This window comes from Microlunatus aurantiacus (genome assembly GCF_039536605.1).
Taxonomy (GTDB): domain Bacteria; phylum Actinomycetota; class Actinomycetes; order Propionibacteriales; family Propionibacteriaceae; genus Microlunatus; species Microlunatus aurantiacus.
Genome location: NZ_BAAAYX010000014.1, coordinates 57,672 through 171,740 on the forward strand (window position 1 = coordinate 57,672; position 114,069 = coordinate 171,740).

A 114,069-nucleotide genomic window follows, 5' to 3' on the forward strand; every position below is an offset into this window, starting at 1 on the left:
AACCGGGTCGCCGCCGGGACCGAGGGGGCGATCGTGATCGCCCTGCCGCTGCCGCCGGGCACCCTCACCACCGTGTGGGGCGACGACCAGCGCTGCGTCGACAGCTACCTGTCGGCCTACCCGGGGTCCTATCTGACGGGCGACGGCGGCTACGTTGACGCCGACGGCTACCTGTTCGTGCTGGGCCGCACCGACGACGTCATCAACGTGGCCGGGCACCGGCTGTCGACGGGGTCGATGGAGGCGGTGATCGCCACTCACCCGGCGGTGGCGGAGTGCGCGGTGATCGGGGTCGCCGATCCGCTCAAGGGTCAGGTGCCGCGTGGGCTGGTGGTGCTCAAGGACGGGGTGGCGATCGAAGCCGGCGAGCTGTCGGCAGCGTTGGTGGCCCTGGTCCGGGCCGAGATCGGTCCCGTCGCCGGGCTCCGCCGGGTGGATGTGGTGCGGGCCCTGCCGAAGACGCGGTCCGGCAAGATCCTGCGCAAGGCGATGCGAGAGCTGGCCGACGGCCGCAACCCCGGGCTGCCGGCCACGATCGAGGATCCCGCGGTGCTGGAGGCCCTCAGGCCGCTGCTGACCGGAGGGGCCTGAGGAACGTCGGGGTCCGGGCCGGTCAGCGTCGGCCCTCAGGAGGGGATGCAGTTGTCTCCGTCATCGGGGAGAACTCCATCCGCTGTCCGCCTTCCGACCCGGCTGACGCGGACGGGAGAGACACCAAAAGGACCTGGCCCCGAGGGGACAGGTCCTGGTGACGCCGGGCGTCAGAGGGTCAGCGGGAGACCTTGCCGGCCTTGAGGCAGGAGGTGCACACGTTGAGGCGCTTCGGGGTGCCCGACACGATCGCGCGGACGCGCTGGATGTTCGGGTTCCAGCGGCGGTTGGTCTTCTTCTTGGACCAAGGCACGTTGTGGCCGAAGCCGGGGCGCTTGGCGCAGACGTCACATACGGCAGCCACTGGAATTCACTCCCACTTACTCGAGCTCTAGACAGGAAAAACATCGGGTGCGGCCCGTCAGGGCAACCTGGCAAGCGTACCTGACGCCGGCGAGGTAAGGCGAATTCGGCGGCGGAGCCTGGGTCCGCCCGTTGGCGGGACTGGGCCCACCGGGGGATCGGCGGCAGCAACCTGCAGGGCGAGCAGATCCCGCCAACGACGATACCGCGGGGCGGCCAGCCCCGTAGGCCGCAGCAGGGGACCGTCCGCGAGGGCCGAGAGGCCGGGAGCCTGGTGCACCGTGGAGAACATGATCACCCAATTCTGAAAGGAGTGCTTCGGATAATGTGAAGCGTACGCTTCATGGATAGGATGTCAAGCATCTCCTTCACACTTCCGCGGCAGTCGCTACCCTGAGCCGGTGAGCGATCTCGAGGGCGGATCGGCCCGGCGCCGGGTGGAGGAGCGGGCGGAGCAGCTGCTCGGGCCGCAGCACGAGGTCACGATCTCCGATGCGCGGGCGATCCGGGCGCTGGCCCACGAGGCCCGTCAGCAGGTCATCCAGGTCCTCTACGCGGACCGACGACCCCGGACGGCGACTGAGCTGGCCCAGCTGACCGGGCTCACGCCGAGTGCCATGAGCTACCACCTCCGAGCGCTGGAGAAGTGGGGTGTGGTGGAGCGCTCGTCGGGTGACGAGGACGGCCGCAACCGGCCCTGGAAGGCCACCGGCACCAGTCTGCGGATCGACACGTCCGGTCTCGGGCCGACCGGCGAGGACCTCGTGGCCGACCGGATGCTCGGTGATCTCCGTCAGCGCCTGCTCGCCCATCGCGTGCGCCCGGCGGACGAGCGCACCGGGTCGACAGGACTCGCCGCCGGTGAGCTGTGGCTGACGGCGGACCAGGCGGAGCGGCTGTCGGTGTGGCTCGACAACGCCCTCCTCGACGAGCACGAGTCCGGTTGGCGGAACGAGCCGGCCCCCGGCCGGGTGCGGATGGCGTTCCTGTGGTCGCTCCTCCCGGACCCGCTTCCCGGCCTCGGGCCCGTCGATCCGGCTGACCCGTGAACCGGATCGGTAGGGTGTCCGCGTGTCCTCGGCAGTCACCTCCGACGGCGGAGTAGGCAGTCTCGCTCCGCCGGAGATCTGGCGTCTCTGCCTGACCTGGTTGGAGCGCAGCGCCGAGGTGATCACGGCTTCGGCCGCCGGTCTGAACGCGATCAACGTCTTCCCGGTGGCCGACTCCGACACCGGCACCAACCTGCAGCAGACGCTGACCGGGATGATCGACCACCTGAGCGGGGCGACCACCGACGACTGGGCCGCCGAGCTGGTGCCGACCGGCGAGCCGTCCGAGCCCGACGTCGGCCCGGCGGACCGGGTGGTGCGGGCCGCGGTGCTGTCGGCCCACGGCAACTCGGGCGCGATCGTCGCCGAGATGATCATCAGCCTGAGCCGGGCCCTGGAGCGGTCGGGGCTGATCGTGGTCAGCCGCCCGGAGCGTGGACTGGCGCAGGTGCTGCGGACGGTGGCCACCGCCGGCCGACGCGCGGTGGCACGGCCGGTCGAGGGAACCATCCTGACGGTGGCGGACGCGGCCGCCGACGCTGCCGAGCAGGCGGTGGTGGACCGGGTGGCCGAGCGGTCCGCGGCCGATCCGGCCGTCGGCATCTCCCGGGTGCTGGCCGTGGCCGAGGTCGCCCGGGCCGCTGCCGCGGCGGCACTGCGGGCCACCCCCGAGGCGTTGGCCCCGCTGGCCGACGCCGGGGTCGTCGACGCGGGCGGGCAGGCGTACGTGCTGCTCCTCGACGTGCTCGTCGAGGTCCTCGGCGGGAGGGTGGCCGCGCCGCTGCCGGACCGGGCCGTGGCGGTCCGCCGGCCGCCGCCGGCCGACCAGACACCGTCGGAGTACGAGGTGATGTACGCGCTGCGAGGGACCGGGATCGATGCGCTCGACACGCTCCGGGAGCGGCTGTCGGTGCTGGGTGACAGTGTCGTCGTCGTGGGGGACCGGACCGTGGCCCAGGTGCACGTGCACCTCGCCGACGCCGGCGCGGCCGTCGAGGCCGGTCTGTCCTGCGGGCGGATCAACCAGATCAGGATCACTGCGCTGCCGCCGAGCGCGGTGGCCGTGTCCGGGCGCGCCGTGGTGGCGGTGGTGGCCGGTCCGGGTCTGGCCGAGGCGGTGACCGGCCTGGGCGGGACGCCCGTGCTGCCGACCGGCTCGCACGTCAGCGCCGAGGAGCTCACCGCGGCCCTGCAGCAGTCCTGCGGTGAGGTGATCGTCCTCCCCAACGACATGGAGTGCCTGGAGATCGCCGGGCACCTCGCCGCCGAGCTGCGAGCCCAGGGGCGTCGGGTGGCCGTCATCCCCACCGTGGCCCAGGTCCAGGGTCTGGCCGCGCTCGCCGTGCACGACGCCGGCGCCGACTTCGACTCGGCCGTGGTGGCCATGAGCAGCACCGCCGGACACGCGCGGCACGCCGCGGTCACGATCGCCGAGAGCCCGGCGATGACCATGGCCGGTCGCTGCGAGGTCGGGGACGTGCTCGGTCTGGTGGACGGCGACTTCGTCGAGATCGGCGCGGACCTGGCCGAGGTGGCCTGGCGGGTGGTGGAGCGCCTGCTGACCTCCGGTGGCGGCGAGCTGCTCACCCTGGTGCGCGGCGGGGGGGCCGACGACCGGCTGCTCGGTCGGCTGCGGGCCCGGATCCGGGCCTGGTCGCCCTCGGTCGACGTCGAGGTGATCGACGGGGGACAGGCGCGCTACCCGCTGCTGGTGGGGCTCGAGTGAGCCGGCACCTGCGGTTGGTGCCGGGGACGCCGTCGCCGGCCGCCAAGAAGAGGGCCGCGGCCACGACGACCGCCACCAAACCGGCGCCGGACCCGTCGGCGGACCGGTCGCCGGCCCAGTTCTGGCGCACCACCGGTTACACCCGCCTCTCCGTGCCGCTCAGCGGCGTGCTGGGCGGCAAGACCGCCAAGGCCTTCGAGTCGCTGAAGCTGCGCACCATCGGTGACCTGATGCTGCACCTGCCCCGTCGCTACGTCTCCGGCACCGAGCTGAGTGACCTGCGCAACCTGGTGGAGGGCGAGGACGTCACCGTCCTCGCGCAGGTCCGGCACACCTCGGTGCACGGCATGGGCCAGTCCTCCCGGGGAGCCGGCAAGTTCCGTCTGCAGGCGGTGATCACCGACGGCCGCGGGGAGCTCAACCTCACCTTCTTCGGAGTCAAGCACCTGGTCGACTACTGGCAGGCCCAGCTGCCGACCGGGGCACGTGGCATCTTCGCCGGCAAGGTCGGCGCGTTCCGCGGCGAGCCGCAGCTGACCCACCCCGACTTCGTCATCGTCGACGAGCACGGCAACGTCATCGGTGGGGCGCAACGCAATCTCGACCTGGGCAAGGTGGCCGGCGCCTCCGGGCGGATCGGTCTCTACCCGGCCACCGGCAAGCTGCGGACCTGGACCATCGCCAGCTGCGTCTCGCTGGCTCTGGACACCCTGGACGGGATGGAGGACCCGCTGCCGGACTGGGTGCGTCGGGAGGCCGACCTGATGAGCCAGCCGACCGCGTACCGCGCCGTCCACCGGCCCGAGACCGAGGAGGACGTCGCCTCCGGTCTGGCGCGCGTGCAGTTCGACGAGGCCTTCGGTCTGCAGCTGGCCATGGCCCGGCGACGGGCGCTCGCCGCGGCCGACGGGGCCGTGCCCAGGCCGAAGGTGGCCGGCGGGCTGCTGGACGCCTTCGACGCACGGTTGCCGTTCACCCTGACCGCTGGGCAGCAGCAGATCAGCGACCAGCTGTTCGCCGACCTCGCCCGCCCGCACCCGATGCAGCGGCTGCTGCAGGGCGAGGTCGGGTCGGGCAAGACCGTGGTGGCGCTGCGAGCCATGCTCGCGGTGGTGGACAACGGTGGGCAGGCGGCCCTGCTGGCTCCCACCGAGGTGCTGGCCGCGCAGCACCACCGGACCATCACCGCGATGCTCGGCGACCTGGTCGGCGGGGACCTGCTGTCGTCCGGCGGGGCCGGCACCGGGGTCACGCTGATCACCGGCTCGATGTCGGCCGGCCGGCGCCGGGAGGCCTCCCTGGCAGCCGCGTCGGGCGAGGCCGGGATCGTCATCGGCACCCACGCCCTGCTGACGGCCGGCACCCAGTTCGCCGATCTCGGCCTGGTCGTGGTCGACGAGCAGCACCGGTTCGGGGTCGAGCAGCGGGCCCTGTTGGCGGCCAAGGCGCAGCAGCGTCCGCACACCCTGGTGATGACGGCGACGCCGATCCCGCGCACCGTGGCGATGACGGTGTTCGGTGACCTGGAGACGTCGACGCTGACGGAGATTCCTGCCGGACGGGCCGATGTGTCCACGGTGGTGGTCAACTACCAGCAGCACCCCAGCTGGTTGAAGCGGACCTGGCAGCGGGTGATCGAGGAGGTCGCCGAGGGTCGGCAGGCGTTCGTGGTGTGCCCGCGGATCAGTGACGACGGCGCCGACGAGGACGCCGGCGCCGCTGTGGAGGACGTCTTCGCCCAGCTCACCGAGGGTCCGATGCGCGACCTCCGGGTGGCGGTGCTGCACGGCCGGCTCCCGGCCGAGGAGAAGGACGAGGTGATGGGCCGGTTCGTGGCCGGGGAGCTGGACGTGCTGGTGGCCACCACGGTGATCGAGGTCGGGGTGGACGTGCCCAACGCGTCGGTGATGGTGATCTGCGACGCCGACCGCTTCGGGATCTCCCAGCTGCACCAGCTCCGTGGCCGGATCGGTCGGGGAGCCCACCCCGGTGTCTGCCTGCTGCTCACCGCCACCCCGCCGGGACTGCCCGCGCTGGACCGGCTGACCGCCGTGGCCGACACCCGCGACGGCTTCCTGCTCGCCAAGGTCGATCTCGCCCAGCGGCGCGAGGGTGATGTGCTGGGCGCCGAGCAGTCCGGGGTGCGCTCGGGACTGCGTCACCTCCGCGTGCTCGACGACGAGGACCTGATCGTGTACGCCCGCGACCTCGCCACGATCTGCCTGGAGCGAGACCCTGAGCTGGCCGACCCCGGGCTGGCCGACATCGTCGACGCGGTCGAGCGGCGGGCGGCGGGGGACTGGATGGAGCGCACATGACGGCGGTGGGGGCGTGACGCGCATCATCTCGGGATCCCGCGGTGGTCGGCGACTCACCATGCCGCCCGGGGACCAGACCCGCCCCACCTCCAGCAAGGTGCGGGAGGCCCTGTTCTCGGCCCTGGCCTCCTGGACGGGCGGGTCGGCCGGGGCCGCCGACGTCGCACTCAAGGGCTGGGCGTTCTGCGACCTGTTCGCGGGGTCGGGAGCCGTCGGACTGGAGGCGGCGAGCCGGGGCGCGGCCCCGGTGCTGCTGGTCGAGTCCAGCCGCCGGGCGCTGCGGGTGATGGAACAGAACGTGACTGCCGTCGGGCTGGACGTGCAGCTGCGCCGGGACCCGGTCGAGGACGTCGTGCGCCGACAGCCGGCGTACCCGTACGACATTGTCTTCCTCGACCCGCCGTACGAGCTGTCCAACGCCTCGGTGGAGGCGATCCTGCGCGACCTGGTGACCAACGGCTGGCTCACCGCCGAGGGGCTGGTGGTGATCGAGCGGTCCGGCCGGGACCCCGCGCCACGCTGGCCCGATGCGCTCGGCGACACGTGGGAGAAGAAGTACGGCGAGACCGTGCTCTACTTCGGCGCCGGATAGGTTCGTCTCCCGTGAGCCGCGCCGTCTGCCCCGGATCGTTCGATCCCGTCACTCTCGGTCACCTCGACGTCATCGGCCGGGCCGTGGAGCTGGTCGACGCGGTGGTGGTCGCCGTGGGCTCCAACATCAGCAAGAACGCGCTCTTCACGCCCGACGAGCGGGTGGCGATGCTGCAGGAGTCGTGCGCGGAGTGGCCGTCGGTCACGGTGACGCTGTTCTCGGGTCTGCTGGTGGACTTCTGCGTGGCGCACGACGTCGACGTCATCGTCAAGGGTCTGCGCTCGGGAGCGGACTTCGACTACGAGCTGGCCATGGCGCAGATGAACAAGCGACTGACCGGCGTGGACACCGCGTTCCTGCCCACGGCACCCCACCTGTCGTTCGTGTCCTCCAGCCTGGTCCGCGAGGTCGCCTCGCTGGGCGGGGACGTGGCCCCGTTCGTGACCGACGCCGTCCTCCCGCGGATCGCGGACCGGCTGGCGGACCGCACGGCTCCCTGAGCCGTCCGCCGAGGCGGCTGGGCGGTCCGTCAGGCAGCCAGGGCCGGAGCCGACTCGTCGGCCGGGGGCTCGACAGCGGGCCGCTCGGGCAGCGTCGTCGGCCGCTGCCGGACCTGGGCGGCGACGGTGCTGTACGCGCCGGGGTCGACGGGTAGCAACCACTGCCTGGCGCGTGTGACAGCGTCGAGCCGCACCCCGAGGTCGGCCATCAGGTCGTCGATGTTGTGCAGGGAGAACGGGATGATGTTGGTGCCGCGGGCATGACGACCCTCGGTCCGCTCCTCCATCCACCGCAGCATCTCGGTGACCTCGCGTTCTCTCATCTCCGGGTCCGGCACCCGGTGGCGACCGGTCAGCAGGCTCGCGATCCAGACCGAGGCCAGCTCGGCGCTGAGCGGACTGAAGAACGACGAGTTGTAGCCGGCGAACGACAGATCGGGCACGGTCAGCGGCTGGATGTGGCGGTAGAGCTCGAAGTTGGCCCGGCTGTCCGTCAGCTGCGCCTGGAGACCGTCGTCGAAGAAGGGCAGCTGCTGGGTGAACCCGGTGCCGCAGATCACGACGTCCGCGGGCACGGTCTCACCGGTGGACAGCCGAGCGGTGCGACCGCCCGCGGCGTCGACCAGCAGCTCGGTCACCGTGGTGTCACGCAGGACCTTGATCCGTTCGGCGGCGACGTGGGAGTAGAACCCGTCGGTGGCGAGGCTGACAGTGCTCCGGGCGATGCGCTCGAACGAACCGGTCGGCACCAGACCGAGCGCCTCGAGCCGCAGCTGGCGGGTGGCGACAGCCTGGACCCCGCTCAGCATCGACCGCCGGACGGGGTCGCCGGGCCCGTGCAGGAAGCGCTCGACGCCGGCCGGCCGCAGGTAGCGGAAGAGCGCCTCACCCATCCTGGTGAGCATCAGGAACTTGTAGTTGAGCACGTTGCCGAGCTTCTTCGGCATCTTCCACAGCAGCTCGCGGGCGACGACGGTGGTCGACGCGGCCACCGAGCTGACGGGCATCGACACGTCGCAGGCCGACTTGCCGTAACCGATGACGAGGACGTGCCGGTTCCGTACGACCTCGAGGTCGGTGACCTCGGCGGCCGCACAGACCCGGCCCCCGGAGGCCACGAACGCGTCGGCTCCCTTCCAGGTGGGGATCTTCGGGGTGGAGAAGATCCCGTTGGCCACCACCAGGTGATCCGCTTCCGTCACCGTCGCCTCACCCCCGGCGGTCGGACGCGAGGTGATGGTCCAGCCACCTCCGGGGCGTGGCGTGGCGCGCAGCACCAACGACTCGAGCCGGAGCGCCGGTGCGAGTCCGAAGCGTTCCACATAGGCCTCGAGGTACTCCTGCACCTGGGCGCCGGAGGGCCACTCGGGGAAGCTGCGCGGCATGGGGAAGTCCGAGAACGCGTACGTGTCCTTGGTGTTCTGGGTGCTGAGTCCGGGGTAGCGGCGCGTCGCGCTCCAGACTCCGCCGACGTCCGGGGCGGCCTCGTGCACGACGACGTCGAAGCCGAACTCGCGGAGGGTCTTGGCGCAGGCGAGGCCGGCGAAGCCGGCGCCGATGATGACGATGTTCATGGCCTACCTTCGGGATGAGGGGATGCCACCAGCGTGGGCCGGGGGCCACGAACCGGCTAGCCGCTGCGCGCGGCCGCTGTCCGATTTCCGCGGTGGCCTCCGCCGCCCTGCCGTCCCGCGGCGTCCGACGGAGGGCCATGTCGGGCCCAGGACCCCGATCGGCTCAGCCGCGGGCCAGCGTCTGGGACGGCGACTCCGCGAACAGGCTCCGGTAGCTGGTGGAGAAGCGTCCCAGGTGCCCGAACCCCCACCGCACTGCCACCTCGGTCACACTCGTCACCCGCTGGTCAGACCCCACCAGCTCGTCGTGCGCGCGGTGCAGGCGGACCCGTCGCAGGACCTGCAGAGGGGACTGCCCGCTGTCGTGCTGGAAGTTCTCCTGCAGCGTACGGGCGCTGACGCCGACGGCGCGGGCCAGCTCCTCCACCCGCCACGGGTGCTCGGGTGACTCCTCGATCAACGCGGTGGCTTGTCGGACCGTACGGCTGGTGGCCGGTCCGTACCGGACGCACGGTTCGGTCGACGCGCTGTTGGGTTGCCCGGCGAGCAGGCCCGTGATGATCAGGTCCTCCAGCTGGCTGCTGATCAGCGGGGTGTCGAGCAGCTCGGAGCCGGCGTCGATCTCCCCCCTGACGTAGCCGATCAGCCGGAGCCAGCTCTGCAGCCGCGGCGCCCCGAGGTGCACCGTGGGCTCGAAGGCCAGGTCGAGGTCGGGCTCGTCCCTCCGGCTGCTGTGCCGCTGGACGGCTGCCCGGTCGAGGTAGACGATCAGCTGCTCGTTCGCCGGACCCCAGGACATGTCGGCGGGCACGTCGGGCGACGGCATCGACGCCACCCGGGGATCGGAGTGCACCACCTGACCGTCGGTGCCGATCACCGCTCGACCGGTCAGCGGGATCTGGACCAGCCAGAAGCTGTCGAACGGCACCGGCCGGATCCTGACCTCGGCGCCGTACCTCAGGTAGTTCAGACCGACCGAGCCCAGCCGGTAGCCGTTGTGCACCACGTCCAGGGCACCCGAGCGATCGACGCGGGTCAGATCGTGGGCGCAGAACTGCCGGGCCACCTCGGAGCGGGCCTCGTCCACGTCCCGGGTGCGCACGAGGTTGTGGCGGGCGAGCGGCACGCTCATGCCGAGCTCCTCGGGCCAGGACTTATTTCAGACGACAGCCTAAGCCGTTGTCGACCGGCTGTCGATGCTCGGTCCCGTCGAGGCGACCGCGCTCAGGCTGCCCCGTACTACGCTCGAGGTCGTTCAGGCACCAGAAGAAGGACACATGGCCGACCAGAAGACCGCCGAGGCGAAGCTCTCGAAGCTCCGCGACCTCGTGGCGAACGCCCGCTCGATGCCCATGTCGGCGTCGTGCGTGGTGAACCGCAACGAGATGCTCGCCGCCATCGACGACGTGATCGACAACCTCCCCGACGAGATCGCCGACGCCCAGGACGTGATCGAGAACTCCCGCGAGGCGCTGGCCGCCGGCGAGGCCGAGGCCGAGCGCATCACCGAGCAGGCGAACCGGCGCGCGGCCGAGCTCGCCACCGAGACCGAGGTGATCAAGGTCGCCGAGCGGAAGGCCGCCGCGATCGTAGCCTCCGCGGAGTCCGATGCCGCCGCCCTGCGCCGCGAGGCCGACGCGTTCGTCGACTCGCGGATGGCCAGCTTCGAGTCCGTGCTGGCCCGCACCAGCAGCCAGGTCCGCACCGCCCGGGCCCGGTTGGCGGAGCGCAGCAAGCTCGACCGGCATGCCGACGACCCGGTCACCGACGACGCGGCGAGCACCGCCGGCGCCGGCACGACCGCCGATCTCGGGATCTCGGCCCCATGACCTCGCCTCACCGCCGACTGGATCGTCGCTCCGGGCTCGTCCTGGACACCCACGACCTGAGACGTCGCGCCGGCGAGCTGCGCACGCTGCAGTCCACCGTGATGGCCCCCCACGAGCTGGGCATCGCGGTCATCCGCGTCCCGGAGGGTTCTCCGCTGGAGCTCGACCTGCGGCTGGAGGCGGTCGTCGAGGGTGTGCTCGTCACCGGCACCGCCCTGGTCCAGCTGGAGGGGGAGTGTGTCCGCTGCCTGACCCCGATCTCCGACGAGCTCGAGGTCGACGTCCAGGAGCTCTTCACCTACCCCGGGAGCGAGGCGTCCGACGAGGAGGCGTCGCACCTGGACGGCGAGCTGATCGACCTCGAGCCGGTGCTCCGCGACGCCATCGTGCTGGAGCTGCCGTTCCAGCCGCTCTGCCGTCCCGACTGCCGCGGACTGTGCCCGGAGTGCGGTCTGGACCTCAACACGGTCACCGAGCACGATCACGACGATGCGGTCGATCCCCGGTGGTCGAAGCTGACTCAGTTCGAATCCGGGGCCGAAACGCCCTAGACTGTGCAGGTTGCTCGATCGCTGCCGCGCGCCTTGAGGCGTGCAGCGCGACGTCGGGCACATCCCGCAAGGTCCTGCACGAACGCTCGACGCACCATACGAACGAACGAGGAGAACATCGTGGCCGTCCCGAAGAGGCGCTTGTCACGCAGCAACACGCGGCACCGCCGTTCGCAGTGGAAGGCTTCGGTGCCCTCGCTGGTCACCTGCACCAACCCTGCCTGCCGCCAGAAGCACCTGCAGCACACCGCCTGTCCGTCCTGTGGCCAGTACGGCCCTCGCTCGAGCCGCCGCCAGGTGCTCGAGTCCTGACGGGGTGGCACTGACCGACTCCGACACCTCCGACGCCTCGGGTCCGCCCCCGGCGTCGGAGGATGCCGTCGTGGTCGGCGGCACGGTCCCGCCCGAGCCCGTACGCGAGGTGCTGACCCGGTTGGGTCTCACCGTCGGTGTGAAGCTGTTCGACCGGGCCCTGACCCACCGCTCGTACGCGTACGAGCGGGGTGGGCTCCCCACCAACGAGCGGCTGGAGTTCCTGGGTGACTCGATCCTGGGGCTGGTCGTCACCGAGCACCTGTTCCTGACGTACCCGGATCTGTCCGAGGGGCAGCTCGCCAAGCTGCGGGCCGCGGTGGTCAACTCGCGCGCCCTCGCCGACGTCGCCCGGAGCCTGCAGCTGGGGGACCTCGTCCACCTGGGTCGCGGCGAGGAGAGCACCGGTGGCCGGGACAAGTCGTCCATCCTGGCCGACACCATGGAGGCGGTGATCGGCGCGGTCTTCCTCCAGCACGGCGTCGACGGTGCGCGTCTGTTCGTGCACGACCTGTTCGACCGGCTGATGGCCGACGCCGCCACCCGGGGTGCTGGTCTGGACTGGAAGACGAGCCTGCAGGAGATCGCCTCGCTCGGCGGTCACGGGGTGCCGGCCTACGAGGTGACCGAGTCCGGTCCCGACCACGCCAAGACCTTCGTCGCGACGGTGGTGCTCGGCGAGCACACGTACGGTCCCGGGACCGGGCGGAACAAGAAGGAAGCCGAGCAGAAGGCGGCCGCGCTCGCTTTCGCCGCCATCGGCCCCCAGACGTCCACGCTGCCCGTGTCCGACGTCGTCGACGCCTGACCGGATCCCGCACCCGCCCACCTGTGCCCGAGCTGCCCGAGGTCGAATCCGTCCGCCGTGGTCTCGCCGACGGCCTGACCGATCGCACCATCGCCCGGGTCGCCGTGCTCCACCCGCGCCCGGTCCGTCGGCACCTTCCGGGCCCGGACGACTTCGCCAGCCAGCTGGTGGGGCGGACTTTCGTCGAACCGCGCCGGCGCGGCAAGTACCTGTGGCTGCCGTTCGCGGACGGGGACGCGCTGCTCGCGCACCTGGGCATGAGCGGTCAGTTCCGGTTCGCCGCGGCCGCCGCGCCGCTCGTGCCGAACACCCGGGTGCTGATCGACTTCACCGATCCGGGCCTGCAGCTCCGCTTCGTCGACCAGCGGATGTTCGGCGGTCTCTCCCTGTCCGACGGCGGCGCCGAGCTGCCCGGTGAGATCGCCCACATCGCCCGGGACCCGTTCGATCCGGCGTACGACCTCGACGACGTGGTCCGGCGGCTGCGACGCAAGCGCACCGGGGTCAAGCGGGCCCTGCTCGACCAGCAGCTGGTCGGCGGGGTGGGCAACATCTACGCCGACGAGGCGCTGTGGCGGGCGCGGCTGCACTACGCCCGGGCCACCGACACCCTGCCGCGACCTGCCGCGGTGCAGCTGCTGACCGCCGCGGCCGGGGTGATGGCGGAGGCGCTGCAGGCCGGCGGGACCTCGTTCGACAGCCTGTACGTCAACGTCAACGGGACCAGCGGCTACTTCGACCGGTCGCTCGCGGTGTACGGGCGGGAGGGCGGCCCCTGTCCGAGGTGCGGCACACCCATCCGGCGCGAGGCCTTCATGAACCGCTCGTCCTTCCGGTGCCCGCGCTGCCAGCGGACCCCGAGCGCCGCCCATCTCCGCGGTTGACGCGCAGGTCACGCCTCTGCGGGTCCCGCGTTGACAGGTCCGAGGACTACGCTGATCTGATCGTGAAGCGCCTCCACCACTACGTGACCGTCCGGCACCGCCACAACTGGAAGCTGCTGCTCCAGTTCGGGCTGGTCGGCGGCTCCGGCGTGCTGGTGAACATGGCCGTGCTGATCCTGTGCAACAAGGTCGGTCCCGATGCCCACAGCGTGGCCTGGGACCTGCCGCTGACCTCGTTCAACGTGCGCTGGTACCACGTCTACCTCACCATCGCCTTCATGGTGGCCAACCTGTGGAACTTCCAGATCAACCGCTGGTGGACCTTCAAGAGCTCCCAGCACTCGGGCTGGTGGCGGGAGTACCTGCCGTTCCTCGCGGTGGGCACGGTCGCCCTGGCGGCCAACCTGGGCATCGCCACCCTGCTGCTGCACCCCGGGTCGCCGCTCGCCCTGTCGACGAGCGTCTTCGATGACTCGACGGGGTTCCGCACGCGGCTGTACTGGGCCCAGCTGATCGCGACCGCGGTGGTGACGCCGCTGTCGTTCCTGCTCAACAAGGTCTGGACGTTCTCCTCGGTGCGCGGGCTCAACAAGGAGTCGTCGGTGGCGGTCCAGGAGCCGGTCTCCACCGAGCAGTGACCACCCGCCTCTGACGCGTCGGAGCCAGCTGGGGAGTGAGGACCGGCCCGGCAGTCGCCTCGCGGCGAGTGGCGCTACGCGGCTCCAGCCGAACGGTAGTCCGCGAAGGCATTTTTCTGTGGGGCCCGGGGACATGATCCGGGCCGGTCGAGTGGTCCAACCGGCGTGAGGGCCGCGCTATTCCGGACACGCCGCATCCGGCGGGCGCAAGGTGCCGGGGATCGCCGGCGGCCACGGCTAGGGTGGGCAGCGCCTTCCCCGGCGACAGTGTTCCCGCCCGTACGAGCGGGAACGAACCGGACGAAAGGTCCGTGGTGTATCTCAAGAGCCTCACGTTGCGCGGGTTCAAGTCCTTCGCCTCGGCCACCACGCTCAACTTCGAGCCGGGCATCACCTGCGTCGTCGGCCCCAACGGGTCCGGCAAGTCCAACGTGGTCGACGCCCTCAGCTGGGTGATGGGGGAACAGGGCGCCAAGTCGCTGCGCGGCGGGAAGATGGAGGACGTCATCTTCGCCGGCACCTCCGGGCGGGCCCCGCTGGGCCGGGCCGAGGTGCTGCTGACGATCGACAACACCGACGGCGCCCTGCCGATCGACTACACCGAGGTCACGATCTCGCGGACCATGTTCCGCAACGGCGGCTCCGAGTACGCGATCAACGGCCACGCTGCCCGCCTGCTCGACGTCCAGGACCTGCTCAGCGACTCCGGCATCGGGCGCGAGATGCACGTCATCGTCGGTCAGGGTCAGCTGGACTCGATCCTGCAGGCCACGCCGGAGGGCCGTCGTGGCTTCATCGAGGAGGCCGCCGGCGTCCTCAAGCACCGCAAGCGCAAGGAGAAGGCGCTCCGCAAGCTGGAGGCGTGCGAGGGAAACCTGACCCGGCTGCAGGATCTGATCACCGAGATCCGGCGCCAGCTCAAGCCGCTGGGCCGCCAGGCCGAGGTGGCCCGCAAGGCCGCCGTCGTGCAGGCCGACGTGCGCGACGCCAAGGCCCGCCTGATCGCCGACGACCTGGTGCAGGTGCAGCTCTCGATGGCCTCCGACCTCGCCGACGAACGCGCCCTGAAGCAGCGGCGACTCGACCTGGAAGCTGCCCTGGAGTCGGCGCGAGCGGTCGAGGTGGAGGCCGAGCAGGCCGTCCGCGCCTGCGTACCGAGACTCAACACCGCGCAGGACACCTGGTACTCGTTGGCCGCGCTCAAGGAGCGGGTCGCCTCCACCGCCTCGATCGCCCGGGAGCGGATGCGCAACGCCGACAACGACCCGGGCGAGACCCGGGTCGGGCGCGATCCCGACGATCTGGAGCGGGAGGCCGACGCCGTGGCCGCCCAGGAGGCGGAGCAGGCACGTGAGGTGGCGCTGCGCGGGCAGACGCTGACCGACGCGACCACCCACCGTTCCGAGGTCGAGGTAGCCCACCAGCGCGAGGAAGCTCGGTTGGCCGCGCTGGTCCGGGCGGCGGCCGACCGGCGCGAGGGCCTGGCCCGGTTGACGGGGCAGGTCAACTCGTTGCGCAGCCGCGCCGAGGCGGCCGAGGCCGAGATCGGGCGGCTCGCGACCTCGCACACCGAGGCGGTCCAGCGGGCCGAGCAGGCCGGCCGGGCCTTCACCTCGCTGGAGACGCAGGTCGCCGGTCTGGACGACGGTGAGCTCGGGCTGGACTCCGCCCACGAGGAGGCGCTGGAGGCCAAGGAGCTCGTCGAGGCCGAGCTCGCCGTCCTGCAGGCCGACGAGCGGGACGCCAACCAGGACCGTGCGGCTCAGGCCGCCCGGCTGGAGGCGCTGCAGGTCGGCCTGCAGCGCAAGGACGCCACCGGCGCGCTGCTGGCGGCCACCGACCGCGTCGAGGGTCTGCTCGGCTCGGTGGCCGCGCTGGTCAGCGTGGGGGGCGGACACGAGACCGCTGTCGCCGCCGCCCTGGGGGCCGCGGCCGACGCCGTGGCCGTGGCCGACGTCGACGCAGCGCTGGGAGCCGTCGCCCTGTTGAAGACCGAGGACCTCGGCCGGGCGGGTCTGGTGCTGGCGGGTGCCGGGACCGACGCCCCCGACGACCGGGCGGACTGGCCGGAGCTCCCCGACGGGGCCGTCTACGCCGTCGACGTGGTCCGGACCCCGGCCGACATCGCCGGCGCCACCCGGCGGCTGCTGCGCAAGATCGTCCTGGTGGAGGATCTTCCGGCGGCGCGTCGCCTGGTCGACGGGCTGCCGGACCTGACGGCCGTGACCGGTGACGGCGACCTGGTGAGCGCCCACTACGTGGCCGGTGGATCGAGCGCCCAGCCGAGTTTGATCGAGGTGCAGGCCGCCGTCGACGACGCCGAGCAGCGGCTGGCGGAAGCGCAGCACCGCTGCGAGCGTCTCCGGTTCGCCCAGACCGAGCTGGAGGAGCGGCTGCGGCAGACGCGGGCCGCGGTCGAGTCCACCCTGGCCCGCCTGCACGAGTCGGACGCCGCGATGGCCGCGTTGGCCGAGGAACTCGGTCAGCTCAGCTCGGCCTCGCGCTCGGCTCACGCGGAGGCCGACCGCCTGCGACAGGGGATGGTGCGGGCGGAGGAGGCGCGCGACCGGGATCTCGGCGGACTCGCCGACCTCGAGCGTCGCCTCGAGCTCGCCCAGGAGGCGCCGGAGACCGAGGAGCCCGACCCGGCCGAGCGGGACCGGTTGGCCGAGGCGGCGCGCACCGCGCGGAGCGCCGAGATGGACGCCCGGCTCGCCCTGCGGACGATGGAGGAGCGGGTCCGGGCGCTGGCCGGCCGGTCGGACGCCCTGCGGCGGGCCGCCGCCCACGAGCGGGCCGCGCGGGCCAAGGCGCAGGCCCGTCGCGAGCGGATGCTGCGCGAAGCGAAGGTGGCGGCAGCGGTGCACGCGGGTGCCGGCTACCTGGCCCGACGGATCGAGCAGTCGATCGAGCTCGCCGGGATCGAGCGGGCGGCGGCGGATGCGGCCAGGACCGACGCCGAGGCGGCGCTGGCCGAGATCCGGGGACGGCTGCGGACACTCACCCACGACTTCGAGTCCCTGGTCGACACCGTGCACCGCGACGAGCTGGCGCGGGCCGAGCAGCGGATGCGGCTGGAGACGCTGACCGACAAGGCGATGACCGAGCTCGGACTCGAGCCCGAGGGTCTGGTCGCCGACTACGGCCCCGACCAGCCCGTGCCGGTGCTGTCCCGGCCGGACGGCAGCGCACTGGGGCCCGACGACGAGGTGCCGGACCCGATCCCGTACGTGCGCGAGCAGCAGCAGAAGCGGCTCCGGGCCGCCGAGCGGGCTCTCGGGGTCCTCGGTCGCGTGAACCCACTGGCCCTGGAGGAGTTCGACGCGATGGCGGAGAGGCACAAGTTCCTCTCCGAGCAGCTCGACGACCTGCGGAAGACGCGCGCCGACCTGATGGACATCATCACCGAGGTCGACAGCCGGGTCGAGCAGGTGTTCGCCGAGGCGTACGCAGATGTGGAGGCGGCCTTCGGCCGGGTGTTCTCGCGGCTCTTCCCCGGCGGCGAGGGCAGGTTGGTGCTGACCGAGCCGGGCAGCTGGCTCACCACCGGGGTGGACGTGGAGGCCCGGCCGCCGGGCAAGAAGGTGAAGCGGCTGTCGCTGCTGTCCGGTGGGGAACGCTCCCTGGTGGCGGTGGCCTTTCTGGTCGCGCTGTTCATCGCCCGGCCCAGCCCCTTCTACATCCTGGACGAGGTGGAGGCGGCCCTGGACGACACCAACCTGGGCCGGCTGCTGGAGATCTACGAGGAGCTCCGGGAGAACAGCCAGCTGCTGGTGATCACGCACCAGAAGCGCACGATGGAGATCGCCGACGCCCTCTACGGCGTCACCATGCGGGGCGACGGCGTCTCCACCGTCATCTCGCAGCGGCTGCGGGAGACCACGTCGGTGGCCTGACCCACCGACGGCCGACGACCGACGACCGGTTGGGGTGAGGGCGTGGGCGGCAGTCGGGGCGGGGAGCTGCGGCCCACGGCGGGGATCGTGACCTAACCGAGAGCCGACACGCGCGTCGATCCGGGCTCCGACACGGGCAGACCGGTTGAAGATGCGAGTACGGGTTCCTCCCGAACGCGTCGACAGTGACCTTCCCCAGGCCGCACTGTCATGTGGCCTCCTGTCCGAAAGGGTGCGTTATGACCGCCATCCTCGTTGCCATGATCATCGTGCTGACCATCGCCGCCGGCATCGCCGGGCTCGTCGTGTTCGGCATGCAGGGTCGCGGCAGCCAGCACGTCCCGAAGCTGACCGACCAGATGTCCCGGGTCGCCCGTCACCTGAACGGCGAGGGCCAGCCGCCGCGCTCCCTCACCCACTCGCGCTGATCTCCCGGTCCCGGGGTCGACCCGGGGCTTGAACATTCCGTCAGTCGACGGTGTGTGGTGCCGCGGTGCCGGCTGGCTGCCCGAGATGCCGTCGACTGACGGAATGTTCCGGGCGGCCCGAGGAGCCCTCAGGTCTGGGGTGACCGGGCTCGGGCCGGGTTCTGGAGCGTGTCACGTCACAGTCGCGGCAGCGTTCGCGGAGAGAACCACGTGTGCGGCCGCCCCTAGGATGAGCCGGTGGATCCCTTGACACTCTGGTACGTCGTCGGCGGCCTCTTCCTGGCCGCCCTCGTCATCGTCGGCTTCGTCGCCGTCAACCGCCGTTCGGCTGTGCGGCGGGCCGAGGAACGCCGTCAGCTCCAGGCGGGGGAGGCGGCGGGTGGCCGAGCCGGCGACGACCGTGGCGACGTCGACGTCCTCGACCGGCCGTCCGGTCCGGCCTCGACCGGCACCGTCGACGACACCGGGACAGCCCCCGACGTGGTCGTCCCCGAGCTCGACCGGCCGGAGGCCACCGACACCCGGCTGGCCCGGCTGCGTCGTCGCCTGGCCGGGTCGAACAACGCGCTCGGCCGCGGTCTGCTGCTGCTGCTCTCGCGTGACCAGATCGACGAGCAGACCTGGGAGGACTTCGAGGACACGCTGATCACCGCCGACCTGGGGGTCGGCCCCACCACGGAGCTGGTCGACACCCTGCGTACGCGCTTCCGGGTCGAGGGCGTCGCGGACGCGGGCCGGGCCCGGGAGATCCTGCGCTCGGAGCTGCTCGCCCTCCTGGATCCGAGCATGGACCGGACCATCCGGGCCGACCGGACCGACACCCCGGCGGTGATCATGGTGGTCGGGGTGAACGGCACCGGCAAGACCACCACGGTGGGCAAGCTCGCCCGGGTGCTGGTCGCCGAGGACAAGGACGTGCTGCTGGGTGCCGCCGACACGTTCCGGGCCGCCGCCGCCGAGCAGCTGCAGACCTGGGGTGACCGGGTCGGCGTGCCCACCGTCCGTGGCGCCGAAGGATCGGATCCGGCCAGCGTCGCCTTCGAGGCGGTGAAGGCCGGCATCGAGGGCGAGGTCGACGTGGTCCTGATCGACACCGCCGGTCGGCTGCACACCAAGACCGGTCTGATGGACGAGCTCGGCAAGGTGAAGCGGGTGATCGAGCGTCAGGCACCCGTCGGCGAGGTGCTCCTGGTGCTGGACGCGACCACGGGCCAGAACGGTCTGACCCAGGCTCGGATCTTCCGCGAGGTGGTGGACGTCACCGGCATCGTGCTCACCAAGCTGGACGGGTCGGCCAAGGGCGGCATCGTGGTCCAGGTCCAGCGGGAGCTGGGGGTGCCGGTGAAGCTGGTCGGACTCGGTGAGGGGGTCGACGACCTCGCGCCGTTCGACGCCACCGTCTTCGTGGACGCTCTGCTGGAAACCGCCTGATCGACCTGCGTGCCGGCGCCGCCCGCGCGGAGACAGACCTCGGGGCCGCGCCCAAGTCGCCCGATCGGCCCGCCGACATCGGCGGTAGACCAGCCGGACCATCGGCACCGTGCGGGCGCACCGGGTGCTGACGCCGCTGAGAGGGACATCACGGTCCATCCCCCTTCGGTCCGCCACCGAACCGAACTACATTCGGTTTAGTTCAGAGCAGGTCCGTGATCGCGGACGCCGACCGATGGGGGTCGAGGCCGCGATCGCTTCACCCGAAGGATTCACCGTGGTCACCCCACAGGTGCAGACGGTGTCACCGTCCCGCCCCGCCCCGTCCGATCAGTCCCGCACCACCGCGTACGAGTGGGTCCTCGCCGCCGGTCTCGGCGCTGCCGTGGCCGCCGTCGCAGCGCTGGCTCTGCTGGTGCCCACCGTCCCCGGCACGCCGGGGGATCCCACCGTCGCCACTCAGGCCGTGGCCCAGGGCAAGGCGACGCCCCGCACCGGGACCGCGCTCGCGGCGCCGGTGGCCGACACCACATCGGCCGAGTGAGCCACCGCCGGCTGCCCTGAGCGCCTCAGTTCCCGCAGGGCCGAGAGGTTCCGACGCGCTGTGCACCCCGGAAGCGGCCGCCCGGCAAGCGAGCGGCCGCCCGTCAGGCGTTGGGGACGGCCGTCAGGCGTCGACCGACGCCGCACTCGACACGCCGTGGTTGACGGCCTCGAGCAGGGCGCCGATGAAGGCCGGGAGGTCGTCGGGGTTGCGGCTGGTGATCAGGTTCTGGTCGGTCACCAGCTGCTCGTCGACCCACTCGGCTCCGGCGTTGCGCAGGTCGGTCTGCAGACTCGGCCAGGACGTCATCCGCTTGCCCCGCACCACGTCGGCCTCGATCAGGGTCCAGGGCGCGTGGCAGATCGCCGCCACCGGCTTACCCGACTCGACGAACGCCTTGACGTACGCCACCGCGCCGGCGTCCATCCGCAGGGCATCGGGGTTGGCCACGCCACCCGGCAGCACCAGCGCGTCGTAGTCATCCACCGAGGCGGAGCCGACCTCGGCGTCCACCTCCTGGGTGTCGGCCTTGTCAAGGTGCTCGAACAGCTGGACCGTCCCGCTCTCCGGGCTCAGCAGCACGGCCCGGTGACCGGCGTCGGTGACCGCCTTCCAGGGGTCGACCAGCTCGGCCTTCTCGATGCCCTCGCTCGCCACGAGGAACGCGACCTTCTTCGTCTCCGTCATGCTCTCAACCTAGCGCTTACGTTGTAAACGAGGCCTGGGTCCGCCTGACGGCCCTGGGTTCGCCGCTCGCACCGCTCACTCCCGCGAAGGCCAGCACGGCGGTCGTCCGGTCGGTCGCCGGGCCGGCCCTCAGACCAGCCGGGCCCGGGCGATCCCACCGGGGAGCGCGGACGTCTCGGTGAGCACGGACCCGCTCCGGCCGAAGATCGCCGAGCGGCCGGCCGTGGCACCGTAGCCACCCGACGTCGGCCCGGCGAAGCTGGCGAAGCCCACGTACGCGCCGCAGGTGGTGGCGATCGTCGCCGCCCGCTCGCGCTGGATGTCCAGGTCCTCGGGGGAGTCGACGAGTCCGGCCACGTAGAGGTCGATGCCGGTGCCGGCCAGCTCGCTCACGTGGTCCCCGACCCCGGTGTCGCGGCAGATGCCCAGACCCACCCGCCAGCCGTCGAGGTCCAGCACGACCGGTCGTGGGCCCGGTGCGAAGTGCTTCGCCTCCTGGACTCCGAGGTGCTGCTTGCGGTAGACCACCCGCGCGCCGCCGGCGTCGACCAGCACGACGGCGATGGACCGGTCGGGACCGCTCCCGGCCGTGGTCGGATCAGCACGCGTGGGTGCCCCCACCAACGCGACCGTGTTCACGGTGCTGCACGCCTCGACCAGGGGCGCCAGGGCCGGGTCGTCCAGGGCCACCGTCGGCGCCTCCAGGTCGTAGCCGGTCAGCGACAGCTCGGGGAACACCACCAGCCGGGCCCGGGCGGCCAAGACGGTCAGCGCGTGCGCCTCGGCGTTGGCGACCAGCGCGCCGGTCACGCACGGAGGCTGGGCGACGGCGATCTGCAGGGGTGCGAGCACCCGTCCATCATCACCGCGGACGGCCCGCGGCCGCACCGCGTCCGCCGGGTCGGATCAGATCGTGTGACCGCCGTTGACCGTGATCCGCTGGGCGGTGACGAAGCCGGCGTCGTCAGAGACCACGTACGCGACCGCTCCGGCGACGTCCTCGGGTCGCCCGATCCGGCCGAGCGGGACCTCGGTGACGTACGCCGACGTGTCCGCGCCGGCGTGCCGCTCGACCGGGACCCAGCCCGGTGCGACCAGGTTGACGGTGATGCCGTACGGGCCGAGCTCGCGCGCCCAGATCTTGACCAGCTCGGCCTCGGCCGCCTTGGCCGCCGAGTACGCCGACCAGCCCGGCTTCGCCCGGTCCACCATGTCGGAACCGATCAGCACCACCCGGCCGAAGCGGTGCTCCTTCATGGTGGGCAGGGTGGCCCGGGCGAGCAGGGTGGGGCTCTTGACGAAGAAGGTCAGCTGGTCCAGGTGGTCCTGCCAGCTCAGGCTCTCCAGCTCGGTGACCGGTTGGGGTCCGGTGGCGTTGGCGACCACCCCGAGGACCGGACCCAGGTCGGCCGTCGCCGCCGCCACGAGACCGGCCACCGCGTCCTCGTCGGTCACGTCGGCCGCGTACGCCGCCGCCGAGCCGCCCGCACGACGGATGTCGTCGACCACCCGTTCGGCGTCGTCGACGCCGGAGCGGTAGTTGACGGCGACGGACCAACCATCGGCCGCCAGCCGTCGGGCGATGACCGCACCGAGGCCGCGGGAGGAACCGGTGACCAGCACGACACGGGAAGACGACACGTCCGAACGCTACCGGAGTGCCGCCCGGCCCCTCGGCTCGCTACGATCAGCCCAGGCGTGGTGAGAGCGCTCCTACCCCCTCGGGGTGAGAGCGCTCTGACTGCCAGGGACGAGGGTGGGAGTGTCGTGGCGAAGAAGCCGTCGGAGCAGCAGCGGGAGCGGAGTCGACCACGCAAGGGCGTCGACGTCCTGGACGACCCGTCGGGGCCGACCCGGCCGCCCACCCTCGAGACCGTCGCGGCCCGCGCCGGCGTGTCCCGGGCGACGGCATCGCGGGTCGTCAACCACCTCGACCGGGTCGCCCCCCACGTCGTGGCGTCGGTCAACGCAGCGATCGAGGAGCTGGGCTACGTGCCCAACCAGGCTGCCCGTTCCCTCGCCCGACGGCGGACCGCCGTGATCGCCGTGGTCATCCCCGAGTCGACCGAGCGGCTCTTCGCCGACCCCTTCTTCGCCACCGTCGTGCAGGGCGCGGCCGCCCACCTGCGCGGCACCGACTACACCCTCAACCTGGTGCTGGGATCGGACCAGGAGGACAAGAGCCGCCGCTACCTGACCGGCGGCAACGTCGACGGGGTGCTGGTGGTCTCCCAGCACGAGGGCGACCTGCCGCTGACCCGGCTCGGTCTGTCGGTGCCGATCGTCTTCGCCGGCCGCCCCGCCGTCGACTTCGGCGAGCACGGCCACTTCGTCGACGTCGACAACCGGGCGGCGGCGGCCACGGGGGTCCGGCACCTGGTCGAGCGGGGCCGGTCCCGGATCGCCACCATCGCCGGCGCCCAGGACCTGGCGGCCGGCCGCGACCGGCTGGCCGGCTGGCAGGACGTCCTCACCGACGCCGGGTTCGACTCCGACCTGGTCGAGGTGGGGGACTTCACCCCCGAGTCGGGCACCGTGGCGATGGAGCGGCTGCTCGACGGACCCGAGTTCGACGCGGTCTTCGCCGCGAACGACCAGATGGCCTTCGGGGCGATCTCGGCCCTCGCCCGGGCGGGACGATCGGTCCCCGGCGACGTGGCGGTGGTGGGCTTCGACGACGACCAGTTCAGCCGCGCCGCGCGACCGACCATCACCACGGTGCACCAGCCGGCTCGGGAGATGGGCGCGGTGATGGCGGCGCACCTGCTGGCCCTGCTGGCCGGCGAGCGGGTGGACCAGGTCACCGTGCTGCCGACCCGCCTGGTCGTGCGCGAGTCGTCCTGAGGCTCGAGGCGTCGGGGGAGTCTGCAGGCCGTGGCCGGGCCGGCTCAGCGGTCCGGTCCCGGGCGTGGCGGCGCCCGCGCCGGAAGGGGCCGGCGCGGGCGCGATGGGATCCTCGTTGATCATGTTCCTGGTGGGATCAGTGCTTCAGCATCGGGTCGGCGTTGAACGTGCTACGCGTCCAACGGTCGATCCAGCGCAGGGCACGACGGAATCTGTTGTCCGTGGTCACCTGGGCCATCATCACGAGTTCACCTCCTCCGAGCTTGGGTGGGTCGAGCCGTACGTCTCCTAGTCTGACATCGTTGTCAGGTCTACCGAAGCCCGCGTGACCGAGGTCATGTGACCATCGGACCGGGTGGTGCTGTCGAGTGCGCGTTCGTGCGTGGGTGCCCGTTCACGCCGCCGGAGAGGGACGCCGGCTCTCGACCGGTGGTGGAGGTGCGACTCAGCGGTCGCAGCCCCCGTCCTTGTCCGGCCGCGAGTACGCCCTGCGCACGTCGACGGTGCCCTTGTAGGCGTACGGGTCCTCGCCGGCGACCAGGACGATGTCGCGGAAGTCGGCGATGCCCATGTGCTCGTCGGCCCCGGGCGGCGACCACGGCAGCAGCGACTCCGCGCTCATGTAGTGGTTGGCCAGTGCGCGGCGGTAGCCGTGCCGACCCGAGTTCTCCAGCGACCGGTGCAGCAGGTAGCCGTTGAAGATCAGCGCCGTGCCCGCGGGGATCTCCACCGGTACGGCGTCGGAGTCGGCGTACGGGAAGTCGTAGGACTCGGTGGTGCAGTCGAAGCGCGGGTCATCCTGCTCGCGGGCGGGATACAGGACCCCTCGCCGGTGGGACCCCGGGAGCACCCACAGGCAGCCGTTCTCGATGGTCGCGTCGTCCAGGGCGATCCAGACGGCGGTGAGCGAGCGGTCCCGGGTCGGGATGAAGAACTCGTCCTGGTGCCAGGCCTGCCCCGGCTTGCCCTCGCTCTTGATGAACAGCATCGACTGCATGGCCTTGACGTTCGGACCGATCACCGAGACCAGGGCGTCGACGATCCTCGGCGTGTGCAGCGCGCGCTCGGCAGCGGCCGACAGCTTGTGCGGGTAGTGGATGCACAGGTACTGCCGCAGCATCTCCTCATCGGAGAGCGCAGCGGCCGGGCCGGTCCCCGGGTCCTGGCCCTCGGAGTATCCATAGGTGATGTCGCCGTAGTCACCGCGGCAGATCCTCAGGGCCTCGTCGTTGATCTCGGCGACCTCGCCCGGGGACAGGGCGTCACGAAGCAGGGCGAAACCGTTCTCGGCGAAGTGGGCGGCGAGCTCGGGACCCGCCGCGTCGAAGAAGGTCAGCTCGGGGCTGGGGCGGGTGGAGACGGCAGTCATGGGGGACCTCTCTGGTGCGACCTGCGGATGCCACCAGCGTGTCAGGACCCCGGCGCCCGAGGGAATGTCGCGGACCACCCGGTTAATATCCGATCGTGACATCGTCGTCCCTCACCATCCTCAAGCGGCAGTCGGTTCGGGCCGCGGACTACCCGGCCGGATCGACCTTCGGTCCGCGTGAGCTGTTCGACGACGAGTTCATCTGGTTGCTCCGCGGTTCGGCCATCTGGACCGTGCAGGAGGGTCGCGGGCGGCCGGGGGAGCAGATCACGCTGCGGCCGGGCATGCTGGCGCTGTCCCGGCTCGGCACGGTGGACCACCTCCAGTGGGACTCGCACCTGGTCTCCACCCACGGGTACGCGCACTTCACCATCGCCGACACGGAGCGGCTCGGGCCACGCAGCAGCTGGCCCAAGGTCCGCGACATGGCCGCCGCCCCGCTGCTCGGCGGGCTGACCACCTACCTTCTGGAGCTGGCCAAGCTCCCCGGCGAGCCGGCGGCCCGGCGCACCGACGAGCTGCTGACGCTGCTGCTGGACCTGTTCGTCACCGGACCCTTCGGCAGCTCGCCGTGGGAAGGGTTGCCGGGTCCCCTGGTGGCCGCGATCGACGCCGCGCGCACGATCTGGATCGCGGAGGGGATGAGGATCATCTCGGTGGAGGAGCTGTCCGACCGGGCGAGCATCTCGCCCGGACACCTGTTCCGGCTCTTCCGGGACGGCTACGGCGTGGGTCCGGCGCGCGCCCTCGAGCTGGTCCGGCTGGTCCGGGCGGCGACCTGGCTGCAGCGCAGCAACAGCACGTTGGCCGACATCGCCGCACGAGCCGGGTTCGCCAACGCCTACCACTTCTCGCGGCGCTTCTCCGGCGCCTACGGATCCGCCCCGGGAGCCTTCCGGCGACGAGGGACGACGTCCGACCCGTACGAGATCCTGCGCTCGCCCGCTCTCGTGTCGCTGGCCCAGGGCCTGCTGCAGGCACCGGCGCAGCCGGCCCGGATGCGCCGTGACGGTCAGCTGGTCGGCTGAGGCGACGGCAGCGTCTTGCCCAGGCAGACGACCTGGTCGGTGCCGGCGTAGTACCCGAACGCGGGGATGTCGGCGTAGCCGTGGCGTCGGTAGAAGGCGAGTGCGGCCCGCTGGGGGCGGCCGGTGGCGAGGATCATCGACGTGACGCCGGCGCGGGCCGCCTCGGACTCCAGCCTCGCCAGCACGGCGGCGGCCAGACCCTTCCGACGCGCGGCGGGAGCGACGAACATCCGGCGGATCTTGGCCACCCGCGCCCCGGAGCCGTCAGCGGTGACCGTCCAGCCGCCCATGGCCAGGGGTGCCCCGTCGACGTAGCCGACCACGAACCCGCCCTGCGGGGCGGCGAACTCGGACGGGGCCATCGGGTCCTCGTCGCGGCCGCCGTAGAGCTCGACGTAGTAGGCCTGGGCCCGCTCGGTCAGCTCTTGGGCGTCGGGGTGGTCGTAGGGCACCGGACGCAGCTCGAGCACGCGGGGGAGCCTAGTGGTGGCGACGTGACCCCGACCGCTCAGGCCAGGTCCACGACCAGGGCCAGGTGGTCGGAGACGGCCAGTCGGACGGCCCGCGAGGCCACCACCTCCGGGCCGTCCCCGCGGAGCAGGACGTGGTCGAGCTGCCGGGTCGGCCTGGCGGCCGGGTAGGTGAGGTGCTCGGCCAGCGACCGGTAGCCGGTGATCCGCCGAGGCAGGGACCCCCACATGTTGAAGTCGCCGGTGAGCAGCACCGGATCGGGCTCCTCGGCCAGCACCGAGGTGATCTCCTGCAGCTGTCGTACGCCGGAGCCGGGGATCCAGGTCAGGTGGGTGTTGACCACGGCCAGCGGCCCCGCCGGCGTGTCCAGGTGGGCCACCACCGCGGCCCGGGGCTCCTCGCCGACCGTCAGCTGCTGACGGAGCACGGGGAGCAGCACCGAGAAGCTGGGCCGCAGTCCCGGCAGCGAGATGTCCTGCCAGCGGCGCACCGGGAGGCGGGACAGCAGGGCGATGCCGTACTCGCCGGAGGCCCGGTGGGCGGGCGAGGACACCGCCCACATCGCCCCGGGGGTGCCGGCCAGAGTGGGGACGAAGCGGTGGTCGGTGGCCCCCATCGCCTCGGCGGCGACCTCGGCCAGGTCGGCGTGGTGGGAGCGGGACTGCTCGCGGTCGACCTCCTGCAGCGCCAGCACGTCGGGATCCAGCTCGATGACCGCCTGCCGCAGCAGGTCCAGGTCGACCGGTCGGCGGCGCCGGGGGGCGAGGGTCCGGGCCCGAGGCGTCAGCGACCTCCCGCCCCACAGGTTGAAGGTCACCAGCCGCACCCGACGACCGTAGCGTGGCCACGCGGGGAGCGGGCCGCCGTTCGGGCTCTCGCCGTGCGGGCTCTCGCCGTTCGGGGCTCAGCGGGGCAGCGGCGTCTTGTTGCGGTTGAGGAAGACCCCGATGAACACGGCGGCCAGCAGCGCGAAGGCCACGTACATGCTGATGTTCGCGTACGCCTCCACCACGACCCGGGCCGGCTCACCGAGCCAGAAGCCCAGCGCCACCCAGGTGCACTGGATGATCACGGCGCCGATGATGTTGACGATCCAGAACTTCTTCCAGCTCATCCCCGCCATCGCCACGGTGGCGTAGATGACCGCCGCCGGGATGGGGATCGGGAGGTAGGTGATCAGCACCGCCGGCACGCCCCAGCGGCGAGCCAGCCGCTCCGCCCGGTCGGCGTTGCGGGCGGCGCGCTTCGAGCGGCCACCCATCAGCTCGATCAGTCCCCGCCCCCACAGGCGACCCGCCAGGAAGTAGATCCAGTCGAACTTGACGATGCTGACGATGCCGAGCGCCAGCCCCAGGCCCCACAGCGGGTTGTCGGTCACCCCGAGGACCACCAGCGCTGACCGCGACCCCGTCAGGCCCGCCTGCAGCACCGGGTTGGCCACCACCAGGTACGCCCGCAGCGGCAGCATGATCAGCCCGTAGACCCCGACCACGGCGATGCCGATCCAGCAGACGAGGTCGGCCCGGCCCGGCTTGCCCTTCCAGGGCATCCGCGGGTCGTCCCACCACTCCTTCTCGGTCTCGTCATCGACGGCCCGGCTCTCAGCCGACTCGCTGTCGGCGCTCACGGCCAACGGTTCCGGGGTGTCCTGGGAGGGTGTGGGGGCGTCCTGGGGGACCCCCGTCCCGGGTGGGCCCGGTCGGCCCGGCCCGTCGGTGGTCCCCGCGTCGGGGGTGCGTACGTCGGGGCGGGAGGTCACCGCCGGATCGGCGAGCTCTCGATCCCGCTCGTCACTCACGCGTCCACCCGTGCCATCGAACACCCACTCCTGAGTCGCTGCGGCGCCGTCCGGCCCACCGATCAGCCTCACACGGTAGCCGTCGACGAGCCGAAACCTCTGGCTCGCCGACCCCGGAGCGACCAGACTCGGCCCCACACGACTCCGCGGGGGGTGGCCGCCCCCGGTGGAGGCACCGAGGGCCGGATGAAGGTGAAGGGTGTGGACCGACGGGACGGGGATCAACAGGACGGGGATCGGCCGGACGGGTATCCGGCAGCCGACCGGCAGCGGGCCGTGCTGGAGCGGGTGCTGGCGGAGTCGCGGGTCTTCCTGGACGGTCTCGCGACCCGCCCGGTGAGTGCTCGGGCGGACGTGGACGAGGTGGCCGCCGCTCTCGGTGGCCCGCTGCCCGCCGACGGCACCGACCCGCTCGCCGTCATCGACGCGCTGGTCCGTGGCGCCGAGCCCGGTGTGGTGGCGATGCCGTCACCCCGCTTCTTCGGCTGGGTGATCGGCGGGGTGCTGCCGGCCGCGCTCGGTGCGGACTGGCTCACGTCGCTGTGGGACCAGAACGCCGGTCTGCTGGTCTCCTCTCCGGCAGCCGCCGGTGCCGAGCGGGTGGCCGGTGGCTGGCTGCTGGATCTGCTCGGACTCCCCGCTTCTTCGGCGGTCGGTTACGTCACCGGCGGCATGATGGCCAACTTCACCTGCCTGGCCGCGGCCCGGGACGCGGTGCTGCGTCGGGTCGGCTGGGACGTGGCGGTCGACGGGCTGCTGGGCTGCCCGCCCGTCCGGGTGCTGGTCGGCCGCGAGCGGCACGACACCATCGACCTCTCGCTGCGTCTGCTGGGACTCGGAGCCGGGCGCGCCGTCCAGGTCGACGTGGACGAGCAGGGCCGGATGCTCCCGGCCGCCCTCGCGGCCGCCCTGGACGACGGACCAGCCGGCGCGGCCACCATCGTCTGCCTTCAGGCCGGCAACGTGCACAGCGGCGCGTACGACCCCTTCGGCGACTGCATCGACCTGGCCCACCGCTCCGGTGCCTGGGTCCACGTGGACGGGGCGTTCGGGCTGTGGGCCGCTGCGTCCCCGGCGCTGCGCCCGCTGCTGGCCGGTGCCGAACGCGCCGACTCCTGGGCCACCGACGCGCACAAGACGCTGAACGTCCCGTACGACAACGGGATCGCGATCGTCGCCGACGCGGCGGCCCTGCACGCCGCCATGGGGATCGAGGCGGCGTACCTGATCAAGGACGCCCGGCCCGACCCGATGGACGCGGTGCCCGAGTTCTCCCGTCGGGCCCGGGGGTTCACCGTGTGGGCGGCGCTGAGGTCCCTGGGCCGCGACGGGGTCGCCGCCATGGTGGAGGGGCTGGCGGCCCGGGCGCGGCGGTTCGCCGAGCAGCTGAGCGACGTCGACGGCGTCGAGGTCGTCAACGACGTGGTCTTCACCCAGGTCTGCGTCCGCCTCGGCTCGGCGGAGGTGACCCGGGAGGTGGCCCGGCGGTTGCTGGCCGACGGGACGGCGTGGATGACGCCGTCGACCTGGCACGGTCAGACGGTGCTGCGGATCTCGGTGTCGAACCACCGCACGAACGACGCCGACGTCGACGCCTCGGTCGCCGCCCTGGTCCGGATCCTCGACGACGTGCGTTCCGGCACGGCCCGGACCCCGTCGAGCCGCCCGACCGGGTTGCCCGACCGGAGCGGCCCGGACTCTCGTCCGGGTGCTGCGGACGCCGGGGACCCGCAGTCGCCCGGGTCGTACGCCGGTGTTGAGTAGGCTGACCCGAGCAGCTCCCCCGTGACGACGATCGAGGAACCACCGTGTTCGACACCCTGCAGGACCGCCTGGCGGCGACGTTCAAGAGCCTCCGTGGCAAGGGCCGCATCACCGAGGCCGACATCGACGAGACCGCCCGGGAGATTCGGCGCGCGCTGCTCGAGGCCGACGTCAACCTGGCCGTGGTCAAGGACTTCGTGGCGGCGGTCAAGGAACGCGCCCGCGGGGCGGAGCTGCACGGGGCCCTGAACCCGGCCCAGCAGATCGTCAAGATCGTCAACGACGAGCTGGTCACCATCCTCGGCGGTGAGACCCGGACCATCCGCTACGCCAAGCGCCCGCCGACGGTGATCATGCTGGCCGGTCTGCAGGGCGCCGGCAAGACGACGCTCGCCGGCAAGCTGGCGGTCTGGTTCAAGGGCCAGGGACACTCCCCGCTGCTGGTGGCGGCCGACCTCCAGCGACCGAACGCGGTCAACCAGCTGCAGGTCGTGGGGCAGCGGGCCGGTGTGCACGTCTTCGCCCCGGAGCCCGGCAACGCCTCGTCGAACGACGACCTCGACAGGCCGAGGGGCAACCCGGTCGAGGTGGCGAAGAACTCGATCACCGAGGCCGAGCGTCGGCTCTACGACGTGGTCATCGTCGACACCGCGGGCCGACTGGGCATCGACGCCGAGCTGATGCAGCAGGCTGCCGACATCCGCGACGCCGTGCGGCCCGACGAGGTGCTGTTCGTGGTCGACGCGATGATCGGCCAGGACGCGGTCAACACCGCGAACGCGTTCGCCGAGGGCGTCGGCTTCGACGGGGTCGTGCTGACCAAGCTCGACGGTGACGCCCGTGGTGGTGCCGCGCTGTCGATCGCCCGGGTGACGGGCAAGCCGATCATGTTCGCCTCCAACGGCGAGGGTCAGCGGGACTTCGACGTCTTCCACCCCGACCGGATGGCGAGCCGGATCCTCGGCATGGGCGACATGCTCACCCTGATCGAGCAGGCCGAGAAGACCTTCGACGCCGAGCAGTCGGCCAAGGCCGCGGCCAAGCTGACCGGCCAGGGCGGCGAGTTCGGTCTGTCGGACTTCCTGCAGCAGATGCAGATGGTCCGCAAGATGGGTCCGCTCTCCAAGATCTTCGGGATGCTCCCGGGGATGGGGGACATGAAGGACCAGCTGAACAACATCGACGAGAAGGAGGTCGACCGGCTCGAGGCGATCATCCACTCGATGACCCCGGCCGAGCGCGACAGTCCCAAGATCATCGACGGTTCGCGACGGGCCCGGATCGCCAAGGGCTCCGGCACCCAGGTCAGCGAGGTCAACAACCTGGTCGACCGGTTCTTCGAGGCCCGCAAGATGATGACGGCGATGGCCAGCGGGAAGATGCCCGGCATGCCGGGGCTGCCCGGGATGGGCGGTGGACCGAAGCGCCAGCAGGCCAAGGCCAAGAAGAAGAACGCCCGCGGCGTCTCCGGCAACCCGGCCAAGCGCAACCAGCTCCCGGCACCCGCCGCGGTGGACCAGGGATCTGCCTTCGGTGTGCCCCAGAACATGGACCCGGCCGAGCTGCAGAAGGCGCTGGGCGACTTCCAGCTGCCGCCGGAGCTGACCAAGCGGCTCGGCAAGTAGGACTCGACCGCACCGATGGGCGCCGGGGTGCTGGGGGCCGACCGGTTCCACCTCAGCGGCGTGGTGCTGCCGGACGGTGAGCACCGCGATCTCTGGGTCGTCGACGGCGTCGTCCGTGAGGACCCGGTCCGGGACGCGATCACGTTGGTCGGTCGCGGCTACCTGCTGCCGGGGCTGGTCGACGCTCACTGCCACGTCGGTCTGGAGTCGTCCGGGGCGGTGCCGGACGACGTGGCCGAGCAGCACGCGTTGGCCGAGCGCGCCGGCGGGGCGCTGCTGCTGCGTGACGCCGGCAGCCCGGCCGACACCCGCTGGATCGATGATCGGGAGGACCTGCCTCGGCTGATCCGGGCCGGCCGGCACATCGCCCGACCGAAGCGGTACCTGCGTCACTACGGCGCCGAGGTCGAGCCGGACGCCCTGGTGGCCGAGGTGGAGCGCCAGGCGGCCCGCGGGGACGGCTGGGTCAAGCTGGTCGGCGACTGGATCGACCGGGAGAGCGGTGACCTCGCCCCGCTGTGGCCGGTCGAGACGGCGCGGTCGGCCATCGACCGGGCGCACCAGCTGGGGGCCCGGGTGACCGCGCACGCGTTCGGCGAGCAGGCCGCCGCCGAGCTGGTCGCGGCCGGGATCGACGGCATCGAGCACGGCACCGGGATCGGGCCCGAGGTGATCGCCCAGATGGCCGAGCGGCAGGTCGCGCTGGTGCCGACCCTGCTGCAGCTGGACAACTTCGAGACCTACGCGGCCCAGGGCGAAGCGAGGTTCCCCCGCTACGCCACCCACATGCGCGCCCTCTACGCCCGGCGCCTCGACACCTTCGCCGCCGCGCACGACGCCGGCGTGCCGATCTACGCCGGCACCGACGCGGGCGGCTACCTGCCGCACGGTCTGGTCGGTCAGGAGATCGCGGCACTGGCCGACATCCTGGGGCCGGAGGGCGCGCTCGCCGCCGGCTCGTGGGCGGCGCGGCGCTGGCTAGGCCGGCCGGACACCCTGACCGACGGGGCACCCGCGGACCTGGTCGTACTCGACGAGGACCCGCGCCGCGACCTCGAGGTCCTGCGGCGGCCGCGCTACGTGATCCTCCGCGGACGGGTGGTCGAGGCCGGCGCGTGAAAGTCAGCTCGACCTGGGCCGAAACGGCGCGACACGCCGTGCCGGCGCCAGGTCGCGCTGCGTTCGACGCGGACCTATCCAGACCTGATGCTGCGGGTCGGCGGGCCGGGCTGCTCCGCCCGGCGGGACGCCTTGGGGCTGCATGGTGGGATGGGGGCGTCATGGTGTCCGCGTCCTTCCCCGTCGTTGCCCGCCGCCTGCTGCTGACCGCCCTCGCCGGGATCGGCGCGCTGCTGATCGGCGTCGGCCCGGCCCTGCTGCCCGCGTACGCCGACGACGCCCCGGTCACCGAGATCACCCTGCAGACACCCGGCACGCCCGAGCCGGACGGTGCCCCGGTCACGCTGGACACGTCGCTGTGGACCACGGACCCCGGCGTACCCCAGCCGGCCATCGTGCTGGCCCACGGCTTCGGCGGCACCAAGGCCGATGCCGCGCAGATCGCCCAGACCCTGGCCCGCACCGGCTACACGGTGATCACCTACACGGCCCGGGGCTTCGGCGCGTCCGGCGGCCTCATCCACCTCGGCAACCCCGCCTTCGAGGGCCGCGACGCGGTGCGGGTGGTCGACGAGGCCGCGTCCCGCCCCGAGGTCGCCGAGGTCGGCGGGGATCCGCTGATCGGCTTCGCCGGGGCCTCGTACGGGGGTGCGGCGGCGCTGATGGCCGCGGGGCTGGACCCGCGGGTCGACGCGGTGGTGTCCGCGTTCACCTGGAACAGCCTCACCCAGGCGCTGGTGCCGCAGCACGCCGTCCGCGGGACCGGCTCCTCGCTCGCCGACGTCACCCCGGCCGACGACGCCGGCGTGTTCAAGCAACGGTGGGCCGGCCTGTTCTTCCTGAGCGGTCTGCAGGGCGGCGCCGGGGCGGGCTCATCGGGTCAGGGCGGGTCGTCCGGCCAGGGCGGTGGCCAGGGGGCTCAGCTGTGCGGCCGGTTCGCCACCGACATCTGCCAGGAGTATCTGCAGACCGCCCTCACCGGCGACCCGTCGCCCGGTCTGCTCCAGCTGCTCGACCGCTCCTCGATGGACCGGGTGCTGCCCCAGATCACCGCGCCGACCCTGATCGTGCAGGGCGAGGACGACACGCTCTTCACCCTCGACCAGGCCGACGCCAACTTCCGCGGGCTGCCTGCCAGCACCCCCGCCGCCATGGCCTGGGTCGAGGGTGGTCACGACGGCGGCATCGACCTCGATGCGCTGCTGCCGCAGTGGCGGTCCTGGTTCGACCGCTATCTCCGCGACGACCGGAACGCTCCTACCCCGCCGACGTTCAGCGCCTCCATCCCCACCACCGCCCTCGTCGGTCGGGACCAGGGTGAGGACGAGCCGACGACCGTCACCACCGGCGACTACCCGGGACGCACCGGTGGCGCGCTGGAGCAGACCACCCGGGCGCTGGACGGAACGCGGCAACAGGTCGTGTCCCCACCCGGGGGCGTGCCGACGGCGATGACGAGCCTGCCGGGCGGCTCCGAGGCCATCGGGGGAGCGGCTGCCGTGGCGGCCTACCCGCTGGCCGTGCTGCCCGGCCAGTCCGCCGTCTTCACCTCCGAGGTGCTGCAGGAGCCGCAGACCCTGCTGGGCAGTGGTCGGATCCGGCTGGAGCTGACGTCGTCGGCGACCAGCGCGACCCTGTTCGTGTCCCTGTGGGACCTCGGTCCCGACACCACGCCGGCCAGCCCGACCCCGGGCGCCGGTGGCGCCGGCTCGTCGGCACCGGGTGGCCTCCCGCAGACCGCGGTGCTGCCGCAGTCGGTGGTCGCGCCGGTGCACCTCGTCGGCCTGACGCCGGATCGGGCCAGCACCGTCGAGGTGGCCCTGCCCGCGGTCGCCCACCAGGTGCCGGTCGGACACCGGCTCCGGGTCGTCGTCTCCAGCACCGACCAGGCGTACGCCAACCGCAAGGACGGTGCCGTCTACGACCTCGCCGTCTCCGGTCGGGCCGCGCTCACGCTGCCCCGGTTGCCGAGCGCCGAGGTCGTGCCGCCGACCCTGGACGTCTCGCTGCCGCTGCTGCTGGTGGTGTCGTCGCTGGTCGTGCTCGCCGCCGTCGGGGCGCTGGTGCTCGGCCGCCGGGAGCGCGCCGGGGTCGTGCGTGCGGAGCTGCGTGGCGTGCCGCTGGTGGTGGAGGACCTGCAGAAGACGTACCGGGACGGTCTGCGGGCGGTGGACGGTGTCTCCTTCCGTGCCGAACCCGGGCAGGTGGTCGGGCTGCTGGGTCCCAACGGGGCCGGCAAGACGACGGTGATGCGGATGCTGGTGGGGCTGATCCGACCCGACGCGGGGACGGTGTTCGTCCACGGCGAGTCGGTCAGCGAGGGCGCCGAGGTGCTGCGGGACGTCGGGGCGTTCATCGAGGGTCCGGGGTTCCTGCCCCACCTGACCGGGCGGCAGAACCTGGACGCCTACTGGGAGGTCACCGGCCGCCCGGCTGCGGAGGCGCACCTGGACGAGGCCCTGGCCGTGGCCGGTCTGGGGCCGGCGCTCGACCGTCGCGTGCGGGCTTACAGCCAGGGCATGCGGCAGCGGCTGGGCATCGCCCAGGCCATGCTCGGCCAGCCGCCGCTGCTGCTGCTCGACGAGCCGACGAACGGTCTCGACCCGCCCCAGATCAACGCCATGCGCGCCGTGCTGCGCGATTACGCCGCGAGCGGCCGGACGGTCGTCGTCTCCAGCCACCTGCTCGGCGAGGTCGAGCAGACCTGCACGCACGTGGTGATGATGGCCGGCGGCCGGGTGGTGCTGTCCGGCTCGGTGGACGATCTGACCCGCGGGCACACGGTGTCGCTGGAGCAGGTCTTCCTGGACTCGATGACCGAGGTCGCCCGATGACGGGGCGCACCCGATGACGTCTCCCGTCGTGCTGGCCGTCACCAAGCCGCTGCCGCTCCGCGCCGAGATCGTCCGCCAGCTGCGGCGTCGTCGCACCCTCGGGGTGCTGATCGTGCTGGTGGCGCTGCCGTTGATCCTGATCGCCGCCTTCTCGCTGGCCGGGGACGGCGGCGGGCCCGGGCCGCGGTCCTTCGTCGACCTCGGTCAGGAGAGCGGAGCCAACCTGACCGTCTTCGCGCTGTTCGCCTCGACCGGGTTCCTGATCGTCGTCGTGGTCGCCCTGTTCGCCGGCGACTCGGTGCCGACCGAGGCGTCGTGGTCGAGCCTGCGCTACCTGCTGGCGGCGCCCGTGTCCCGGACGAGGCTGATCCGCCAGAAGCTGATCACGGCGGCGATCTTCTCGACCGCCTCGCTCGTCTTCCTCCCGGCGTGGTCGCTGCTCGTCGGCGGGATCGCGTACGGCTTCGGTCCCTACATCGGCCCGACCGGCGAGCAGATCGGCTGGCCCGCCTTCGCCGGCCGGCTCGCGGTCATCGTCGTCTACCTCCTGCTCAGCCAGCTGGTGGTGGCCGCCCTGGCGTTCGCGTTCGGGGTCTGGACCGACGCCCCCCTGGGGGCGGTCGGCGGCGCCGTGGTGATCATGATCGTGATGGCCATCCTGGACACCATCTCCGCCCTCGGCGACCTGCGGCAGGCGCTGCCCGGTCACTACGCCTTCGCCTGGGCCGACGCGCTCTCGGCGCAGATCGACCCTTCCGACATGATCAGCGGGGTGCTGTGGTCGGTCGGCTACGCGGTGGTGGTGACCTCCGCCGCCGTCTGGCACTTCCTGCGCAAGGACGTCACCAGCTGAGCCGTCCCGGTCAACGGAGGGTCAGGGTCCACGGGCCCGCGCAGGTGATCAACAGCACCCACGGGTCGGTGCCGTGCGGTGGGTCGATCGTGACCGTGTCCTCGGTGTTCTCTCGGATCACCCGACCCACGTCGTACTCGGTGGCGCCCGGAGGCCGGGCGAACGTCTTGACGAACGACGTCGGGGGGCAGCGCAGGGTGACCGGCCCGCTGGTGCTGACCCGGACGAACGTGGTGTCCCGCCGGTCGACCGTCGCCGTCTGCACGGGCAGCGCGTCGAACGGCGTCAGCACCAGGGTCCAGGCGGCGCCGGTCCTCACCTTCACCAGCAGGCGGTTCCGCGGTCCCGGGTCGATGTAGTCCACCACGTCGTCGTAGCGCTTCGGGGTGGTCAGCGGTCCGCCGCCCAGCGGGTGCGGGCGAGCCAGGTCGACCAGCCAGGTCGGGGTGGTGCAGGTCGGGCAGGAGAACTGCACCCTGGTCGGGTTGCCCGGGAACCGGGCGTAACGGACCTCGCTGTTGCCGCGGCCCTGGACCGTGAGCCCGGCCGCCGGGATCTGCCCGGCCGGGCGCACCGGGAAGCCCGGCCACGGCGTCGGGGTGTCGGCCGGAGGCGTGCGCGGCGCCCCGGCCGGAGGGAGATCGGACGGGTAGGGCTGCCCGGCCCGGTCGACGCGGGGGGTCAGGACGAACCACGCCGCCACCACCACGGACACCGCCAGCGCCACGACGACGACGTCGGTGACCGCCGGCCGTCTCTGCGTGCTCATCGCGGCTCAGGGTAGCCGCGGCTCGAGGTCACGGCGGCGCACCGGGAGCGAGGCGACTGCCCGTACGCCACGGGCGCGGTGCGCGTCGTCCGACCTCTGTCGGCTTCCACTCGAGGCGGCGAGCACCACCGACAGCGGCTCGGTCGAGATGGCGCGCCGTGCTCGCGTTGCGGTCCGCGACTTCGGCCGCTCGGCGTGGTCTGCTGAAACGACATGCGTACGAATGGGAGAACACGATGGCCGAACCTCTGACCCGCCGCAGCCTGCTGCACCGTGTGGGAGGTGTCGCCGCGCTGGCCGTCGGCGGCCCTGCCCTCCTGGCCGCCTGCGGCAACGACACGAGCGCGCTCAGCGGCAACCAGACGAACGTCAGCGACTACGACCAGATCATCGCCGACGGGCCGGTGGCCGACGACGCGACCATCAAGGCCAGTCCGTGGGCGGTCACGATCGAGGAGGCCGGGTCGCTGCGGATGGGTGGCTCCGACGCCGGACCCCTGTTCAGCATGAAGGATCCGGCCACCGGCAAGCTGACCGGCTTCGACGCCGGTCTGGCCCAGCTGCTCTCGCACTACATCACCGGCAAGCCCGACGGGCCGATCGCGCTGACCATCAGCACGGTCGACACCCGCGAGACGCTGGTGCAGAACAAGACGGTGGACGTCGTCGTGGCCACCTACTCGATCACCCCGGAACGGGCGAAGAAGGTCGCGTTCGCCGGTCCGTACTACCGCTCCGGCGACGCGGTCATGATCAAGACCGAGACCACCGGCATCAACGGGGTCACCGACCTGGACGGTAAGAAGGTGGCCACCCAGCAGGGCTCCACCGCGGCCGACCGGATCAAGCAGGTCGCGCCGGGGGCGGCGGTCAGCCTGTTCCCCGACGACGCCCAGTGCCTCGCCGCGCTGAAGACCGACCGGGTGGACGCGTACGTGCTGGACCAGGGCATCCTCATCTCCAACGCCAGCACCGACGACACCCTGAAGGTCGTGGGGGAGCCGTTCTCCGACGACTACTACGGCATCGGGGTCACCCGGGACGACTCGACGGCGAAGCAGTTCGTCGACCAGTTCCTGAGCACGATCTTCGAGAACGGTGCCTGGCTGAAGATGTGGCAGGCGACGATCGGGACCGTGGTCACCGGTGAGCAGCCGACGCCACCCGAGATCGGCTCCGCACCGGGGTCCTGAGCCGTGGTCGAGGTCCTGGGTGACACCTACGCCGCCCTCTGGGGTGGCATCGTCACCACGCTGGCGATCACCGCGGTGGCCTTCGTGGGGGCGGTGGTCATCGGGGTGGTGGTGGCCGTCTTCCGGGTCAGCCCGATCCCGCCGCTGCGGGTGCTCGGGGCGGTGTACGTCGAGCTGTTCCGCAACATCCCGCTGCTCAGCCTGCTCATCCTGACCGCCTACGGGCTGCCGTACGTCGGCGTGGACCTCTCCCTGTTCACCACCGCCGTCGTCTGTCTGATGCTCGTGTCCGCCTCGTTCGCCTGCGAGGCCGTGCGGGCCGGCATCAACGGCGTCCCGGTCGGGCAGGCCGAGGCGGCCCGGGCGATCGGCATGACGTTCACCCAGTCGCTGAGCACGGTGATCCTGCCCCAGGCGCTGCGCACGATGGTCCAGCCGCTGGTGAACATCTTCATCGGGGTGGCGCTTGGGTCGTCGATGGCGGCCGCCGTGGCCGTCCCCGAGCTGACCTACACCGCGCAGCAGATCGGCAACCAGACGGCGGAGTCGATGCTGCTGTTCCTGATCAGCGCGGCCGTCTACATCGTCATCGCCCTTCTCGGTGGCGCCACCGGGTCGGTGCTGGAGCGTCGGCTGGCGGTGCAGCGGTGAGTCGGCCGATCGCCACCCGGGTGCTGTTCGACGAACCGGGACCGCGGGGACGGGCCCGGATCCGGGTGCTGACCGTGCTGATCTGTCTGGTCGTGGCGGCCGGGCTGGTCTGGTCGTACCTGGCCCTGTCGGCCAGTGGAGAGCTGGCCTGGCCCAAGTGGAAGCCGTTCGTGCAGCAGTGGGCCGTCTGGTTCCTGCTCGACGGTCTGCGGGGAACGCTGCTGGTGACCGCGATCGCGGCGGCGGTCTCGTTCCCGCTCGGCACCCTGCTGGCCGTCGGCCGGGCTGGCGAGGTGAGCGTGCTGCGCTGGCTCTGCACCCTCTACATCGAGGTGTTCCGCTCCGTGCCGACCCTGCTGCTGGTCTACGTCTTCCTCTTCGCCCTGCCGGGGCTCGGCCTCAACCTGCCGATCGCGGGCAAGCTGATCGTGCCGATCATCCTGATCAACGCCGCCGTCATCGCCGAGATCGTCCGGGCCGGCATCGCCGCCCTCGACCGCGGCCAGCAGGAGGCGGCGGCAGCGGTGGGTCTGACCCGGGGCCAGACCATGCGGCTGGTCCTGCTGCCGCAGGCGATCAGGTTGGTGGTCCCGTCCCTGGTCACCCAGCTGGTGGCGATCGTCAAGGACTCCACGATCGGGTACGTGGTGTCGTACCCGGAGCTGATGAAGCAGGCCAACACGCTGGCCAACAACACCAAGCTGCTGCTGCAGTCGTTCCTGGTGGTGAGCCTGATCTACGTGGCGATCAACTTCGCCCTCACCCGGCTCGCCGTGGCGCTGGAGGCCCGGATCGGCCGGGTCGGCTCCCACCGTGGCCGTAGTGGCCGTAGCGGGAGCGAGCAGGCGGTGCTCGAGCAGGTCGAGCTGCCGGCCGCCGTCGCCCCACGGTGATCCCGGGCACGGGAACGGGGAAAGGGTCGCGTGACGCCGGACCGGCGTCAGGCCTTCAGATGGCGACCGAAGAACTTCTCGATCCGACCCCAGGCATGGGCGGCGGCCTCCGGGTCCGGCCCGACGTGGGCGATCTTCATCAGCGGGCGGGCCAGCACCGGTCCGACGGCGGCGTCGTTGAGGAACGAGTGGCCGGCGGTCCGGTAGATCTTCAGGTCGTAGTCGATGCCCTGACCCTCCAGGGCGGCGGCCAGGCGGGGGACCGCAGCACTCATCCGGTCCTTGGCGCCGTAGCTGCCGACGATCGGGCAGGCTCCCCGGAGCACCTCGTCGACGTCGGCGGGGATCATCCCGTAGTTCACCGCGGCGGCGTCGAAGCCGTCCGCGGCCGCCACCAGGGCGAAGCCGCCACCCATGCAGAACCCGATCACGCCGACCTTGCCGTTGCACTCCCGCTGCTCGGCCGTCCAGTCCCGCGCCTGGGAGATCACCTCGAACGGCCGCCCCTGGCGAGCCGTCAGCGCCTGGAAGGCACGCTTCATGCAGCCGAACCGCGATCCCTCACCCAGCAGGTCGGGGGCGACCACCAGATAACCCGCCGAGGCGAGCCGGTCGGCCTGGCGGCGGAGCACGTCGGTGATGCCAAAGACCTCGTGCAGCATCACCACCCCCGGCCACCGTCCGGCTCCGATCGGTCGACTGACCACCGCGCGCCGGTCGCCGATGGTCACGTCCTCGGACTGGGTCTCCATGGCCGCACCGTACGCCCGTGGTGAAGCGCGAGGTCGCCGCTGCCTGGCATGCACGGGGGAGTGGCAGATTCCTCGGCACCTGACCAGCCCTGGGCCTGAAGATTCCGTCGACTGACGGAATGTTCGGCACCGGACCGGCCCTGGGCCTGAAGATTCCGTCGACTGGCGGAATGCTCGGCACCCGACCGGCCCCGGGTCTGAAGATTCCGTCGACTGACGGAATGTTCGGCACCTGACCGGCCCCGGGCCTGGAGATTCCGTCGACTGACGGAAACTCGGCACCGGAGCTTGCCCTGGGCCCACGGAGTCCGTCGACTGACGGAATGTTCATTTTGCGGTCCGGTCCTGGCTGCGCGCGGCGCGATCTCGCCGGTTTCGTCTCCGCGCCCGGCGTCTGGCAGAATGGGCTGCGCTTCTGTGTCGTGTGGTGCCCTCTCATCGCCGTTCGACACGGAACCATCCGATGTCGTCGGCCGGTGTCCCACGCCGAAAGACGATGTCACCCGTACTGACTGGGTCCTAACCACCCAGGCACACCACACAGGAGTATCCACACACGTGGCTGTCAAGATTCGTCTGAAGCGTCTGGGCAAGATCCGGTCGCCGCACTACCGCATCGTCGTCGCCGACTCCCGGACCAAGCGGGACGGTCGCGCGATCGAGGAGATCGGCAAGTACCACCCCAAGAACGACCCGTCGGTCATCGAGGTCGATTCCGAGCGCGCGCAGTACTGGCTGTCCGTCGGCGCCCAGCCGACCGAGGCCGTCGTCGCGCTGTTCAAGCGGACCGGTGACTGGCAGGAGCACTCCGGGGACACCTCGCCCTCCGGCGTGCAGCCGCAGCGGGAGAAGAAGAACAAGCTCGACGCCTTCAACGCCGCTCTCGCCGAGGCGGGCAACGAGCCCAGCTCGTCGGCCACCTCGACCAAGAAGTCGAGCAAGGACGCGGCCGAGCCCGAGGCTGCCACCGAGTCCAGCGAGGCCTGAGCATGCTGGACGACGCCCTCGAGCACCTGGTGCGCGGCATCGTCTCGCACCCGGACGAGGTCCGGGTCCGGGACAAGCAGCTGCGACAGGGACGCATGCTCGAGGTGCGGGTGAACCCGTCCGACATCGGCAAGGTCATCGGCCGCTCGGGTCGCACCGCCACGGCGCTGCGCACGGTGGTGGGTGCCCTCGCGGGCGGCCAGTCCGTCCGGGTCGACTTCGTCGACGTGGACAAGCCGCAGCAGCAGCGCCACGGTCGACGCTGACCGTCGTCAGCAGCAGTCGTTCGACACGAACGCCCCGGAACCCGACAGGGTCCGGGGCGTTCGCCTGTCCCGACCACGGCTCCGTGCGACGCTGGGCGCCGGGCGAGCAGGAAGAGCGGAGGAACTGTGAGTGACACCGTCGAGGTGATCGTCGGCATCGTCGGCCGGGCCCATGGCATCAAGGGCGAGGTCGGCATCGACGTCCGCACCGATGAGCCGGATCGCCGGTTCGTCCCCGGAGCCGTGTTGGGTCGCGAGGGCGGCGGGTCCGAGCTGACCGTCGAGTCGGCCCGGGACCACAGTGGCCGGTTGCTCGTCCGCTTCCGGGGACATCCCGACCGGACCGCCGTCGAGACGTTGCGCGGCACGGTGCTCGTCGTCCAGGTCGACGCCACCGCGCGTCCCGACGACGAGGAGGAGTACTACGACCGGCAGCTGACCGGTCTGCGTGTGCTCGACGCCGTCGGCGCCGAGGTGGGCCGGGTCGCCGACGTCATCCACCTGCCCGAGCAGGACATGCTGGAGATCCGGACGGAGGCCGGCCCCCGGTTGGTGCCGTTCGTCCGCGCGCTGGTGCCCGAGGTCGATCTCGGTGCCGGCACCGTCCGGCTGGCCGACGTGCCCGGTCTGCTGACCGACCTGGACGACACGCCGGCCGAGCAGCCGGGACCGGACGCTGCGCCCGAGGGCGACGCGTGATGCAGCTCGACGTCGTCACGCTGTTCCCCGACTACCTCGAGCCGCTGCGCCTGTCCCTGGTCGGACGGGCGATCGAGCGCGGCACGGTCCGGCTGGCGGTCCACGACCTGCGGGACTGGACCCACGACCGCCACCGGACCGTCGACGACACCCCGTACGGCGGTGGGGCCGGCATGGTGATGCGGCCGGAGCCGTGGGGCGAGTGCCTGGACACCCTGGTCCCCGAGCCCGCCCACGACACGGGCGGGCCGCGGCTCGTCGTGTTCACGCCGTCTGGTCGTCGGTTCGACCAGCGGCTGGCCGACGAGCTCGCCGGCGAGGACCGGCTGATCCTGGCCTGCGGTCGCTACGAGGGCATCGACGCCCGGGTGGTGCCGTACGCCCGGACCCGGATGCGGGTCGACGAGGTGAGCCTGGGGGACTACGTGCTGAACGGCGGTGAGGCCGCCGCCCTGGTGGTGATCGAGGCCGTCGTCCGGCTGCTGCCGGGGGTGATCGGCAACCCCGAGTCGCTGGCCGAGGAGTCGCACTCCGCCGGCCACGACCACCTGCTCGAGTACCCGATCTACACCAAACCACCGTCCTGGCGCGGCCTGGACGTGCCGGAGGTGCTGTTCTCCGGTCACCACGGTCAGATCGCGGCCTGGCGTCGGGACCGGGCGCTGGAGCTGACCGCGGAGCGGCGCCCCGATCTGCTGCCGGACGACCGGCGCGGCGAGTTCGCGATCGCCGCGGCGGTGGCTGCCGATGCCGGGGAGCTGTTGACGCTCCAGCGGGCGGCGTACGTCACGGAGGGTCGGCTGCACGACTCCTTCGACTTCCCCCCGCTCACCGACGAGCTGGGGGACGTCGAGCAGCTGATCGCCGACACCACCTGCCTGGTCGCCCGCCGGGGCGGCCGGCTGGTCGGCTCGGTGTTCGGTCGACGCGAGGCCGACGGCAGCTGGTTCGTCGGCCGGCTGATGGTGGCACCGGACCTGCAGGGGACCGGTCTCGGACGCCGGCTGCTGGACCTGATCGAGGACGCCGCGCCGCCCGGCACCCCGCGGTCGGTGCTCGTCACCGGGGCCCTGAGTGCGTTCAACCGGGCGTTCTACACCCGGCGCGGCTACCGCGTCGTGGGGGAGGAGATCCGCGGTTCGGTGCCGATCGTGGTGATGGAGCGACGCCGCGACTGAGTCGTGGATCGGCCCTGCCCGACGGTCGACGGCGGCCCGGGGTGTGGTCGGCACCACAGCGTCCCCTGCATCCGGTCCGCCGCTCGTGTGAGATCGACCACCAGGGTTCTGCGGGTCCCGCGGAAAACACCAGTTGGCAGGGTGGCCTTACCTGTGTTCGGCGAGGAAAGGGATCTAGGGTGACGGTGTGGCGACGACTTCCCTGACCCGGTCACAGCTGGCCGCTCGGTCGACTGTGGCGATGAAGGCCGTGATGGCGGTCAGCGGGTTGATCATGATCGGCTACCTGCTGGCGCACATGTACGGCAACCTCAAGGTGTTCGCGGGCCAGCAGGCCTTCGACGACTACGCGCACCACCTGCGCACCCTGGGCGAGCCGATCCTCCCGTACGGCGGTGCGCTGTGGATCATCCGCATCGTGCTGCTCGTCGCCGTCGTCGCCCACGCCTACTCCGCGATCGCGCTGTGGCGCCGGGACCGGGCGGCGCGCGGGGGGACCACCCGCTACGCCAGCAGCAGGGCCAAGCGCGGGGTCCAGCGGTCGTACGCCTCGTTCACCCTGCGGTGGGGCGGCATCATCATCATCCTGTTCGTGATCTACCACCTGCTGCACCTGACCTGGAACGTCTCGGCGCCCGGTGGCGCCTCGGCCAGCCCGTACGAGCGGCTGATCAACGGCTTCTCGATCTGGTGGCTGGTGCTGGCCTACACCATCGCCATGCTGGCGGTGGGGCTGCACCTTCGGCACGGCGTCTGGAGCGCCCTGACCACCCTCGGGGCGAACACCAGCCCCCTGGCTCGGCGCCGACTCAACCTGCTCGCCTACGCGGCCACGATCGTGATCACCGGCGGGTTCCTCCTCATTCCCTTCTCGATCCTGTTCGGAGTGGTCAGCTGATGAGTGACGTGATCAACTCGGTCGACGCGGACGCCGTCTACACCGAGGGCGACCCGATCGCCGACACCAAGGCCCCGGCCGGCCCCATCGAGAAGCGGTGGGACGAGCGCCGGTTCAACGCGAAGCTGGTCAACCCGGCCAACCGCCGCAAGCTCTCGGTGATCATCATCGGCACCGGTCTCGCCGGCGCCTCGGCCGCCGCCACCCTCGGTGAGGCCGGCTACCAGGTCACCAGCTTCTGCTACCAGGACTCCCCGCGCCGGGCCCACTCGATCGCGGCCCAGGGCGGCATCAACGCGGCCAAGAACTACCGCAACGACGGCGACTCGATCTACCGGCTCTTCTACGACACGGTGAAGGGCGGCGACTTCCGCGCCCGCGAGTCCAACGTCTACCGGCTGGCCCAGACCAGCGTGGAGATCATCGACCAGTGCGTCGCGCAGGGCGTCCCCTTCGCCCGGGAGTACGGCGGCCTGCTCGACAACCGCTCCTTCGGTGGCGTGCAGGTGTCCCGCACCTTCTACGCCCGCGGCCAGACGGGCCAGCAGCTGCTGATCGGGGCGTACCAGGCCCTGGAGCGCCAGATCGCGGCCGGCACGGTGAAGATGCACACCCGGCACGAGATGCTGGAGCTGATCGTGGCCGACGGCAAGGCCCGCGGCGTGGTCATCCGGGACATGGTCTCCGGCGAGATCGAGACCCACTACGCCGACGCCGTGGTGCTGGCCTCCGGCGGCTACGGCAACGTGTTCTACCTGTCCACCAACGCGATGGGCTGCAACGTCACCGCCACCTGGCGGGCCCACCGCAAGGGCGCCTACTTCGCGAACCCCTGCTACACGCAGATCCACCCCACGTGCATCCCGGTGTCGGGGGAGTACCAGTCGAAGCTGACGCTGATGAGCGAGTCGCTCCGCAACGACGGCCGGATCTGGGTGCCGAAGTCGGGCGAGGACAAGCGCGCCGCTCCGGACATCCCCGAGGACGAGCGCGACTACTACCTGGAGCGGATCTACCCGGCCTTCGGCAACCTGGTGCCCCGGGACATCGCCTCCCGGGCCGCCAAGAACGTCTGCGACGAGGGTCGTGGCGTGGGCCCGGGCGGGCTGGGGGTCTACCTGGACTTCGCCGACGCGATCTCCCGGTTGGGCCGCAAGGCCGTCGAGTCCAAGTACGGCAACCTCTTCGACATGTACGCCCAGATCACCGGCGAGAACCCGTACGAGACGCCGATGCGGATCTACCCGGCGGTGCACTACACGATGGGCGGGCTCTGGGTCGACTACGACCTGCAGTCCTCGATCCCCGGCCTGTACGTCACCGGCGAGGCCAACTTCTCCGACCACGGGGCGAACCGCCTCGGCGCCAGCGCCCTGATGCAGGGTCTGGCCGACGGCTACTTCGTGCTGCCGAACACCATCAACGACTACCTGTCCGCCGGTCCGTTCGAGAAGGTCGACGACTCCCACCCGGCGGCGCAGGAAGCCGTGGCCTCGGTCAAGGGCCGGATCGAGAAGTTCCTGTCCATCAACGGATCCCGGACCGTCGACTCCTTCCACAAGGAGCTCGGCCACATCATGTGGGACTACTGCGGCATGGAGCGGACCGAAGAGGGTCTGCGCAAGGCGATCACCCGGATCCGCGAGCTCAAGCAGGAGTTCTGGTCCGACGTGCGGGTGCTGGGCACCAACGACGAGCTCAACCAGGCGCTGGAGAAGGCCGGCCGGGTGGCCGATTTCATCGAGCTCGGCGAGCTGATGTGCATCGATGCGCTCGTCCGGCGCGAATCATGTGGTGGGCACTTCCGGGCAGAGTCGCAGACCGAGGACGGCGAGGCGCTCCGGCACGACGACGAGTATGCCCACGTGTCGGCCTGGGAGTGGGGCGGTGAGGGCGGCAAGCCCGTGCTGCACAAGGAGCCCCTCGTGTACGAGTACGTCGAGATGAAGCAGCGCAGCTACAAGTGATGATCCTCCGGGCGAGCACAAGCGATTGGAGCGCCGACGCTGTCATGACGAGTGAGTCGAGCGGACACGCTTTTCGTCTGCGAGCGAATGAGGAAGACAGCGTCATCGGGCGCGCATTGAGCGCGAGCCAGGAGGGAAAGAAATGAATATCACTGTCCGTGTCTGGCGTCAGTCCGGACCCGAGGCCGCCGGGAAGATGGTCTCCTACGAGGTCCCCGACGTGAGTGAGCACATGTCCTTCCTGGAGATGCTCGACGTGCTCAACGAGCGGCTCACGATGGAGGGTGACGACCCGATCGCCTTCGACCACGACTGCCGTGAGGGCATCTGCGGTGCCTGCGGCGTCGTGATCAACGGCACGGCCCATGGTCGAGCCGACTCCGCGGTGGCCACCACCACCTGCCAGCTGCACATGCGTTCGTTCTCCGACGGCGACACGATCGACGTCGAGCCGTGGCGGGCCGAGCCGTTCCCGGTGATCAAGGACCTCGTGGTTGACCGGGGCGCCTTCGACCGGATCATCCAGGCCGGCGGCTACATCTCCGCGCCGACGGGCACCGCCCCGGACGCCCATGCCGCTCCGGTGCCCAAGGCCGCCGCTGACCACGCCTTCGACGCGGCCACCTGCATCGGCTGCGGTGCCTGCGTGGCGGCCTGCCCGAACGGTTCGGCGATGTTGTTCACCGCGGCCAAGGTGACTCACCTCGGTCTGCTGCCCCAGGGGCAGCCGGAGCGCAAGTCGCGGGTCGTCGGCATGGTTCACCAGCACGACGAAGAGGGCTTCGGCGGCTGCACCAACATCGGCGAGTGCACAGCTGTGTGCCCGAAGGGCATCCCGTTCGAGACCATCTCGCGGCTCAACCGCGATCTGCTCGGCGCGATGCTGAACCCGCAGACCTGAGCCTCGGTCCCACCAACCTAGGCAGGGACCGGTGACACCCGGTCCCGCCCGGGCACAGGGATGGCAGGGCGGAGTCGGTGGCGGGTCTCGGGGCGCTACTGCGCGAGCTTGAGGGCACTCTCCTCGACCAGGATCAGCTGCGGGTTGATGAAGTCGCCGTCGGAGTCGTCGAAGCTGCCGGGGGTGTCCTCCCCCCAGCTCAGGCTGATGGTGATCATCAGCCGGTCCTTGACCTGGGTGACCCCGGCGCTCTCCCACCACAGACGCTCGGCGTCGGTCTCCCCGGGCCTGACGTAGGCCACCATGCCCGCCTGCGCGCTGCCACCCTCGGCATCGAGGGTGGTCAGCTTGAGACTCTGCCCGGTGTCGATCGAGTACCCCTTCTCGTCGAGGGTCCCGGGGCAGTTCTTGATCCAGCCCGCGTACCGGGCCCGGGCCGCGGTGGCCGCCGCCGCGTCGGGGAACTGCAGAGCCTGGGTGTAGATGATGGGTTGGCCCTTCAGCGGGCTCTTCGGGTACGGGTCCAGCTCGGGGTCGGTGACCTCGTAGCCGAAGTTCCGGGTGACCATGGCCGTGGCCCCGAGGGAGGCCAGCCCGTCGCCGGGGAGACAGACGTAGCTCTGGTTCGTGGTGCGGCCCACGCCGTCGGGTGTCTCCACTGCCGTCTGGTACGAGGGATCGAGGTAGACAACCTCCGTGGTCAGCAGGTTGGTGGCCGTCACCGATCGACCCGGGGTCACCGGGGACGAGCTGCCCGGACCGGTGCTGCCGGACCCCTGGCCCGGGCCGGGCGTCGAGGTGCCCGCGGTCGGGGACTCGGACCCGTTGCCGCCATCCGGCGGGGTCGCAGGTCCCGGGGTGCCGCAGCCGGCCAGGACGAGCGCGGCCAGGACGCCGGCCACCGCTGAGCTCCGCCGGGAGCGGACGGGCGCGGCGTGCCGCGCCCCCCGGACGGCCACCGCCACGGGGGCGGGGGAGTGGTCGGCCATGGGCGTCCTCTCGTCGGTGTACAGCACCAGGATGCTCCTCCGAGCGCTCCGGTGGGTCCATCCTCGGGCCGTCCGGGTGATCCGGCGCGCAGGACGCCGATCGCGCGTGTCCCTGCGGCCGCCGCGGCGGCCGGAAAGGGAAGACGGGGGCCGCAAAACGGTTGAACGGGCGTCGGGAGGCCGACTAGCCTGACCGGTGTTCCCGTCGAGAGGTTGACGCCCGTGTCCCTGTGAGTCGCTGACCCCCGCAGCAGCGCCGTGCCCGTGCACCGCTGCTCACCCGTCATCCCCGACTCCTGGAGCACGCATGCCGTCCCTCGTCTGTCACCACCTCCGCTTCGACTGGCCGAACGGCGAACCGGTGTTCGCCGACCTCGACGCCACCTTCCCCGACGGGCTGACCGGGCTGGTCGGTCGCAACGGGTCCGGCAAGTCGACGCTGTTGCGGATCATGGCCGGCGACCTGGTGCCGACGGCCGGCTCCGTCTCCGGGCCCGAGCGGATCGCGTACCTGCCGCAGCAGCTGGTCCTGCACGCCGACCGCACGGTCGCCGACGTGCTCGGGGTCGAGCGGGGGCTGCGCGCCCTGGAGCGGGTGACGGCCGGCGCGGGGACCGACGACGACTTCGAGGCGATCGGTGACCGCTGGGACCTGGAGGCCGAGCTCACCGCCACGGTCGAGCGGCTGGGCTTCGTCGACCTCGATCTGACCCGCCGGATCGGGACCGTGTCCGGGGGAGAGGCCGTGCTGCTGGCGCTGGCCGGCCTCCTGCTCGGCGAACCCGACGTGCTGCTGCTCGACGAGCCGACCAACAACCTGGACCGGCGGGCCCGTGGGCTGCTGACCGAGGCCGTCCGCCGGTGGCGTGGTCCGGTGATCCTGGTCAGCCACGACCGCGAGCTGCTGGAGACCGTCGACCACGTGGCCGAGCTCCGGGAGGGCGGGCTCCGCGTCTTCGGCGGTACCTACTCCGCGTACGCCGAAGCGCTCGCCGTCGAGCAGGAGGCCGCCCAGCGCGCCGTCCGCAGCGCGGAGGGTGACCTCAAGCGGCAGCAACGAGAGCTGCTCGAGATGCGCATCAAGCTGGACCGGCGGCAGCGGTTCGCCAAGTCGCAGGCCGGCAACGTGCCGCCGATCGTGGCCGGGGCCAAGAAGCGGGCGGCCCAGGTGTCGGCGGGCAAGCTGAGCGGCGGGCACGAGGCCGATGTGGCCCAGGCCCGTCGCCGGCTGGAGGACGCCGAGGACGCGGTCCGCGACGACGACGTCATCCGGATCGACCTGAGCCGGACGGCCGTGCCGGCCGGTCGGGACGTGCTGCTGCTGGACGGGGTCGTGCTGCGCAACGGCGCCCGGGTCGACACCCAGCTGCGGGGTCCCGACCGGATCGCCGTGGTGGGCCCGAACGGCTCCGGCAAGACGACGTTGATCGACACCGTGGTCGGCACGATCCCCGCGGTCGACGGTCGGGTCGACCTCCGGGTGCCGACCCGGCTCCTGCCCCAGCGGCTGACCGGGCTCGACGACAGCGACACCGTGCTGGCCGGGGTCTCCCGCCTCGCCCCGACCGCCGACGACAACACGCTGCGGGCCGAGCTGGCCCGCTTCCTGCTCGACGCCGAGACGGTCGTCCGTCCGGTGGGCAGCCTGTCCGGGGGCGAGCGCTTCCGCGCCAGCCTGGCCGCCCTGCTGCTCGCTGAACCGGCCCCTCAGCTGCTGATCCTGGACGAACCGACCAACAACCTCGACCTCGACAGCGTCGCCCAGCTCACCGCCGCCCTCAACGCCTACCAGGGCGCCCTCCTCGTCATCAGCCACGACGAACCCTTCCTCACCGACCTCCACCTCACCGCTCGCCTCGACCTCACCACGTCCCCCGCCACCGTCACCCCGACCTCGTGAGGCGCTGCACGGCCGGTCCTGGCCCGTCGGGTCGACCCCGAGTCCCGTACGCGTGGCGCACACCACTCCCAGCCCTCCGAACAGCTGTGGGCGACCAGGGGAGGTCGGCCGCGCCCACCCGTACGGCAGAAACCGCAAGATCGAGCGCCACGGCACGAGCGGTTCGGTCGGGGGTGGGGTCGAAGGACCTGGACGGGCCTGGCGGGAGCCCGAGCCTGCGAGGGCGGATGGTCGTCCGAGACCCCCCACCCCCGTCCGAACCGCGGACCAAGCCGCACAGAGCTCGACCACGACGATTTCTGCCCGTACGGTCACGTGTGGCAGACTTGCTCGGGTTGCCTACAGGTCGTGACTCCTGCCGTGGGGGGATCGTTCAGGACCGTGGGCCCATCGGAACTCCACACGACTCGGTGACCTACGGCACTGGCGAGGAAACAACATGAGCAAGCTGATCGACGCGATCGACTCCCAGTCCCTGCGGGACGACATCCCCGCCTTCCGACCCGGTGACTCCGTCAAGGTGCACGTCAAGGTCGTCGAGGGCAACCGCTCCCGGATCCAGGTCTTCGCCGGCGTGGTCATCTCCCGTACGGGTGACGGCATCCGCCAGTCCTTCACCGTCCGCAAGGTGAGCTTCGGGGTCGGTGTCGAGCGGACCTTCCCGCTGCACAGCCCGATCATCGACAAGATCGAGGTCGAGCGCCACGGCGACGTGCGCCGCGCCAAGCTGTACTACCTCCGCGGTCTGCGCGGCAAGGCTGCGAAGATCAAGGAGAAGCGCGACCGCTGATGCGTCGCGGTTCGTGGGCGACCACGAACCGCACGCTCCCGGCTGTCGCCCGACAGCAGCTGGTTGGGGCGACCCCGGGACCGAAGGACAGACATGGTGAACGACCGTGGTGCGCGGCGCGCCCGGGACACCCCGGCGAGTCCCGGCACCGCAGCGGCCGACGACCTGTCGATCCTCCCGTCCAAGGGGCGCCAGTCCTTCGGCCACCATGCCGGCGCCTTCGCGCGCGAGCTGCTCGCCGTCGTCATCGGCGCGGTGATCGTGGCCTCCCTGCTCCGGGGCTTCGTCGGCCAGATGTTCATCATCCCGTCGATCTCGATGCAGAACACGTTGCAGATCGACGACCGGGTGGTGGTCGAGAAGCTGAGCTCGGTCAAACGTGGCCAGGTCGTCGTGTTCGCCAACCCCGGTGGCTGGCTCAGCGGAGTCCAGCCGACCGAGCGGGGTCCGGTCGGACGGGCGCTGGAGTTCGTGGGCGTGCTCCCCGACACCAGCACCGAGCACCTGATCAAGAGAGCCGTCGGCATGCCCGGCGACCACGTCGTCTGCTGTGACACCAAGGGCCGGATCACGGTCAACGACGTTCCGCTGGACGAGTCGACCTACCTGTTCCGGTCGCCCGGCGGCGTGGTCGCGGATCCGTCGCAGATCCGCTTCGACGTGGTCGTACCGGCGGACCGGATCTTCGTGCTCGGCGACAACCGCGGTTCCAGCCGTGACTCCCGCTGCCACCTGAACGACACCGGGGCCGGGGCGATGAAGGGTGAGAACGCGTTCGTCCCCCTCGACCTGGTGGTCGGCCGGGCGGTCGCGGTCGCCTGGCCGGTCGGCGATGCGCACCGGTTGACGGTCCCGGCGACGTACGCTGGCGTGCCGGTGCCGGTCGAGCCGGCTCCGCTGCGTCCGGTGGTCAGGGCCGGACCCGAGGCCAGCTGTTGAGGCTCCGGCGCGTACGCCACAGAGGTCCAGTCCGAGGATGAAGGGGAGTCGGTGAGCAGCGAGACGACCACTCGACCTCAGCGCGGTGGCAGCCGGTTCGGTTCCTTCGTGCGTGAGCTGCTGATCGTGGTGGTCGGCGCCCTGGTGGTGTCCTCGCTGCTGCGGGCGTTCGTCGGGCAGATGTTCATCATCCCGTCGGAGTCGATGGAGAACACCCTGCTGGTCGGGGACCGGGTGGTGGTGCAGAAGATCTCCGACGTGCAGCGCGGCGACGTCGCGGTCTTCGAGGATCCCGGCGGCTGGTTGGACAGCGAGCCGGCGGGGGAGCCCGGGCCGCTGGACAAGGTGCTGGAGTTCATCGGCTTTCCCACCGCGAGCAGCCCGGAGCACCTGATCAAGCGGGTGATCGGCATGCCCGGTGATCGGGTCGTCTGCTGTGACGCCGACGGACGGATCACCGTCAACGGCAAGCAGCTGGACGAGACCAGCTACCTCTACACCGATCCGGACGGGATCCAGGTCGCGCCCTCCGACATCGCCTTCGACGTCACGGTCCCGGCCGGCCGGCTGTTCATGATGGGCGACCACCGCGACCTGAGCGCAGACTCGCGCTGCCACCTGTCGGACCTGTCGTTGGGCGGACCGAAGGGCTCGGTCGCGTTCGTCCCGCTGGACAAGGTCGTCGGGCCGGCGTTCGCCATCGCGGCTCCGCTCGGCCGGGCCCAGGTCCTGCACCGCCCAGCCACCTTCGCGCCCGTCCCGGCGCCGTCCGAGCCCGCCCCGGCTCAGGCGGTGATCACACCCGAGGACGTGACCTGCTGATGGCCACGACGACTCCGACGGTCCGGGTCCGGCGGGACAGCGGTCTGTACGGCTACGAGCGGGCCCTATCCCGGGTGGGTCTGGCCCCGGTGGCCGGCGCCGACGAGGCCGGTCGCGGCGCCTGCGCCGGTCCGCTGGTGGCCGCCGCTGCGATCCTCGCCGACTCCCGATCCCGGCCGATCAGCCTGCTGCGGGACTCCAAGCTGCTGTCCGCGGCCCAGCGCGAGCGCGCGTACGCCGAGATCACCCGCAAGGCCCTCGCCTGGTCAGTGGTGATCATCGAGCCGGGGGAGTGCGACCGGTTGGGCATGCACGTCGCCAACGTCGAGGCCCTGCGCCGGGCCCTGCACCGGCTCGAGGTCCGGGCGACCTACGCGCTGACCGACGGGTTCCCCGTCGACGGGCTCGGGGTGCCCGGTCTGGCCGTGTGGAAAGGCGACCGGGTGGCCGCCTGCGTCGCTGCGGCGTCGATCATCGCCAAGGTGACCAGGGACCGGATCATGTGCGAGCTGGACGAGGTCCACCCCGAGTACGGCTTCAAGATCCACAAGGGCTACTGCACGCCTCTGCACCAGGAACGGCTGGACGCGTACGGGCCGTCGGCCACGCACCGGATGCGATTCGAGAACGTGTCCCGGACGGCTAGTGTCGAGGGCCGCGGCGCTAGAGTCGAGACGTCATGAGGAAAGAGCAGGGACAGGTGTGAGCGCGGAAGACCTCGAGCAGTACGAGAGCGAGCTGGAGCTGCAGCTCTACCGCGAGTACAAGGACGTGGTCGGCATCTTCACCTACGCCGTGGAGACCGAACGCCGCTTCTACCTGTGCAACGCGGTCGACCTGAAGGTCCGCTCCGAAGGGGGCGACGTCTACTACGAGGTGTCGATGGCGGACGCCTGGGTGTGGGACATGTACCGCCCGGCCCGCTTCGTGAAGAGCGCCAAGGTCCTCACCTTCCGAGACGTCTCCATCGAGGAGATCGCGCACAGCGACCTCGAGGTCCCCAAGCCCAGCTGATCGTCCGGCTTCCGCGGGGCCTGGATTGAGCCGTCTGAGTTGAGCCATCCGCTGCTGGGTTGACCGTTCTCGACTTCCGAGTGGGTTCCGGTGGCTGGGGCGGTGCTGGGTTGACCGTTCTCGACTTCCGGGTGGTTTCCGGTGGCTTCGCCAGCCTCCGGGTCGTCCGTTCTCGGCTCCGCCACGACATCCGGTCCGCCCCTCGTCCGCCGCCTCGCCCCGTGCCCGTGCGCACCTCGTGCTCGGCGCCCGCCGTACCGACGTCTGACGCGGACCCGCTGCAGTTATCCACAGATCTGACGTCCCCCGACCGTCATCCACAGATTTCCGATCACCCCGGTCGTTTTCGGCCGACGTCCCCAGTGTGGAGGTGACGAGGGAGGTCGATGTGACGGTGCGACGGACGCGCAACGAGATCGGGGCACTGGGGGAGGCCCTGGCCGTGCTCGAGCTGGAGGAGCAGGGGCTGGAGATCCTGGACCGCAACTGGTCGTGCCGCTGGGGTGAGCTCGACGTGGTGGCGCTGGATCGCACCGGGGGTCGGCGGACGGCGGTGTTCTGTGAGGTGAAGTGCCGCACGGGACGCAGCTACGGCGATCCCCTGGAGTCCATCACCCACGCCAAGGTGCGGCGGCTCCGCCAGCTGGCGGCGGAGTGGATGAGCCAGCACACGCTGCCCGTGGACGGGATGCGGCTGGATGCCATCGGCGTCCTGCTGCAGCACGACCAGCGGCCGGTGCTCGTCCACGTCACCGGGATCGGCGACCAGTGAGTCTCGCCTGCGCGTACGCGGTCGCGCTGGTCGGTCTCGACGGCCGGATCGTCGAGGTGGAGGCTCACACCGGACCGGGTCTGCCGCGCACGATCTTGGTCGGGCTCCCCGACACGTCGCTGTACGAAGCGCGCGACCGGTGCAAGGCGGCCGTGCACAGCAGTCGGCAGAGCTGGCCGAACACGCTGCTGACCATCAACCTCTCCCCGGCCACCCTGCCGAAGCAGGGGAGCGGGTACGACCTGGCCATCGTGACGGCCGTGCTGGCCGCCGCGGACGTGGTCAAGGCGGTCGAGCTCCGCGACACCGTGCTGCTCGGCGAGCTCGGTCTCGACGGCCGGGTCCGGCCGGTCCGTGGGGTCCTGCCGGCCACGCTCGCCGCTGCCCAGGCCGGCTTCCGTCGGGTGATCGTCCCCTATCGACAATCGGGGGAGGCGCAGCTGGTCGACGGTGTCGAGGTCCTCGGGGTGGCGTCGCTGGCGCAGCTGATCGCGGTGCTGCAGCACGAGCCGGTCCCCGACGCGGAGCCGGTCGACCTGGCACCCCCGATCGACCACCGTTTCAGTCCCGACACGGCCCTCGACCTGGCCGACGTGGCCGGGCAGCTGGAGGCGAAGTGGGCGGTCGAGGTGGCGGCGGCGGGCCGCCACCACCTGCTCTTCACCGGCCCGCCCGGGGTCGGCAAGACCATGCTCGCCGCCCGGCTGCCGGGGCTGCTGCCCGAGCTGAACGTCAACGAGGCCCTCGAGGTCTCCGCGGTGCACTCCCTCGCCGGCTTCGACCTCTCCGACGGGCTCGTGCGACGACCGCCGTACGCCGATCCGCACCACTCGGCGTCGATGGCGAGCATCGTCGGCGGCGGCCCGGGCCTGGCGCGGCCCGGAGCGGTCTCCTGCGCGCATCGTGGAGTGCTGTTCCTGGACGAGGCGCCGGAGTTCTCGGTCAAGGTGCTGGAGGCCCTGCGGGTGCCGTTGGAGTCGGGCGTCATCAACCTCCACCGCAGTCACGGTCTGACCCGCTACCCGGCCCGCTTCCAGCTCGTGCTGGCCGCCAACCCGTGTCCCTGCGGCCAGTCGGGCACGGTCGGGGCGACGTGCCTGTGCCCGCCGATGGCCGTCCGGCGCTACACCGCCAAGTTGTCCGCGCCGATCCGCGACCGGGTCGACATCACCCAGCACTTCCGCCCGCTCAAGCGGCACCAGCTGAGGGCGACGCTGGCCCAGGGTGAGTCCAGCGCCTCCGTGGCGGAGCGGGTGGAACAGGCCCGCGACCGCCAGGAGCGGCGGCTGGCCGGCACCGGTTGGCACGCCAACAGCGAGGTGACGGGTGCGTACCTCCGACATCACCTGCCGCAACCGGACGGGCTGCACCTGCTGGACCGAGCGGCCGAGCGAGGACTGCTGACCCCGCGGGGGATCGACAAGGCGTGGCGGGTGAGCTGGACGATCGCCGACCTGGTCGGCAAGGACAAGCCCGGGGTCGACGAGATCGGCATCGCCCTGGCCATGCGGCAGGGCGACCAGCTCGGCGCACGGAACGCTGACCGGGAGGTGTCATGACCGTCGCGAGCCACCACGCCGCTGACTCCCCCGGGAGGCCGACCGCGCGGGTGAACGCCACCACGCCGACGGCGCCACCCCCGGCCGCTCGGGACCGGACCGAGCGGCTGGCCCTGAGCTGCGTCATCGAGGGTGGAGAGCCGGCGGTGGCGGAGGTGACGGCGATCTCCGGGGCGAGCGCCGCATGGCAGCAGGTCCGTGACGGGCGCTTCGGCGAGGGCCTGGCCGAGCGGGCCGCCCAGCTCGACCTGGACCGCGTGCTGAGCCGGGCCGCTCGGAGCCGCTGCCGCTTCGTCGTGCCGGGGGACGACGAGTGGCCCGAGCGGCTCGGCGACCTGCGCTACTGCGACGAGGTCCAACGACGGGGCGGGGTCCCGTTCGGGCTGTGGCTGCGCGGTCCCGGCCACCTCGCCCGGCTCGCCGAACGGTCGGTGGCAGTGGTCGGATCACGCACCGCGACCCCGTACGGGACGACGATCGCGACCGATCTCGGCGCGGAGCTGGCCGAGACCGGCTTCACGGTGGTCTCCGGTGGTGCGTACGGGATCGACACCGCCGCCCACCAGGGAGCGCTGGCCGCGGCCGGACCGACGATCGCGGTGGTGGCCAACGGGGTGGACGTCGCGTATCCGCAAGGCAACCGGAAGCTGTTCGACTGGGTGGCGGAGCACGGGCTGATCGTCTCCGAGCTCGCCCCCGGCACGCACCCCAGCCGGGTCCGCTTCCTGGCCCGGAACCGGTTGATCGCCGCCCTGAGCGTCGGCACCGTCGTGGTCGAGGCCGCCCTCCGCTCCGGCGCCCGCAACACCGCCAGCTGGGCGTCGGGCTGCGGGCGGGTGCTGATGGCCGTGCCCGGTTCGGTCGAGTCGGCGATGTCGGCGGCTCCGCACCTGATGATCCGCAACGGTCAGGCCGTCCTGGTCAGCAACGCGGCCGAGGTCCGGGAGCTGGTCTCCGAGTCGGGTCAGGCGACCCTGCCGATCCCGTCCGGACCGGTCCGCGAGACCGACGCCCTTGATCCCGTCCGGCTGTCGGTGTACGAGGCCGTCCCGGCCCGGCGTCGGGTCGGCGCCGGTGAGATCGCCCTCGCCGCCGGCGTCTCCGTGCCGACCGCCCTCGCCCAGCTCGGGGCTCTGGAGGACGTGGGTCTCGTGGTCTCCGATGACGAGGGGTGGCGGGCGGTGGTCCGGCGCTGACATCGGCCCTCGAAGCAACGAACGTCTCTGACTGACGATCGCCGTTACCGAAGCAGAAGGGTCACGATGAGCACACGAAAGGTCGGCGTCGCCGGGCCCCGGCGACGCCTCCACCTGGCCACGTCAGCCGTCTGTCGCGAGTGCCTTCAGGAAGTCGCGTCGCAGCCGACTTTGTCTCACTGTCTGCCCTACTGGCTTATCGGGCACTCGAACCGGCAAAGGTCTCCGCCTGATCGGGTTCAGCGAGCCCCCTCCAAGAAGTCCTTCAACAGCGGCCCCGCCGTCTTCGATCCTGACTGCCCGGTGTTCACGAAGACCGCGACCGCCAGGTCGCCCTGGGCGGCGATCATCCAGGCGTGGGTCTTGAGCGGGTCGGCGTTGCCGTACTCGGCGGTGCCGGTCTTGGCGATCACGCCAGGACCGGGGAGGTCGGCCAGGCTCCGGCCGCTGCCCTCGGTGACCACGGCCCGCATCATCGACGTCAGCGACTTCGCTTCGTCGGCGGTCAACGGGGCGGCGATGGTTTTCGCCGTCTCCCCGTCGACGAGCACGGGGATGACCGTCCGGCCGCCGCTGACCGAGGCGGCGACCGCAGCCATGGCCATCGGCGAGGCCAGCACCGTCCCCTGCCCGATCATGGCGGCGGCACCGCCGGTGCCGGAGGCGTCGTTCGGCACCTCACCGAAGAAGGACGGGAAGCCGGTGTCGTAGTCCGCGCCCAGGCCGAGGGACGCGGCGGCCTGGGCCAGGTCACCGTCGTCCAGCTCGGTCCGTGACCCGATGAAGGCGGTGTTGCAGGACTGGGCGAGGGCGGTCTTCAGCGTGATGGTGCCGAGCCGGCTGCTCGGGTAGTCGCTGTAGTTCTTGAACCGGCGGCCGTCCACGGTGAGCGTCTCGGGGCACTTCACGTTCGACGACGGCTTCACTCCCGCCCGCAGCAGGGCCAGCGCCGACACGACCTTGAAGGTCGACCCGGGGGCGGCCTGGCCGGTCGTGGCGATGTTCTGGTCCTTGTTGCCCGGGCCGTTGGCAGCGGCGAGCACCGCGCCGGTGGAGGGGCGGATGGCCACGATGGCACTCGCCGGCTTGGTATCCGCCAGAGTCTCCTCGGCCAGCTCCTGGAGGAAGACGTTGAGCGTCAGGCGCAGGTCCTTGCCGGCCACCGGCTTGGCTTCGAACACCGTCACCGGGGCAGTGGGGCTGGCACTGCTGCTGGGAGAGTCCGACGGCGCGGCGGAGGGCGACCCCGGACCGGCGGACGGGGACGGCGACGCCGAGGACGAGCCGGAGGTCAGCGGCAGCAGCCGCACCTGCACGCCGGGCGTCCCCCGCAGCGTGGTGTCGTAGCGCTTTTGCAGTCCGGACAGGCCCACGTCGTCACCGGCCACCACAGCCCCGTCCGAGCCGTCGACGATCTCCTTCGTGGCCTGACCGACCGTGCCGAGGATCGGCCGGGCGAAGTCACGGGTCGGGGCCAGCACCTGCTCGCTCTGGATCGGCAGCGCGCCCTTGATCGCGAACACGTCGGCGTTGCTGGGGCGGTCGTCGTCCGTCGCGCGGTAGGTGATGGCCTCCACGAAGGCGTCGTCGCCGGCCGCGGCCACCTTCTTGACGTACGACGCCGGGTCGATGTCCACCAGCTTCGCCAGCCTGGTCGCCGCGGCCGTGGCCGCCTCGCCGTCGACCACCGTCTTGTCGATCCCGATCCGGACCACCGGGCGCAGCTTGGCGATCACGTCGTCGCCCTCGCCGAGCACCTCCCCGCGACCGGCGGTCACCCGCCGCTGGCTGAGCCGGTTCGAACCGTTCAGCTGCGGTTCGACCGCCGAGGCCTGCCAGGCGGTCTTCCACCGTCCCGCGTCGTCCTGCAGCTGCGCGGTCGAGGTGTACGTCCACTTCTGCGGCACACCGGGGAACGTCCAGCTGACGTCGAGCGTCGCCGTCGCCGCCGAGCCCGAGCGGTCCACCTCGTTGACGCTGACCGCCGGGGTGACCGGGCCCATCCCGCGGACGAGGGTCTGGAAGGACGCGTTCACGTCGGCACTGCCCGCGGCCACGAACTCGACGCCGGTGAGGTCCTTCTTGGTCAGACCGGCTGCGAGCTCGGCCGCGGCGCGCTCGGGGGTGTCCCCGTTCGGGGTGGGCAGGCCGCCGCCCGTGCACCCGGCCAGGAGCAGCGCGAGCGCCAGCAGACCCCCGAGGGCCCACCGGACCCGCCCGCGGGCCCGGGAGCCGTGCCGCCGAGCGACCTCTGATCTGTCGTCACCTGAACCGAACATCCCGGTCATCCTGCCACCGGGTCGCGGCTGACCCCGGGACCGCACCGGGGGCGTCGCCCGGACGGGTCGGTTCTCACCAGACCCCCGGTGGAGATGTCAACCCTTGTCCCGACGCCGTGCTTCCACTTGGATGAGGGGGTGAGGCGCCATCAGATCGAGACACCGTTGGGAAGCGGGATCGACCGGGGGATGCACATCGCCACGTACGGTCACTACGGCCGCCCGGTGCTGGTGTTCCCCTCCGAGGCAGGTCGAGCCTGGGACTTCGAGAGCAACGGCATGGTCGCCGCGGTCGCCGATCTGGTGAACGCCGGCCGGGTGAAGCTCTACTGCGTGGACTCCCTCGACGCCGACACGTGGTCGGCCAAGGGCCTGCCGATCGAGGAGCGCGCCCTGCGGCACGAGGTCTACACCCGCTGGCTGACCCACACGGTCGTGCCCTACATCCACGACGACACCACGCCCGGCGCCGAGCTGATCACCACCGGCTGCAGCATGGGTGCCTACCACGCGGTGCACTTCTCCTTCCAGCGAGCCGACCTCGCGCCGCTGGCCATCGGCCTGTCCGGCAACTACGACGTGATGACCTGGCGGTCCTGGGGCGACCGTGGCGACGCCACCTACTTCGCCAACCCCACCGACTACGTCCCCAACCTGCACGGCGACCACCTGGAGTGGTTGCGCAAGCAGCTGTCGATCCTGCTGGTGGTGGGCCAGGGTGCCTGGGAGACCCACCCGACCGGTTCGCTGCCCTCCACCGTGAAGTTCGCCCAGCTGGTGCAGGAGAAGGGCATCCGCTGCGAGCTGGACCTGTGGGGCTACGACGTCAGCCACGACTGGGAGTGGTGGCAGCAGCAGCTGGCGCACCATCTGCCACGCTTCTGCTGAGGTCGCCGCAGGCGGCCGCGGTCCGGCCGTGCACGAACGTTCATCTAGGGAGAGGAGCCGTGGTGTCCGACACCCGTCATCTGATCGGTCTGCTGCTCGGCGCGGAGGAGGACTGGCCACGGGCCTTCGAGGCCATCGTCCAGCGCATCGGCGCCTTCTCGTACGGCAACCAGTCCCACACCCTCGACACCGAGCGGGTGCACATCTCCCCGTTCAACCTGCGGGACCCGGCGCGGCACACGCTGGTGATCGACCGGCTCGCGTACTGGTACTACCACCCACGCGAGTGGCTGAAGAAGGTCGCCCTGATGGACGACGTCTACCTGCTCAACTCTCCTTTCACCTTCCAGTCGATGGAGAAGCACGCCGCCTACTGCGCGCTGATGCGGCTCGGGATGCACGTGCCGGACACGGTGCTGGTGCCCTACAAGAACCCTGTCGACAACACCCGCTGGGCCTACACCTCGCGCAACTACAACGACTCGTTCGACCTGGCCGGTATCGCCGCCGAGATGGGCTACCCGCTGTTCATGAAGCCGTTCGACGGCGGCGGCTGGCGCGGGGTGTCGCGGATCAAGGACGAGGAGGCGCTGGTCGCGGCGTACGACGAGTCCGGCGAGATGCTGATGCACCTGCAGAAGTCCGTCGAGCCGTACGACGTCTTCGCCCGGGCCCTGACCATCGGCCCCGAGACGATGGTGATGCACTTCCGCCCCGACGAGCCGATGCACGACCGTTACGCGGTGGACTACGACTTCCTCTCCCCGGCCGCCGGTCAGGAGGCGATCACCATCGCCCAGACCGTGAACGCCTTCTTCCGCTGGGAGTTCAACTCCTGCGAGATGCTCGTCCAGGGCGACACGGTGCTGCCGATCGACTACGCCAACGCGTGTCCCGACGTGGCCGTCACGTCGCTGCACTACTACTTCCCGTGGGCCATGCGGGCGCTGGTGAAGTGGTCGGCCTTCTGCGCTGCGACCGGTCGCAAGGCCAGTCTCCAGGCCGACCCGGCCCCCTGGTTCGCGGTCGCCGACGATCCTGCCCTCGACTACGGGGCCAAGCTCGGGCACTACCAGCGGCTGGCCGACCAGCACTTCGACACCGAGCGGTACAACGAGTTCTGCGCGACGGCTCTGCCCGACATCGACGACATCGTGCTCGAGTGGGTCTCCTCACCGCACTTCGACCAGATGCTGGTGGACACGGTGACCGCGACCTACCCGGAGAGCGAGCGCGAGCGGTTCCTGGGCCACTTCCGCGGGCTGGTGGGCCTGTGGGTCAGCGACGAGCGGACCCGGCTCTCCCCTCGCGAGTGAGGACGAACGCCGCTCAGCGAGGTCGGCTGTTGCCGTCCAGCAGATCCACGTAGTCGGGATGGGAGGAGATGAACTCGGCCGTGAACGGGCAGCGGGGGACGACGTGGAGACCGCGGTTCCGCGCGTCGTCGAGGGCCGCCTGGGTGACCTGCGCCGCGTAGCCCTTGCCGCGCCACCGGTGCTCGGTGCCGGTGTGGATGACGATCATGGTGTCGCCGCGCAGCACGTAGTCCACGAGGCTGACCAGCTCGCCGTCGTGTCGGCCTTCGTATCGGGAGCGCGCGTCGTTCCTCTCCACCGCCAAGGTGCTCATGGCGGGAGCCTACGCCGTCCGCAACCGGGGTCAATCCCGCTGGTAGGGGCGTGACCCGAGTCTGCCCTCCAACCGGCGGCGGACCTCGGGCCACTCGTCGCTGAGCATCGAGAACTGCACGGTGTCGCGCCAGGACCCGTCCCGGCGGATCCGGTGGTGGCGCAGCACCCCCTCGCGGACGGCACCGAGGCGCTCGATCGCGGCCTGCGAGCGGACGTTGCGGATGTCGGTGTGCCAGACGACCCGCTCCGCCCCCAGGCCGTCGAAGGCACGCTCCAGCATGATCAGCTTGGACGCGGTGTTGACGAAGGTCCGCCAGTGCGGGCGAGCCACCCAGGTGTGCCCGATCGCCAACGCACGAAGGATTGGATCGATCTCGTAGAACGACGTCGATCCCACCAGCTCCCCGGTGGCGTCGAGCCGCTGAGCGTACGCCAGCCGCCGGTGATCATGGACGGCTGCCTCGATGATCTTGGTCGCGTCGGCCAGGTTTGTCGGGGCCGCGAAGGTCAGGTGCGCCACCACCTCGGCCCTCTCCTCCGGCGGCCCGAGCGCGGTCAGGAAGTCCGCTGCGTCACCGACCACCAGGGGTGTGAGCGTCAGCCCGAAACCCTGCAACTGAAGCGGTTCATGCCAATCCGCCGTCGGCGGGTGCCCTGTGCGCAAGATCACGAGCCGGTTCGTTGACCCACGACGAAGATCCGCCGGAACGGCAGCACCGTCCCGTAGGCCTGCTCCGGGTACGCGTCGCGCAGGCGCTCCTTGTAGTCGGTCTCGAACTGCTCACGGAGATCGTCGGGCAGGGCCTGCAGGACCGGTCGGGCCCCCGTGGCGGAGACCCAGGTGAAGACCGGGTCCTCACCGGTCAGCACGTGGAGGTAGGTGGTCTCCCAGACGTCGACCGTGCAGCCCAGAGCGGTCAGGTCGGCGAGGTAGTCGGCCGGCTCGGACGACGCGGGCCGCAGCACGCCGGCGGTGTGCTCGGCGTACGGGGCGGTGCGGGCCAGCTCGTGCAGCAGGACGTGGCTGGGTTCACCGAAGTTCCCCGGCACCTGGAACGCGATCCACCCGCCGGGGGTCAACCGGTCGACGAGACCCGGGAGCAGATCCCGGTGACCGGGCACCCACTGCAGGGCGGCGTTGCTGATCAGCACGTCGGTGCCGACCTCGGGCCGCCAGTCACGCAGGTCCCGCTCCAGGAAACGGAGGTCGTCGACACCCTTGATGGTGCGGGCCTTCTCGATCATGGCGGGGGAGGAGTCGACGCCGATGATCTCGGCGGTGGGCCAGAGCCGGCTCAACGAAGCGGTCAGCTCGCCGGAGCCGCAGCCGAGGTCGACGACGCGGCGGGGGCGCTCGGCGCCGATCCGGCGGACCAGGTCGCCGTAGGGCCGCGACCGCTCGTCGGCGTACCGCCCGTAGTGCGCAGGATCCCAGTCGTTCATCGGTGCTCCTCGATTGCCCGAGCCCTCGTCGGCTCCCCCTCAGCCTAGTGACCGTAGCCGCGGCGTCCGCGGCGGTCGGGTCTCGGTCCCGCCCGCTAGGTTCGCCGGTATGACAGAGAACGCTGACCAGGCCGCCACCGAGCACGCGGCGGACCGTCGGATCGAGATCCCCACCACCGACGGGCGCATCCCCACCCAGCTCTGGCTGCCGCCGGGCGGCACCGGGCCGGCGGTGGTGGTGTTCCAGGAGATCTTCGGGGTCGGTCGCTACATCCGCGGCCGGTGCGCGGACCTGGCCGCCCTCGGCTACGTCGTGCTGGCGCCGGAGATCTACTGGCGCCTCGGTGTCGTCGCGGTCGACGAGAGCGCCGACGATCTGCTGGAGCAGGGAATGGGATTGATGCAGCGGGTGGACTGGGCGACGGCCGTCGCCGACGGGGTGGCCACGGTGCGGCACGCGAGGGTGCTGACCGAGGTGTCCGGAGGCGTGGGGGCGGTCGGCTTCTGCTTCGGTGGCGGTCTCGCGTTCAACGTGGCCGCGGTGGAACCGCTCGACGCCCTGGTCAGCTACTACGGCTCCGCGCTGCCGCAGCTGCTCCCGCTGGCCCCTGCTGTCGGCGCGCCGAGCCTGCACCACTTCGGCGACGCCGACGCCTTCATCCCGATGGAGACGGTCGCCGAGATCCGGGCGGCCGTCACCGCGCAACCCCAGAACTCGTTCGAGATCCACCCCGGTGCCGGTCACGCCTTCGACAACCCGGCGCCGGCGTTCCACCACGCGGAGGCGTCGGCCCGTGCGTGGGAAAGCACCGTTGCCTTCCTTTCCGACCACCTGCGAGCCGGGGGACGATACGCTACCCAGTGATCTGGGGGTCGGCCGGCGGGCTGGGAGAGGGCCGTCGGCCGGGCACAGGGTTGTGGAGGGGCGCGATGGCTGGAGTGATCGACACTCAGCGGGGCTCGGCGGGAGCAGGCCGATCGGGCGGTGAGCCGACCGCGTCACGGCCGGCGATGTCGATCTTGATCACCGTCAGGGGCACGCTGCCCAACCTGCGACCGGCCGAGCAACGCGTGGCCGAGCTGGTGCTGTCGGACCCGGCGGGGGTGTCGGAGAGCTCGATCACCGCTGTGGCCCGGCGCTGCCAGACGTCGGAGACGACGGTGCTCCGCTTCTGCCGGGCGATCGGGTTGACCGGGTATCCCGAGCTGAGGATCGCGCTGGCTCGAGCCGCGCTGTGGGAGGAGTCCGGGCAGGCTCCGGGACACCCGACCACGGGGCAGATCGACCCGGGCGACTCGCTGGCCGACGTGGTCGCCAAGATCACCCACGCCGACGAGTGCGCCATCGCCGACACCGCGGCCGCTCTCGATCTCGTGATGCTGGAGAAGGCCGTCGTGGCCGTGGCCGGGGCCCGGCGGGTCGACATCTACGGGATCGCCGCGAGCGGCCTGGTCGGGGCCGACCTGCACCAGAAGCTCCACCGGATCGGGAAGATCTCGTTCGTCTGGTCCGACCCGCACCTGGCTCTGACCTCGGCGGCGGTGCTGGAGTCGGCGGACGTGGCCGTCGGCATCTCCCACACCGGCACCACTGTCGACACCCTGGACGCGCTGCGGGTGGCGCGCACCCGCGGGGCGACCACGATCGCGATCACCAACTTCGCCGGTTCGCCGATCGCCGCGCACGCGGACGTGCTCCTCACCACCGCGGCGCGGGAGACCACGTTCCGCTCGGGTGCGATGTCCAGCCGGATCGCCCAGCTGGCCGTGGTGGACTGCCTGTTCGCCGGCGTCGCCCAGCGCTCCTACGACCAGGCGATCACCGCGCTGGAGTCCACCTACGCCGTGGTCCGGAGCCGACACAACGATCGGCCGCCGCTCGCGGTGGACTGAGGGCCTTCCGCTCGGGTGGTCGGGGCGGGGACGAGATCGCGGCGGTGAGGGCCGACTCGGCTGGCACAGTGAGATCGTGCCGACGCCCGACCAGCCCTCCGACGTTGCCGTCGGCCGCGACGCCCATCCTCGCCGGACGATCCTCGTCCTCGGGATGCTGTCCACGTTCGGGCCCATCTCGCTGGACCTGTATCTGCCGTCGCTGCCCGAGCTGGCCACCGACCTGGGGACGTCGACCTCCAGCGCCCAGCTGACGATCACCGCCTGCCTGCTCGGGTTGGCGGTCGGACAGCTGATCGCCGGTCCGTTGTCGGACCAGTTCGGCCGGCGACGGCCGTTGATGATCGGGTTGGTCTGCTACCTGCTCGCCTCGCTGGCCTGCGCGTTCGCGCCCACCATCGAGCTGCTGCTGGTGCTCCGGTTGCTGCAGGGGCTCGCCGGGGCCGCCGGTCTGGTGATCGCTCGAGCCGTCGCCCGGGACCTGTACGAGGGTCGGGCGCTGCTGATCTTCTTCTCCCGGCTCATCCTGGTGTCGGGGCTGGCCCCGGTGGTGGCGCCGCTGATCGGCGGCCAGCTCGCCCGGGTGATGGACTGGCGCGGCATCTTCGTGGTGCTGGCCGGCTTCGGGTTGCTGCTGGTGGTGGCCGGCCTCGTCGGGGTGCCGGAGTCGCTGCCTCCGGAGCGGCGTAGTGCGGGTGGGCTGCGCGACAACCTGGTCGGCTTCCGGGAGCTGCTCGGCGACCGGGTGTTCCTCGGGGCCGCGTTCGCGTCCGGTCTGGCCGGCGCGGCCATGTTCGCCTACATCGCAGGGGCGACGTTCGTGCTGCAGCGGATCTACGGGATGTCGGCGCAGGGCTTCTCGTACGCGTTCGGGGTCAACGCCCTGGGGATCATGGCCCTGTCCCAGATCGGGGCCCGGCTGGCCCGGAGCCGACCGGCGACCCAGGTGCTGGGCGCGGGTCTGGCGATGAACCTGCTCGGAGCGGTCGGGGTGCTGGTCAGCGTGCTGACGGGGGCGGGTCTGGTGCCGCTGCTGGTCGCGCTCTGGGTGATGGTGAGCGCGGTCGGACTGGTGTTCCCGACCGCCACGACGCTGGCGCTGGCCGACTACCCGCACCAGGCGGGGCGGGCGTCCTCGCTGCTCGGCCTGGGGCAGTACCTGGCCGGCGCGCTGGCCGCCCCGCTGGTCGGCATCGCCGGCGAGGACTCCGCGCTGCCGATGGGTGTGGTGGTGGTCGGAGCCAGCCTGTCGGCCGGTCTGGTCTTCTGGCTCCTCGTCGTCCGGACCCTCCGCCGTCGCGAGACGACCGCTTGACGTCCTCGAACAAAAGTTCGAATATGGAGAGGTGACCGAGGCCCCCACCATCGCCGACCTGCGCCAGCGGGTCAACCGGATGCAGGGGGCTGCGGTCACCCGCCAGCTGTCCCTGCTGCCGGGGCTGAGCGATCTCGTCAGTCTGCACACGGGGATGGTCTGCTGCCTCGACAGCCCCGGTCTGGCCATGTCGTTGATGGCGGGCCCGTCCCGGGCCGGTGACTGGACGGCTGTGGTCGGGGTGCCCGAGTTCGGCTTCGATGCGGCGCTGGCCTTCGGGGTCGACCTCGGTCGCTGCATCGTGGTGCCCGAGCCGGGGGAGCACTGGTTGAGTGTGACCGCCGGACTGGTCGAGGTGACCTCCCTGGTGCTGGTCCGTCCTCCGGTGCCGGTGAGTGAGCAGCAGGCGGCCCGGATGCTGGCCCGGCTTCGGCAGAAGGACGCCGCGCTGTTGGTCGACAGCGGTCAGCTGGGAGATCGCGCCTGGCCCCGTCCGCAGCGGCGGCTGACGGTGACCGACAACCGCTGGTCGGGGCTGGGACGCGGTCATGGGCACCTGCAGAGTCGTCGGGTGACGGTCCGGTCGCGTGGCGGTGGGGTGCCGGACCGGACCGTGGACCTGTGGCTGCCAGACCAGCGCCTGGACGTCCGGGTGGAGACCGGTCAGCCGTCCCGCGGGTACGAGACGAGCCCCGGGTACCAGACGAGCCCCGGGTACGGGACGAGCGCGTACGGCAGTGAGGTGGCGGCCGGATGAGTGTGCTGGATGCCCTTCCCGAGCTGTCGACGGTGGCGGCGAGGAGACCCGCCGCAGCCGCTCCCGGTGGCCCGGCGACCGCAACCGCTCCCGCTCGCCCGGCGACCGCCACGCCGCGGGTGATGGTCGTGTGGTGCCCCGACTGGCCGGTGGTCGCGGCCATCGCGGCCGAGGAGCTGTCGGCCGACGACCCGGTGGCGGTGGTGGCCACCAACGAGGTGGTGGCCTGCTCGGCCGCGGCCCGGCTCGAGGGGGTCCGGCGGGGGATGCGGCGTCGGGACGCGGTGGGTCGTTGTCCCGAGCTCACGCTGGTCGACGCCAACGAGACGCGGGACCTGCGGGCGTACGAGCAGGTGCTGTCCGGCCTGGAGCAGCTGGTCGCCACCGTCACCCCGCTCCGCCCCGGGATCTGCGCGCTGCCGGTGCCGGACCGGTTCTACGGCGGGGAGCCGCAGGCGGCGGCGGTGATCGCGGAGATGCTCGTCGAGTACGGGGTGTGGGACTGCCGGGTCGGTATCGCCGACGGCATGTTCGCCGCGGAGCAGGCAGCCCGTCGGGCGGAGGCCCAGAGCTGGTTCGTGGTGCCACCCCAGGGATCGTCCCGGTTCCTGGCCGAGCTCGAGATCGGCGCGCTGGAGGACGCCGACCTGGTCAGCCTGCTGCGACGCCTGGGGATCCGGCGGTTGGGGGAGTTCGCGGCCCTGCCGGCCAGTGACGTGGCCACGAGGTTCGGCCGGCACGGCAGCTGGTTGCACCGGCTGGCCCGGGGCGCCGACGTGCGGGTGGCCGCCGGACGGCGACCTCCGCTCGAGCTGGCGCAGCGGGTGGCCTTCGAGCCGCCGCTGGAGACCGTCGAGCCGATCGTCTTCAGCACCCGGCAGACCGCCGACCGGTTCGTCGCCGAGCTGAGCCGGCACGGGCTGGTCTGCACCACCGTGACCGTGGAGGTGCGCGGTGACCGCGGCTGGCAGGGGGTGCGGACCTGGGGGCACCCCCGCTGGTTCGGCTCGGCCGATCTGGTCGACCGGGTGTTCTGGCAGCTGCAGAGCGATCCGGCGCCGGAGCCGGTGTGCGAGGTCCGGCTGGTGCCGGAGTCGGTGGAGTCCCTCGGCGACCACGGCGACGGGCTGTGGGGCAGCGCCACCGACGACCGGGTGGAACGGGGGGTGGCCCGGCTGCAGGGGATGCTCGGGCCCGAGGCGGTCGTGGCGCCGTCGGTGCAGGGCGGTCGCGGAGCCGCGCAGCGGCAGGCGGCCGTGCCCTGGGGGGAGCGGGCCGAGGGGCTGCGGCCCCGGTCGCTTCCCTGGCCGGGGAGCATCCCGCCGCCGGCACCGACCCGGGTCTTCCCGCGACCCCGACCGGCGACCGTGGTCGGTCAGGACGGCCGCTCGGTGGCCGTGTCGGACCGGGGGTTGGTGATCGGGGAGCCGGCCCGTTTCCGTCCTGACCCGGCCGGTCCGGTGCTGGGGGTGCAGGCCTGGGCGGGACCCTGGCCGATCGACGAGCTGTGGTGGGACCCGGACGGCGCCCGACAGGTCGCGCGCTTCCAGCTGGTCGGTCTGGACGGCAGCGCCTGGTTGATGCTGGTGGAGCAAGGCGAATGGTGGACAGAAGCTCGCTATGACTGAGCACGCTTCGACGGCTTGGTCCGCGGAGGGAGTCTCGGGGGTGGTCTCGGGACAGCCATCCGCGCCTTCGCAGGCTCCGGCGCTCCCGCCAGGCCCGTCCGCGTCCCTTCGACGCACCCCCGAGACTCCCTCCGCTCAGCTACCCGATCGTGGCTCGTGCGGCTTCTCTGTGGATGGTGGCTGAATGGGGTGGAACAACCCGCCGATTCCGTGGAGCGAGCTGGAGGCGCGGTTGTCGGGGCGGGTCAGTCCTGATGATCCGCTGGATCCTGAGTGGGCGCGGCTGAACCAGTCGCCGCTGAGTCGTCGACCGGCATTGGCGCCCGAGCCGGATCCGGCCGCGCAGCTGGACCGGAACGGGGACCCGATCCCGCCCTGGAGTCGTAGCCGGCGGCAGCGCGGGGCTCCGCCCTCTCCGCCGCAGCAGGCGACCGTCCCGTACGCGGAGCTGCACAGCCACAGCAACTTCAGCTTCCTGGACGGGGCGTCGGATCCGGAGGATCTGATCGAGGAGGCGGTTCGACTCGGGCTGACCGCGTTGGCGATCACCGACCACGACGGTCTGTACGCCGCCGCCCGGTTCGCCGAGGCGGCACAGGGCTACGACCTCGACACCATCTACGGCGCCGAGCTGTCGCTGGGGCTGCGGACCCCGCAGAACGGGGTGGCCGATCCGGAGGGCTCGCACCTGCTGGTGCTGGCCCGCGGGGTCGAGGGCTACCACCGGCTGGCCGCGGCGATCACCGAGGCGCAGCTGCGCGGGGACGAGAAGGGCCGGCCGCTGTACGACCTGGACGAGCTCGCCGCCGCCGCGGACGGACACTGGACGATCCTGACCGGCTGCCGCAAGGGTCGCGTACGCCAGGCACTGGCCGCCGGCGGTGTCGAAGCCGCAGCCCAGGAGCTGGACCGGCTGACGGCCCTGTTCGGGCACGACCGGGTGGTGGTCGAGCTGGTCGACCACGGCCGCCCCGACGACTCGTCGATCAACGACCGACTGGTGGAGCTGGCCCGGGTGCACGAGCTGCCGGTGGTGGCCACCAACGCGGTGCACTACGCCCAACCTCGGCAGTACCGGCTGGCCAGCGCCATGGCCGCGGTCCGGGCGCGGCGGAGCCTGCCGGAGATGGACGGCTGGCTGCCGGTGCCCGGAGCGCACCTGCGGTCGGGGGAGGAGATGGCCCGGATCTTCGCCCGCTATCCCGGCGTGATCGAGCAGACCGTGGCGGTGGCGCAGGAGTGCGCCTTCAACCTGAGGCTGGCCAAGCCGCGGCTGCCCAAGCTCGAGGTGCCGCCGGGGGAGACCCCGATCAGCTGGCTGCGGGAGCTGACCCGACGCGGGGTGGAGGAGCTCTACCCGGACCGGCGCGAGATCGCGTACGAGCGGTTGCAGCGGGAGCTCGTGGTGATCGAGGAGAAGGACTTCCCGGGCTACTTCCTGATCGTGCACGACATGGTCGACTTCGCCCGGAAGCGCGGGATCCTCTGCCAGGGCAGGGGATCGGCGGCCAACTCGGTGGTCTGCTACGTGCTCTACATCACCGCCGTCGACCCCATCCTCTACGGTCTCCCGTTCGAGCGGTTCCTGTCCGCCACCCGCGACGAGGAGCCCGACATCGACGTCGACTTCGACTCCGACCGCCGGGAGGAGGTGATCCAGGAGGTCTACCGCCGGTACGGCCGCCGCAACGCCGCCCAGGTGGCGAACGTGATCAGCTACCGGCCCAAGTCAGCGGTGCGCGACATGGCCAAGGCGCTCGGTCATTCAGTCGGTCAGCAGGACGCCTGGTCCAAGCAGATCGACTCCTGGGGGGCGATCCCGGAGCAGAACGAGCACGGCATCCCGGCTCCCGTGGTCGCCCTCGCGGACGAGCTGCTGGGAGCGCCGCGACACCTGGGCATCCACGCCTGCGGGATGGTGCTGACCGAGCGACCGGTGGGAGAGGTGTGTCCGATCGAGCGCGGCCGGATGGACGCCCGCACGGTGCTGCAGTGGGACAAGGACAGCTGCGCCTGGATGGGCCTGGTCAAGTTCGACTTCCTGGGGCTGGGGATCCTCAGCGCGATGCAGTACACGCTGGATCTCGTGGCCGCTCGGCTCGGCGAGACCTGGACGCTGCAGTCGCTGCCCAAGGAGGAGGCCGGGGTCTACGACATGCTCTGCCGGGCCGACTCGATCGGGGTGTTCCAGGTGGAGAGCCGGGCCCAGGTCGGCACCCTGCCCCGGTTGCAGCCGCGGAAGTTCTACGACCTGGTGATCGAGATCGCGCTGATCAGGCCCGGCCCGATCCAGGGCGGCGCCGTGCACCCCTACATCCGGCGGGCCACCGGCCGGGAGGAGATCACCTACCTGCACGAGGCGTTGAAGCCGGTGCTGGAGAAGACGCTGGGGGTGCCGCTGTTCCAGGAGCAGCTGATGCAGATCGCCGTCGCGGTCGGTGGCTGCACCGGCGACGACGCCGACCTGCTGCGCCGGGCCATGGGCTCCAAGCGCGGCGTGGAGAAGATCGAGCGGCTCAAGGCGAAGCTCTACGCGGGGATGGCTCTGCACGGCATCACCGAGGAGGTGGCGGACGAGATCTACGCCCGGATCCAGGCGTTCGCCAGCTTCGGCTTCGCCGAGAGCCACGCCATCAGCTTCGCCCTGCTGGTGTACGCGAGCTCGTGGTTGAAGCTGCACTATCCGGGGGCGTTCCTGGCCGGGTTGCTGCGGGCCCAGCCGATGGGGTTCTACTCGCCGCAGTCCCTGGTGGCCGACGCCCGCCGGCACGGGGTGGAGGTGCGCCGGCCCGACATCGCCGCCTCGGGGGTGGATGCGGACCTGGAGCTTCTCTCCGTCGAGGAGGAGGCCGGCGCCGCGGGAGACTCGCCCGGGGTGATCGTCCCCGGGGGGATGGACTCCTGCCGGTCGGCCGAGCAACCGCAGGTCGGCCGCTTCCAGCGGGGTGCTCCGGACCGCAGCGCGGACCACCGGCGGGACGGGGGAGCAGCGGTGCGGTTGGGCTTCACCTCGGTCAGCGGCATCGGTCGCGCCCTGGCCGAGAAGATCGTGGCCGAGCGTGAGCAACAGCCGTACGCGGACATGAACGACGTGGTCCGCCGCGCCGGTCTGACCGTGGCCCAGACCGAGGCGCTGGCCACGGCGGGGGCGTTCGACTCGTTCGGGTTGAGCCGACGGCAGGCGCTGTGGAACGCCGGGTACGCCGACTCGCTCGACACCCTGCCCGGCACCGCGGTCGACGCGGCTCCGCCGGAGCTGCCGGGGATGAGCGACGTGGAGCTGACCCTGGCCGACCTGTGGGCGACCAAGATCTCTCCCGGGGAGCATCCGATCTCCCACCTGCGGACGGCGCTGGAGGAGCAGGGCATCCGGCCGGTCGGGTCGCTGGGTGAAGGCGATGACAAGCGGCGGGTCCGGGTAGGGGGACTTGTCACCCACCGGCAGCGCCCCGGGACCGCCGGTGGGGTCACCTTCCTCAACCTGGAGGACGAGACCGGGATGCTGAACATCGTCTGCTCGGAACCGATGTGGAAGCGGTACCGGCGGATCGGCCGGCAGAGCAACGGTCTGGTCATCCGCGGGCGGGTCGAGTACGCCGACGGGGTGACCAACCTGGTGGCGGACCGGTTCGACCCGCTGGCAGCGGTGCTGCCGCAGTCCTCGGCCACGGTCGCCCGAGCCACGTCGCGCGACTTCCACTGACGTCAGGCTTCCTGCCGGCCCGCTGACCGAGCGGTTTGCTCGTCCGGGCGGTCACCTTTCGACCTGCGACCGGCGATGCGCGATCTCGTCCGTCACCTCAGTGCCGGGGAGTCACGTCCTGGGGTCCGTGGTCGCCTGCCGGTCCGGTTGTCGTCAGGGAGCCACATTCTGTGCCCGGCAGGGAGCCCGAGCGTCCGTTTATCGCCGGCGAGTCACGTGTGGTGGTCCGCGACCGCCCTGCCGGCCGTTTGTCGCCACGTAGCCACATTCGGTGGCCGGCAGGAAGCACGAGCGTCCGTTTGGCGCCGGGAAGTCACGTCCGGTGGTCCGCCGGCTGCCCTGTCGGTCCGTTTGTGGCTGGAAAGTCACGTGCGGTGGTCCGCCGGCTGCCCTGCCGGTCCGTTTGTCGCCCGGGAGTCACGTCCGGTTGAGGGGGGGCGGCCGAGGCCGCCGGTTCCCGCCGGGGAGCCGCGAACGGCTCACAGAGCACGGCGCGGGGCCGCGATGTTACTGACGAGTAAGGTTTAGGTTCACAAGCAGAACGACCCCGCAAGCGCCGTACCCATCGGGCACGCCCCCACGAAGGAGCCGAGAGCCGTGCAGGTTGTCGCGATCGTCGTCTCTCTGGCGATCACCGCCGTCGCCGTCGTGCTGGCCGTCCGGGCGGTCCGCTCGATGGTCGCCGTCATCAGGCTCGGCCGACCCGAGGTCGGTCGCGACGACCGGCGCGGTGAGCGGTGGAGGGGGCTCGTCGCGGAGACCCTGGGGCACACCCGGATGCTGCAGTGGCGGCGGGTCGGGGTCCTGCACTGGTTCGTGATGATCGGGTTCATCACCTTGAGCTCGCTGGTGGCGACCGCGTACGGGCAGCTGTTCGTCCCGACCTTCGCCCTGCCGGTCATCGGCCACTGGATCGTGTTCGAGTGGTGGGCCGACATCTTCTCCTGGCTCACCCTGATCGGGATCGTCGGGCTGATCGCCATCCGTCAGCGGAACCACCCGCGTACCCTGGGCCGCCGCAGCCGGTTCTTCGGCTCGACGTTCTGGCAGGCCTACTTCGTCGAGGCGGTGATCCTGGGCGTCGTGCTCTGCGGCCTGGTCCTGCGCGGACTCGAGTACGCCCACGGCACCGGCACCCGGTGGGACTTCCCCCTGACCTGGTTCCTGGGCGTCCCCTTCACCGGCCTGAGCACCGTCACCCTGGACAACCTCGTCTTCGCGGTGGCCATGATCAAGATCATCATCTCGATGACCTGGGTGATCGTGATCGCCCGGCACATCACCATGGGCGTGGCCTGGCACCGGTTCAGCGCCTGGGTGAACATCTGGTTCAAGCGCGACCCCGGCACCACCGCGCTGGGTCGGCTCGACCCGATCATGGTCGACGGTGCGCCCCTGGACTTCGAGCAGCTGGAGGACCTCGACGAGGACGTCGCGCTGGGCGTGGGCAAGGTCGAGGACTTCACCTGGAAGGGTCTGCTCGACTTCAGCTCCTGCACCGAGTGCGGCCGCTGCCAGTCCCAGTGCCCGGCCTGGGCCACCGGCAAGCCGCTGTCGCCGAAGCTGTTGATCACCGGTCTGCGGGACCACGCGTACGCCAAGGCTCCCTACCTGCTGGCGGCCGAGGAAGCCCGCGGGTCCCTGCCCGAGGCCACCGTCGCCGAAGCGTCCCGCCCGCTGATCGGGACCGCCGAGCTGTTCGGCGTGATCGACCCGGACGTGCTCTGGTCGTGCACGTCCTGTGGCGCCTGCGTCCAGCAGTGCCCGGTCGACATCGAGCACGTCGATCACATCATGGACATGCGGCGGCACCAGGTGCTGCTCGAGTCGGACTTCCCGTCCGAGCTCAACGGGCTCTACAAGGGACTGGAGAACAAGGGCAACCCCTGGAACATGGCACCCAGCAAGCGGATGGACTGGGCCAAGGAGCTGCCGTTCGAGGTCAAGCAGGTCGGTGTCGACGTCGAGGACCTGACCGAGGTCGAGTGGCTGTTCTGGGTCGGCTGCGCCGGCGCGTACGAGGACCGGGCCAAGAAGACCACTCAGGCCGTGGCCGAGCTGCTGCACACCGCGGAGGTGGACTTCGCCGTGCTGGGCAAGGGCGAGACCTGCACCGGTGACCCGGCGCGGCGCTCCGGCAACGAGTTCGTCTTCGCCGGGCTGGCGACCGAGAACGCGGAGACGCTCAGGGACGCCAAGGCGACCAAGGTCGTCGCGACCTGCGCCCACTGCTTCAACACGCTGAAGAACGAGTACGCCCAGTTCGGGGTCGAGCTCGAAGTCGTGCACCACACTCAGCTGCTCAATCGGCTGGTCAAGGAGGGTCGACTGACACCGGTCGCCCCCAGCGCGGCCGAGGACTCCGTCACCAAGAAGATCACCTACCACGACCCGTGCTTCCTGGGGCGGCACAACCAGGTGTACAGCCCGCCGCGGGAGCTGCTCGCGGTCATCCCGAACACCACCTTCGAGGAGATGCCGCGCAACAACGAGCGGTCCTTCTGCTGTGGTGCCGGCGGGGGCCGGATGTGGATGGAGGAGAACATCGGCGAGCGGATCAACGTGAACCGCACGAAGGAGGCAGTGGCCACCGGCGCCGACCAGATCGCCGTGGGCTGCCCCTTCTGCCGGGTCATGCTCTCCGACGGACTGACCGCCGAACAGCACGCCGGTCACGCGCGGGACGAGGTCGAGGTGCTGGACGTGGCTCAGCTGCTGCTCGCCTCGGTCAAGCGGGGCGAGACGCCGGCCTAGCGACGTCGGCCCGGGCCCGCATGAGTCCGCTGGCACAGACCGTCGGGTGCGCCGGTCTACGCTGTGAACTCTGCGGACAGCTGCGCCGAGCAGCGTGGTGCCGCTGGCCGAGCAGAGGAGCGTCAGATGATCAACGTCCCCGACTTCGACGCTCTCTACCGCGCCGACCCGGACCCGTGGCAGGTCGCCGGCAGCTTCTACGAGCAGCGCAAGCAGGCAGTGCTGTTGGCCTGTCTGACCCGACCGCGGTACACCGCGGCCTGGGATCCCGGCTGCGGCACCGGCGAGCTCGCGGCCGCCCTGGCCGACAGGACCGGGTCCGTGCTGGCCACCGACTCCTCGACCGAGGCGGTCCGGCTCACCGCACGCCGGTGTGGTGGGCTCGGGACCGTGGTGGTGGCCCCGCTCCGCCAGCCCGCCGACCCCGACCGGCCGGGCGAGGGCACCGGCGGCTTCGATCTGACTGTGGTGGCCGAGTTCGCCTACTACCTCACCGCCCCCGACCGGGCCGCCTTCTGGGACGTGGTCGATGCCTCGTCGGCGCCGACCGCGGAGATCGTGATCGTGCACTGGCGGCACCGGCCGCACGACGCCTACCTCAGCGGCCTCGATGTCACGGCGGAGGGCACCCGACGGCTGACCGAAGCGGGTCACCGCTGGGAGCGTCGGGTGCGTCACGACGACCAGGACTTCGTGCTCGACGTGCTGGTCCGGGAAGCCGCGTGAGTGCCGTCGGCCCCGCTGACCTCGCACGAGCGCACTCACCGGCTGGCGTCCACCGCGCTGGAGCCGGCCGATGACGACCTCGTCCTGGTCCCGGTTGTCGCCGGTCCCGGACCCGGGCGTCCTGCCCGACGGCTACCTGCGGCACGCCCCCACCCGGACGGGGCTCCGAGACGCGATCAGCCACCTGGCCCGGACCGAGGACTGGTCGGTGCTGCGGTGGTCCGCCTTGGTCGACGCCCTCCTCGCTGTCGGCCGGACCGACATCCCCCTGAGCCGCCTGGTGGAGGGTCACGTCGACGCCGTGCGCATTCTCGCGCAGGGCGAAGCGGCGCCGCGCGCTGACCGGCTGTACGGCGTCTGGGCCTCGCGCTCGGCCGGGACCGGCGTCGCCGCCGAGGCCGAGGGCGGCGACCTGCTGCTCTCGGGCACGATCCGGTTCGCCTCGGGGGCCGGTGTGGTCGACCGCGCCCTGGTGCCGGTCTGGCTGGACGAGTCCACCCACCTGCTGGTCGATCTGGCTACCCACGACCTGCCGGTGGACCGCGGTCAGTGGCAGACGGCGGCGATGCAGGTGAGCCAGTCCCACACCGTCCGGGTGGACGGGGTGACGGTGTCCAGGGCCGACGTGGTGGGTGGTGAGAACTTCTACCTGCGGCGGCCGGAGTTCCTGCCCGGGGGCGTGGGCGTCGCCGCGGTCTGGGCCGGAGGTCTCGCCCGCGCCCTCGACGTGACCCAGGCGATGCTCGACGGTCGAGCCGTCTCTCCTGCCCAGGACCTCCGGCTCGGTCGGGCTCGCCTCCAGCTGATCGCCGCCCTCACCGCGGTGCGGACCGCCGGCGAGCGACTCGACCAGCTGCTCGGCGGTCGTGCGGCCAGGGGCTCGTCGCCGGTCGCCTCGTCGCCGGTCGGGCCGGTCGACCCAGAGCCTGTCGACGTCGAGGCGGTCGCCGCCGTCAGCGGGGAGGCGCGGGCCGTGGTCGCGGGGGCGGTGATCGCCGCGCTCGCCGACATCAGGGCGCTGGTCGGTCCAGCGGGTCTGGCCTTCGACCCCGACCTGGGCCACGCCCTCGACGACCTGGGTCTCTACGTCGCTCAGCTCAACGGGGACGCCGAGGCCGGCCGTCTGGGGTCGCAGGCCCGCGAGCACCCACGGTCCTGAGACACCGCCCGGGACTGCCGGACCTCAGCCGCGGCGGTTGCTCCGGATGGCCAGCACGACGATCAGGCTCACGCCGATGGCGATACCGGCCAGCACAGCCGGGGGCAGCTGCTGGACCTTGGTGACGAGGTCCTGCGCGCCGTCCTTGAGCTGGTCGGCGGTCTCCTCGGCTTTCTGCTTGGCCTGACCCTTGACGTCGGCCTTGGCGGCCAGGGCCTCGACGTTGGCGGCCAGTCGTTCGCGAGTGGCCGCCAGATCGGCCTGCAACGCCTCGGCGGTGGGGTTGTCCTGGTCGGCCGCCGGGGTCGGCACGGGCTCGGTGGGGGTGCTCATCTGCGTACGCTCTCCTTGATCTCGGCCACGTCGGCCTTGACATTCTCGACAGTACTGGTCGGCACCGCGGGAGCGGCCTCGCCGACCTTCTTCTTGCCGATCAGCGCCGCCACTCCGGCGACGGCCAGCACGACCACGCCGACGATCAGGGCTGCCGCCCAGGTCGGCAGCACGAGGGCGAGGGCGAAGATCGCCGTGATGATCAGGCAGCCGATCCCGAACAGGGCCAGCACACCGGCCGCCCCGAACGCGCCGAGGCCGACGCCGGCCGTCTTGGCCTTCTGGGTCATCTCGACCTGCGCGAGCTTGAGCTCGGTGCGGACGAGCCGGCTCGACTCCTCGGTGACCTGCTTGATCAGGGTGGCGATCGAGTCGTCGGGTCCCGGGCCGCCGGGGACGGCCGCAGCGGCGGGCGTGGCGGAGACGGTCGAGACCTCTCGGCCGATGTCGGGGGTGCTGTCGCTGGACATGGTGGATCCTTCTGTACGGGCGAGGGCCACGTCGCGGTCCCCGCCGGGGGGTAGGGAGTCGGCGGCCACGGCGCCGCGCCGGCCGAGCGGTTGGGGCGGCCCGGTGGTGGAGTCCTTGACCGTCTGCTGCTCCGCCTCGGCGTTGATCTCGGCGCCGAAGAGGATGGCGTACGACGTCAGCCAGAGCCACATCAGCAGGACGACGATGCCGGCCACAGCGCCGTAGGTCTTGGCGTAGCTGGCGAACAACGAGACGTAGAGGGAGAAGCCGAGCGAGACGAGCAGCCACAGCAGGGTGGCCACAACCGCGCCGGGAGAGGCCCAGCGCAGCTTCGGCGCGTCCCGGTCAGGCGCCACCCGGTAGAGCACGGCCAGGGCACCCATGATCAGCGCGGCGATCAGCACCCAGCGCACCACCTGGACCAGCCAGCGGAGCGGGCCACCGTCGAAGAAGGAGAAGACCACCGGCAACACCGCGATCAGCGTGATCAAGATGATCATGAAGATGATCGCGCCGAAGGTGAGCGCCAGGGCGACCAGGCGCTTCTTGACGATGTTGCGGTCGTCGGTCTCGTCGTAGGCGGTGTTGACGGCCTGCACCAGGTTGGCCACACCGCCCGAAGCGCTCCACAGGGCGACCAGCAGCGAGACGATGACGCCGATGCTGAGGGCCCCGGTCTTGGCCGACTGCGCCGTCAGCTGGTCGATGATCAAGGTCTTGACCTCGGCCGGCAGGGCACTACCCAGCGAGTCGATCTGGGTCGCGATGGTGGCCGGGTCGGCGAACAGCCCGTAGGCCAGGACCAGCGCGATCAGCGAGGGGAACAGGGCCAGGAAGCCGAAGAAGGCCACCCCGGCACCGAGCAACGGGACCTGGTCCTCGGTGGTCTGCGCCCACGCGCGCTTGAGGATCTGCATCCAGCCCTGGCGGGGGATGTCCTGCGGCTTGTCCGCGTCGGAGCCCGGTGCTGTTGACACCGAGGTCGTCGCCTGCTGGTTGCTCATCGTTCGCCTCTCGTGCGCCCGTGCCGGGTCGCCCTTTAGGTATACAACGTAAACTCTGTGGGACACAGCCGGCGGTCCACCACGACGAGGAGACGACCATGAAGGCAGTGACCTGGCAGGGCAAGCGGAAGGTGTCCACCGACGAGGTGCCCGATCCACGGATCGAGCAACCGACCGACGCCATCATCGCGATCACCTCCACCAACATCTGCGGCTCGGACCTGCACCTCTACGAGACCCTGGGGGCGTTCATGAACCCTGGGGACATCCTCGGGCACGAGCCGATGGGAGTCGTGCAGGAGGTCGGTTCCGAGGTGTCGCGGCTCGCGGTGGGCGACCGGGTGGTCATCCCGTTCCAGATCTCCTGCGGCCACTGCTACATGTGCGACCAGGCCCTCTACACCCAGTGCGAGACCACCCAGGTCCGCGAGCACGGCAGCGGGGCCGCCCTGTTCGGCTACTCCGAGCTCTACGGCTCGGTGCCCGGCGGTCAGGCGGAGTACCTGCGGGTCCCGTTGGCCGACACCACGCACATCAAGGTGCCGGACGGTCCGCCGGACGACCGCTTCGTCTACCTCTCCGACGTGCTGCCGACCGCCTGGCAGGCGGTGGAGTACGCCGGGGTGCCGGACGGGGGCACCCTGGTCGTCCTCGGGCTCGGACCGATCGGCGACATGGCCACCCGGATCGCGTCGCTGCGTCCCGGGATCGCCCGGGTGATCGGGGTGGACCTGGTGCCGGAGCGCCTCGCACGGTCCCGGGCCCGGGGGATCGAGGTGGTCGACCTGTCCGAGCACGACGACGACCTCGCCGACGTGATCCGCGAGCTGACCGGCGGACGCGGACCGGACTCGGTGGTCGACGCCGTCGGGATGGAAGCCCACGGCTCGCCCGGGGCGTCGCTGATGCAGAAGATCGTCACCGCGCTGCCGGACGCGATCGCCGGGCCGATGATGACCAACGCCGGGGTCGACCGACTGGCCGCGGTGCACTCCGCGATCGACATCGTCCGGCGGGGCGGCACCATCTCGCTGAGCGGTGTCTACGGCGGCATGGCCGACCCGATGCCGATGATGACCCTGTTCGACAAGCAGATCCAGCTGCGGATGGGCCAGGCGAACGTGCTGCGGTGGGTGGACCACATCATGCCGCTCCTGACCGACGGCGACCCGCTCGGTGTCGACGACTTCGCCACCCACCGGCTGTCGCTCGACGAGGCCCCGCACGCGTACGACATCTTCCAGCGCAAGACCGAAGGTGCGGTCAAGATCGTCCTGCAGCCGGGTCGGACCGGCTGACCTCGGCTCGGCGACCGGCCCGGGGGCGACCCCACCCGGGCCGGTCGCGCGTCGCCGCGGCCGGTGCCAAACCGGTGGCGCCCGGTGGCGGCGCCGTCGATGATCATGCACATGACCACTCTGGCGGACCTCTGGCCCCCGTACCGGCTCCGGCTGCACGTCGGCGACCTCACGATGACGGTGATCAGCGACGAGGACGTGCCCGGCCTGGTCGACCTGGCGCTCGCCGGGATCCACGCCCCTGACGCGATGCCGTTCTCGTCGCCGTGGACGTTGGCGGGGCCGGAGAAGCTGCCGGTGGAGATGATCCGCTACTTCTCCTCGGTCCGGGCCGGCTTCGGACCGGATGCGTTCGACCTGCTGTTCGCCGTCCGGGTCGAGGGCGAGCTGGTCGGGACCCAGGGGCTGCACGGTCGCGACTTCGGAGTCACCCGGACCGTCGAGACCGGGTCGTGGCTGGGACTGGCGCACCAGGGGAGGGGGATCGGCACCCGGATGCGCCGAGCCGTCTGTGCGTACGCGTTCGACCACCTCGGCGCCGAGGAGGTCACCTCGGCCGCCTTCCTCGACAACCCCGCCTCGCTGGCGGTCAGCCGCAAGGTCGGCTACCGGCCCAACGGCGTCGTCCGCCTCAAGCGGCGGGACGGGGAGATGGCTCTCAACCAGCGCTTGGTGCTGACCCCGGCCGACCTGGTCCGGGGCGAGCCGGTGGAGGTCGTCGGGGCCGAGGACCTGAGCCGGTTCCTAAGGTTGGAAGCGTCCTGAGCCGGTCGACCTCCGGGGCTTCGAGGTTGCGCTCACCGCCGGCCGACGGTCTATCAGGCGGTCATCCCGGCCACGATCAGGCCCGCTCCCGCTCCGACCAGCCCGACGGTGAGACTCACCGCGCCCACCCACAGCAGGATGATCCACCGGTTGGGGCCCTGCGGGTCACGACCGACAGCTGACAGGAAGAACCCGGCCGACATGAGGATGGCGGCGTAGAGCACGAAGGACGCCAGGGTAGAGCTCCAGGCCGGCACGGCCGGGTGCTGCAGGCAGAGCCGGACCACCAGCCCGAGGATGACCAGCACCCCGGCGTGGGCGTGGCCGGCCCGGAACATCCGACTCTGGAAGTCGTTCACCGCGGCGTCAGCACGGGCGATCTTGAGCAGGAAGGTCCCGCCGTACGCGATGGTCACGACCACCAGCAGGATGATCCCGGTCGAGGTGAGGTCAGCGGTGTTCATCAGCGGGCTCCTGAGCAGGTGGGGTGCGTGGCGGGGGCGCCGATCGGGTGCCAGCCGGCGGACTCACGGCGGCCTGCCGGCGTCGGGACGGAACAGCAGGGTGGCGCTGCGTCGGGTGAGCTCCAGCAGGTCCTCGGCAGCGTCGGTGCGCAGCGCGGACGCGTCCAGGCTCCCTGACAGAGCGAGGGTGGCGATGCCGTGCACGATGGACCAGGCAGCCAGCACCGCGGCCGCCGGATCGGCCGCCCGCCCCTGGGCCTCCAAGGCGCGTACGCCGCCGCGCAGCTCGGCGAAGGTGAGCTCCTGCGCCGCGGCCAGCCCGGCGTCGCCGTGGTCCAGCAGGGTGGGGGAGAACATCACCGCGAAGTGCGACGGGTGGGCGACCGCGAAGCCCACGTACGCCACGCCGACGTCGGCGAAGTCCCCGCCGGACTCCCGGGCGGACTGCAGCGCGACGGCCAGGAGGGTGAAGCCCTCGGCGGCTAGTGCTGTCAGCACCCCCTGCCGGCTGCCGAAGTGGTGGCGTGGGGCGGCGTGGCTGACGCCCAGGTCCGCCGCCAGCGAGCGGAGACTGAACTGCCCCGGCCCTTCCTCGGCGATCACCTCGACCGCTCGGTCGAGCACCGCGCGGCGCAGGTCTCCGTGGTGGTAGGTCGGGGTCATGCGAGGAACTTACCACCGACAAGTTGTCACTGACAAGATCTCCTTCTCCGAGCGGGTGAGTCCTGGGGGCGCACGGCCGGGGGGTGGGGGACGATGGGGCGGTCGCTCCCCATCCTCAGGAGATGCCCGTGTCCGATCCCGGTGCCGGCGGCTGGACGCCCTCTCGCCAGCCGCCGTCCTCCCAGCAACCCACCAGCCAACCACCGGCTCCGTACGGGCAACCGCCGTACGGCCAGCCGCCCGCCGCCTACGGGCAACCGCCGTACGGCCAGCCGCCCGCCACGTACGGCCAGCCGCCCGCCACGTACGGCCAGCCGCCGTACGGGAGCCGGCCACCTGGCCCGACCGGCCCGGCACCGTTGCACCTGCCGCAGTACGACGCCACGATCACGCAGGCAGCCTCCCGGTTCTGGCGCAAGTACGCGGTGTTCTCGGGCCGGGCCAGTCGCAGCGAGTACTGGTGGTGGGCGCTGATCGCCTTCGGGGTCTCGTTCGTGCTGCAGCTGATCGGCAACATCGCGTTCGGCGGCAGCCTCTTCGCCCTGGACACCGCCGAGTCGAGCCTGAACCCCCGCACGCTGCTGTTGCCGCTGGTGCCGGTCGGGATCTGGTACCTGGCGACGCTGGTGCCCTCGGTCGCGGTGCTGGTCCGACGGCTGCACGACACCAACCGCCCCGGGTGGTGGCTGCTGCTGGCCGTGCCCTCGTACGTCGCCCTGGCGCCCCTGCTCATCGGTCTGTTCTCCCTCGACCCCGAGCGGCTCGCGGTCGGCGACACCAGCGGCATCGCGGTGGGGGCGCTGGTCGGCGGCGGCGTGCTGTCGCTGGTCGGCGCGATCGGCGGCATCGTGCTGCTCGTCTTCAGCATCCTCGGACCGGACCCTCGGGGGGTGCGGTTCGACCGGTCCTGAGTCTGTGCTGCTGCGTCCGACCGTCGTCGGGACCGCCGTCGTTCTGTGTGTCCGAGGGGGGACTTGAACCCCCATGCCCTGTAAGGGGCACTAGCACCTCAAGCTAGCGCGTCTACCTATTCCGCCACCCGGACTCCGCTGCCCGGCCGGACAGCGACGTGAACTATAGCAAGCCCGGGAGGGGTCGCCGCACCATTCCGTCGGGCGCTGGGAGCACCGCTACTGGTCGTGTCGGTCGTGCCAGTGGCGGGCGATCGCCCGCGGCAACGGGTCGATCACGGTGCCCTGGGCCCGCAGCCCGGCCCGGGCGAGCCGCCGGGTCCGCCGCAGACTGACCAACCCGAACGCCCAGAACACGTACTGGAAGCAGAACGCCACCTTGAAGTCGGTGACCAAGTAGTCACCGGTCGGTGCCCGCAGGTCCAGGACCACCCCGATCACGAAGATGGTGACCAGGGACGCGGTGAAGCCACCCATGTTCACGATCCCGGTGGCCGCGCCCAGGCGGGTGGCGGGGTTGAACGTGCGGGCGAAGTCGAAGCCCACCGCCGACGCCGGACCGTACGCCGCCAGGGTCAGCACGAGCACCACGACCACGGGCAGCGGTGCGGCTCCCGGCCACACCAGCACCACCGTCCAGACCACGATGGTCAAGACCAGCACGCCGAAGATCAGGTTCGACCGGCGCAGCGGGTAGCGCGCGGTCAGCGCTCCGAGCACCGGTCCGATGATCGTGGCGGCGAGCACCATCAGCGTCATCAGCCAGCCCGCCCGGGCGGCGGAGTAGCCCAACCCCAGGGTCATGAACGGATAGCCCCAGAGCAGGGCGAAGACCATCCCCGAGAACTGGGTGGCGAAGTGGCTCCACATGCCGAGCCGGGTGCCGGGGTGCCGGAACGACGAGCCGAGGTCGTGCAGCGCCTGCCGCCAGCTGGCGGGCGGTGGGCGGTCCGGAGCCCCGGGCGGCCGGTCCCGGACCGCGACCAGCACGAGGACCGCCACGAGGACGCCCATCGCCCCGGCACCCAGATAGGACCACTGCCAACCGACCCCGTTCAGCAGGGCGACCAGCGGGATCGTGCTGCCGATCTGACCGACCTGACCGAGCAGCCCGGTCAGCTGGGTGACCAGCGGCACCTGCCGGGTGGGAAACCAGGCAGGCACCAGCCGGAGCACCGAGATGAAGGTCATGGCGTCGCCACCCCCCACCAGGATCCGGGCCCCGATCACCCCCAGCGGGGTGTCGACGAGGGCCAGCGCCACCTGGCCGCCGGCCATCACCGTGGCGCCGCCGGCGATCATCAGCCGCGGGCCGAGGCGGTCCACCAGCACCCCGACCGGGATCTGCATGCCCGCGTACGTGAGCAGCTGCACCACCGCGAACAGCGACAGCACCGACGCGTTCACCCCGAAGCGCGTCGTCGCGTCCTCGGCCGCCACGGCCAGCGAGGTGCGGTGGAAGACCGCGACCGCGTACGCGGCGACCGCCACCCCCCACACCGCCCAGGACCGCCCCGTCGCCGGGGACGAGGCCCATCCACCCCCAGTCGTCGTCACCGGGCCATTCTCCGCCGCCGCGCTCGGGTGGGCGATGATGGTCCGATGACCGAGGCCGGCACCGTGACCACGTCAGCACCGGCCGGCGACGGCGAGGTGGTCGAGCTGTGCCGGGAGCTGATCCGGATCGACACCACCAACTACGGCCCCGACCCGGGACCCGGGGAGCGGGTCGCCGCCGAGTACGTGGCGGCGTTGCTGGACGAGGTCGGCATCTCCTCCGAGCTGGTCGAGTCCGAGCCGGGTCGCACGTCCCTGGTGGCGCACTGGGAACCGGAGGGCACCGACACCAGCCTGAGCCCCCTGCTGATCCACGGGCACCTCGACGTCGTCCCGGCCGACGCCGCCGACTGGTCCGTGCCGCCGTTCGCGGCGGAGGTCGCCGACGACTGCGTCTGGGGCCGTGGCGCGGTCGACATGAAGGACTTCGACGCCATGCTGCTGAGTGTGGTCCGGGCGCGCGCCCGGGGCGGACGTGCGCCGCGCCGGCCGATCCGGATGGTCTTCACCGCCGACGAGGAGGCGGGTGGGGCGAAGGGTGCGTTCTGGATGGTGGAGAACCGGCCCGACCTGCTCGAGGGCTGCACGGAGGCCATCGGCGAGGTCGGCGGCTTCTCCCTGACCGTCCGCGACGACCTGCGCCTCTACCTGGTCCAGACCGCCGAGAAGGGGATGGCCTGGCTCAATCTGGTCGCCGACGGAGCGGCGGGCCACGGCTCGTTCCGGCACGACGACAACGCGGTCACCGAGCTGTCCGCCGCCGTCGCCCGGATCGGCACCCACTCCTGGCCGGACCGCATCACCGACGCCCAGCGGGCCTTCCTGGACGCGGTCTCGGAGGCGTTCGGGATCGAGCTGGACACCGACCGCGTCGAGGACACCCTGTCCCGGCTCGGCAGCATCGCCCGGATGGTCGGTGCCACCATGGCCAACACCGCGAACCCGACCATGCTGCGGGCCGGCTACAAGCACAACGTCATCCCCGGCAAGGCGACGGCGGCCATCGACGGGCGGTTCGTGCCGGGTGGTCGGGACGAGTTCTTCGCCACCATCACCGAGCTGCTGGGCGACAAGGTCCGCTACGAGGTGGTGGCCGACCACCCGAGCGTGGAGACCGAGTTCGCCGGGTCGCTGGTCGAGGCGATGCAGGCCTGTCTGTCTGCGGAGGACCCGGGGGCGCGGGCCGTGCCGTACCTGCTCAGCGCCGGCACCGACGCCAAGGCCTGGGACCGGCTCGGCATCCGCTGCTTCGGCTTCGTCCCGCTCAGGCTGCCGCCCGACCTGGACTTCGTCAGCCTGTTCCACGGCGTCGACGAGCGGGTGCCGATCAGCTCGCTGCAGTTCGGCTGCCGGGTGCTGGACCGGTTCCTCGATCAGGCCTGATCTCGCCCGAGCACCCGATCGGCGACGCGTCACACGATCGTCACCACCCCTCGGCGGCGGCTGGCTAGGCTGATCTGCGATGAGCAGTCGAGTGGTGGAGTACGAGGAGACCAAAGTCCGGTTGGACAGGTCCGTCCCACGCAGCGCCGTACGCAAGCTCCTCACCGACCAGGCCGAGTACGGCGGCTGGGAGCTCACCCGGCTCCGCCGCTACCGCGACGGCACGCGGGACGTGTGGATCCGACGCAAGATCATCCGCGTGCCTCTGACCGTCTGATGACGCTGACCACCCGGGTGGCGGGCTGGGTCAGCCGCGCAGGAGGTGCGGGCCGCCGGACACGTCGTCCAGGGCCGAGACGATCTCGGCGGGCAGGGTCAGCTCCTCGGTGGCCAGAGCCGCCGCCAGCTGCCCCGCGGTCCGCGCCCCGAGCAGCGGGGCGGTGACGCCGGGCGCGTCCCGCACCCACAGCAGCGCCACCTGCAGCGGGGTCAGGTCGAGTCCCTCCGCCGCCAGGGCCACCGCCTCGACGACGCCCTTGCTCCGCTGCTCGAGGTACGGCTGGACGAACCAGGCGAAGTGGTCGGAGGCGGCGCGGGAGCCCTTGGGGATGCGCGAGCGGTACTGCCCGGTCAGCACCCCGCGTCCGAGCGGCGACCACGGGAAGACGCCCAGGCCGAACGCCGCCGCCGCCGGGAGCAGCTCCATCTCCGCCCGCCGGGCCAGCAGCGAGTACTCCACCTGCAGGCTCGTCAGGGGCGCCCGGCCCGGCACCGCCTTCTGCCAGGTGGCCGCTTGCGCCGTCTGCCAACCGACGAAGTTGCTCACGCCGACGTAGCGGGTCATGCCCTGGCGGACCGCGTGGTCCATCGCGCTCAGGGTCTCCTCGATCGGCGCCTCGCCCCAGGCGTGGATCTGCCAGAGGTCGACGTAGTCGGTGCCCAGACGCTCCAGCGAGCCGGCGAGGTCGCGCAGCAGGGCCCGGCGGGAGGTGTCGACCACCCGTTTGCCGTCCCGGACCGCGAAGCCGGCCTTGGTCGCGATGACCACGTCCTCGCGCCGCGCCAGCTCGCCGACCAGGCGGCCGAGCAGCCGCTCGGCGTCGCCCGCCCCGTACGCGGCGGCAGTGTCGATCAGCGTGCCGTCGGCCTCCAGAAACGTCTGCAGCGTCCCGCGGGCCTGCTCGTCGGTGGTGTCCCGGGCCCAGGTCAAGGTCCCGAGCCCGAGCCGCGAGGTGCGCAGCCCGCTGCTGCCGACCCGACGCGTTTCCATGGTCGGAGAGGGTATCGGGGTCGCCCGCACCCGTCGGGCTCGCCCGAGCCCGGAGGTCACCGAGTAGGCACCCGGCGGGTCGCTGACGGGTGGGCTCCGGGTTACCGACCAGTAGGTTGAGCGCATGCGACTGGGACTGAACCTCGGCTACATGGTCGGCGCCGACGACGCGCGGGGGCAGCTGCGGCTGACGAAGCACGCGGAGTCGCTGGGGTACGAGGTGGTGTGGGCCGCAGAGGCGTACGGGTCGGACAGCCCGACAGTGCTGGCCTGGCTCGCCGCCCAGACCTCCACCATCGCCATCGGCTCCGGGGTCATGCAGATCCCCGCCCGCACCCCGGCGATGACCGCCATGACCGCGGCCAGCCTCGACCTGCTGAGTGAGGGCCGGTTCCGGCTCGGGCTGGGGGTGTCCGGTCCGCAGGTCTCGGAGGGCTGGCACGGGGTCCGCTTCGACCGGCCGCTGGCCCGGACCCGGGAGTTCGTGGAGATCGTCCGGCTGGCCCTCAGCCGCAGCCCGGTCGCGTACGAGGGGCGCACCTACCAGCTGCCGCTGCCCGACGGTCCCGGCAAGGCGCTCAAGCTGACCATCGCCCCGCACGCCGACCGGATCCCGCTCTACCTGGCCGCGGTGGGTCCGAAGAACCTGGAGCTCGCCGGGGAGATCGCCGACGGCTGGCTGGCGGTGTTCTTCGCCCCCGGCTACGCCGACGAGCAGCTGACCCAGGTCGACGCCGGTCGGGCGACCGCCGGGCGGGACCGGGCGGGCTTCGACGTCGTGGCCACCATCCCGCTGGTGGTCGGGGCCGACGCCCGGACCTGTGCCGACCCCGTCCGTGCCTACACCGCCCTGTACGTCGGCGGGATGGGCAGCCGGGACAAGAACTTCTACAACCAGCTCGCCGTCCGGATGGGGTACGAGGAGGCGGCCGCCACGATCCAGGACCTCTACCTGTCGCGACGGCCGCGGGACGCGATGGCCGCCGTGCCGTACGAGCTGATCGACTCCACCTCGCTGCTCGGACCGAAGGAGCGGCTGGCCGAGCGGCTGGCCGAGTTCGCCGCGGCGGGCGTGACCACGGCGGCGCTGGCACCGTACGGCGACAGCATCGAGGAGAAGCTGGCCGCCCTGACGACCGCGGCGGAAGCGCTGGAGCTCGCCGGGGTCTAACCGGTGGGGAGCGGCTCGAGCACGCCGGTCAGCAGCAGGATCGCGACGAGCGCGGCCAGGCCGAGCCGGTAGATGACGAACGGTCGGAAGGTGTGGGTGCTGATGTACTTCAGCAGCCAGTGGATGACGGCGAGACCGACGCCGAAGGCGACCACGGTGGCCAGGACGATGGGCCCCCAGGCGGGCTCGACGGGGTCGGCGGAGATGTCGAACAGCTTGAAGAAGCCCGAGCCCACGACGGCGGGGATGGCGAGCAGGAACGCGTACTTGGCGGCCGCCTCACGCCGGTAGCCCATCCCCAGACCGGCGGCGATGGTGGCGCCGGACCGGGACACGCCGGGGATCAGCGCCAGGGCCTGGGCCAGGCCGAACAGCACGCCGTGCTTCCAGGTCAGCGACTCCAGCGGACGGACGTTCTTGGCGAAGTGGTCGGCGATGCCGATGACGACGCCGAACCCGGCCAGCATGGCGGTGGTGATCCACAGGTTCCGCAGCGAGCTGTCGATGGCGTCCTGGAACAGCAGCCCGAGGACCACGATCGGCAGCGAGCCGATGATCACCAGCCAGCCCATCCGCGCTTCGGGGTCGTCGCGTGGGATCCGGCCGACCAGGGCCAGGGACCAGTTCTTGATGATCAGCCAGATGTCCTTGCGGAAGTAGATGATCACCGCGGCCTCGGTGCCCAGCTGGCTGATGGCGGTGAACGCCGACCCGGGATCGCGGCCGCCGTAGAACTGCCCGACGATCGACAGGTGCGCGCTGGAGGAGATCGGCAGGAACTCCGTCAGCCCCTGCACGATGCCGAGTACCAGTGCCTCGAGCCAGCCCATCGCCCACCTTCGATCATTCCGCCATTCGTCGTGCGACCCAGCATGGAGGGCCCGCACCACCGTAGAGCGTCGGGTCGGGAAGACGGCTCGTTGACAACGGCGGGGAGCAAGATGTCGCGGCGCGTCGTGTCGTGGGGCGTGCTCCCGGTGGGGCAGGGCGGAGCCGATGGGCGTGCGGAGCTGCTGCTCGACTAGAACTGACGTCGTGACCATCCACAGCGAGCACCCGTTCCTGCCGCCGGAGGGGGATCGCAGCCCGCTCCGCCGCTTCCGCGGCCGGGTGGTCGCCCCGGTCAGCCTCTGGACCACGTACGCCGGCGAGCGGCGGGTCGGCTGGACCGTCTCCTCGCTGCTCGTGGCGGACGGGCCGGAGCCGACGCTGATCGGCGTGCTCGACCCGGACGCCGACCTGACCGAGGCCCTCGTGGCCGGTGGGGGACCGTCCCCGCGGCTGGCGGTCAGCCTCCTGGGCTGGCAGCACCGGAACCTGCCCGACGCCTTCGCGGGCCTGGCCCCGGCACCGGGCGGACCGTTCCGGCTCACCGACTGGCGGGAGACCTCGTACGGTCCGGTGGTGGCCGACGCCCCCGGCTGGCTGGGGGCGACGGTGCTGGACACCCGGACGGTTGGTTGGTCGACGCTGCTGACCGCTCGGATCGACGAGGTCGGGCTCGGGCCCGCCGAGACCGATCTGCTGGGGCACGTGCACGGGCGCTATCTGCCGATCCCGTTCTGAGGCGTGTCGTGCCCAGCGTCCGACTAGGGTCGGTCCATGGCCACCGTCCTGCTCGTCCGCCACGGGCGGACCTCTGCCAACACCGCCGGCATCCTCGCCGGGCGCAGCCCCGGGGTGGAGCTGGACGACTTCGGTCGCACCCAGGCCGGCACGCTCGGTGAGCGGATGGCCGCCGTGCCCCTCGCGACCCTGGTCAGCTCACCGTTGCGTCGGTGCCGTCAGACCCTGCAGGCGCTCGTGTCGGCCCGCGCCGAGCCCGTCCCCACCGCTGTCGACGCCGGCTTGATCGAGTGCGGCTACGGCGACTGGACCGGCAAGAGCCTCAAGGAGCTGAGCAAGGAGAAGCTCTGGACGACGGTGCAGCAGCAGCCGTCGGCGGTCCGCTTCCCCGGGGGCGAGGCGATGACCGAGATGGCCGCCCGCGCCGTCGGCGCCGTCCGGACCTGGGACCAGAAGGTCACCGAGACCCACGGCGGCGACGCCGTCTGGGTGGCGGTCTCGCACGGCGACGTGATCAAGGCGATCCTGGCCGACGCGCTCGGCACCCACCTGGACACGTTCCAGCGCATCATGGTCAACCCGGCGTCGGTGTCGGTGGTCCGCTACACCGACACCCGCCCGTACGTGGTCACCATGAACTCCTCGGGCAGCGACCTGGCGGCGATGTTCCCGCCCCGGAAACCGGCGGCGAAGCGCTCCCGACGGTCCCGTCCGGCGTCGGACGACGCGCCGGTCGGCGGCGGGCTGGGCTCGCAGGAGCCGACCGCATGAGCCGCGGACTAGGCTGAGGACATGGCGATCCTCGTCCACCGATACGACTCCCCGGACCGTTTCGTCGCCGGCACCGTCGGCCAACCCGGAGAGCGCACCTTCTTCCTGCAGGCCCGTGAGGGCAACCGGATCACGTCCGTCGTGGTCGAGAAGCAGCAGGTCTCCGTGCTGGCCGAGCACCTGGACAAGGTGCTCGATGAGGTCCTGCGCCGCAGCGGCCCGACGGTCGACGTGCCGCCGGCGCGCGAGAAGGCCGATGACGTCGATCCCCTGGATGCCCCGATCACCGAGGAGTTCCGGGTCGGGACCATGACGATCGCCTGGGACGCCGAGATCAACAAGATCGTCATCGAGCTGTTCTCCAACGTCGACGAGGACGAGGAGAGCGAGGACCCCGCCGACGAGCCCGAGCTGTCCCCGGCCGCCGCGGCCGCCCTGGAGGGGGTCGCCGAGGTGGACGCCGACGAGGTGTTCGTGGTCAAGATCAGTGCCGCGTACGCGCGTGACTTCGTCGCCCGGGCCCAGGCCCTGGTGTCCGCCGGCCGGCCACCCTGCCCGTTCTGCCTGCAGCCACTGGACCCGGCCGGGCACGTGTGCCCGCGGGCCAACGGCTACCGCCGACCCCTGTTCTGAGTGACCGTGTCGCTGCTGCCTCCACCGACCGCCTCCCGGCCGAATCCCGAGGCGTGTTGAGCGACGCAGCCCTGGTCCCCGACGAGCCGCACCCGGCCCTGACCGCGGCCCTGACCGACGGTGACCTGCAGATCGCGGGCCGCCTGGCCAACGCGTCCAACGCCACCTACCTCGCGGTCCTCACCACCGACGAGGGCCCGATCGAGTGCGTGTACAAGCCGATCCGGGGCGAGCGGCCGTTGTGGGACTTCCCGACCGGGACCCTCGGTCTGCGCGAGGTGGCCGCGTACGAGGTCTCCGCGGCCGGGGGCTTCGACGTGGTGCCGGTGACCGTGCTGGTCGACGGCCCGGTCGGCCCCGGCTCGCTGCAGGCCTGGGTCGACGTGGACCCGGCCGAGACCGACGCCCTGGTCGACCTGGTGCCCAGCAGCCAGGTGCCGCGGGCGGGGTGGTTCGACGTGGTGGACGGTCTGGACGCCCAGGACCGCTCGGTGTCGGTGGTGCACGCCGACTGCCTGCCGCTGAGACGGATGGCCGTCTTCGACGTGCTCGTGAACAACGCCGATCGCAAGGGCGGGCACATCCTCGGCAGCGCTGGCCACGTGTTCGGCGTCGACCACGGTGTCTGCTTCAACACCGACCCGAAGCTGCGCACCCTGTTGTGGGGCTGGGCCGGGACCGAGCTCACCGACAGCGAGCTCGCCGCGGTCCGCCGGGTCCGGGACGAGACCCCGGACCGGCTGTTCTCGCTCTTGGCCGAGCCCGAGATCGAGGAGCTGTGGAGCCGGGCCGAACGGCTCCTGCAGCGCGGCCGGTTTCCCCGCCCCCGCTCCGGTCACCACCCGGCCATTCCCTGGCCCCCGTTCTGAGCGACGCCCGTCCCGCGGGGGCCGCGCCGTCGGTGCGCGGCAGCTGGGCGCCGGGGCGCTCCTGAGCACCCGGTCGAGGGGTGTGCGGCCGCTACTAAGGTGACCCGCATGCACGCATGGAACGCGCCCGAGGTGCCCCGACTCGACCCCGGTCCGCAGCAGCCCCGGCTGCACCTGTTCGACACGGCACAGCAGCGACCGGTCCCGGCCGGGCCCGAGGTCACCGACGGGCGGCCGGCGGGGATGTACGTCTGCGGCATCACCCCGTACGACGCCACCCACATCGGTCACGCGAACACCTACGTCGCCTTCGACCTGCTGAACCGGGTCTGGCGGGATGCCGGGCTCGCGGTCCACTACGTGCAGAACGTCACCGACGTCGACGACCCGCTGCTGGAGCGGGCGCTCCGCGACGGCATCGACTGGCGGCAGCTGGCGGCCGACCAGATCGAGCTGTTCCGGACCGACATGACCGCCCTGAACGTGATCCCGCCCGCCGACTACGTCGGAGCGGTCGAGTCGATCGACGAGGTCGTCGCCATCATCGCCGAGCTGCAGGCCAGGGGAGCGGTGTACCCGGTCGACGACCCCGACTACCCCGACCTGTACTTCGCCCGCTCCACCGACGCCGAGTTCGGCTCGCTGTCCCACCTGGACGACGCCGAGGCGAGGGCGGTGTTCGCCGAGCGGGGCGGCGATCCCGACCGGGCCGGCAAGCAGGACCCCCTGGACTGCCTGGTCTGGCGGCTGCAGCGGCCCGACGAGCCCGGCTGGGACACCCCCCTCGGGCGGGGCCGCCCGGGTTGGCACATCGAGTGCACGGCGATCGCCCTCAACCGCCTCGGCAGCGACTTCGACGTCCAGGCCGGCGGCTCCGACCTGGTCTTCCCCCACCACGAGATGTGCGCCTCCGAAGCCCGGGTGGCCACCGACCGGCCGTTCGCCCAGGTCTACGTGCACAGCGGCATGGTCGGATTGGACGGCGAGAAGATGTCGAAGTCCAAGGGCAACCTGGTGCTGGTCTCGCAGCTGCGGCAGGCCGGGGTCGACCCGATGGCGATCCGACTGGCTCTGCTGTCCCAGCACTTCCGGGACGACTGGATGTGGACCGACGAGATCCTGGCGTCGGCCGTCGAGCGGCTGGCCACCTGGCGGGAGGCCGTCCGCCTCGACGCCGGCATGAACGCCGCTGACGTCGTCACCGCCATCCGCACGGCGCTGGCCGACGACCTGGACGCTCCCGCCGCGCTCGCGGCCGTGGACGCCTGGGCGGGCGCCTCGGTGGCCATCGACGGCGACGACACCGACGCGCCCTCGCTGGTCGCCCGGACGGTCGACGCGCTGCTCGGCGTCCGCCTCTGACTCTCCTGCGAAAAAGTCACCCCGGCCGGTGAACGAAACCGGTTGTCGGTGGCCTCGCGTCCACGGTCGGGATGACTTTTCCGCACCCTCGCCGGCGGGCGTACGCTTCTCCTGACGAGTTATCACAACTCGCGCGTGTACCGGGGTCGGTGAAAGTCCGAACCGGCGGTGACAGTCCGCGACCCACGAGCAGTGGGCAGTGCCTTGTTGGAGGCGGTGCCCGGCCCCCCAGGGGGCGAGCCGCGAGTGGTTGACCTGGTGGAATTCCGGGACCGACGGTGAGAGTCCGGATGGGAGGTCCACGCGAGCGCGGCTCCGCCGTACGCCGATGTCGGTGTGCGGTGACGGTCGTGTCTCTCCACACCCCGGTGTTCGTGCGACCGGACAGTGGAGGATCCCCATGGACTTCTCAGCAGTACTGGAGCGGTTGCTGAACGCCCAGCTCGATATCGGACCCGGCATCTTGTGGCGGGAGATCATCGGGAACGGCTTCGGCTTGGCCAGCGCCATCCTCGGCATGCAGCGCAAGGTGCTCGCATGGCCGATCGGCATCGTGGGCAACGTCTTGTTGTTCACGGTCTTCTTGGGTGGGGTGTTCCACACCCCCCAGGACCTCGACCTCTACGGCCAGGCAGGTCGGCAGGTCTTCTTCCTCGCGGTCAGCATCTACGGCTGGTACCGCTGGTGGTCGTTCCGACGCTCCGGCGACGGCGGCCAGGGGGTCGGTGTGGCACCGGCCTGGGCCGGCTGGAAGGGCCGGGTGCAGCTGCTGGTCGCCGCCGTGGTGCTCTGGACCCTCTCCTACTACGTCCTGACCGCGCTCGGCTCCTGGGGCCCGGCGGCCGACGCCTGGATCCTGACCGGCTCCATCCTGGCCACCTACGGCATGGCCCGCGGCTACGTGGAGTTCTGGCTGATCTGGATCGCCGTCGACCTGGTCGGCGTGCCGCTGCTCCTCACGGCCGGCTACTACCCGTCGGCGATCATGTACATCGTCTACGGCGTGTTCTGCGTGATCGGGTTCGTCTCCTGGTGGCGGATCGAACGGGCCGGTCGGACGCCGGACCCGGTGGCCGTCGACACCCCGGAGATCGAGACCGTCGGCTGATCCCGGCAGGTCAGCCGACGGTCGGTCGACGGCTCAGCCGCCGCTGCCCCCGGACGTCGACTCACCGATGTCCGGGCGGTAGCGGGCCGGCGGCTGCCACTGCTGCTGATCGATCTCCCCGCCCTGCCGTCCGCCGTACGGGCGTCCGTGGTCGGCGTACTCGGCGCGGAAGTAGACCATCCGCCAGCTGCCGATCTCGATCCGGGCACCGGTCCGCAGCTGGGTCGGCCGCAGCACCAAGGAGCCGTGCACCCGGATGGGCAAGCCGTCGGGCTGCGGTTCGATGACGTACTCGTCGCGGTCGTTGCGGCGGATCACCGCCTGCACGGGGGCCACCCCGGGCAGCCGGAGGTCGGCATCGGCCCGGTCGCCGACGGTGATCACGGGTCGCAGGTAGAAGACCTTCAACCGTGAGCCGGCGCTGTCCTCGGGCGGGAAGTACAGCCGAGGGAGTCCGCCGCCGGTGGGGTCGTGCGTGGTGGAGACGCGCTGCCGCCGGAGCACCGTCGGCGCCAGCGGGAGCATGGTCGTCGGCGGGGTGAACAACATGGCGGGCGGGGCGGTGATCGCCCCAGCCGTGCTCCCGCGCCGGGGGAGGGTGCGCAGCGCGGCGCGCAGGTCGTGCACCCGGACGTGCCGGGCCCGGATGAACGGTCGCTGCCACCACGGGGTCCGGACGCCGGCCCCCACACTCACCAGCCGCCCCCCCGGGCCCTCGACGACCACCTTCAGGCCCTGGCCCTGCAGGCCGTCGGCCACCGACCGGATCAGGTCCGGCGAGGGCCGCGCGTCGAGATCAGGGACCCGGTCGAGCCGAACGTGCAGCACGTCGTCGGACTCGGACCGGATGGAGATCCCGAGTCCGCCGCCGCCCTGCGGCACGCCCGGGTCGACGTCCAGCTGCAGGTCGGCCTGCACGCGCACGGTCGCTCCGGACGCACGGCGGGGCGCCATCTCAGGAGGCGTTGTCGCTGGTGGTGATGCGCAACGTGCCGTTGAGCTTCCAGGTGGCCCGGGGGGCGTCGGCACCGGTGTCGCGGGGGACCTCGATGGCCATGTCCACGAAGCTGTAGTTGATGGCCGCGTCCCGACCGGTCAGGTAGGCCCACATCTCGGCTCCCAGGTCGGTCCACGACACGGGGGTGTCGGGGCGGACCTCGACGGGGGAGTTGGTGGTGGTCTCGCTCATGGTGTGTCCTCTCGGCAGGCCGGGCTGTCACGAAGAGACGGCCCGCGTGTGTAGTGCTTCTCACCACCGTCCGCTCTGGATGCACACCCACCTCCGGTCCGTACGCCGGTCGCAGGAAGCGGCGCCCAGCAGGCTGACCTAGGGTGTCGGGGTGCCACCCGAGAAGACCTTCGAGGACCTGTACGCCGAGCTCAGCGCGAAGGTCGCCGCCGCCGATCCGGCCTCCTCGACGGTGAAGCGGGTCGAGGCCGGCGTGCACGAGATCGGCAAGAAGATCGTCGAGGAGGCGGCCGAGGTCTGGATGGCTGCCGAGTACCAGACGAAGGACGACGCGGCGATGGAGATCAGCCAGCTCCTCTACCACCTGCAGGTCATGATGCTGGCGCTGGAGCTGGAGCCCGCGGACGTGTACCGGCACCTTTGATCGGGCCGCTCGCGACGACGGTGCGCTGTCACCAGCTCCGTCGTCGCTCTTCGCGACGGCGGAAAAGCGTGCCTTTGCTCATCGTTCCTCCGCACGCCGGGCGCACCGTCTTCCCGCTCGCGGCCCTGTGTGATGGGGCCGCTCGCGACGACGGTGCGCTGTCACCGGCTCCGTCGTCGCTCTTCGCGACGGCGGAAAAGCGTGCCTTCGCTCATCGTTCCTCCGCACGCCGGGCGCACCGTCTTCCCGCTCGCGGCCCCTAGGATGGCCGCCGTGAGCTCGAACCCCTTGATCAGGATCGCGGTGCCCAACAAGGGCTCGCTGTCCGAGGCCGCGGCGCAGATGCTGCGTGAAGCGGGCTACGCCCAACGCAGCGACCCGAAGGAGCTGGTGCTCCTCGACGAGGCCAACGGGGTCGAGTTCTTCTACCTGCGCCCCCGCGACATCGCCGTGTACGTGGGGGAGGGCACCCTCGACGTCGGCATCACCGGGCGCGACATGCTGCTGGACTCCGGTGCCGACGCCGACGAGGTGATCCCGCTCGGCTTCGGTCGCAGCCGGTTCCGGTTCGCGGCTCCGGTCGGCAGTGAGCGCACCATCGCCGACCTGCACGAGAAGCGGCTGGCCACGTCGTACCCCGGTCTGGTCGGCGGCTACCTGGCCGAGCGAGGGGTGCACCCGCGGCTGATCACCCTGGACGGCGCGGTGGAGACCGCCATCCGCCTCGGGGTCGCGGATGCGATCGCCGACGTGGTGGAGACCGGAACCACCCTGCGGCAGGCGGGCCTCGAGCTGTTCGGCGACCCGATCCTGCACTCGGAGGCCGTGCTGATCCGGCGCCGGGGCGCCGACTCGACCGCCGGGCTCGATCTGCTGCAGCGGCGGCTGAACGGGGTCCTGGTCGCACGCAACTACGTGATGATGGACTACGACGTCAGCGACCAGTACGTCGACGCGGCCTGCGCGATCACCCCCGGGTTCGAGTCGCCGACCGTGGCTCCGCTGGCCAGGCAGGGGTGGCTGGCGGTGCGAGCCATGGTCCCCCGGGCCGAGGCGCAGAAGATCATGGACGACCTCTGGGCGATCGGCGCCCGCGCCATCCTGGTCACCGACATCGCGGCGTGCCGGATCTGATGGCGGCCCCGCACCAGCCGACCCCCGCCGCCGGCGACCAGCCGGTCAGCTACCGCTCCAACCGGCTGCGGTTCTTCGTGATGGTCGCCGCCCTGGGTCTGGTCGCCCTCAGCTTCGTGTTCTGGGTCGCGCTGCCTCCCAACCTCAAAGCCGAGTTCACGCTGTCCCAGGCGGTGACGCTGTTGCTCATCCTGGGCCTGTTCGTGTTCGCGCTGCTGATCGTGGGGAACGGCGTGGTCCGAGCCGACGCGGACGGGCTCTCCTTCCGCAACGGGCTGAGCCGGCACCGCTATCCGTGGTCGCGGGTGCACCAGGTGGTCATGCGCCCCGGCGACGCCTGGGCCCAGGTGCTCCTGATCCCCACCGATCGCGCGGTGGAGGTCGCCGCCGACCTCGACCACCGGATGCTGATGGGCATCCAGCGCGGTGACGGCACCTACGCGACAGCGGCGGTCGAGGATCTCAACCGACGACTGAAGGCCGCACGCCAGCACCCTCACGGCTGACCGCTGTGACGTCGCAGTTCTGCGTACGCCCAACCCGGGTGACGGGAGCCTGAACCGGGCGTACCGTCACCCTCATGGCCGCCGGCGGGCGCTCGCTCTCCCTGCAGTCGGCGTCGTGGCCGGCGCTCGCGCTGCAGCTGGCGGCCGCGCTGCTCGGGCTGCTGGCCACCGTCTGCTGGTTCTGGGCCAGCATCTCGCCGGTCCAGCTCGAGACGATCCGCGGCGCCGAGCACGACCTCCGCTGGTGGTCAGCCTCCGTCGCGGTGCTGGGAATCGGCGCCGTGGTGCTGATCTGGTTCGCCGCCACGGTTCGCGGACCGGTGGGACTGCTCGTGCTCGCCGTGCTGCTCCTCGCCCTGGGCGTCGCTTCCGTCGCCTTCCTCCGGCTCGTGGTGCCGACCGCCAACCCGATCCACCCGCTCGGTCTGGCCGTCCCGTACGCGGTCGCCGGGTTCGCCGCCGCCGGCACCGGCTGCCTGCTGGCCGCCGGGTCCATCGCCGTGGCCGCCCAGCCGGGATCCAGGGTGGCCAGGTGGACTCTGCGCCCGTGGACCGGGGTCGTCGCCGGGTCCTCGGCGGCGGTGCTGATCGTCGGGGCGGGACTGGTGATCGTCGATCGAAGCCGGGACTACCTCCTCGGGGCCAACGAGTACCGCACCGTCGGCGACGTCGACCGGGAGCCCGCCGAAGCACCGGTGACCGCCCTTGCCGGCGGCGACCACTGGGTGATCAACGTGCCCGGCCTGACCCTGATGCGACCGGCGCCCACCGACTTCGGCATCGGACTGGCCTCGGGTCAGGACGTGATCATGATCGATCGGGCGACCGGCGGCGTGCGCTGGCGCTACACCCGGTCGGACGAGCACGGTCCCGTCTCGGTGGCGAGCACCGGTGAGGGTCGCCAGGTGCTCGCCACGTGGAGCTCCGGGGCGGTCTACGTGCTGGACGCCCGAACCGGCGAACGCGTCGGCCACTGGTCAACGGCCGGCACCGGGTCCCACATCCTCGATCCCGCGCTGCCGGTGGTGGCTCGGACCGGACCGGACGACCGGACGACGATCGCGCGCGTGCGGGCCGACGGGCGCGACGTCTGGACGTACGCCCTCGAGCGCTGCCAGGGCGCTCGGGCGACCCTGTCCGGGACCGTCGTCATCGTGACGGCGGTGCCGCACTGCGCTGGTGCGTCCGAGCGCCTGGTGGCCCTCGACGCGGCGACGGGGAGCCGGCTCTGGGTGGCGAACCTCGCCGGGGACGTGCGTGCCGTGGTGCCCGCCACCGCGTTCGTGGTCGAGCCGCCCGGCGGTGGAGCGGCGACGGGGTCTCTGTCAGCCCTCTCGCTCGTCGACGGGGGCCTGCGCTGGTCCACCGCCCTGCCACGCCATGCCCGGGGTATGCCCTGTGTGGACCACCAGGTCCAGGCGTCAGCGCAGGTTGCCCTCGTCATCTGCACCTGGGACCTGACGGACTACCCGATGGGACTGGAGCAGTACGCGTCGACGATCTACACCTACGACGCGGTCTCCGGCCGGCCGCGGGGGAGCGTCACCTACGGGCCGGCGCCGGTCGTGTCGAGCGCGCTGCTGGCGAACGGCAGCGTCGTCGTCGCGCGAGCGGATCTCAGTGAGGGGTGGACGCTCGACGTGGTGAGCGCGTCGTCCCGGCGGGCGACCCTGCGAGTCGGGTCCTACTCGGGGGGCCACCTGGCGACGGTTCGCGGGTTGACGGTGTTCGACGACCAGATCTTCGTGGTCGACTCGGGCGCGGAGAGTCTTCGCAGTCCTCGTTGAGCCCGGGGACGCTGGGGGTCGGCGACGGGTGCTAGTTGATCCCGCGGTTCTTCAGGATCGCCTCGATCTCGGCCATCTCGGGGTCCACCTCCGGGGCGGGAGCCTTGCCCCTCGCATTCTTCGTGGCGGTGCTCTTCGTGGTGGCGTTCTTCGTGGCGGGGGGCTTGGCGGCGGGAGCCGTCGTCGTCGAACGACCGGTCCCGACCGCCGGCGCGGTCGAGCCCGTCACCGCGCCGCTGGACCGGGCCGCCGTACGCCGGCTGACCAGGCCGCCGACCACCCAGAGGACCACGCACACCCCCAGCAGGGAGATCCCGAACCACATGGTCGGCGTGAAGACGATCGAGGTCGCCCAACCCACCAGGGCCACCACGGCGTCCCAGACGAGCCGGAGCAGGCCGGTGAAGTAGAGCGCGATCGGAGCGAGCGCCAGGCCCACGCCCTGCAGCACCCGGCCGCGGCTCCCCCTCCGCCACGCGACACCGGCGACGATCACCCCGATCAGCGCGAGTCCGAGGCAGAGGGGGAGGAGGACGACGTCCGAGACTGGCATCCGTCCAATCTGCCACACGCGACCGCCGGCGGCGATGGGGACAACCACCCACTTCCCACCCGTTCACCCGGGGTCGAAGCCCGATCGAGGCGGCGTCCCGTAGCGGCCGGTAGCGGCGGCCTCTGGTCGGCAGCTGACCGGGGAGTCGTGGACGGTGGCAGCGCGCCATCGGCCACGGTCGGCCGGCCGCTGGTCGGCGCGGTCGGGTCGATCGCGAGATCGTGCCGAGCGGCTACGTTGTCGGCGTGCCGGACCATGACGCCACGACCCCCGACCCGACCGACGACCCGAGCCGGGCGAACGGGCACGCCCACGAGCGGGCCCTCGCCCCGTCGCCGTTCCCCGGCGACGACGGCGCACCGCACGGCCCCGTACGGGAGGCCCTGAGGAGATTCGCGTCGACGCACGAGCCCGACCACTACCTCGGCGCCGTAGCGGCCCTGTGCGGAGACCGGCTGCTGGTGCCGGTGGTGGCGACCGCGACCCGGGTCGGCACCACCGTCGGCGGTCTGGCCTCGGACAAGGAGGCCGAGATGGCCGTGGTCCTGCTGCAGCGGGCCGACGGCGGCAGGGCCGTCCTCGGGTTCACCGGTCTCGATGCCCTCCAGGCCTGGGACGCCCGGGCCCGGCCCGTGCCGGTGACGGTGGACAAGGTCGCCGAGACCGCGACCGCCGAGGGTGCGGTGGCGGTGCTCGTCGATGTGGCCGGACCCCATCCGCTGGTGCTGGAGGGCGAGGTGCTCGAGGCGCTGGCCCGCGGCCACCGGCTGGTGGACCTCGGCGACGGCTTCGGGTGGGCGATGCCCGGCGGCGAGCCGGGCGCCCCCACCTGATCCCCGTCTCCCGACCGCGGACGGGGGAACACCCGGACCGTCATCGGCGCTGAGCACGTGGTGCTGCCCGGCCGTCACCCCAGGTGCCGGCGCCGTCACTCGATGTGACCGCGCCGGGGTCGGGTGATAACCTGAGCATCGACCGATTCGGCATCCGTGCTGGATCCGCCAAGTGGAGACCTGATCTCCCACCCGCACGACATCTCGATGGTCGTCGGGTCGGTCCGTGGCTGCGGCCCCTCCGGGGTTGTCCGCGTCCACCTATCAGGGTCTCCGCCTGCGCGGGGACCCTTTCTGCGTCTCCGGCGGGGCGGCGTATCCGACCCGGACGCCACATCGTTCACCACCGGGGCTTCGATCACCGCGACAGCGGGGGTCGTCGCCGAGCACACACCACATGGAGGACCAATCAGCAGCACCGAACCGCGGATCAACGACCGCATTCGCGTCCCCGAAGTCCGTCTCGTCGGACCCGCCGGGGAGCAGGTGGGCATCGTCCGCATCGACGACGCCCTGCGCCTGGCGCGCGAGTCCGAGCTGGATCTCGTCGAGGTCGCACCCATGGCTCGGCCGCCGGTGGCCAAGCTCATGGACTACGGCAAGTTCAAGTACGAGAACGCGCAGAAGGCGCGCGAGAGCCGCCGTAACCAGACCAACACCGTGATCAAGGAGATGAAGCTCCGGCCCAAGATCGACAGCCACGACTACGAGACCAAGAAGGGTCACGTCGTGCGCTTTCTCAAGGCCGGGGACAAGGTCAAGATCACGATCATGTTCCGGGGCCGCGAGCAGTCGCGTCCGGAGCTGGGCTACAACCTGCTGCGCAAGCTGGCCGAGGACGTCACCGAGTTCGGCTTCGTCGAGTCCGCCCCCAAGCAGGACGGGCGCAACATGCTGATGGTGCTGGGACCGGTGAAGAAGAAGACCGAGGCCCGCGCCGACGTCCGGGCCGAGCGCGACCGGCGGGCCGCCGAGCGCGACGCCGCCGCCGAGGAGGAGCGGACGCAGCTCGCCGATCTGCGGGCCCAGCACGCCGCCGAGCCGACAGCGCCGCGGCGCCGCGGTCCGGCCGACAACCTGGATCCCGACACCGAGGTCTGAGGTCGCGGGACCATCGAGCACGACCCTGTACGACCCCGTAGGTGCCAACGTGCCCACGGGCCGAACGAATGAGGAATGGAGCGGCAGCCATGCCGAAGATGAAGACGCACTCCGGTGCCAAGAAGCGGTTCAAGGTGACGGGTTCGGGCAAGCTCATGCACCGCAAGGCGGGCAAGATGCACCTGAACGAGCACAAGCCGAGCACCCGTACCCGCCGGCTCGCCGGCGACAAGGTCCTCTCCAGCGGCGACGCGGCCAAGGCCCGCAAGCTGCTGGGCCTGTAGAGCGCCCCCACCCACCGCCATCACTGACATCAAGGAGTAATTCGCATGGCTCGCGTCAAGCGCTCGGTCAATGCCCACAAGAAGCGTCGTGAGGTCCTCGAGCAGGCCTCCGGCTACCGGGGCCAGCGCTCCCGGCTCTATCGCAAGGCGAAGGAGCAGCTGCTGCACTCCGGCGTCTACGCCTTCCGCGATCGTCGCGCCAAGAAGGGCGACTTCCGTCGGCTCTGGATCCAGCGGATCAACGCCGCGGTCCGGGCCGAGGGCATGACCTACAACCGCTTCATCTCCGGTCTGAAGGCCGCCGAGGTCGAGGTCGACCGCAAGATCCTCGCCGATCTCGCCGTCACCGATCCGGCTGCGTTCGTGGCTCTGGTCGAGGTCGCCAAGGCTCACCAGCCGGTCGCGGCCGCCGCCTGAGTGTCCTGACCGGACACGACTCGGGCGCGTACGTCTCGCGCCCCGAGCTCAGCTTCGACGAGCCGATCGCTCCACCTCCCGCCTCGGCGGGGGTGCTGCGGTCGGCTCGTCGGCTGCTCCGCCGCAAGGACCGGCTCGAGACCGGGGAGTTCCTGGCCGAGGGTCGCCAAGCGGTCTCCGAGGCGCTGTCCGCCGGTGACACCGTCCGACGGTTGCTGGTCTCCACGACCGCCGTCGACACCCACCAGGACCTGCTGAACCTCGCCGTACGGGCGGGTGCCCCGGTTGCCTCGGTGCCGGATCGGGCGTTCGGTGAGCTCACCGACACGGTCAGCACGCAGGGGATCCTGGCCGTCTGCCGGGCGGTGGACGTGCCCGTGGCAGAGGCGTTGGGTCCCGACGCTCGGTTGGTCGTGTTCTGCGACCAGGTCCGTGACCCCGGCAACCTGGGCACCGTGATCCGCTGCGCCGACGCGTTCGGCGCTGATGCGGTGCTCATCTCGCCGGATGCGGTCGACCTGTACAACCCCAAGACGGTTCGGGCCAGCACCGGCAGCATCTTCCACCTGCCGATCGCGGTCGGGGTCGAGCTGACTGAGGCGGCGGCAGCGGCCCGAGCCGCCGGGTTGGCCGTGCTCGGGGCCGACGGTGCCGCCGACTGCTCCGTCGACGACCTGGCCACCAGCGGGGAGCTGGCGGCGCCCATGATGTGGGTCCTCGGCAACGAGGCTTGGGGTCTGACCGCCGACCACGCAGCACTGCTGGACCGCTCGGTGGCGCTGCCGCTCTACGGTCGGGCCGAGAGCCTCAACCTGTCCACCGCTGCCGCCGTCCTGCTCTACGCCAGCGCGACCGCCCAGCGCGCCGCGGCCAGGGACTGACAGCGCGCCGCAGCCAGCGACTCACGGCGCGCCCCACCGACCGCGTTCCCCGACACTCGGCGTCCGTCCGACCCGGCGTCGACCGGTGGTGCTGCCGCGATAAGCGGCGGCCGGGGCGGCTCGTTCCTCCTAGACTGTGCCGGGCGCCGGGCCAGTCGACGGCGCCGATGGTCCTCTCCCCGTACCGAAGCAGGAGTCATGTCCGGCCCGAACTCGAGCTACGACCCCGTCCAGGTCACCCCGTTGGACGCCGACCACGTCGAGGCGGCTGTCGCCGAGGCGCTGGCGGCGTTCGCGGCGGCGACCTCGCTGGCCGAGCTCAAGGCGGCGCGACTGGCCCACGCCGGGGACCGGTCGCCGATCGCCCTGGCCAACCGGGAGATCGGCGCCCTGCCGCCCCAGGCCCGCAAGGACGCCGGCCGGCGGATCGGTCAGGCCCGCGGTCGGATCACCCAGGCTCTCGCCGCGCGCGAGGTCGAGATCGCCGAGGTCGAGCTGGCCCAGCGGCTGGTCGACGAGCGGGTCGACGTGACCCTGCCGGTCGAGCTCGCCCCGACCGGGGCGATCCACCCGATCACCGCCTTGATGGACCAGATGATCGACGTGTTCGTCGCCATGGGCTGGGAGGTGGCCGAAGGCCCCGAGCTGGAAGCCGAGTGGCTCAACTTCGACGCGCTCAACTTCGTGCCCGATCACCCGGCGCGGACCATGCAGGACACCCTGTTCGTCGGCGAGCCGGACGCGGGCGTGGTGCTGCGGACCCACACGTCGCCGGTCCAGGCCCGGGCGCTGCTGACCCGCGACCTGCCCGTCTACGTGGTGTGCCCGGGCAAGGTCTACCGCGCGGACGAGTACGACGCGACGCACCTGCCGGTCTTCCACCAGATCGAGGGTCTGGTGGTGGACAAGGGCATCACCCTGGCCGACCTGCGGGGGACGTTGGACCACTTCGCCCGGGCCATGTTCGGCGACACCCGCACCCGGATGCGCCCCAACTACTTCCCCTTCACCGAGCCGTCGGCCGAGGTGGACCTGCAGTGCTTCGTCTGCCACGGCGACTCGGTCGGCCATCCCGAGCGCCCCTGCCGGACCTGCCGGAGCGAGGGCTGGATCGAGTGGGGTGGCTGCGGCGTGGTGAACCCGCGGGTGCTGGAGGCGTGCGGGGTGGACTCCGACGTGTACTCCGGCTTCGCCTTCGGGATGGGCGTGGACCGCACCCTGATGTTCCGAAACGACGCCGAGGACATGCGCGACATGATCGAGGGAGACGTGCGCTACAGCCGTTCACTGCTGGGACTCGCCCGATGAGGGCGCCGTTGAGCTGGCTGCGGGACTACGCCTCGCTCGCCGAGAGCCTCGACGGGCGCAGCCTGGCAGAGGCCCTGATCCGGGCCGGTCTGGAGGTCGAGACGGTCGAGCAGGCCGGCGCCGACGTCACCGGTCCGCTGGTCATCGGCCGGGTGCTGTCGTACGTCGACGAGCCGCAGAAGAACGGCAAGGTCATCCGCTGGTGCCGGGTCGACGTGGGCGCCGAGCACAACGACCCCGCGGGTTCCGACGACTCAGGGGCCGACGTGCCGGCCTCACGAGGCATCGTCTGCGGCGCGCACAACTTCGCGGTCGGCGACCTGGTCGTCGTGTCGTTGCCCGGCGCGGTGCTGCCCGGGGGCTTCGCGATCGCGGCCCGGAAGACGTACGGGCACGTGTCCGACGGGATGATCTGCTCGGCCCGCGAGCTCGGGCTGGGCGACGACCACGACGGGATCATGGTCCTGCCGCCGACCGCGGCCGGCGACGACCTGGCTCCCGGCGACGACGCCGCCCCGGTGCTGCAGCTGCGCGAGGAGGTGCTGGACATCGCGGTCACTCCCGACCGCGGCTACTGCCTGTCGTTGCGGGGCCTGGCTCGCGAGGCCGCCCAGGCCGAGGGTGTGGCCTTCCGCGACCCCGTCGCGCTCGGGACCCCGGCGCCCACCGACGGCGGCTTCCCGGTGCGGACCGAGTCCGACGCCTGCCCGTTGTTCGTCGCGGTCTCGGTCACCGGAGTCGATCCGTCGCGACCGAGTCCGCGCTGGCTGGCCCGACGGGTCCAGCTGGCCGGGATGCGCTCCATCTCGCTGGTCGTCGACATCACCAACTACGTGATGCTGGAGACGGGGCAGCCCATCCACGCCTACGACGCCGAGCGGCTGGACGGGCCGATCGTGGTCCGGAAGGCGACCGCCGGGGAGACGCTGACCACTCTCGACGACCAGACGCGCGGTCTGCACGTGGACGACCTGGTCATCTCCGACGGTTCCGGCCCGATCGGGTTGGCCGGGGTGATGGGCGGAGCGAGCACCGAGATCGGGGCGGGCACCACGGCCGTGGTGATCGAGGCCGCCCACTTCGCCGCGATGACGGTGGCCCGCACGTCCCGCCGGCACAAGCTGAGCTCGGAGGCCAGTCGACGCTTCGAGCGCGGTGTGGACCCGGCCGCGGCGTACGCGGCCGCCCACCGGGTGGCGGACCTGCTCGTCGAGCTGGCCGGGGGGACGCTGGTCGAGGGCGAGACCGTCGTCGGAGCCGTCCCGGTCCCCGTCCCCACCACCATCGAGGCCGACCTGCCGGGTCGGATCCTGGGCACCACCGTCGACCCCGGCACCGTGGTCTCGCTGCTCGAGGCGGTCGGGGCCACGGTGGCCGTCGCCGGCTCGACGCTGTCGGTGACCCCGCCGACCTGGCGGCCCGACCTGACCGACCCGTACGACTACGTCGAGGAGGTCGGCCGACTCGTCAGCTACGACACCATCACCCCGACGGTGCCCCGGGCGCCGGTCGGACGAGGTCTGACCGCCGCCCAGCGTGGCCGTCGGGCGGTGATCGCCGCCGTCGTGGCCGCCGGTTTCGTCGAGGTGCTGAGCTTCCCGTTCGCGTCGGTGGAGGACCTGGACCGGTTGGGCGTGTCGGCCGACGACCCTCGACGGCGCCTCAACCGGATCGCCAACCCACTGGCCGAGACGTCGCCCTACCTCCGCACCACGTTGTTGCCGGGTCTGTTCGGAGCGGTCGCCCGCAACCGCAGCCGCGGCAACGACGACCTGGCGATCGTGGAGACGGGGTCGGTGTTCTACGCCGCCGACCCGCCGAGCTCCGCGCCGCGACCGGCGGTGACCGGCCGACCGACCGCCGAGGAGCTGGCCGCCATGGACGCCGCTCTCGGCGAGCAGCCACGGCACCTCGCGGCCGTCCTGACCGGGTCCTGGCGGACCTCGGACTGGCGGGGCGGGGCGCAGCCGGCCGGTTGGCAGCAGGCGCTGGCGGTGACCGAGGTCGCGGCCCGGGCGCTGGGGGTCAGCCTGGTCCGCCGGGCCGTGGATCACGCCCCGTGGCACCCCGGCCGGTGTGCGGAGATCAGCACCTCCGACGGTGTGCCGCTGGGTCACGCCGGTGAGCTGCATCCGCAGGTGATCGCGGCCTACGGACTGCCGGAGCGGACCGCGGCGGTGGAGATCGACCTGTCGGCGCTGCTCGCTGCGGCGCCCCCGCGCGGGAGCGTCGCCCCGATCTCCGGCTACCCGGTGGCCAAGGAGGACGTGGCGCTGATCGTGGCCGTCGACGTGCCGGCCGCCACGGTCGAGTCGGCGTTGCGCCGAGGGGCGGGTCCGTTGTTGGAGGCGGTGGAGCTGTTCGACGTGTACACCGGACCTCAGGTGGGGGAGGGGCGCAAGTCGCTGGCCTTCGCCCTGCGGTTCCGGGCTCCCGACCGGACGCTCACCGACGCCGAGAGCGGCGCGGCGCGTGATGCCGCCGTGGCGGTGGCCGTGCAGGAGGTCGGGGCCGAGCCCCGGGTGCTGTAGGCAGCCGTGCTGCGGCGCCCACGCGTGCGAGGCAGTCGCGCGAACAACGCTCACGAGTTCACGGGCCGACGCGCCAGCAGCGGCCGGACGCTGTCCCGGGGGGTCGCCGTCGGTGACTCCCGGGCGGTGTCCGGCGCCATCCGGTGCCGGGCGGGTGATCGTCGGTGGCTGCCGGGTGGCGTCAGGTCGTCGATCCGGTCGACCGGGACGCCGGCGGTGGCTCCCGGGCACCGGAGCGGGCCGTGTGCCGCTGCCGGGTCAGCGGCGGCCGACGGCGAAGTACGCCAGCGGGCCGACGAAGTTGATCAAGGTGACGGCTCGCCAGAGGGCCTTCGGACCGTTGACCTCCGCGTCGCTGCGACGCGTCAGGTCGATCTGGGCCGCCACCAGCAACCCGAGCTGGACCACGCCGAGCAGCCCCACGCCGGCCTGCTGAGTGCCGGTGAGGTCCTTCCAGTTCTTCTCCATCCCCTCATCCTCCTCCGGTCGGTGCGTCGCCCGACCGGGGGACGCCGGGGAGGCCAGGGGTGGGCGCCGCGTCATCGGTCCGCCGCTGCGGCGTCAGCGACCCGCCGTACGCCGGGAGGTGGATCGGTGCGTCACCGGGCCACATCTGGTGGGCCAGGCGACTAAGCCCGACCGTGCCGTGCTCCCGCACGTCCCGCACCCGGTCGGGGTCGATCGGCACGAACGTGACAGCTGGTGCGGCGCCCGTGCACTCGGCGATCACCCGGCCGTCGGGGTCGACGTAGACGCTGCCTCCGGCCCCGACCGGACCGGCGGCGTTGACGCTCAGGAAGTAGAGCTGGTTGACGATGGCGTTCGCCTGCGCCAGCACGATCTCCTGCGCCCGGTCGTCGCCGACCGTCTTGACCAGGTTGAGGACGATGTCGGCACCCAGCCAGCTCAGCTGGCGGGTCGACTCGGGGAACCAGCTGTCGAAGCAGATCGACAGCCCGAAGCGCCCGATCTCGGGCACGTCGAAGGTGACCCAGTCCGCTCCCGGTGTCCAGGACTCGAACGGGCGCCAGGGGAACACCTTCCGGTAGGACGCCACCAGCCGTCCGTCCGGAGCGAGGACGACGGCGGTGTTGAAGATCGCGTCTCCGGCCCGCTCCGGCAGGGACCCCGGAACCAGCCAGATCCGGTGGGCGGCGGCGATCTCGGCGAGGGCGGCGACCCGTGGACCGTCGAGGGGCTCGGCCGCGTCCGCCAGCCAGCCGTTGGCATCCGGCGCCAGGTCCGCACCACCGAACAGGTGGATCTCGGGATAGACGACCATGGACACGTCGGGTCGTCCCGCACAGAGCTGCGCGACCTCGGTTCTCAGGGCGGCGACAGGGTCGGTGCTGGTCGACGGGGGTGCTTGGACGAGGGCGACGATCCACGGACGTGACACGCGATCAGTATCGTCGGCCGGGCCCGGGTCGACCCGGAGGAGGCCGGGTCCGTGGACCCTGCCAGCTTGCATAACATTGCTGCCAATGGCATATTCATGCAGGTGTCCAGGACAGTAGCGGTGGCGGGCGCCACCGGGTACGCCGGCGGGGAGCTGCTTCGGCTCCTGCTCGCGCACCCGGAGGTGCAGATCGGAGCGGTGACGGCGAACGCGAGTGCCGGCCGCCGCCTGGGTGACTCCCAGCCCCACCTGGTGCCGCTGGCCGAGCGGATCGTGCAGCCGACCACGGCCGAGACGCTGGGCGGGCACGACGTGGTGTTCCTGGCGCTGCCGCACGGGGCGTCCGCGGAGATCGCCGACCAGCTGGGCGACGACACGCTCGTGATCGACTGCGGGGCTGATTTCCGGCTCGTCGACCCGGGTGCCTGGGAGCAGTTCTACGGGAGCCCGCACGCGGGCACGTGGCCGTACGGTCTGCCCGAGCTGCCCGGGCAGCGGGGAAAGCTGAGTGGGGCCCGGCGGATCGCCGTCCCGGGTTGCTATCCGACGACCGCCACGCTGGCCCTGTTGCCCGCCGTCGCCGGAGGTCTGACCACCGCGGAGGACGTGGTCGTGGTCGCGGCCAGCGGACCGTCGGGAGCCGGCCGGTCCCTGAAGCAGCACCTGCTGGGTTCGGAGCTGATCGGCTCGGCCAGCGCGTACGGCGTCGGTGGTGGCCACCGCCACACGCCGGAGATCATCCAGAACCTGTCCCGCTGCGGGGCTCCCGCCCCGACCGTGTCCTTCACGCCCGTGCTGGTGCCGATGTCGCGGGGCATCCTCGCCACCTGCACGGCGCCGCTGACCGACCGCTCGACGAGCACCGAGCAGGCGTACGCGGTCTATGCCGAGGCCTACGCCGACGAGCCGTTCGTCCACCTGCTGCCGCCGGGCCAGTGGCCGCAGACGCAGTCGACCCTCGGGGCCAACACCGTGCACGTGCAGGTGGCGGTCGACGCCGCCGCGGGCCGGCTCGTCGCGGTGGCCGCTCTCGACAACCTGACCAAGGGCACCGCCGGCGGCGCCGTCCAGTGCCTGAACCTCGCGCTCGGCCTGCCGGAGACGCTCGGTCTGCCGCTCGTGGGACTGGCTCCATGACCGTGTCCGATGGTCGCGCTCCGCGCTCCGCGGTACTGAGCTCCGCGGTGTCTCGCTCGTTCGTCGCGATTCCGTACGACGAAGAGCGTGTCGCCCGGAATCGCTCCTGCACTCCCGAGAGGCTCCGCACATGACCGTGCTCGATGGTCGCGCTCCGCGCTCCGCGGTCCTGAGCTCCGCGGTGTCTCGCTCGTTCGTCGCGATTCCGTACGACGAAGAGCGTGTCGCCCGGAATCGCTCCTGCACTCCCGAGAGGCTCCGCACATGACCGGCACGACCGGCTGGCAGCTCACCCGGCATGCCGTCGAGGTCGGGCTGGCCCAGCTGCGGCCGCACGACTCCGTGCCGCGCTGGGCCCTGGACGAGAACCACGAGACGCCGTTCTGGAGCGTCAGTCGCACCGAGGACGAGCTGTCGATCATCTGCGCCTACCAGGCCCTGCCGGGCACCGTGACCGCCGTCGGGCCCTTTGCCGCGTTCAGCATCGACGGACCGCTCGACCACTCCCTGATCGGCGTGCTGGCCGGGCTGACCGCGCCGTTGGCGGACGCCGGCATCTCGATCCTGGCCCAGTCCACCTTCGACACCGACTGGATCCTGGTGCCGGTGGCGCAAGCCGGTCACGCCATCGAGGTCTGGGAGGCCGCCGGCCACACCGTCGAGACCGAGGAGCTGGAGCAGTGAGCGTCACGTCGCCGCGGGGATTCACCGCTGCCGGGGTCACCGCGGGGCTGAAACCCAGCGGCACGCCCGACCTCGCCCTGGTGCTCAACACCGGTCCGCACCGCGCCGCTGCGGGGGTGTTCACCAGCAACCGGGTCCAGGCGGCCCCGGTGGTCTGGTCCCGCCAGGTGCTGACCGACCGGTCCCTGCAGGCGGTGATCCTGAACTCCGGTGGGGCCAACGCGTGCACCGGCCCCGACGGCTTCGCCGACACGCACCACACCGCCGAGCAGGTGGCCGCCGCCCTGCAGTCCGCGGGCCACGACACCGGCGCGATCGACGTCGCTGTCTGCTCCACCGGGTTGATCGGCGTTCGGCTGCCGATGGACAAGATCACGGCCGCGATCCCCGGCCTGGTGGACGGTCTGGCGGTCGAGGGTGGCGCCGCCGCCGCTCGCGCGATCATGACCACCGACACGGTGGTCAAGCAGGCGACGGTGGTCCGCGACGGGTGGTCCGTCGGCGGGATGGCCAAGGGAGCGGCCATGCTGGCGCCCGGGCTGGCCACCATGCTCGTGGTGATCACCACCGACGCGGTGGTCGATCCGGCGGGTCTGCACGACCAGCTCCTGGCGGCCACCGCTGTCAGCTTCGACCGGGTCGACAGCGACGGCTGCATGTCCACCAACGACACCGTGCTGGTGCTGAGCAGCGGAGCCTCCGGCGTCACCCCCGAGCCTGCCGCGCTGACGACGGCGCTGACCGAGGTGTGCACCGACCTCGCCCTGCAGCTGGTGGCCGACGCCGAAGGCTCCAGCCACACCATCACGATCGACGTGGTCAACGCAGCGTCCGTGGTCGACGCGGTGGAGGTCGGCAAGAGCATCGCCCGCAACAACCTGTTCAAGTGCGCGGTGTTCGGCAACGACCCCAACTGGGGTCGGGTGCTGTCCGCGGTCGGCACCACGACGGCCGCGTTCGAACCCGACCGGCTGGACGTGTCCTTCAACGGGGTGCAGGTCTGTCGGTCCGGTGGAATCGGCGAGCCCCGGGAGCTGGTCGACCTCACCGGTCGTGAGGTGTCCGTGGTCGTCGACCTGCACGCCGGAGACCGGCAGGCCCGCGTCTGGACGACGGACCTGACCTACGACTACGTCCGCGAGAACGCCGAGTACTCGACGTGAGCCGCGGAGCAGCAGCGACGCCCGAGGCGCTCGGCGAGGTGGGTCCATGATCACCAGAACTGCACAGGCCCTCTCCCTGGTGGAGAAGGCGTCCATCCTCACCGAGGCTCTGCCGTGGCTCGAGACGTACGCGGGCAAGATCGTCGTGATCAAGTACGGCGGCAACGCCATGATCGACGAGGACCTGAAGCGCGCCTTCGCCCAGGACATCATCTTCATGAAGCGCTGCGGCGTCCACCCGGTGGTGGTGCACGGCGGCGGCCCGCAGATCTCGCAGATGCTGAAGCGACTGGGGATCACCTCGGAGTTCCGGGGTGGGCTGCGGGTGACCAGCCCGGAGGCCATGGAGGTCGTCCGGATGGTGTTGGTCGGGCAGGTCGGCCGGGACCTGGTGGGACTGATCAACCGCCACAGCACGCTGGCGGTCGGGATGTCCGGCGAGGACGGCGGGCTGTTCGTGGCCGAGCGACGGGGCGCCGTCGTCGACGGTGAGGAGGTCGATCTCGGCCTGGTCGGCGATGTGGTGGCCGTCAACACCGAGGCGATCGAGGGACTGATCGGGGCCGGCCGCGTGCCGGTGGTGGCGAGCATCGCGCCATCGCTGAACGGCGACGTGCACAACGTCAACGCCGACACCGCGGCGGCCGCCCTGGCTGTCGCCCTGGGGGCCGAGCGCCTGGTCGTGCTCACCGACGTCGAGGGACTGTACGCGGACTGGCCGCGGAGCGACTCGGTGATCAAGGAGCTGTCCGCCTCCGAGCTGCGCGAGCTGATGCCGACGCTCGAGTCAGGCATGCTGCCGAAGATGGAGGCCTGTCTGCGGGCGGTGGAGGGCGGTCTGACCCGGGCGACCGTCACCGATGGTCGCGTTCCGCACGCCCTGCTGCTGGAGATCTTCACCAACGCGGGCATCGGCACCATGGTCACCCAGGACGGCCTGATCCGGCTGGGCAGCCGGGTGTTCTCCGCTGCCGACGGCATCCCGCCGCACGAGATCGCCAACGGCGAGTTCGGTCAGCTCCCGGTCCAGCCCCCACCGACCCCCGAGAACCAGGCCGAAGCGAACAAGGCCCCCGAGAAGCAGGCCGACGAGAAGCAGGCCGACGAGAAGCAGGCCGACGAGAAGCAGACCGACGAGGAGACATCGTGACCACGGAGGCCGTGGCCATCACCCGGGAGCTGTCGGGTCCGCCGACCGGCGGTTCCGCGGCGGTGCTGGAGCACTACCAGCGGAGCGTGATGAACACGTTCGGCCCGCCCAAGCGGGTCTTCGTACGAGGTGAAGGTCCCTACGTCTGGGACGCCGACGGGCGCAAGCACCTCGATCTGCTGTCCGGCCTCGCGGTCACCGCGTTGGGTCACGCTCATCCGACGGTGCTGTCGGCCATCACCGGTCAGATCG

110 protein-coding genes, 1 tRNA gene and 1 riboswitch (2 of these 112 running past the window's edge) are annotated in these 114,069 nt (G+C 71.6%); of the genes, 81 read left to right on the top strand and 30 right to left on the bottom strand.

Annotated features, from left to right (window positions below; genetic code table 11):
• Positions 1–591 carry the 3' end of an AMP-binding protein gene (locus ABD714_RS17085; protein ID WP_344813648.1) on the top strand. 1,296 nt of this gene lie to the left of the window's left edge, so the window shows 591 of its 1,887 coding nt (coding positions 1,297–1,887); the start codon falls outside the window, past its left edge; it ends in the stop codon at positions 589–591.
• 178 nt (positions 592–769) lie between these two features.
• Here the strand turns inward: ABD714_RS17085 and rpmB are convergent, their stop codons facing one another.
• Positions 770–955, bottom strand: coding sequence for a 50S ribosomal protein L28 (rpmB, locus tag ABD714_RS17090; RefSeq protein WP_344813649.1), 186 nt, complete (start codon positions 953–955; stop codon positions 770–772).
• Between the two features lie 400 nt (positions 956–1,355).
• Here rpmB and ABD714_RS17095 point away from each other — a divergent pair, with 400 nt between their 5' ends.
• From ABD714_RS17095 to coaD, 5 genes are all read left to right on the top strand, one after another.
• Positions 1,356–2,003, top strand: a complete 648-nt coding sequence (locus ABD714_RS17095) for a helix-turn-helix domain-containing protein (protein WP_344813650.1) — start codon at positions 1,356–1,358, stop codon at positions 2,001–2,003.
• A 22-nt stretch (positions 2,004–2,025) separates the two neighbouring features.
• Positions 2,026–3,729: a DAK2 domain-containing protein gene (locus ABD714_RS17100; protein WP_344813651.1), complete on the top strand. Its 1,704-nt coding sequence runs from the start codon at positions 2,026–2,028 to the stop codon at positions 3,727–3,729.
• A 152-nt stretch (positions 3,730–3,881) separates the two neighbouring features.
• Positions 3,882–6,047, top strand: a complete 2,166-nt coding sequence (locus tag ABD714_RS17105; protein ID WP_425562413.1) for an ATP-dependent DNA helicase RecG — start codon at positions 3,882–3,884, stop codon at positions 6,045–6,047.
• Between the two features lie 13 nt (positions 6,048–6,060).
• Entirely contained in the window at positions 6,061–6,639 is a 579-nt protein-coding gene (gene rsmD, locus ABD714_RS17110) for a 16S rRNA (guanine(966)-N(2))-methyltransferase RsmD (RefSeq protein ID WP_344813653.1), read from the top strand.
• 11 nt (positions 6,640–6,650) lie between these two features.
• Positions 6,651–7,139, top strand: a complete 489-nt coding sequence (gene coaD, locus ABD714_RS17115) for a pantetheine-phosphate adenylyltransferase (RefSeq protein WP_344813654.1) — start codon at positions 6,651–6,653, stop codon at positions 7,137–7,139.
• A 29-nt stretch (positions 7,140–7,168) separates the two neighbouring features.
• Here the strand turns inward: coaD and ABD714_RS17120 are convergent, their stop codons facing one another.
• Both ABD714_RS17120 and ABD714_RS17125 read right to left on the bottom strand, forming a co-directional pair.
• Positions 7,169–8,713, bottom strand: a complete 1,545-nt coding sequence (locus tag ABD714_RS17120; RefSeq protein WP_344813655.1) for a flavin-containing monooxygenase — start codon at positions 8,711–8,713, stop codon at positions 7,169–7,171.
• Positions 8,714–8,876: 163 nt separating this feature from the next.
• Complete coding sequence (locus ABD714_RS17125) at positions 8,877–9,845, bottom strand: AraC family transcriptional regulator (RefSeq protein WP_344813656.1); 969 nt, start codon at positions 9,843–9,845, stop codon at positions 8,877–8,879.
• Between the two features lie 145 nt (positions 9,846–9,990).
• Here ABD714_RS17125 and ABD714_RS17130 point away from each other — a divergent pair, with 145 nt between their 5' ends.
• The 10 genes from ABD714_RS17130 to ABD714_RS17175 all read left to right on the top strand — a co-directional run bounded on the left by ABD714_RS17130 (position 9,991) and on the right by ABD714_RS17175 (position 20,034).
• On the top strand, positions 9,991–10,542 hold the full coding sequence (locus ABD714_RS17130; protein ID WP_344813657.1) for a hypothetical protein: 552 nt from the start codon (positions 9,991–9,993) through the stop codon (positions 10,540–10,542).
• On the top strand, positions 10,539–11,093 hold the full coding sequence (locus tag ABD714_RS17135) for a YceD family protein (protein ID WP_344813658.1): 555 nt from the start codon (positions 10,539–10,541) through the stop codon (positions 11,091–11,093). Before ABD714_RS17130 ends, ABD714_RS17135 begins: the two co-directional genes overlap by 4 nt.
• 120 nt (positions 11,094–11,213) lie before the next feature.
• Positions 11,214–11,405 (top strand): 50S ribosomal protein L32, encoded by a 192-nt coding sequence (gene rpmF / locus ABD714_RS17140; RefSeq protein ID WP_344813659.1) that lies wholly within the window; start codon positions 11,214–11,216, stop codon positions 11,403–11,405.
• 70 nt (positions 11,406–11,475) lie between these two features.
• Positions 11,476–12,213 carry a ribonuclease III gene (gene rnc, locus ABD714_RS17145; RefSeq protein WP_425562414.1) on the top strand — a complete coding sequence of 246 codons (738 nt, stop codon included), beginning with the start codon at positions 11,476–11,478 and terminating at the stop codon, positions 12,211–12,213.
• A gap of 23 nt (positions 12,214–12,236) precedes the next feature.
• The gene (gene mutM / locus ABD714_RS17150) at positions 12,237–13,097 is read left to right on the top strand and encodes a bifunctional DNA-formamidopyrimidine glycosylase/DNA-(apurinic or apyrimidinic site) lyase (RefSeq protein ID WP_344813660.1); all 861 of its coding nucleotides are present in this window, start codon (positions 12,237–12,239) and stop codon (positions 13,095–13,097) included.
• Positions 13,098–13,159: 62 nt separating this feature from the next.
• Positions 13,160–13,735, top strand: coding sequence for a GtrA family protein (locus ABD714_RS17155; RefSeq protein ID WP_344813661.1), 576 nt, complete (start codon positions 13,160–13,162; stop codon positions 13,733–13,735).
• A 314-nt stretch (positions 13,736–14,049) separates the two neighbouring features.
• Positions 14,050–17,631, top strand: a complete 3,582-nt coding sequence (smc, locus tag ABD714_RS17160) for a chromosome segregation protein SMC (RefSeq protein ID WP_344813828.1) — start codon at positions 14,050–14,052, stop codon at positions 17,629–17,631.
• Positions 17,632–17,870: 239 nt separating this feature from the next.
• The gene (locus ABD714_RS17165) at positions 17,871–18,059 is read left to right on the top strand and encodes a hypothetical protein (RefSeq protein WP_344813662.1); all 189 of its coding nucleotides are present in this window, start codon (positions 17,871–17,873) and stop codon (positions 18,057–18,059) included.
• Positions 18,060–18,296: 237 nt separating this feature from the next.
• Positions 18,297–19,490 carry a signal recognition particle-docking protein FtsY gene (ftsY, locus tag ABD714_RS17170; protein ID WP_344813663.1) on the top strand — a complete coding sequence of 398 codons (1,194 nt, stop codon included), beginning with the start codon at positions 18,297–18,299 and terminating at the stop codon, positions 19,488–19,490.
• A 277-nt stretch (positions 19,491–19,767) separates the two neighbouring features.
• Positions 19,768–20,034, top strand: a complete 267-nt coding sequence (locus ABD714_RS17175; protein ID WP_344813664.1) for a hypothetical protein — start codon at positions 19,768–19,770, stop codon at positions 20,032–20,034.
• 123 nt (positions 20,035–20,157) lie between these two features.
• Here ABD714_RS17175 and ABD714_RS17180 read toward each other — a convergent pair whose 3' ends face one another.
• The 3 genes from ABD714_RS17180 to ABD714_RS17190 all read right to left on the bottom strand — a co-directional run bounded on the left by ABD714_RS17180 (position 20,158) and on the right by ABD714_RS17190 (position 22,362).
• Positions 20,158–20,721, bottom strand: a complete 564-nt coding sequence (locus ABD714_RS17180) for a type 1 glutamine amidotransferase domain-containing protein (RefSeq protein WP_344813665.1) — start codon at positions 20,719–20,721, stop codon at positions 20,158–20,160.
• Positions 20,722–20,850: 129 nt separating this feature from the next.
• Positions 20,851–21,573, bottom strand: a complete 723-nt coding sequence (locus tag ABD714_RS17185; protein WP_344813666.1) for a carbon-nitrogen hydrolase family protein — start codon at positions 21,571–21,573, stop codon at positions 20,851–20,853.
• A 54-nt stretch (positions 21,574–21,627) separates the two neighbouring features.
• Positions 21,628–22,362, bottom strand: coding sequence for an SDR family oxidoreductase (locus ABD714_RS17190; RefSeq protein WP_344813667.1), 735 nt, complete (start codon positions 22,360–22,362; stop codon positions 21,628–21,630).
• 126 nt (positions 22,363–22,488) lie between these two features.
• Between ABD714_RS17190 and ABD714_RS17195 the strand changes: the two genes are divergently transcribed.
• Positions 22,489–23,565 carry a LacI family DNA-binding transcriptional regulator gene (locus ABD714_RS17195; protein ID WP_344813668.1) on the top strand — a complete coding sequence of 359 codons (1,077 nt, stop codon included), beginning with the start codon at positions 22,489–22,491 and terminating at the stop codon, positions 23,563–23,565.
• Positions 23,566–24,010: 445 nt separating this feature from the next.
• On the opposite strand, the gene ABD714_RS17200 is transcribed toward ABD714_RS17195, so the two are convergent.
• Positions 24,011–24,934: a phytanoyl-CoA dioxygenase family protein gene (locus ABD714_RS17200; protein WP_344813669.1), complete on the bottom strand. Its 924-nt coding sequence runs from the start codon at positions 24,932–24,934 to the stop codon at positions 24,011–24,013.
• Positions 24,935–25,029: 95 nt separating this feature from the next.
• Here ABD714_RS17200 and ABD714_RS17205 point away from each other — a divergent pair, with 95 nt between their 5' ends.
• Complete coding sequence (locus tag ABD714_RS17205; RefSeq protein ID WP_344813670.1) at positions 25,030–25,962, top strand: helix-turn-helix transcriptional regulator; 933 nt, start codon at positions 25,030–25,032, stop codon at positions 25,960–25,962.
• Here the strand turns inward: ABD714_RS17205 and ABD714_RS17210 are convergent.
• From ABD714_RS17210 to ABD714_RS17220, 3 genes are all read right to left on the bottom strand, one after another.
• Positions 25,947–26,432: a GNAT family N-acetyltransferase gene (locus ABD714_RS17210; RefSeq protein ID WP_344813671.1), complete on the bottom strand. Its 486-nt coding sequence runs from the start codon at positions 26,430–26,432 to the stop codon at positions 25,947–25,949. The genes ABD714_RS17205 and ABD714_RS17210 overlap by 16 nt on opposite strands.
• Before the next feature lie 38 nt (positions 26,433–26,470).
• Complete coding sequence (locus ABD714_RS17215) at positions 26,471–27,259, bottom strand: endonuclease/exonuclease/phosphatase family protein (RefSeq protein ID WP_344813672.1); 789 nt, start codon at positions 27,257–27,259, stop codon at positions 26,471–26,473.
• 78 nt (positions 27,260–27,337) lie between these two features.
• The gene (locus ABD714_RS17220; RefSeq protein ID WP_344813673.1) at positions 27,338–28,231 is read right to left on the bottom strand and encodes a DedA family protein; all 894 of its coding nucleotides are present in this window, start codon (positions 28,229–28,231) and stop codon (positions 27,338–27,340) included.
• 201 nt (positions 28,232–28,432) lie between these two features.
• Between ABD714_RS17220 and ABD714_RS17225 the strand changes: the two genes are divergently transcribed.
• The 5 genes from ABD714_RS17225 to ABD714_RS17245 all read left to right on the top strand — a co-directional run bounded on the left by ABD714_RS17225 (position 28,433) and on the right by ABD714_RS17245 (position 36,426).
• A complete protein-coding gene (locus ABD714_RS17225) occupies positions 28,433–29,995 on the top strand; it encodes a pyridoxal phosphate-dependent decarboxylase family protein (RefSeq protein ID WP_344813674.1) in 1,563 nt (520 codons plus the stop codon).
• Between the two features lie 44 nt (positions 29,996–30,039).
• Entirely contained in the window at positions 30,040–31,620 is a 1,581-nt protein-coding gene (gene ffh / locus ABD714_RS17230; protein ID WP_344813675.1) for a signal recognition particle protein, read from the top strand.
• A 15-nt stretch (positions 31,621–31,635) separates the two neighbouring features.
• The gene (locus tag ABD714_RS17235; RefSeq protein ID WP_344813676.1) at positions 31,636–32,739 is read left to right on the top strand and encodes an amidohydrolase family protein; all 1,104 of its coding nucleotides are present in this window, start codon (positions 31,636–31,638) and stop codon (positions 32,737–32,739) included.
• 161 nt (positions 32,740–32,900) lie between these two features.
• Positions 32,901–35,573, top strand: coding sequence for an alpha/beta fold hydrolase (locus ABD714_RS17240; protein ID WP_344813677.1), 2,673 nt, complete (start codon positions 32,901–32,903; stop codon positions 35,571–35,573).
• Positions 35,574–35,586: 13 nt separating this feature from the next.
• Positions 35,587–36,426, top strand: a complete 840-nt coding sequence (locus tag ABD714_RS17245; RefSeq protein ID WP_344813678.1) for an ABC transporter permease — start codon at positions 35,587–35,589, stop codon at positions 36,424–36,426.
• A gap of 10 nt (positions 36,427–36,436) precedes the next feature.
• Here ABD714_RS17245 and ABD714_RS17250 read toward each other — a convergent pair whose 3' ends face one another.
• Positions 36,437–37,195 carry a hypothetical protein gene (locus ABD714_RS17250; protein WP_344813679.1) on the bottom strand — a complete coding sequence of 253 codons (759 nt, stop codon included), beginning with the start codon at positions 37,193–37,195 and terminating at the stop codon, positions 36,437–36,439.
• A gap of 236 nt (positions 37,196–37,431) precedes the next feature.
• Here ABD714_RS17250 and ABD714_RS17255 point away from each other — a divergent pair, with 236 nt between their 5' ends.
• The 3 genes from ABD714_RS17255 to ABD714_RS17265 are packed head-to-tail and all read left to right on the top strand — an operon-like array spanning position 37,432 to position 39,932.
• The gene (locus tag ABD714_RS17255; RefSeq protein ID WP_344813680.1) at positions 37,432–38,388 is read left to right on the top strand and encodes a glutamate ABC transporter substrate-binding protein; all 957 of its coding nucleotides are present in this window, start codon (positions 37,432–37,434) and stop codon (positions 38,386–38,388) included.
• A 3-nt stretch (positions 38,389–38,391) separates the two neighbouring features.
• Complete coding sequence (locus tag ABD714_RS17260; protein ID WP_344813681.1) at positions 38,392–39,039, top strand: amino acid ABC transporter permease; 648 nt, start codon at positions 38,392–38,394, stop codon at positions 39,037–39,039.
• Entirely contained in the window at positions 39,036–39,932 is an 897-nt protein-coding gene (locus ABD714_RS17265) for an amino acid ABC transporter permease (RefSeq protein ID WP_344813682.1), read from the top strand. The genes ABD714_RS17260 and ABD714_RS17265 overlap by 4 nt, the downstream gene beginning before the upstream one ends.
• A 47-nt stretch (positions 39,933–39,979) precedes the next feature.
• Here ABD714_RS17265 and ABD714_RS17270 read toward each other — a convergent pair whose 3' ends face one another.
• Positions 39,980–40,684: a dienelactone hydrolase family protein gene (locus ABD714_RS17270; RefSeq protein ID WP_344813683.1), complete on the bottom strand. Its 705-nt coding sequence runs from the start codon at positions 40,682–40,684 to the stop codon at positions 39,980–39,982.
• A gap of 558 nt (positions 40,685–41,242) precedes the next feature.
• Here ABD714_RS17270 and rpsP point away from each other — a divergent pair.
• From rpsP to ABD714_RS17305, 7 genes are all read left to right on the top strand, one after another.
• A complete protein-coding gene (rpsP, locus tag ABD714_RS17275; protein ID WP_344813684.1) occupies positions 41,243–41,671 on the top strand; it encodes a 30S ribosomal protein S16 in 429 nt (142 codons plus the stop codon).
• A gap of 2 nt (positions 41,672–41,673) precedes the next feature.
• Entirely contained in the window at positions 41,674–41,937 is a 264-nt protein-coding gene (locus tag ABD714_RS17280; protein WP_344813685.1) for an RNA-binding protein, read from the top strand.
• A gap of 126 nt (positions 41,938–42,063) precedes the next feature.
• Positions 42,064–42,636 carry a ribosome maturation factor RimM gene (rimM, locus tag ABD714_RS17285; RefSeq protein ID WP_344813686.1) on the top strand — a complete coding sequence of 191 codons (573 nt, stop codon included), beginning with the start codon at positions 42,064–42,066 and terminating at the stop codon, positions 42,634–42,636.
• Positions 42,636–43,814, top strand: a complete 1,179-nt coding sequence (trmD, locus tag ABD714_RS17290) for a tRNA (guanosine(37)-N1)-methyltransferase TrmD (protein ID WP_344813829.1) — start codon at positions 42,636–42,638, stop codon at positions 43,812–43,814. The genes rimM and trmD overlap by 1 nt, the downstream gene beginning before the upstream one ends.
• Before the next feature lie 187 nt (positions 43,815–44,001).
• Positions 44,002–44,712 carry a succinate dehydrogenase cytochrome b subunit gene (locus tag ABD714_RS17295; protein ID WP_344813687.1) on the top strand — a complete coding sequence of 237 codons (711 nt, stop codon included), beginning with the start codon at positions 44,002–44,004 and terminating at the stop codon, positions 44,710–44,712.
• The gene (locus tag ABD714_RS17300) at positions 44,712–46,679 is read left to right on the top strand and encodes a fumarate reductase/succinate dehydrogenase flavoprotein subunit (RefSeq protein WP_344813688.1); all 1,968 of its coding nucleotides are present in this window, start codon (positions 44,712–44,714) and stop codon (positions 46,677–46,679) included. The genes ABD714_RS17295 and ABD714_RS17300 overlap by 1 nt, the downstream gene beginning before the upstream one ends.
• A 142-nt stretch (positions 46,680–46,821) precedes the next feature.
• On the top strand, positions 46,822–47,580 hold the full coding sequence (locus tag ABD714_RS17305) for a succinate dehydrogenase/fumarate reductase iron-sulfur subunit (protein ID WP_344813689.1): 759 nt from the start codon (positions 46,822–46,824) through the stop codon (positions 47,578–47,580).
• Positions 47,581–47,675: 95 nt separating this feature from the next.
• On the opposite strand, the gene ABD714_RS17310 is transcribed toward ABD714_RS17305, so the two are convergent.
• Positions 47,676–48,596, bottom strand: a complete 921-nt coding sequence (locus ABD714_RS17310) for a hypothetical protein (protein WP_344813690.1) — start codon at positions 48,594–48,596, stop codon at positions 47,676–47,678.
• A 280-nt stretch (positions 48,597–48,876) separates the two neighbouring features.
• Here ABD714_RS17310 and ABD714_RS17315 point away from each other — a divergent pair, with 280 nt between their 5' ends.
• From ABD714_RS17315 to dprA, 9 genes are all read left to right on the top strand, one after another.
• Positions 48,877–50,469: an ABC-F family ATP-binding cassette domain-containing protein gene (locus ABD714_RS17315; protein WP_344813691.1), complete on the top strand. Its 1,593-nt coding sequence runs from the start codon at positions 48,877–48,879 to the stop codon at positions 50,467–50,469.
• A 439-nt stretch (positions 50,470–50,908) separates the two neighbouring features.
• Complete coding sequence (gene rplS / locus ABD714_RS17320) at positions 50,909–51,259, top strand: 50S ribosomal protein L19 (RefSeq protein ID WP_344813692.1); 351 nt, start codon at positions 50,909–50,911, stop codon at positions 51,257–51,259.
• Positions 51,260–51,352: 93 nt separating this feature from the next.
• On the top strand, positions 51,353–52,198 hold the full coding sequence (lepB, locus tag ABD714_RS17325) for a signal peptidase I (protein ID WP_344813693.1): 846 nt from the start codon (positions 51,353–51,355) through the stop codon (positions 52,196–52,198).
• A gap of 51 nt (positions 52,199–52,249) precedes the next feature.
• Positions 52,250–53,020, top strand: a complete 771-nt coding sequence (lepB, locus tag ABD714_RS17330) for a signal peptidase I (RefSeq protein ID WP_344813694.1) — start codon at positions 52,250–52,252, stop codon at positions 53,018–53,020.
• Positions 53,020–53,703, top strand: coding sequence for a ribonuclease HII (locus tag ABD714_RS17335; protein ID WP_344813695.1), 684 nt, complete (start codon positions 53,020–53,022; stop codon positions 53,701–53,703). Before lepB (ABD714_RS17330) ends, ABD714_RS17335 begins: the two co-directional genes overlap by 1 nt.
• A 19-nt stretch (positions 53,704–53,722) precedes the next feature.
• Positions 53,723–54,034 carry a DUF2469 domain-containing protein gene (locus ABD714_RS17340; RefSeq protein WP_013862563.1) on the top strand — a complete coding sequence of 104 codons (312 nt, stop codon included), beginning with the start codon at positions 53,723–53,725 and terminating at the stop codon, positions 54,032–54,034.
• A gap of 388 nt (positions 54,035–54,422) precedes the next feature.
• Complete coding sequence (locus ABD714_RS17345) at positions 54,423–54,806, top strand: YraN family protein (RefSeq protein ID WP_344813696.1); 384 nt, start codon at positions 54,423–54,425, stop codon at positions 54,804–54,806.
• Positions 54,803–56,365, top strand: a complete 1,563-nt coding sequence (locus ABD714_RS17350; RefSeq protein WP_344813697.1) for a YifB family Mg chelatase-like AAA ATPase — start codon at positions 54,803–54,805, stop codon at positions 56,363–56,365. Before ABD714_RS17345 ends, ABD714_RS17350 begins: the two co-directional genes overlap by 4 nt.
• On the top strand, positions 56,362–57,561 hold the full coding sequence (gene dprA / locus ABD714_RS17355) for a DNA-processing protein DprA (RefSeq protein ID WP_344813698.1): 1,200 nt from the start codon (positions 56,362–56,364) through the stop codon (positions 57,559–57,561). Before ABD714_RS17350 ends, dprA begins: the two co-directional genes overlap by 4 nt.
• 239 nt (positions 57,562–57,800) lie before the next feature.
• Here dprA and ABD714_RS17360 read toward each other — a convergent pair whose 3' ends face one another.
• Positions 57,801–59,840, bottom strand: coding sequence for a penicillin-binding transpeptidase domain-containing protein (locus ABD714_RS17360; RefSeq protein ID WP_344813699.1), 2,040 nt, complete (start codon positions 59,838–59,840; stop codon positions 57,801–57,803).
• Between the two features lie 138 nt (positions 59,841–59,978).
• Between ABD714_RS17360 and ABD714_RS17365 the strand changes: the two genes are divergently transcribed.
• Both ABD714_RS17365 and ABD714_RS17370 read left to right on the top strand, forming a co-directional pair.
• A complete protein-coding gene (locus ABD714_RS17365) occupies positions 59,979–60,728 on the top strand; it encodes an esterase family protein (protein WP_344813700.1) in 750 nt (249 codons plus the stop codon).
• Positions 60,729–60,790: 62 nt separating this feature from the next.
• On the top strand, positions 60,791–62,044 hold the full coding sequence (locus ABD714_RS17370) for an ATP-grasp domain-containing protein (RefSeq protein ID WP_344813701.1): 1,254 nt from the start codon (positions 60,791–60,793) through the stop codon (positions 62,042–62,044).
• Positions 62,045–62,057: 13 nt separating this feature from the next.
• Here ABD714_RS17370 and ABD714_RS17375 read toward each other — a convergent pair whose 3' ends face one another.
• From ABD714_RS17375 to ABD714_RS17385, 3 genes are read right to left on the bottom strand one after another with little or no spacing between them, the layout of a single operon-like run.
• Entirely contained in the window at positions 62,058–62,357 is a 300-nt protein-coding gene (locus ABD714_RS17375; RefSeq protein WP_344813702.1) for a GNAT family N-acetyltransferase, read from the bottom strand.
• 30 nt (positions 62,358–62,387) lie between these two features.
• Positions 62,388–63,029, bottom strand: a complete 642-nt coding sequence (locus ABD714_RS17380) for a GNAT family N-acetyltransferase (RefSeq protein WP_344813703.1) — start codon at positions 63,027–63,029, stop codon at positions 62,388–62,390.
• Positions 63,026–63,802: a trans-aconitate 2-methyltransferase gene (locus tag ABD714_RS17385; protein ID WP_344813704.1), complete on the bottom strand. Its 777-nt coding sequence runs from the start codon at positions 63,800–63,802 to the stop codon at positions 63,026–63,028. Before ABD714_RS17385 ends, ABD714_RS17380 begins: the two co-directional genes overlap by 4 nt.
• A 109-nt stretch (positions 63,803–63,911) precedes the next feature.
• Between ABD714_RS17385 and ABD714_RS17390 the strand changes: the two genes are divergently transcribed.
• From ABD714_RS17390 to ABD714_RS17430, 9 genes are all read left to right on the top strand, one after another.
• On the top strand, positions 63,912–64,667 hold the full coding sequence (locus ABD714_RS17390) for a dienelactone hydrolase family protein (RefSeq protein ID WP_344813705.1): 756 nt from the start codon (positions 63,912–63,914) through the stop codon (positions 64,665–64,667).
• A gap of 146 nt (positions 64,668–64,813) precedes the next feature.
• On the top strand, positions 64,814–65,695 hold the full coding sequence (locus ABD714_RS17395) for a MurR/RpiR family transcriptional regulator (protein ID WP_344813706.1): 882 nt from the start codon (positions 64,814–64,816) through the stop codon (positions 65,693–65,695).
• A gap of 76 nt (positions 65,696–65,771) precedes the next feature.
• Entirely contained in the window at positions 65,772–67,010 is a 1,239-nt protein-coding gene (locus ABD714_RS17400) for a multidrug effflux MFS transporter (protein ID WP_344813707.1), read from the top strand.
• 31 nt (positions 67,011–67,041) lie between these two features.
• Positions 67,042–67,767 carry a hypothetical protein gene (locus tag ABD714_RS17405; protein WP_344813708.1) on the top strand — a complete coding sequence of 242 codons (726 nt, stop codon included), beginning with the start codon at positions 67,042–67,044 and terminating at the stop codon, positions 67,765–67,767.
• Positions 67,764–69,395, top strand: a complete 1,632-nt coding sequence (locus ABD714_RS17410) for a DNA polymerase Y family protein (RefSeq protein WP_344813709.1) — start codon at positions 67,764–67,766, stop codon at positions 69,393–69,395. Before ABD714_RS17405 ends, ABD714_RS17410 begins: the two co-directional genes overlap by 4 nt.
• A gap of 184 nt (positions 69,396–69,579) precedes the next feature.
• A complete protein-coding gene (locus ABD714_RS17415; protein ID WP_344813710.1) occupies positions 69,580–73,098 on the top strand; it encodes an error-prone DNA polymerase in 3,519 nt (1,172 codons plus the stop codon).
• Between the two features lie 597 nt (positions 73,099–73,695).
• Positions 73,696–75,852: a (Fe-S)-binding protein gene (locus ABD714_RS17420; protein ID WP_344813711.1), complete on the top strand. Its 2,157-nt coding sequence runs from the start codon at positions 73,696–73,698 to the stop codon at positions 75,850–75,852.
• Positions 75,853–75,978: 126 nt separating this feature from the next.
• Positions 75,979–76,578, top strand: a complete 600-nt coding sequence (locus ABD714_RS17425) for a class I SAM-dependent methyltransferase (protein ID WP_344813712.1) — start codon at positions 75,979–75,981, stop codon at positions 76,576–76,578.
• Positions 76,579–76,648: 70 nt separating this feature from the next.
• Positions 76,649–77,737 (top strand): acyl-CoA dehydrogenase family protein, encoded by a 1,089-nt coding sequence (locus ABD714_RS17430; protein ID WP_344813713.1) that lies wholly within the window; start codon positions 76,649–76,651, stop codon positions 77,735–77,737.
• A gap of 24 nt (positions 77,738–77,761) precedes the next feature.
• On the opposite strand, the gene ABD714_RS17435 is transcribed toward ABD714_RS17430, so the two are convergent.
• Complete coding sequence (locus ABD714_RS17435; RefSeq protein ID WP_344813714.1) at positions 77,762–78,070, bottom strand: DUF3618 domain-containing protein; 309 nt, start codon at positions 78,068–78,070, stop codon at positions 77,762–77,764.
• A complete protein-coding gene (locus ABD714_RS17440; RefSeq protein WP_344813715.1) occupies positions 78,067–79,545 on the bottom strand; it encodes a YhjD/YihY/BrkB family envelope integrity protein in 1,479 nt (492 codons plus the stop codon). Before ABD714_RS17440 ends, ABD714_RS17435 begins: the two co-directional genes overlap by 4 nt.
• 98 nt (positions 79,546–79,643) lie before the next feature.
• On the opposite strand from ABD714_RS17440, the gene ABD714_RS17445 reads away from it, so the two are divergent.
• Positions 79,644–80,843 (top strand): zinc-dependent alcohol dehydrogenase, encoded by a 1,200-nt coding sequence (locus ABD714_RS17445; RefSeq protein WP_344813716.1) that lies wholly within the window; start codon positions 79,644–79,646, stop codon positions 80,841–80,843.
• Between the two features lie 111 nt (positions 80,844–80,954).
• Positions 80,955–81,608 (top strand): GNAT family N-acetyltransferase, encoded by a 654-nt coding sequence (locus tag ABD714_RS17450; protein WP_344813717.1) that lies wholly within the window; start codon positions 80,955–80,957, stop codon positions 81,606–81,608.
• Between the two features lie 53 nt (positions 81,609–81,661).
• On the opposite strand, the gene ABD714_RS17455 is transcribed toward ABD714_RS17450, so the two are convergent.
• Together ABD714_RS17455 and ABD714_RS17460 are read right to left on the bottom strand one after the other, a co-directional pair.
• Positions 81,662–82,072, bottom strand: coding sequence for a hypothetical protein (locus ABD714_RS17455; protein WP_344813718.1), 411 nt, complete (start codon positions 82,070–82,072; stop codon positions 81,662–81,664).
• A 63-nt stretch (positions 82,073–82,135) separates the two neighbouring features.
• Positions 82,136–82,735: a TetR/AcrR family transcriptional regulator gene (locus ABD714_RS17460; RefSeq protein WP_344813719.1), complete on the bottom strand. Its 600-nt coding sequence runs from the start codon at positions 82,733–82,735 to the stop codon at positions 82,136–82,138.
• Between the two features lie 128 nt (positions 82,736–82,863).
• Between ABD714_RS17460 and ABD714_RS17465 the strand changes: the two genes are divergently transcribed.
• A complete protein-coding gene (locus tag ABD714_RS17465) occupies positions 82,864–83,646 on the top strand; it encodes a DUF805 domain-containing protein (RefSeq protein WP_344813720.1) in 783 nt (260 codons plus the stop codon).
• A gap of 48 nt (positions 83,647–83,694) precedes the next feature.
• Here the strand turns inward: ABD714_RS17465 and ABD714_RS17470 are convergent.
• Positions 83,695–83,780 (bottom strand) — tRNA-Leu (locus tag ABD714_RS17470).
• Between the two features lie 85 nt (positions 83,781–83,865).
• Positions 83,866–85,203 carry an MFS transporter gene (locus ABD714_RS17475; RefSeq protein ID WP_344813721.1) on the bottom strand — a complete coding sequence of 446 codons (1,338 nt, stop codon included), beginning with the start codon at positions 85,201–85,203 and terminating at the stop codon, positions 83,866–83,868.
• Between the two features lie 45 nt (positions 85,204–85,248).
• Here ABD714_RS17475 and ABD714_RS17480 point away from each other — a divergent pair, with 45 nt between their 5' ends.
• Complete coding sequence (locus ABD714_RS17480) at positions 85,249–86,586, top strand: M20/M25/M40 family metallo-hydrolase (protein WP_344813722.1); 1,338 nt, start codon at positions 85,249–85,251, stop codon at positions 86,584–86,586.
• Between the two features lie 79 nt (positions 86,587–86,665).
• Positions 86,666–86,863, top strand: coding sequence for a DUF5703 family protein (locus tag ABD714_RS17485; RefSeq protein ID WP_344813723.1), 198 nt, complete (start codon positions 86,666–86,668; stop codon positions 86,861–86,863).
• 30 nt (positions 86,864–86,893) lie between these two features.
• Here ABD714_RS17485 and ABD714_RS17490 read toward each other — a convergent pair whose 3' ends face one another.
• Complete coding sequence (locus ABD714_RS17490) at positions 86,894–87,856, bottom strand: aldo/keto reductase (protein WP_344813724.1); 963 nt, start codon at positions 87,854–87,856, stop codon at positions 86,894–86,896.
• Positions 87,857–87,980: 124 nt separating this feature from the next.
• Between ABD714_RS17490 and ABD714_RS17495 the strand changes: the two genes are divergently transcribed.
• Positions 87,981–89,027 (top strand): LLM class F420-dependent oxidoreductase, encoded by a 1,047-nt coding sequence (locus ABD714_RS17495; RefSeq protein ID WP_344813725.1) that lies wholly within the window; start codon positions 87,981–87,983, stop codon positions 89,025–89,027.
• Here the strand turns inward: ABD714_RS17495 and ABD714_RS17500 are convergent.
• Complete coding sequence (locus ABD714_RS17500; protein WP_344813726.1) at positions 89,024–89,857, bottom strand: undecaprenyl-diphosphate phosphatase; 834 nt, start codon at positions 89,855–89,857, stop codon at positions 89,024–89,026. The two genes, ABD714_RS17495 and ABD714_RS17500, sit on opposite strands and share 4 nt — an antisense overlap.
• A 205-nt stretch (positions 89,858–90,062) precedes the next feature.
• Between ABD714_RS17500 and ABD714_RS17505 the strand changes: the two genes are divergently transcribed.
• The 6 genes from ABD714_RS17505 (at position 90,063) to pnuC (ending at position 95,336) form a co-directional block, all read left to right on the top strand.
• Positions 90,063–90,593, top strand: a complete 531-nt coding sequence (locus tag ABD714_RS17505) for a flavin reductase family protein (RefSeq protein ID WP_344813727.1) — start codon at positions 90,063–90,065, stop codon at positions 90,591–90,593.
• A gap of 36 nt (positions 90,594–90,629) precedes the next feature.
• Complete coding sequence (locus tag ABD714_RS17510) at positions 90,630–91,364, top strand: histidine phosphatase family protein (protein ID WP_344813728.1); 735 nt, start codon at positions 90,630–90,632, stop codon at positions 91,362–91,364.
• 21 nt (positions 91,365–91,385) lie between these two features.
• A complete protein-coding gene (locus ABD714_RS17515; protein ID WP_344813729.1) occupies positions 91,386–91,997 on the top strand; it encodes a DUF3090 domain-containing protein in 612 nt (203 codons plus the stop codon).
• Positions 91,998–92,050: 53 nt separating this feature from the next.
• Positions 92,051–92,866, top strand: coding sequence for an SCO1664 family protein (locus tag ABD714_RS17520; protein ID WP_344813730.1), 816 nt, complete (start codon positions 92,051–92,053; stop codon positions 92,864–92,866).
• 108 nt (positions 92,867–92,974) lie between these two features.
• Positions 92,975–94,228: a cysteine--1-D-myo-inosityl 2-amino-2-deoxy-alpha-D-glucopyranoside ligase gene (gene mshC / locus ABD714_RS17525; protein ID WP_344813731.1), complete on the top strand. Its 1,254-nt coding sequence runs from the start codon at positions 92,975–92,977 to the stop codon at positions 94,226–94,228.
• A gap of 132 nt (positions 94,229–94,360) precedes the next feature.
• A riboswitch (FMN riboswitch) is annotated at positions 94,361–94,534 on the top strand.
• Positions 94,535–94,628: 94 nt separating this feature from the next.
• Positions 94,629–95,336, top strand: a complete 708-nt coding sequence (gene pnuC, locus ABD714_RS17530) for a nicotinamide riboside transporter PnuC (protein ID WP_344813732.1) — start codon at positions 94,629–94,631, stop codon at positions 95,334–95,336.
• Positions 95,337–95,369: 33 nt separating this feature from the next.
• Here the strand turns inward: pnuC and ABD714_RS17535 are convergent, their stop codons facing one another.
• Both ABD714_RS17535 and ABD714_RS17540 read right to left on the bottom strand, forming a co-directional pair.
• Complete coding sequence (locus ABD714_RS17535; protein WP_344813733.1) at positions 95,370–96,260, bottom strand: FHA domain-containing protein; 891 nt, start codon at positions 96,258–96,260, stop codon at positions 95,370–95,372.
• Between the two features lie 31 nt (positions 96,261–96,291).
• Positions 96,292–96,525 carry a hypothetical protein gene (locus tag ABD714_RS17540; RefSeq protein WP_344813734.1) on the bottom strand — a complete coding sequence of 78 codons (234 nt, stop codon included), beginning with the start codon at positions 96,523–96,525 and terminating at the stop codon, positions 96,292–96,294.
• A 151-nt stretch (positions 96,526–96,676) separates the two neighbouring features.
• Between ABD714_RS17540 and ABD714_RS17545 the strand changes: the two genes are divergently transcribed.
• The 4 genes from ABD714_RS17545 to ABD714_RS17560 all read left to right on the top strand — a co-directional run bounded on the left by ABD714_RS17545 (position 96,677) and on the right by ABD714_RS17560 (position 100,376).
• Positions 96,677–96,949 (top strand): phosphoribosyl-ATP diphosphatase, encoded by a 273-nt coding sequence (locus ABD714_RS17545; RefSeq protein WP_344813735.1) that lies wholly within the window; start codon positions 96,677–96,679, stop codon positions 96,947–96,949.
• Between the two features lie 264 nt (positions 96,950–97,213).
• Positions 97,214–98,083, top strand: a complete 870-nt coding sequence (gene hisG / locus ABD714_RS17550; RefSeq protein WP_344813736.1) for an ATP phosphoribosyltransferase — start codon at positions 97,214–97,216, stop codon at positions 98,081–98,083.
• Positions 98,071–98,589 (top strand): PH domain-containing protein, encoded by a 519-nt coding sequence (locus tag ABD714_RS17555; RefSeq protein WP_344813737.1) that lies wholly within the window; start codon positions 98,071–98,073, stop codon positions 98,587–98,589. The genes hisG and ABD714_RS17555 overlap by 13 nt, the downstream gene beginning before the upstream one ends.
• 74 nt (positions 98,590–98,663) lie before the next feature.
• Positions 98,664–100,376, top strand: a complete 1,713-nt coding sequence (locus tag ABD714_RS17560; RefSeq protein ID WP_344813738.1) for an outer membrane protein assembly factor BamB family protein — start codon at positions 98,664–98,666, stop codon at positions 100,374–100,376.
• Positions 100,377–100,407: 31 nt separating this feature from the next.
• Here the strand turns inward: ABD714_RS17560 and ABD714_RS17565 are convergent, their stop codons facing one another.
• Positions 100,408–100,929: a hypothetical protein gene (locus ABD714_RS17565; RefSeq protein ID WP_344813739.1), complete on the bottom strand. Its 522-nt coding sequence runs from the start codon at positions 100,927–100,929 to the stop codon at positions 100,408–100,410.
• 245 nt (positions 100,930–101,174) lie between these two features.
• Here ABD714_RS17565 and ABD714_RS17570 point away from each other — a divergent pair, with 245 nt between their 5' ends.
• The 7 genes from ABD714_RS17570 (at position 101,175) to pheT (ending at position 108,284) form a co-directional block, all read left to right on the top strand.
• Positions 101,175–101,762, top strand: a complete 588-nt coding sequence (locus ABD714_RS17570; protein WP_344813740.1) for an SseB family protein — start codon at positions 101,175–101,177, stop codon at positions 101,760–101,762.
• A gap of 429 nt (positions 101,763–102,191) precedes the next feature.
• The gene (gene infC, locus ABD714_RS17575) at positions 102,192–102,863 is read left to right on the top strand and encodes a translation initiation factor IF-3 (RefSeq protein ID WP_425562415.1); all 672 of its coding nucleotides are present in this window, start codon (positions 102,192–102,194) and stop codon (positions 102,861–102,863) included.
• 89 nt (positions 102,864–102,952) lie between these two features.
• Positions 102,953–103,147 carry a 50S ribosomal protein L35 gene (gene rpmI, locus ABD714_RS17580; protein WP_344813741.1) on the top strand — a complete coding sequence of 65 codons (195 nt, stop codon included), beginning with the start codon at positions 102,953–102,955 and terminating at the stop codon, positions 103,145–103,147.
• Positions 103,148–103,192: 45 nt separating this feature from the next.
• A complete protein-coding gene (gene rplT / locus ABD714_RS17585; RefSeq protein ID WP_344813742.1) occupies positions 103,193–103,564 on the top strand; it encodes a 50S ribosomal protein L20 in 372 nt (123 codons plus the stop codon).
• Positions 103,565–103,656: 92 nt separating this feature from the next.
• On the top strand, positions 103,657–104,445 hold the full coding sequence (locus tag ABD714_RS17590; RefSeq protein WP_344813743.1) for a TrmH family RNA methyltransferase: 789 nt from the start codon (positions 103,657–103,659) through the stop codon (positions 104,443–104,445).
• Between the two features lie 198 nt (positions 104,446–104,643).
• Positions 104,644–105,753 carry a phenylalanine--tRNA ligase subunit alpha gene (pheS, locus tag ABD714_RS17595; protein WP_344813744.1) on the top strand — a complete coding sequence of 370 codons (1,110 nt, stop codon included), beginning with the start codon at positions 104,644–104,646 and terminating at the stop codon, positions 105,751–105,753.
• Positions 105,750–108,284 (top strand): phenylalanine--tRNA ligase subunit beta, encoded by a 2,535-nt coding sequence (gene pheT / locus ABD714_RS17600; RefSeq protein ID WP_344813745.1) that lies wholly within the window; start codon positions 105,750–105,752, stop codon positions 108,282–108,284. The genes pheS and pheT overlap by 4 nt, the downstream gene beginning before the upstream one ends.
• 258 nt (positions 108,285–108,542) lie before the next feature.
• Here the strand turns inward: pheT and ABD714_RS17605 are convergent, their stop codons facing one another.
• Complete coding sequence (locus ABD714_RS17605; protein WP_344813746.1) at positions 108,543–108,752, bottom strand: PLDc N-terminal domain-containing protein; 210 nt, start codon at positions 108,750–108,752, stop codon at positions 108,543–108,545.
• A 4-nt stretch (positions 108,753–108,756) separates the two neighbouring features.
• Positions 108,757–109,683, bottom strand: coding sequence for a carbon-nitrogen hydrolase family protein (locus tag ABD714_RS17610; protein ID WP_344813747.1), 927 nt, complete (start codon positions 109,681–109,683; stop codon positions 108,757–108,759).
• Positions 109,684–109,779: 96 nt separating this feature from the next.
• On the opposite strand from ABD714_RS17610, the gene argC reads away from it, so the two are divergent.
• The 5 genes from argC to ABD714_RS17635 all read left to right on the top strand — a co-directional run.
• The gene (argC, locus tag ABD714_RS17615; RefSeq protein WP_344813748.1) at positions 109,780–110,820 is read left to right on the top strand and encodes an N-acetyl-gamma-glutamyl-phosphate reductase; all 1,041 of its coding nucleotides are present in this window, start codon (positions 109,780–109,782) and stop codon (positions 110,818–110,820) included.
• A gap of 264 nt (positions 110,821–111,084) precedes the next feature.
• Positions 111,085–111,504, top strand: coding sequence for an ACT domain-containing protein (locus ABD714_RS17620; protein WP_344813749.1), 420 nt, complete (start codon positions 111,085–111,087; stop codon positions 111,502–111,504).
• Positions 111,501–112,667: a bifunctional glutamate N-acetyltransferase/amino-acid acetyltransferase ArgJ gene (gene argJ, locus ABD714_RS17625; protein ID WP_344813750.1), complete on the top strand. Its 1,167-nt coding sequence runs from the start codon at positions 111,501–111,503 to the stop codon at positions 112,665–112,667. Before ABD714_RS17620 ends, argJ begins: the two co-directional genes overlap by 4 nt.
• 46 nt (positions 112,668–112,713) lie before the next feature.
• On the top strand, positions 112,714–113,817 hold the full coding sequence (gene argB / locus ABD714_RS17630; RefSeq protein WP_344813751.1) for an acetylglutamate kinase: 1,104 nt from the start codon (positions 112,714–112,716) through the stop codon (positions 113,815–113,817).
• Positions 113,818–113,906: 89 nt separating this feature from the next.
• Positions 113,907–114,069: the 5' portion of an acetylornithine transaminase gene (locus ABD714_RS17635; RefSeq protein ID WP_425562416.1), read on the top strand. 989 nt of this gene lie beyond the right edge of the window; only the first 163 of its 1,152 coding nucleotides appear in the window; the start codon lies at positions 113,907–113,909; the stop codon falls past the right edge of the window.

Bases quoted from the DNA above. Each gene is read 5' to 3' on its own strand.
- ABD714_RS17120 (WP_344813655.1), bottom strand. From the start codon at position 8,713: ATGAACATCGTCATCATCGGCGCCGGCTTCGCCGGCCTCGCCTGCGCC.
- ABD714_RS17125 (WP_344813656.1), bottom strand. From the start codon at position 9,845: ATGAGCGTGCCGCTCGCCCGCCACAACCTCGTGCGCACCCGGGACGTG.
- ABD714_RS17130 (WP_344813657.1), top strand. From the start codon at position 9,991: ATGGCCGACCAGAAGACCGCCGAGGCGAAGCTCTCGAAGCTCCGCGAC.
- ABD714_RS17135 (WP_344813658.1), top strand. From the start codon at position 10,539: ATGACCTCGCCTCACCGCCGACTGGATCGTCGCTCCGGGCTCGTCCTG.
- ABD714_RS17165 (WP_344813662.1), top strand. From the start codon at position 17,871: ATGACCGCCATCCTCGTTGCCATGATCATCGTGCTGACCATCGCCGCC.
- ABD714_RS17180 (WP_344813665.1), bottom strand. From the start codon at position 20,721: ATGACGGAGACGAAGAAGGTCGCGTTCCTCGTGGCGAGCGAGGGCATC.
- ABD714_RS17200 (WP_344813669.1), bottom strand. From the start codon at position 24,934: ATGACTGCCGTCTCCACCCGCCCCAGCCCCGAGCTGACCTTCTTCGAC.
- ABD714_RS17235 (WP_344813676.1), top strand. From the start codon at position 31,636: ATGGGCGCCGGGGTGCTGGGGGCCGACCGGTTCCACCTCAGCGGCGTG.
- ABD714_RS17240 (WP_344813677.1), top strand. From the start codon at position 32,901: ATGGTGTCCGCGTCCTTCCCCGTCGTTGCCCGCCGCCTGCTGCTGACC.
- ABD714_RS17245 (WP_344813678.1), top strand. From the start codon at position 35,587: ATGACGTCTCCCGTCGTGCTGGCCGTCACCAAGCCGCTGCCGCTCCGC.
- ABD714_RS17250 (WP_344813679.1), bottom strand. From the start codon at position 37,195: ATGAGCACGCAGAGACGGCCGGCGGTCACCGACGTCGTCGTCGTGGCG.
- ABD714_RS17255 (WP_344813680.1), top strand. From the start codon at position 37,432: ATGGCCGAACCTCTGACCCGCCGCAGCCTGCTGCACCGTGTGGGAGGT.
- ABD714_RS17270 (WP_344813683.1), bottom strand. From the start codon at position 40,684: ATGGAGACCCAGTCCGAGGACGTGACCATCGGCGACCGGCGCGCGGTG.
- ABD714_RS17280 (WP_344813685.1), top strand. From the start codon at position 41,674: ATGCTGGACGACGCCCTCGAGCACCTGGTGCGCGGCATCGTCTCGCAC.
- trmD (WP_344813829.1), top strand. From the start codon at position 42,636: ATGCAGCTCGACGTCGTCACGCTGTTCCCCGACTACCTCGAGCCGCTG.
- ABD714_RS17300 (WP_344813688.1), top strand. From the start codon at position 44,712: ATGAGTGACGTGATCAACTCGGTCGACGCGGACGCCGTCTACACCGAG.
- ABD714_RS17305 (WP_344813689.1), top strand. From the start codon at position 46,822: ATGAATATCACTGTCCGTGTCTGGCGTCAGTCCGGACCCGAGGCCGCC.
- ABD714_RS17315 (WP_344813691.1), top strand. From the start codon at position 48,877: ATGCCGTCCCTCGTCTGTCACCACCTCCGCTTCGACTGGCCGAACGGC.
- rplS (WP_344813692.1), top strand. From the start codon at position 50,909: ATGAGCAAGCTGATCGACGCGATCGACTCCCAGTCCCTGCGGGACGAC.
- lepB (WP_344813693.1), top strand. From the start codon at position 51,353: ATGGTGAACGACCGTGGTGCGCGGCGCGCCCGGGACACCCCGGCGAGT.
- ABD714_RS17335 (WP_344813695.1), top strand. From the start codon at position 53,020: ATGGCCACGACGACTCCGACGGTCCGGGTCCGGCGGGACAGCGGTCTG.
- dprA (WP_344813698.1), top strand. From the start codon at position 56,362: ATGACCGTCGCGAGCCACCACGCCGCTGACTCCCCCGGGAGGCCGACC.
- ABD714_RS17360 (WP_344813699.1), bottom strand. From the start codon at position 59,840: ATGTTCGGTTCAGGTGACGACAGATCAGAGGTCGCTCGGCGGCACGGC.
- ABD714_RS17375 (WP_344813702.1), bottom strand. From the start codon at position 62,357: ATGAGCACCTTGGCGGTGGAGAGGAACGACGCGCGCTCCCGATACGAA.
- ABD714_RS17385 (WP_344813704.1), bottom strand. From the start codon at position 63,802: ATGAACGACTGGGATCCTGCGCACTACGGGCGGTACGCCGACGAGCGG.
- ABD714_RS17390 (WP_344813705.1), top strand. From the start codon at position 63,912: ATGACAGAGAACGCTGACCAGGCCGCCACCGAGCACGCGGCGGACCGT.
- ABD714_RS17395 (WP_344813706.1), top strand. From the start codon at position 64,814: ATGTCGATCTTGATCACCGTCAGGGGCACGCTGCCCAACCTGCGACCG.
- ABD714_RS17410 (WP_344813709.1), top strand. From the start codon at position 67,764: ATGAGTGTGCTGGATGCCCTTCCCGAGCTGTCGACGGTGGCGGCGAGG.
- ABD714_RS17415 (WP_344813710.1), top strand. From the start codon at position 69,580: ATGGGGTGGAACAACCCGCCGATTCCGTGGAGCGAGCTGGAGGCGCGG.
- ABD714_RS17425 (WP_344813712.1), top strand. From the start codon at position 75,979: ATGATCAACGTCCCCGACTTCGACGCTCTCTACCGCGCCGACCCGGAC.
- ABD714_RS17430 (WP_344813713.1), top strand. From the start codon at position 76,649: ATGACGACCTCGTCCTGGTCCCGGTTGTCGCCGGTCCCGGACCCGGGC.
- ABD714_RS17435 (WP_344813714.1), bottom strand. From the start codon at position 78,070: ATGAGCACCCCCACCGAGCCCGTGCCGACCCCGGCGGCCGACCAGGAC.
- ABD714_RS17440 (WP_344813715.1), bottom strand. From the start codon at position 79,545: ATGAGCAACCAGCAGGCGACGACCTCGGTGTCAACAGCACCGGGCTCC.
- ABD714_RS17445 (WP_344813716.1), top strand. From the start codon at position 79,644: ATGAAGGCAGTGACCTGGCAGGGCAAGCGGAAGGTGTCCACCGACGAG.
- ABD714_RS17450 (WP_344813717.1), top strand. From the start codon at position 80,955: ATGACCACTCTGGCGGACCTCTGGCCCCCGTACCGGCTCCGGCTGCAC.
- ABD714_RS17455 (WP_344813718.1), bottom strand. From the start codon at position 82,072: ATGAACACCGCTGACCTCACCTCGACCGGGATCATCCTGCTGGTGGTC.
- ABD714_RS17460 (WP_344813719.1), bottom strand. From the start codon at position 82,735: ATGACCCCGACCTACCACCACGGAGACCTGCGCCGCGCGGTGCTCGAC.
- ABD714_RS17480 (WP_344813722.1), top strand. From the start codon at position 85,249: ATGACCGAGGCCGGCACCGTGACCACGTCAGCACCGGCCGGCGACGGC.
- ABD714_RS17485 (WP_344813723.1), top strand. From the start codon at position 86,666: ATGAGCAGTCGAGTGGTGGAGTACGAGGAGACCAAAGTCCGGTTGGAC.
- ABD714_RS17490 (WP_344813724.1), bottom strand. From the start codon at position 87,856: ATGGAAACGCGTCGGGTCGGCAGCAGCGGGCTGCGCACCTCGCGGCTC.
- ABD714_RS17495 (WP_344813725.1), top strand. From the start codon at position 87,981: ATGCGACTGGGACTGAACCTCGGCTACATGGTCGGCGCCGACGACGCG.
- ABD714_RS17500 (WP_344813726.1), bottom strand. From the start codon at position 89,857: ATGGGCTGGCTCGAGGCACTGGTACTCGGCATCGTGCAGGGGCTGACG.
- ABD714_RS17510 (WP_344813728.1), top strand. From the start codon at position 90,630: ATGGCCACCGTCCTGCTCGTCCGCCACGGGCGGACCTCTGCCAACACC.
- ABD714_RS17515 (WP_344813729.1), top strand. From the start codon at position 91,386: ATGGCGATCCTCGTCCACCGATACGACTCCCCGGACCGTTTCGTCGCC.
- mshC (WP_344813731.1), top strand. From the start codon at position 92,975: ATGCACGCATGGAACGCGCCCGAGGTGCCCCGACTCGACCCCGGTCCG.
- pnuC (WP_344813732.1), top strand. From the start codon at position 94,629: ATGGACTTCTCAGCAGTACTGGAGCGGTTGCTGAACGCCCAGCTCGAT.
- ABD714_RS17540 (WP_344813734.1), bottom strand. From the start codon at position 96,525: ATGAGCGAGACCACCACCAACTCCCCCGTCGAGGTCCGCCCCGACACC.
- hisG (WP_344813736.1), top strand. From the start codon at position 97,214: ATGGCCGCCGTGAGCTCGAACCCCTTGATCAGGATCGCGGTGCCCAAC.
- ABD714_RS17560 (WP_344813738.1), top strand. From the start codon at position 98,664: ATGGCCGCCGGCGGGCGCTCGCTCTCCCTGCAGTCGGCGTCGTGGCCG.
- ABD714_RS17565 (WP_344813739.1), bottom strand. From the start codon at position 100,929: ATGCCAGTCTCGGACGTCGTCCTCCTCCCCCTCTGCCTCGGACTCGCG.
- rpmI (WP_344813741.1), top strand. From the start codon at position 102,953: ATGCCGAAGATGAAGACGCACTCCGGTGCCAAGAAGCGGTTCAAGGTG.
- rplT (WP_344813742.1), top strand. From the start codon at position 103,193: ATGGCTCGCGTCAAGCGCTCGGTCAATGCCCACAAGAAGCGTCGTGAG.
- pheS (WP_344813744.1), top strand. From the start codon at position 104,644: ATGTCCGGCCCGAACTCGAGCTACGACCCCGTCCAGGTCACCCCGTTG.
- pheT (WP_344813745.1), top strand. From the start codon at position 105,750: ATGAGGGCGCCGTTGAGCTGGCTGCGGGACTACGCCTCGCTCGCCGAG.
- ABD714_RS17605 (WP_344813746.1), bottom strand. From the start codon at position 108,752: ATGGAGAAGAACTGGAAGGACCTCACCGGCACTCAGCAGGCCGGCGTG.
- argC (WP_344813748.1), top strand. From the start codon at position 109,780: ATGCAGGTGTCCAGGACAGTAGCGGTGGCGGGCGCCACCGGGTACGCC.
- ABD714_RS17620 (WP_344813749.1), top strand. From the start codon at position 111,085: ATGACCGGCACGACCGGCTGGCAGCTCACCCGGCATGCCGTCGAGGTC.
- argB (WP_344813751.1), top strand. From the start codon at position 112,714: ATGATCACCAGAACTGCACAGGCCCTCTCCCTGGTGGAGAAGGCGTCC.